The sequence below is a fragment of the Rhodococcus sp. IEGM 1341 genome (genome assembly GCF_030056895.1).
Classification (GTDB): domain Bacteria; phylum Actinomycetota; class Actinomycetes; order Mycobacteriales; family Mycobacteriaceae; genus Rhodococcoides.
Genome location: NZ_JASHKV010000008.1, coordinates 114,263 through 198,257, shown reverse-complemented (window position 1 = coordinate 198,257; position 83,995 = coordinate 114,263). Strand labels below are relative to the sequence as shown.

Annotated in this window: 89 protein-coding genes; 33 read left to right on the top strand and 56 right to left on the bottom strand. The window is 65.1% G+C overall.

The features are described from left to right. Nucleotides 1-15 precede the first annotated feature (15 nt). The 3 genes from QM615_RS17970 to QM615_RS17960 all read right to left on the bottom strand — a co-directional run bounded on the left by QM615_RS17970 (nt 16) and on the right by QM615_RS17960 (nt 2,452). Nucleotides 16-300 carry a SipW-dependent-type signal peptide-containing protein gene (locus QM615_RS17970; protein ID WP_283347699.1) on the bottom strand — a complete coding sequence of 95 codons (285 nt, stop codon included), beginning with the start codon at nt 298-300 and terminating at the stop codon, nt 16-18. A gap of 237 nt (nt 301-537) precedes the next feature. Continuing rightward, on the bottom strand, nt 538-975 hold the full coding sequence (locus tag QM615_RS17965; RefSeq protein WP_269596853.1) for an LGFP repeat-containing protein: 438 nt from the start codon (nt 973-975) through the stop codon (nt 538-540). Nucleotides 976-1,162: 187 nt separating this feature from the next. Then, on the bottom strand, nt 1,163-2,452 hold the full coding sequence (locus tag QM615_RS17960) for an adenylosuccinate synthase (RefSeq protein WP_283347698.1): 1,290 nt from the start codon (nt 2,450-2,452) through the stop codon (nt 1,163-1,165). Between the two features lie 202 nt (nt 2,453-2,654). Here QM615_RS17960 and QM615_RS17955 point away from each other — a divergent pair, with 202 nt between their 5' ends. The 3 genes from QM615_RS17955 (at nt 2,655) to QM615_RS17945 (ending at nt 4,688) form a co-directional block, all read left to right on the top strand. After that, nucleotides 2,655-3,320, top strand: coding sequence for a hypothetical protein (locus QM615_RS17955; protein WP_269596852.1), 666 nt, complete (start codon nt 2,655-2,657; stop codon nt 3,318-3,320). Then, nucleotides 3,317-4,090: a site-2 protease family protein gene (locus QM615_RS17950; protein ID WP_269596851.1), complete on the top strand. Its 774-nt coding sequence runs from the start codon at nt 3,317-3,319 to the stop codon at nt 4,088-4,090. The genes QM615_RS17955 and QM615_RS17950 overlap by 4 nt, the downstream gene beginning before the upstream one ends. A gap of 130 nt (nt 4,091-4,220) precedes the next feature. Further along, on the top strand, nt 4,221-4,688 hold the full coding sequence (locus tag QM615_RS17945) for a pyridoxamine 5'-phosphate oxidase family protein (protein WP_068053912.1): 468 nt from the start codon (nt 4,221-4,223) through the stop codon (nt 4,686-4,688). On the opposite strand, the gene QM615_RS17940 is transcribed toward QM615_RS17945, so the two are convergent. The 3 genes from QM615_RS17940 to QM615_RS17930 all read right to left on the bottom strand — a co-directional run bounded on the left by QM615_RS17940 (nt 4,678) and on the right by QM615_RS17930 (nt 7,235). Beyond that, the gene (locus QM615_RS17940; RefSeq protein WP_269596850.1) at nt 4,678-5,607 is read right to left on the bottom strand and encodes a cation diffusion facilitator family transporter; all 930 of its coding nucleotides are present in this window, start codon (nt 5,605-5,607) and stop codon (nt 4,678-4,680) included. The two genes, QM615_RS17945 and QM615_RS17940, sit on opposite strands and share 11 nt — an antisense overlap. Nucleotides 5,608-5,686: 79 nt before the next feature. Further along, nucleotides 5,687-6,781: an FUSC family protein gene (locus tag QM615_RS17935; protein ID WP_269596849.1), complete on the bottom strand. Its 1,095-nt coding sequence runs from the start codon at nt 6,779-6,781 to the stop codon at nt 5,687-5,689. A gap of 37 nt (nt 6,782-6,818) precedes the next feature. Beyond that, nucleotides 6,819-7,235 (bottom strand): DUF3151 domain-containing protein, encoded by a 417-nt coding sequence (locus QM615_RS17930; RefSeq protein ID WP_068053907.1) that lies wholly within the window; start codon nt 7,233-7,235, stop codon nt 6,819-6,821. A 150-nt stretch (nt 7,236-7,385) separates the two neighbouring features. On the opposite strand from QM615_RS17930, the gene QM615_RS17925 reads away from it, so the two are divergent. Next, entirely contained in the window at nt 7,386-8,177 is a 792-nt protein-coding gene (locus QM615_RS17925) for an Rv0361 family membrane protein (RefSeq protein WP_283347697.1), read from the top strand. A 91-nt stretch (nt 8,178-8,268) separates the two neighbouring features. On the opposite strand, the gene QM615_RS17920 is transcribed toward QM615_RS17925, so the two are convergent. Continuing rightward, nucleotides 8,269-9,468: a DDE-type integrase/transposase/recombinase gene (locus QM615_RS17920; RefSeq protein ID WP_283347696.1), complete on the bottom strand. Its 1,200-nt coding sequence runs from the start codon at nt 9,466-9,468 to the stop codon at nt 8,269-8,271. A 144-nt stretch (nt 9,469-9,612) separates the two neighbouring features. Then, nucleotides 9,613-10,653 carry a class II fructose-bisphosphate aldolase gene (fbaA, locus tag QM615_RS17915; protein WP_068053901.1) on the bottom strand — a complete coding sequence of 347 codons (1,041 nt, stop codon included), beginning with the start codon at nt 10,651-10,653 and terminating at the stop codon, nt 9,613-9,615. A 176-nt stretch (nt 10,654-10,829) separates the two neighbouring features. Between fbaA and QM615_RS17910 the strand changes: the two genes are divergently transcribed. Then, on the top strand, nt 10,830-11,570 hold the full coding sequence (locus tag QM615_RS17910; protein WP_394855338.1) for a VTT domain-containing protein: 741 nt from the start codon (nt 10,830-10,832) through the stop codon (nt 11,568-11,570). A 28-nt stretch (nt 11,571-11,598) separates the two neighbouring features. Continuing rightward, complete coding sequence (locus QM615_RS17905) at nt 11,599-12,294, top strand: DedA family protein (RefSeq protein WP_068053945.1); 696 nt, start codon at nt 11,599-11,601, stop codon at nt 12,292-12,294. A 41-nt stretch (nt 12,295-12,335) separates the two neighbouring features. Here QM615_RS17905 and QM615_RS17900 read toward each other — a convergent pair whose 3' ends face one another. The 4 genes from QM615_RS17900 to QM615_RS17885 form a co-directional block, all read right to left on the bottom strand. Continuing rightward, nucleotides 12,336-13,472 carry a glycoside hydrolase family 76 protein gene (locus QM615_RS17900; protein WP_269596672.1) on the bottom strand — a complete coding sequence of 379 codons (1,137 nt, stop codon included), beginning with the start codon at nt 13,470-13,472 and terminating at the stop codon, nt 12,336-12,338. 87 nt (nt 13,473-13,559) lie between these two features. Then, nucleotides 13,560-14,240: a TrmH family RNA methyltransferase gene (locus QM615_RS17895; RefSeq protein WP_269596673.1), complete on the bottom strand. Its 681-nt coding sequence runs from the start codon at nt 14,238-14,240 to the stop codon at nt 13,560-13,562. Then, complete coding sequence (locus tag QM615_RS17890) at nt 14,237-14,839, bottom strand: DUF6636 domain-containing protein (RefSeq protein WP_269596674.1); 603 nt, start codon at nt 14,837-14,839, stop codon at nt 14,237-14,239. Before QM615_RS17890 ends, QM615_RS17895 begins: the two co-directional genes overlap by 4 nt. Before the next feature lie 139 nt (nt 14,840-14,978). Further along, nucleotides 14,979-15,767, bottom strand: a complete 789-nt coding sequence (locus QM615_RS17885) for an SDR family oxidoreductase (protein ID WP_068053942.1) — start codon at nt 15,765-15,767, stop codon at nt 14,979-14,981. Nucleotides 15,768-15,856: 89 nt separating this feature from the next. Here QM615_RS17885 and QM615_RS17880 point away from each other — a divergent pair, with 89 nt between their 5' ends. Further along, entirely contained in the window at nt 15,857-16,309 is a 453-nt protein-coding gene (locus tag QM615_RS17880) for a hypothetical protein (RefSeq protein ID WP_068053889.1), read from the top strand. On the opposite strand, the gene QM615_RS17875 is transcribed toward QM615_RS17880, so the two are convergent. Beyond that, on the bottom strand, nt 16,280-16,915 hold the full coding sequence (locus tag QM615_RS17875; RefSeq protein ID WP_269596675.1) for a lysoplasmalogenase family protein: 636 nt from the start codon (nt 16,913-16,915) through the stop codon (nt 16,280-16,282). The genes QM615_RS17880 and QM615_RS17875 overlap by 30 nt on opposite strands. Nucleotides 16,916-17,047: 132 nt before the next feature. On the opposite strand from QM615_RS17875, the gene QM615_RS17870 reads away from it, so the two are divergent. The 5 genes from QM615_RS17870 (at nt 17,048) to QM615_RS17850 (ending at nt 22,104) form a co-directional block, all read left to right on the top strand. Next, nucleotides 17,048-17,644, top strand: a complete 597-nt coding sequence (locus tag QM615_RS17870) for an Rv1733c family protein (RefSeq protein ID WP_269596676.1) — start codon at nt 17,048-17,050, stop codon at nt 17,642-17,644. A gap of 72 nt (nt 17,645-17,716) precedes the next feature. Further along, complete coding sequence (locus QM615_RS17865; protein WP_068053883.1) at nt 17,717-18,178, top strand: MarR family winged helix-turn-helix transcriptional regulator; 462 nt, start codon at nt 17,717-17,719, stop codon at nt 18,176-18,178. Further along, nucleotides 18,175-19,401, top strand: coding sequence for an MFS transporter (locus QM615_RS17860; protein WP_269596678.1), 1,227 nt, complete (start codon nt 18,175-18,177; stop codon nt 19,399-19,401). The genes QM615_RS17865 and QM615_RS17860 overlap by 4 nt, the downstream gene beginning before the upstream one ends. A 275-nt stretch (nt 19,402-19,676) precedes the next feature. Then, complete coding sequence (locus tag QM615_RS17855) at nt 19,677-21,509, top strand: hypothetical protein (RefSeq protein WP_269596679.1); 1,833 nt, start codon at nt 19,677-19,679, stop codon at nt 21,507-21,509. Nucleotides 21,510-21,606: 97 nt separating this feature from the next. Further along, nucleotides 21,607-22,104 carry a class F sortase gene (locus tag QM615_RS17850; protein ID WP_269596680.1) on the top strand — a complete coding sequence of 166 codons (498 nt, stop codon included), beginning with the start codon at nt 21,607-21,609 and terminating at the stop codon, nt 22,102-22,104. 21 nt (nt 22,105-22,125) lie between these two features. Here QM615_RS17850 and pyrE read toward each other — a convergent pair whose 3' ends face one another. The 5 genes from pyrE to clpB form a co-directional block, all read right to left on the bottom strand. Beyond that, the gene (gene pyrE / locus QM615_RS17845; RefSeq protein WP_094687780.1) at nt 22,126-22,674 is read right to left on the bottom strand and encodes an orotate phosphoribosyltransferase; all 549 of its coding nucleotides are present in this window, start codon (nt 22,672-22,674) and stop codon (nt 22,126-22,128) included. 115 nt (nt 22,675-22,789) lie between these two features. Beyond that, nucleotides 22,790-23,374: a LemA family protein gene (locus tag QM615_RS17840; RefSeq protein ID WP_269596681.1), complete on the bottom strand. Its 585-nt coding sequence runs from the start codon at nt 23,372-23,374 to the stop codon at nt 22,790-22,792. 58 nt (nt 23,375-23,432) lie between these two features. Beyond that, the gene (locus tag QM615_RS17835) at nt 23,433-24,497 is read right to left on the bottom strand and encodes a TtfA family protein (RefSeq protein WP_317814070.1); all 1,065 of its coding nucleotides are present in this window, start codon (nt 24,495-24,497) and stop codon (nt 23,433-23,435) included. 113 nt (nt 24,498-24,610) lie between these two features. Then, the gene (locus tag QM615_RS17830) at nt 24,611-25,591 is read right to left on the bottom strand and encodes a DUF5666 domain-containing protein (protein WP_283347695.1); all 981 of its coding nucleotides are present in this window, start codon (nt 25,589-25,591) and stop codon (nt 24,611-24,613) included. A 97-nt stretch (nt 25,592-25,688) separates the two neighbouring features. Then, on the bottom strand, nt 25,689-28,235 hold the full coding sequence (gene clpB / locus QM615_RS17825; protein WP_283347694.1) for an ATP-dependent chaperone ClpB: 2,547 nt from the start codon (nt 28,233-28,235) through the stop codon (nt 25,689-25,691). Between the two features lie 178 nt (nt 28,236-28,413). Here clpB and QM615_RS17820 point away from each other — a divergent pair, with 178 nt between their 5' ends. Continuing rightward, nucleotides 28,414-29,577 carry a globin domain-containing protein gene (locus tag QM615_RS17820; RefSeq protein WP_068053851.1) on the top strand — a complete coding sequence of 388 codons (1,164 nt, stop codon included), beginning with the start codon at nt 28,414-28,416 and terminating at the stop codon, nt 29,575-29,577. Nucleotides 29,578-29,599: 22 nt separating this feature from the next. Here the strand turns inward: QM615_RS17820 and QM615_RS17815 are convergent, their stop codons facing one another. Next, nucleotides 29,600-30,271 (bottom strand): hypothetical protein, encoded by a 672-nt coding sequence (locus QM615_RS17815; RefSeq protein WP_149406499.1) that lies wholly within the window; start codon nt 30,269-30,271, stop codon nt 29,600-29,602. A gap of 292 nt (nt 30,272-30,563) precedes the next feature. Here QM615_RS17815 and QM615_RS17810 point away from each other — a divergent pair, with 292 nt between their 5' ends. Further along, a complete protein-coding gene (locus tag QM615_RS17810) occupies nt 30,564-30,983 on the top strand; it encodes a helix-turn-helix domain-containing protein (RefSeq protein ID WP_068053936.1) in 420 nt (139 codons plus the stop codon). A gap of 6 nt (nt 30,984-30,989) precedes the next feature. On the opposite strand, the gene QM615_RS17805 is transcribed toward QM615_RS17810, so the two are convergent. Both QM615_RS17805 and QM615_RS17800 read right to left on the bottom strand, forming a co-directional pair. Then, a complete protein-coding gene (locus QM615_RS17805; protein WP_149406498.1) occupies nt 30,990-31,304 on the bottom strand; it encodes a DUF2277 domain-containing protein in 315 nt (104 codons plus the stop codon). A gap of 22 nt (nt 31,305-31,326) precedes the next feature. Then, entirely contained in the window at nt 31,327-31,902 is a 576-nt protein-coding gene (locus QM615_RS17800) for a TetR/AcrR family transcriptional regulator (RefSeq protein ID WP_094640941.1), read from the bottom strand. A 95-nt stretch (nt 31,903-31,997) separates the two neighbouring features. On the opposite strand from QM615_RS17800, the gene QM615_RS17795 reads away from it, so the two are divergent. Next, on the top strand, nt 31,998-33,395 hold the full coding sequence (locus tag QM615_RS17795) for a cytochrome P450 (RefSeq protein WP_149406497.1): 1,398 nt from the start codon (nt 31,998-32,000) through the stop codon (nt 33,393-33,395). Here QM615_RS17795 and dinB read toward each other — a convergent pair whose 3' ends face one another. From dinB to QM615_RS17765, 6 genes are all read right to left on the bottom strand, one after another. Beyond that, nucleotides 33,396-34,583 carry a DNA polymerase IV gene (gene dinB / locus QM615_RS17790; RefSeq protein WP_188078714.1) on the bottom strand — a complete coding sequence of 396 codons (1,188 nt, stop codon included), beginning with the start codon at nt 34,581-34,583 and terminating at the stop codon, nt 33,396-33,398. Between the two features lie 73 nt (nt 34,584-34,656). After that, entirely contained in the window at nt 34,657-35,022 is a 366-nt protein-coding gene (locus QM615_RS17785; protein WP_149406496.1) for a hypothetical protein, read from the bottom strand. Between the two features lie 23 nt (nt 35,023-35,045). Then, complete coding sequence (locus QM615_RS17780) at nt 35,046-36,032, bottom strand: inorganic phosphate transporter (protein WP_149406495.1); 987 nt, start codon at nt 36,030-36,032, stop codon at nt 35,046-35,048. 7 nt (nt 36,033-36,039) lie between these two features. Next, entirely contained in the window at nt 36,040-36,657 is a 618-nt protein-coding gene (locus QM615_RS17775) for a DUF47 domain-containing protein (RefSeq protein ID WP_149406494.1), read from the bottom strand. A 23-nt stretch (nt 36,658-36,680) separates the two neighbouring features. Next, entirely contained in the window at nt 36,681-37,598 is a 918-nt protein-coding gene (locus QM615_RS17770) for a polyphosphate polymerase domain-containing protein (protein ID WP_068053816.1), read from the bottom strand. A 48-nt stretch (nt 37,599-37,646) separates the two neighbouring features. Next, complete coding sequence (locus QM615_RS17765; RefSeq protein WP_149406493.1) at nt 37,647-38,495, bottom strand: hypothetical protein; 849 nt, start codon at nt 38,493-38,495, stop codon at nt 37,647-37,649. A gap of 87 nt (nt 38,496-38,582) precedes the next feature. On the opposite strand from QM615_RS17765, the gene QM615_RS17760 reads away from it, so the two are divergent. Then, on the top strand, nt 38,583-38,750 hold the full coding sequence (locus QM615_RS17760; RefSeq protein ID WP_176460421.1) for a S4 domain-containing protein: 168 nt from the start codon (nt 38,583-38,585) through the stop codon (nt 38,748-38,750). An 11-nt stretch (nt 38,751-38,761) separates the two neighbouring features. Here the strand turns inward: QM615_RS17760 and QM615_RS17755 are convergent, their stop codons facing one another. The 3 genes from QM615_RS17755 to QM615_RS17745 all read right to left on the bottom strand — a co-directional run bounded on the left by QM615_RS17755 (nt 38,762) and on the right by QM615_RS17745 (nt 41,998). Further along, a complete protein-coding gene (locus QM615_RS17755) occupies nt 38,762-40,423 on the bottom strand; it encodes a CotH kinase family protein (RefSeq protein ID WP_349307169.1) in 1,662 nt (553 codons plus the stop codon). Nucleotides 40,424-40,425: 2 nt separating this feature from the next. Further along, the gene (locus tag QM615_RS17750; RefSeq protein ID WP_037190487.1) at nt 40,426-41,103 is read right to left on the bottom strand and encodes a DUF4956 domain-containing protein; all 678 of its coding nucleotides are present in this window, start codon (nt 41,101-41,103) and stop codon (nt 40,426-40,428) included. 301 nt (nt 41,104-41,404) lie between these two features. Then, a complete protein-coding gene (locus QM615_RS17745; protein WP_149406492.1) occupies nt 41,405-41,998 on the bottom strand; it encodes a TetR/AcrR family transcriptional regulator in 594 nt (197 codons plus the stop codon). Between the two features lie 157 nt (nt 41,999-42,155). Here QM615_RS17745 and QM615_RS17740 point away from each other — a divergent pair, with 157 nt between their 5' ends. From QM615_RS17740 to QM615_RS17730, 3 genes are read left to right on the top strand one after another with little or no spacing between them, the layout of a single operon-like run. Beyond that, entirely contained in the window at nt 42,156-44,426 is a 2,271-nt protein-coding gene (locus tag QM615_RS17740) for a putative bifunctional diguanylate cyclase/phosphodiesterase (protein WP_149406491.1), read from the top strand. An 11-nt stretch (nt 44,427-44,437) separates the two neighbouring features. Then, entirely contained in the window at nt 44,438-45,058 is a 621-nt protein-coding gene (gene bluB, locus QM615_RS17735) for a 5,6-dimethylbenzimidazole synthase (RefSeq protein ID WP_188078712.1), read from the top strand. Beyond that, nucleotides 45,055-46,098, top strand: a complete 1,044-nt coding sequence (locus tag QM615_RS17730; RefSeq protein ID WP_149406489.1) for an NHL repeat-containing protein — start codon at nt 45,055-45,057, stop codon at nt 46,096-46,098. The genes bluB and QM615_RS17730 overlap by 4 nt, the downstream gene beginning before the upstream one ends. A gap of 4 nt (nt 46,099-46,102) precedes the next feature. Here QM615_RS17730 and QM615_RS17725 read toward each other — a convergent pair whose 3' ends face one another. The 7 genes from QM615_RS17725 to QM615_RS17695 all read right to left on the bottom strand — a co-directional run bounded on the left by QM615_RS17725 (nt 46,103) and on the right by QM615_RS17695 (nt 51,363). Then, complete coding sequence (locus QM615_RS17725) at nt 46,103-46,615, bottom strand: DUF427 domain-containing protein (RefSeq protein WP_068053796.1); 513 nt, start codon at nt 46,613-46,615, stop codon at nt 46,103-46,105. Between the two features lie 22 nt (nt 46,616-46,637). Next, a complete protein-coding gene (locus tag QM615_RS17720) occupies nt 46,638-47,357 on the bottom strand; it encodes a DUF2637 domain-containing protein (protein ID WP_149406488.1) in 720 nt (239 codons plus the stop codon). A gap of 52 nt (nt 47,358-47,409) precedes the next feature. Next, nucleotides 47,410-48,006, bottom strand: coding sequence for a TetR/AcrR family transcriptional regulator (locus tag QM615_RS17715; RefSeq protein ID WP_149406487.1), 597 nt, complete (start codon nt 48,004-48,006; stop codon nt 47,410-47,412). A 47-nt stretch (nt 48,007-48,053) separates the two neighbouring features. Beyond that, nucleotides 48,054-48,851 (bottom strand): DUF2705 family protein, encoded by a 798-nt coding sequence (locus QM615_RS17710; protein WP_149406486.1) that lies wholly within the window; start codon nt 48,849-48,851, stop codon nt 48,054-48,056. Beyond that, nucleotides 48,848-49,813: an ABC transporter ATP-binding protein gene (locus QM615_RS17705; RefSeq protein WP_188078690.1), complete on the bottom strand. Its 966-nt coding sequence runs from the start codon at nt 49,811-49,813 to the stop codon at nt 48,848-48,850. Before QM615_RS17705 ends, QM615_RS17710 begins: the two co-directional genes overlap by 4 nt. 442 nt (nt 49,814-50,255) lie before the next feature. Then, a complete protein-coding gene (locus QM615_RS17700) occupies nt 50,256-50,558 on the bottom strand; it encodes a WhiB family transcriptional regulator (protein WP_008713079.1) in 303 nt (100 codons plus the stop codon). 244 nt (nt 50,559-50,802) lie between these two features. Then, complete coding sequence (locus tag QM615_RS17695; protein WP_068053791.1) at nt 50,803-51,363, bottom strand: gluconokinase; 561 nt, start codon at nt 51,361-51,363, stop codon at nt 50,803-50,805. 80 nt (nt 51,364-51,443) lie between these two features. On the opposite strand from QM615_RS17695, the gene QM615_RS17690 reads away from it, so the two are divergent. Together QM615_RS17690 and otsB are read left to right on the top strand one after the other, a co-directional pair. After that, nucleotides 51,444-52,187, top strand: coding sequence for a FadR/GntR family transcriptional regulator (locus QM615_RS17690; RefSeq protein ID WP_037190693.1), 744 nt, complete (start codon nt 51,444-51,446; stop codon nt 52,185-52,187). Nucleotides 52,188-52,246: 59 nt separating this feature from the next. Beyond that, entirely contained in the window at nt 52,247-54,790 is a 2,544-nt protein-coding gene (gene otsB / locus QM615_RS17685) for a trehalose-phosphatase (RefSeq protein WP_149406484.1), read from the top strand. Between the two features lie 159 nt (nt 54,791-54,949). Here the strand turns inward: otsB and QM615_RS17680 are convergent, their stop codons facing one another. After that, nucleotides 54,950-56,056: a LacI family DNA-binding transcriptional regulator gene (locus QM615_RS17680; protein ID WP_068053785.1), complete on the bottom strand. Its 1,107-nt coding sequence runs from the start codon at nt 56,054-56,056 to the stop codon at nt 54,950-54,952. 142 nt (nt 56,057-56,198) lie between these two features. Between QM615_RS17680 and QM615_RS17675 the strand changes: the two genes are divergently transcribed. Genes QM615_RS17675 through QM615_RS17650 form a run of 6 tightly spaced genes read left to right on the top strand, consistent with a single transcriptional unit; the run spans nt 56,199 to nt 61,174 of the window. Beyond that, a complete protein-coding gene (locus QM615_RS17675) occupies nt 56,199-57,212 on the top strand; it encodes a metal ABC transporter solute-binding protein, Zn/Mn family (RefSeq protein WP_149406483.1) in 1,014 nt (337 codons plus the stop codon). 31 nt (nt 57,213-57,243) lie between these two features. After that, on the top strand, nt 57,244-58,077 hold the full coding sequence (locus tag QM615_RS17670; protein WP_094640928.1) for a metal ABC transporter ATP-binding protein: 834 nt from the start codon (nt 57,244-57,246) through the stop codon (nt 58,075-58,077). Next, nucleotides 58,074-58,952, top strand: a complete 879-nt coding sequence (locus QM615_RS17665; RefSeq protein ID WP_068053774.1) for a metal ABC transporter permease — start codon at nt 58,074-58,076, stop codon at nt 58,950-58,952. Before QM615_RS17670 ends, QM615_RS17665 begins: the two co-directional genes overlap by 4 nt. Nucleotides 58,953-58,962: 10 nt before the next feature. Beyond that, a complete protein-coding gene (locus QM615_RS17660) occupies nt 58,963-59,721 on the top strand; it encodes a LamB/YcsF family protein (protein ID WP_149406482.1) in 759 nt (252 codons plus the stop codon). Beyond that, nucleotides 59,721-60,323, top strand: a complete 603-nt coding sequence (pxpB, locus tag QM615_RS17655) for a 5-oxoprolinase subunit PxpB (protein WP_149406481.1) — start codon at nt 59,721-59,723, stop codon at nt 60,321-60,323. Before QM615_RS17660 ends, pxpB begins: the two co-directional genes overlap by 1 nt. Further along, a complete protein-coding gene (locus tag QM615_RS17650) occupies nt 60,320-61,174 on the top strand; it encodes a 5-oxoprolinase subunit C family protein (protein WP_149406480.1) in 855 nt (284 codons plus the stop codon). The genes pxpB and QM615_RS17650 overlap by 4 nt, the downstream gene beginning before the upstream one ends. Here the strand turns inward: QM615_RS17650 and QM615_RS17645 are convergent. Together QM615_RS17645 and shiA are read right to left on the bottom strand one after the other, a co-directional pair. After that, entirely contained in the window at nt 61,164-62,000 is an 837-nt protein-coding gene (locus tag QM615_RS17645) for a shikimate dehydrogenase family protein (protein WP_149406479.1), read from the bottom strand. The genes QM615_RS17650 and QM615_RS17645 overlap by 11 nt on opposite strands. Then, complete coding sequence (gene shiA / locus QM615_RS17640) at nt 61,997-63,364, bottom strand: shikimate transporter (protein ID WP_068053766.1); 1,368 nt, start codon at nt 63,362-63,364, stop codon at nt 61,997-61,999. The genes QM615_RS17645 and shiA overlap by 4 nt, the downstream gene beginning before the upstream one ends. Nucleotides 63,365-63,508: 144 nt before the next feature. On the opposite strand from shiA, the gene QM615_RS17635 reads away from it, so the two are divergent. Further along, nucleotides 63,509-64,282 carry an IclR family transcriptional regulator domain-containing protein gene (locus QM615_RS17635; protein WP_149406478.1) on the top strand — a complete coding sequence of 258 codons (774 nt, stop codon included), beginning with the start codon at nt 63,509-63,511 and terminating at the stop codon, nt 64,280-64,282. A gap of 2 nt (nt 64,283-64,284) precedes the next feature. Here QM615_RS17635 and rlmB read toward each other — a convergent pair whose 3' ends face one another. From rlmB to QM615_RS17610, 5 genes are read right to left on the bottom strand one after another with little or no spacing between them, the layout of a single operon-like run. Next, complete coding sequence (rlmB, locus tag QM615_RS17630) at nt 64,285-65,268, bottom strand: 23S rRNA (guanosine(2251)-2'-O)-methyltransferase RlmB (RefSeq protein ID WP_149406477.1); 984 nt, start codon at nt 65,266-65,268, stop codon at nt 64,285-64,287. Continuing rightward, complete coding sequence (gene cysS, locus QM615_RS17625) at nt 65,268-66,683, bottom strand: cysteine--tRNA ligase (protein WP_149406476.1); 1,416 nt, start codon at nt 66,681-66,683, stop codon at nt 65,268-65,270. The genes rlmB and cysS overlap by 1 nt, the downstream gene beginning before the upstream one ends. Nucleotides 66,684-66,706: 23 nt before the next feature. After that, nucleotides 66,707-67,171: a 2-C-methyl-D-erythritol 2,4-cyclodiphosphate synthase gene (gene ispF / locus QM615_RS17620; RefSeq protein ID WP_094640924.1), complete on the bottom strand. Its 465-nt coding sequence runs from the start codon at nt 67,169-67,171 to the stop codon at nt 66,707-66,709. Beyond that, nucleotides 67,168-67,845 carry a 2-C-methyl-D-erythritol 4-phosphate cytidylyltransferase gene (ispD, locus tag QM615_RS17615; protein WP_149406475.1) on the bottom strand — a complete coding sequence of 226 codons (678 nt, stop codon included), beginning with the start codon at nt 67,843-67,845 and terminating at the stop codon, nt 67,168-67,170. Before ispD ends, ispF begins: the two co-directional genes overlap by 4 nt. Before the next feature lies 1 nt (nt 67,846). Then, nucleotides 67,847-68,335, bottom strand: coding sequence for a CarD family transcriptional regulator (locus QM615_RS17610; RefSeq protein WP_027494344.1), 489 nt, complete (start codon nt 68,333-68,335; stop codon nt 67,847-67,849). Nucleotides 68,336-68,623: 288 nt separating this feature from the next. Between QM615_RS17610 and QM615_RS17605 the strand changes: the two genes are divergently transcribed. The 3 genes from QM615_RS17605 (at nt 68,624) to disA (ending at nt 71,914) form a co-directional block, all read left to right on the top strand. Continuing rightward, nucleotides 68,624-69,232, top strand: a complete 609-nt coding sequence (locus tag QM615_RS17605) for a copper chaperone PCu(A)C domain-containing protein (RefSeq protein WP_068053749.1) — start codon at nt 68,624-68,626, stop codon at nt 69,230-69,232. A 43-nt stretch (nt 69,233-69,275) separates the two neighbouring features. Next, a complete protein-coding gene (gene radA / locus QM615_RS17600) occupies nt 69,276-70,673 on the top strand; it encodes a DNA repair protein RadA (protein ID WP_068053746.1) in 1,398 nt (465 codons plus the stop codon). A gap of 155 nt (nt 70,674-70,828) precedes the next feature. Next, entirely contained in the window at nt 70,829-71,914 is a 1,086-nt protein-coding gene (gene disA, locus QM615_RS17595) for a DNA integrity scanning diadenylate cyclase DisA (RefSeq protein WP_068053740.1), read from the top strand. Here the strand turns inward: disA and QM615_RS17590 are convergent. The 3 genes from QM615_RS17590 to QM615_RS17580 all read right to left on the bottom strand — a co-directional run bounded on the left by QM615_RS17590 (nt 71,911) and on the right by QM615_RS17580 (nt 74,264). After that, a complete protein-coding gene (locus QM615_RS17590) occupies nt 71,911-72,783 on the bottom strand; it encodes an SCO6745 family protein (RefSeq protein ID WP_149406474.1) in 873 nt (290 codons plus the stop codon). The two genes, disA and QM615_RS17590, sit on opposite strands and share 4 nt — an antisense overlap. A 15-nt stretch (nt 72,784-72,798) precedes the next feature. Beyond that, on the bottom strand, nt 72,799-73,545 hold the full coding sequence (locus tag QM615_RS17585) for a hypothetical protein (RefSeq protein WP_149406473.1): 747 nt from the start codon (nt 73,543-73,545) through the stop codon (nt 72,799-72,801). Nucleotides 73,546-73,637: 92 nt separating this feature from the next. Then, on the bottom strand, nt 73,638-74,264 hold the full coding sequence (locus QM615_RS17580) for a carbonic anhydrase (RefSeq protein WP_068053727.1): 627 nt from the start codon (nt 74,262-74,264) through the stop codon (nt 73,638-73,640). 90 nt (nt 74,265-74,354) lie between these two features. Here QM615_RS17580 and QM615_RS17575 point away from each other — a divergent pair, with 90 nt between their 5' ends. Then, nucleotides 74,355-75,245 (top strand): HhH-GPD family protein, encoded by an 891-nt coding sequence (locus QM615_RS17575; protein ID WP_149406710.1) that lies wholly within the window; start codon nt 74,355-74,357, stop codon nt 75,243-75,245. Here QM615_RS17575 and QM615_RS17570 read toward each other — a convergent pair whose 3' ends face one another. The 6 genes from QM615_RS17570 to QM615_RS17545 form a co-directional block, all read right to left on the bottom strand. Then, complete coding sequence (locus QM615_RS17570; protein WP_149406472.1) at nt 75,246-76,055, bottom strand: alpha/beta fold hydrolase; 810 nt, start codon at nt 76,053-76,055, stop codon at nt 75,246-75,248. Nucleotides 76,056-76,168: 113 nt separating this feature from the next. Then, nucleotides 76,169-77,113, bottom strand: a complete 945-nt coding sequence (locus QM615_RS17565) for an MBL fold metallo-hydrolase (protein ID WP_149406471.1) — start codon at nt 77,111-77,113, stop codon at nt 76,169-76,171. After that, nucleotides 77,110-77,907 (bottom strand): amino acid ABC transporter ATP-binding protein, encoded by a 798-nt coding sequence (locus tag QM615_RS17560; RefSeq protein WP_223145649.1) that lies wholly within the window; start codon nt 77,905-77,907, stop codon nt 77,110-77,112. The genes QM615_RS17565 and QM615_RS17560 overlap by 4 nt, the downstream gene beginning before the upstream one ends. A gap of 11 nt (nt 77,908-77,918) precedes the next feature. Then, complete coding sequence (locus QM615_RS17555) at nt 77,919-78,842, bottom strand: amino acid ABC transporter permease (RefSeq protein ID WP_149406470.1); 924 nt, start codon at nt 78,840-78,842, stop codon at nt 77,919-77,921. Then, nucleotides 78,839-79,690, bottom strand: coding sequence for a transporter substrate-binding domain-containing protein (locus QM615_RS17550; RefSeq protein ID WP_149406469.1), 852 nt, complete (start codon nt 79,688-79,690; stop codon nt 78,839-78,841). Before QM615_RS17550 ends, QM615_RS17555 begins: the two co-directional genes overlap by 4 nt. A 237-nt stretch (nt 79,691-79,927) precedes the next feature. Then, nucleotides 79,928-80,665 carry an alpha/beta fold hydrolase gene (locus QM615_RS17545; protein ID WP_149406468.1) on the bottom strand — a complete coding sequence of 246 codons (738 nt, stop codon included), beginning with the start codon at nt 80,663-80,665 and terminating at the stop codon, nt 79,928-79,930. A gap of 36 nt (nt 80,666-80,701) precedes the next feature. On the opposite strand from QM615_RS17545, the gene QM615_RS17540 reads away from it, so the two are divergent. Beyond that, on the top strand, nt 80,702-81,013 hold the full coding sequence (locus QM615_RS17540) for an antibiotic biosynthesis monooxygenase family protein (RefSeq protein WP_149406467.1): 312 nt from the start codon (nt 80,702-80,704) through the stop codon (nt 81,011-81,013). Between the two features lie 6 nt (nt 81,014-81,019). Here the strand turns inward: QM615_RS17540 and QM615_RS17535 are convergent, their stop codons facing one another. Together QM615_RS17535 and QM615_RS17530 are read right to left on the bottom strand one after the other, a co-directional pair. Beyond that, the gene (locus tag QM615_RS17535) at nt 81,020-83,332 is read right to left on the bottom strand and encodes a putative bifunctional diguanylate cyclase/phosphodiesterase (RefSeq protein ID WP_149406466.1); all 2,313 of its coding nucleotides are present in this window, start codon (nt 83,330-83,332) and stop codon (nt 81,020-81,022) included. 175 nt (nt 83,333-83,507) lie between these two features. Next, complete coding sequence (locus QM615_RS17530; protein ID WP_068053702.1) at nt 83,508-83,945, bottom strand: OsmC family protein; 438 nt, start codon at nt 83,943-83,945, stop codon at nt 83,508-83,510. Nucleotides 83,946-83,995 lie beyond the last annotated feature (50 nt).

The following is an 83,995-nucleotide window of genomic DNA, read 5'->3' as shown; positions in this document are numbered from 1 at the left end:
GAACAACCGGAAACATCAACACGGGGTGGGGACTTTTACCTGGCCACCAGCGGGGACATCGACATGGCGATTGACACCTCCGCCCGGGGACACGTCGTACTCGTCCCACACTGCGGCACCCGTCTCGAAGTTTCCTTGAAGGTTCCACGCTTCGTCGCCGGAAGCGAACTCTGCATTGCCGAACACGTTGTCGGACCACGCGGCCAAAGTCACCGCCGCCCCGATACCGAGAACGAGACCACCTGCAAGTAATGCGCGGACCTTACGCTTACGGTTTGAATTCTGAATGCTCTCGGACATGCCCCGGCTCTTTTCTGAGGGTGTGGTGGTGAATGCCGATTGCATTCACTGCACCAGTTGTCGAAGCATAGGGCAGTCGCGTTACACGTTCTTGGAAAATGTATGGGTAAATTTTTTGGAGGATATTTGCAGGGTTTCTTTCACGAAGAAGAATGCAGACAGCATCATCCGCACTGGTCCTCAAACCGAACAACAGTGAATAAAGTTAGCCAGCTTCGAAACCGGGCGTCCAATTACTCACGCAAAAGCCGAACTTGCGTCGGCACCAGATTCCAACGCCACTGCTTTCGCATCCGGCCCTGGTGAAACCTCGTCCCCTTCCGGCCTACCACCGATGACGAATGCTCCGGTGTCCGGGAGCCAACCCAAGGCCCCACGCTGAAACAAGCTGTACCGACCGAACCCTGTCGGTGTCGGCCGTTCGTCGCTGATCGGGTAGCCGAGGGCACCGTACGGCCCGCCGTGCGCCATGTACCACTCCAGGATCGGTCCGTGCACCTCGTGCGCGCCGCCCTCTGGAAGCGCGAATACCGTTGCATGCCGATACTCGAGCATGCCGCCGCCACTCGGGCCGAGCATGAATTCCCCAACCTGCTCACCGATCCAAGAATGTTCGTAAGCAAACCGATCGAATTGATAGGCGAATACTTCGAGACCGTTGTACGGAGCAGACATGATCAGCGCCTCCCTTACTTACACAGCGTTGAGTATCCCTCGAATTCTCGCTTGCGACATAGAAATTTGCTCAGATTGGCCCAATTCGGCCACCATGTGCCGCATAAGCAGACCGGGTGACATGAGAATGGGAGCAAAAAAGCCCCGCACTCCGAAAAGTGCGGGGCTTTCACGGCATATCGTCCGATTACCGCAGAATGTCGCGGCGAACGATGGTTTCGTCGCGACCCGGCCCGACTCCAATGCACGACATGTACGCACCCGAGAGCTCTTCGAGACGCAGCACGTAGTTCTGTGCGTTGATCGGCAGTTCCTCGAACGTGCGGGCACCGGAGATGTCTTCCCACCAACCGGGCATCTCTTCGTAGATCGGCTTGGCGTGATGGAAACCGGTCTGCGTCATCGGCATTTCGTCGTGCCGGACGCCGTCGACGTCGTACGCGACACAGATGGGCACCGTGTCCAGGCTGGAGAGCACGTCGAGCTTGGTCAGGAAGTAATCGGTGATGCCGTTGACGCGGGTGGCGTATCGCGCGATGACGGCGTCGAACCAGCCGGTGCGTCGAGCACGCCCGGTGGTGACGCCCACCTCGCCGCCCTGCTTGGCCAAGTACTCACCGTAATTGTCGAACAACTCCGTCGGGAACGGTCCCGAGCCGACACGCGTCGTGTACGCCTTCAGGATGCCGAGGACGGTCCCGATCTTGTTGGGGCCGATGCCGGAACCGACCGATGCGCCGCCCGCAGTCGGGTTCGAGGACGTGACGTAAGGATAGGTGCCGTGGTCGACGTCGAGCAGGGTGCCCTGCGACCCCTCGAGCAAGATGGTCTCGCCGCTCTCTAGTGCGAGGTTCAGCTGCAACCTGGTGTCGGTGATGCGGTGCTTGAAGCCCTCGGCCTGCTCGAGCACCTCGTCGACCACCTGCTGTGAGTCCAGCGCCCGCCGGTTGTAGATCTTCGAGAGCACCTGGTTCTTGAATTCCAGTGCGGCCTCGACCTTTTGGGTCAGGATCTTCTCGTCGAGCACATCGGCTGCGCGGACGCCGACGCGAGCGATCTTGTCCTGATAGCAGGGCCCGATACCGCGGCCGGTGGTTCCGATCTTCTTGGCACCGAGGAAGCGTTCGGTCACCTTGTCGATGGCGACGTGGTACGGCATGATCAGGTGCGCATCGGCACTGAGCAGCAGGTTCGTGGTATCGACGTCACGCTTCTCGAGGCCTTCGAGTTCGGTGAGCAGCACACCCGGGTCCACGACGACGCCGTTGCCGATGACGTTCTTCACGCCGGGCGTGAGAATTCCCGACGGGATCAGGTGCAACGCGAACTTGTCGCCGTTCGGAAGGACGACGGTGTGACCGGCGTTGTTGCCGCCCTGGTAGCGAACGACCCACTGAAGGCGTTCGCCGAACAGGTCGGTGGCTTTGCCTTTGCCCTCGTCGCCCCACTGGGCGCCGATCAGGACTATCGCCGGCATGTGCTCTCCTACGTTGCTTTCGTGCGAGGACGCGCTGCAAATACTGCTCGATCGAACGCAGCCGTCACCATTTGCCGCAGGCGCGACAGTGGCCGGGGGAACAGTCTAGCCGAGGCGGTGAGCTGGCCCGCATGCCGCTACGGTGGAGCCGAAACGAGGGCACTATGGTCGTTCGAGGGTTCGACGAAGATCTAGGAGCGCCGTGACACCGTTCGTTCTGCACTGCGGAAATCCGCCGTTGCCGATCACGCTGACCGACGTCCCACTGCGCACCGCCGATGCAGTACCGACAGACGACGACTGCAGCGCGATCTTCTCCGACATCGAATCCGCACCGGCCCCCCGCATCATCGTCCTGGGCAGCGACGCGTCCCTGGCAGCCGTACTGACCCGATTGATGCGCACCGATCGTCTGCACGTCGAAGTCGCGTTCGTACCGGAGACCGCAACCGACGCCGCCCACATCTACAAGCTCGGAACCGGATCCCGTGCCGCAAAGGTGGCAATGACGGGCAAGGCGTCGAGCACACCCCTCATTCGCGACGACGCAGGCAAGGCCGTTGTCGGTCGGGCGCTCCTCGGTGGTGCCGGCGGCACGGAACTCGAGGGCGAGGCGTACGTCGACGACACTCGGTTGTTCTCCGGAGTCGTACCCGGCGTCGAGGTGGCACCGACCCCGGAACTGCCGGGGCTGCGCGCGCGAGTGATCAGCCGTCGACGATTTCTGCCTCGCCGCTGGGTGAGCGGACGGGCGATGCAGCTCGGCTCCCCCGCCGCAGACCTGATGCGCGACGGCATCGCCGGCGACAGAACGGTGAAGCGGTCTACGTTCTATCGTCACCACGAAGAGTGGCTACTGGTCCGATGACCGTTCCGCTGCGCCGCAGTCCCGTTCTGCCGAGCCCGGTGTTCGTTGCCGTTCTCGCAATCGCGGGAGTGGGCGGCGCACTCGCGTGGACGGCCGAGGACGTCACGTCGTTCACCGCGCGCCTCGGAGTGTTCGTTCTGGTATTGGCCGGCTGGATCGCCTCGGTGTGCCTGCACGAATTCGGTCACGCATTCACCGCATTCCGCGCCGGCGACCGAGAGGTCGAACTCCGCGGCTATCTGACGCTCAACCCGCTGAAGTACACCCACCCGCTGCTCTCGATCGTCCTGCCGGTGGTGTTCATCGCGATCGGCGGAATCGGACTTCCGGGCGGGGCCGTGTACCTGCGGACCGGCCAGTTCTCGGCGTCCACGCAGCGGCGCATCGCCCTCGCCGGCCCCTTCGCCAATGCCGTTGTCGCCGTAGCACTCCTGATCGTCATTCGCATGTTCGGCACCGACGGCACTCATCAGGCCTTCTGGTACGGGCTCAGCTTCCTGGCGTTCCTGCAGATCATGGCCACGATCCTGAACCTGATTCCGGTACCCGGACTCGACGGCTACGCCGCACTCGAGCCCTCGCTCTCGCCCGCCACCCGTGCATCGCTGAACCAGTTCAAGGGCTACGGAATCCTCGTTCTCGTCGCGTTGCTGTTCGTGCCAGCAGTCAACTCCGTGTTCTTCGGTGCGATCTACACCCTGTTCGGGCTGTCCGGTGTTCCCGAGTTCTTCGCAGGCAACGGCAACTACCTGATGCGATTCTGGCTGTGACGGCTGGTTCATCCAGGAGCAGCGGGAAGAATTGCACGGTATCGAGCGCGATCGACGGGATTCCGTCGATGCAGGCAGGTTCTGTGCAGACTTTCCCAGTTGTGTCGGTGGTCGGTCGCATAATTTCCCCATGACGACGTGGAACGACTTCTCGACGGCAGCACCGAGCCTGGCTTCGGCGGTGCGCGCCAGATTCACCGCCCACAAGCACCATGTACTCGCGACGCTCCGGGTGGACGGCTCACCGCGCGTCAGCGGAACCGAGGTCGAGTTCGACGACAGCGGCGTACTGCGTCTCGGCTCGATGCTCGGTGCCGTCAAAGCTCGAGATCTGCAGCGCGACGGACGGTTCGCGCTGCACAGCAATCCGGGTCACCATTCGATGGAGGGCGGGGACGCGAAGATCGGCGGGCGTGCCGTCGAAATCACCGATCCTGCTGTGCTGCAACCGATATTCGACGCCGCGCCGGGCGAGCTGGTGCCCTATCACGTGTTCGATCTCGACATCACCGAGGTCGTACTGACCTCGCTGGTGGACGATCACATGCAGATCGACGTGTGGCGTCCCGGCTCCGACGTACACACCGTCACCAGGTGAGCTCTTCCTTGCAGGTTCGGCCTTGCGCGGCGGGTTCGACCTGCACCGTGGCGTGGTCGAGGCCGTAGCCGGACAGCAGCGACTTGGCACGATCGAGCACCATCGACGACGACCCCTCGCACTCGAGGTGCACCGTGGCCACATCCATTCCGGTGGTGAGCGTCCACACGTGCAGGTCGTGCACCCCCGTCACGCCCGGTAGCGCACTCAGGTCGCCGGTCAGCGCGTCGACGTCGACATTTGCCGGGCTCGCCTGGGTGAGGATGCGCAGCGCCGACCCGGCGAGCTTGATCGCACGCGGAATGACCCACAGCGAGATCAGGACGCCGACGACGATGTCCGCCCACGTCCACCCGAACACGACCATCAGCACGCCGGCCACGAGCACGCCGACACTACCGACCGCATCGGCCAGAACCTCCATGTACGCACCGCGGACGGCCAGGGAATCCTTGGCGTCGCCGCGAATGAGCAGCATCACGACAATGTTGGCCGCGAGACCGGCCGTCGCGGTGAGAATCAGTGGTACGCCGGGGATTTCAGGAGCGTCGCCGATGCGTGAAATCGCCTCGTACATGATGAACGCCGCAACACCGAGCAACAGAACGGCATTTGCGATGGCGGTCAACACTTCTGCCCGATGCCAGCCGAATGTTCTTGCCGCTGCGGCACTTCCCTTGCGAGCGAGCATCAATGCGATCAGACCCATCGACATGCCGAGCACATCGGTGAGCATGTGGCCGGCATCGGCGAGCAGGCCGAGCGACCCGATAGCCAAGGCGACGGTTGCCTCGACGACGAGGAACACCACCAGGACCACGAGCGCGACGACCATCTTGCGCACCCGAGACCTGGGCGGCCCCGCACCTGCGGGCGAGTGACCGCCCACGCCGTGGCTGTGCCCGTGACCCGCGCCCATGACTCCCCCTGGTGACCGATGTCGACTTCCGGAAGTCACCATATGCGTACATACGCATATATGCAATGGTGCGCTCGGGTCACAACTCCGGCGGGACGTGCGGATGGTCCACCGTCGGCGGAAGTGTCGCCAAGGCAGAAATACGCTTGAGCCCGGCGACCTGCAGCAAGTCGACGATGATCGATCGCAACTGCGCCAACACCACCGTCGCCGACAGACCGGCGTTCGAGATCAACTCCGGCTTGGCACCGGCCGCAACCGACCTCAACACTCGCGCCGCTTCTGCCGCGTCGGGCTTCCGTCCCGGATCGGCGAGGATCATCTGCCGCAACACCTCCACCGCATGCGCCAACTTCTCCACCTCGTCGACGACACGCGGATCGAGGATCTCGTCGTCGCGCACCAACGTCAGCGACCGGCGCGCGAGCACCCGGATATTGCGGACGGCGTTGTCGATGGGATCGGCCGTAGCCGCGAGCGCCGCAAGACGATTGCGGTGATTCCAGTACATCGGAGAGATTCGCGCGATCTCCCGGCCGCCCTTGAGGTCGGTCCGCAGAGCATCGATACCGGACTGCGTCGCACGCGCCTTGCGCAACGCCTCCTCGATCGGTTTGGGATCGTTGGCCACCAAACCGTCGGCCACCTTCTGCAACACGCTTGCAGCCGTCGCCAACACGCTCGCCGCATCCTTACGGGCTCGCCACACCGGATGCGTCGGGATCAACGCCACGATCGCGATGCCCACCAGACCACCGACCAACGCGTCGACCATGCGGTTGGGGCCACCCATGTTGCCGGGTGGAATGAGTGTCGCGACCAGCACGGCGGACGATCCGGCCTGCATCGCGATGATCGGGCCGCCGTCGAGGAACACCGCAGCCGACATCGCCAACACCACGACAAGAGCGATCTGCCACGGACCGCTGCCGATCAGTGAGATCAGCAGATCTCCGATGCCGATGCCCACCGTCACTCCGACGACGAGCTCGGCCGATCGGCGCACCCGCGCACCGAGCGAGACGCCCAGTGAGACTACAGCGGCGATCGGCGCGAAGAACGGGCTCTCGTGACCGACGATGTCCGTCGCGACGAACCACGCCACACCTGCCGCCAACGCGCACTGAATGATGGGCAGCAGCGACAACTTCAGCCGAGCGCTGCCCGAATTCACTCGGGTTCGGCCGCGCACCCGGCTGGCGCGGGCCCGGTCAGCCCAGGCCGAGCGCTTCTGCTGCCTTGGGGTCACAGTCTTCGAGGAGGTCGAGGCAGCGGGCGTACTCGTCGTGCTCGTTGATGTCGCGGGCCGCTTTGGCGAGGACTGCGACGCATCGGAGGAATCCTCGGTTGGGCTCATGGCTGTACGGGACCGGCCCGAATCCCTTCCATCCGTTACGACGCAACTGGTCCAGACCTCGGTGGTAACCGGTACGAGCATAGGCGTACGCCGTGATGGTGGCACCGGACTCGAGGGCGGCCTCGGCCAGGTAGGCCCACGCGATGGACGCCGTCGGATGCGCCGCCGCGACGGCCTCGGGCGCTTCGTGGTTCAGCAGCGCGGATTCGGCCTCGTCGTCTCCGGGCAACAGTGTGGGTTGGGGTCCGAGCAGATCACCGAAAGAAGTCATGGCGCTCATTGTGCCCTTACGTCACCGAATCGTGTCCGAACACCCCCGGTGGCGCTCGCGGCGAGCGGCACACCCGGTCGATAGGCTGCCAGCTGACGAAATCGAGAACCTCCGAGTTCTCGGATGAATTCGGTGAACGAGGGAGAACGCATGCCGGACGAGAAGAAGAAGGCGCCCTCCGAGGCCGACGCAGACACCGAGAAGATCGACCTGGGCAAGAAGAAGCAGATCGACGAGCCCGCCGAGACTCCGACCGAGAAGATCGTCACTGCCCCAGCCGAGGAACCGGCAGCAGCGGAATCGAAGCCGGTCGCGAAGCCGACTGCAGCCCCGCGTCGTATCCCGCCGCGAAACCCGTCCGGCGCTCCAGCGAAAGATGTTGCGGCAGAGAAAAACTCAGCAGCCTCCGGGCCCCCGCCGGTCGGGCCGAGGAAGATCGAGCCGCAGCAACCGAGACCGAAGCAGGTCGGTCCCCAGCGCGTCGGACACCCGCCGACGGAACCCGGCAAACCGAGTCGGAAGAAGTGGTGGGCGGCGCTGGTGGCTGTAGTTGTCGTGGTCGCGGCAATCGCAGCCGGTGCGTATCTGCTGATCGACCGCACGAGCGTCGACGACTCCCCGGAGGCCCGGATCAGAACGACCGTCGAGTCGTTCACCCGCGCATTGGCCGACGGCGACCTCGCCACGCTGCGCAGTACCTCGTGCGGTGACCTCGCGACGTTCTACCGAGACATCCCGGACGCGGAATTCACCGATGTCCACCGCGTCTCGGCCGAGCAGGGCAACATCCCGACCCTCGACAGCATCGACGCCATCCAGGTCGGCGACGACACCACCGCGATCGCCCAGGTCATCGCGCACACCGAGGCCAATCCGAACGATCGATCGCCGCGCACCTTCGACCTGCGCCTCGAGGGCGATCAGTGGAAGGTGTGCAGCTGACGCTGCATGTGCGCGGAAACTCGTAGCCTGCTACGTGTGCTGTCTTGATACATGTGGGACACGGGTGTCTCGATACATGTGAGACACGATTTTAGGCTGTGGGGCGGTGGAGTTGTCCTTGGTAGAGCTTGTCGATGTTCAGGTGCAGGTGGCCGAGGACTTCTCCGCTGGCCTTGTAGGCGGTGATGTGGTTTCCGTCGCGTAGGACGGTCACGCGGGTGTAGGCGTGGGGTCGTCCGACGGAAATCTTGTGATCGCCGACGGCGATCACGCCGGAGTCGGAGACCAAGTGGGTGCCGACGGAGGCATCGACCTGGGCGGGTAGATGCTGCGGGCCGCCGAGCGTTTCAGCTCGGTTCCAGGCCTGCTGCGGGGGCATGTTCACGGCACTGTGGCGGCGGTCGGTGTTGTAGAACTTCTGGTACCGGTTGCACGATGTCTGTAGTTGAGCGGTGGTGCCCGGCCGGGTGGGTTGGTCGGTGAGCCACTCTTTGAAGGTGCGGTGGTGGCGTTCGACTTTGCCGTTGGTCTGCGGGTGGTACGGGCTCGAATGAATGAGCCGGGCACCAGAGGAGCTGACGAATGCACCGAACTTCGAGCGACCCTTCGATGCCATTGCGGAGAACGCCATTCCGTTGTCGGACAACACGATTGCGGGCACCCCGTAGTCGGTGAAGGCCTTACCGACGGCGGCGATGGCACCGGCGGTGGTTTCGGCGTGGCAGACGTAGGTCGCGACGAGGGTGCGGGTGCAGTCGTCGAGAACTTCGAAGACGGTGGCTTTGCCGCCGCCGGCGAGCACGACTTCGGTGGCGTCGATCTGATAGCAGTCGCGGGGCCGGGCGTATTGGAATCGGCGGTAGGACGACTTGGGTCGTTTCTTCGGCTCCGGGGTCACCAGGCCGTGGCGGGTGAGGATGTTGTTGATGGTCGATCTGGCCGGGATCTTCCAGCCCTTGCCGTCCCAATCGTGTTCGGCAGCAATCTTTGTCAGCTCGTAGCGGATGTTGTCGGCTCCGTTGTCGCGGCCCAGTTCTGTCCGGAGTGCGATGATGCGGGCTTCGACAGCGTCGGCGGTGCGTATCGGGCTCGAGCGGGGCCGGCGGGACTCGAGTTCCCACCGGCCCCGTTCGCGGATCCGGGCGGCGTGACGGTTGGCGGTACTGCGCGAGAGCCCGTGATCGGCGCAGAAGCCTAACAGGCCTCGGGCGTCGAAGACGTCAGCTCCTTCGATGATCCATGCGGTCAAGGTGGCGTCGAGCAGGTTCATCCGGGCATCCGTTCTGGCCATGGATTACTCCATAGCCGGTCACAGTGCCCCGCAGCATCACCACAGCCCGTGTGTCACATGTCCCTGGACATCTCGTGTCTCATATGTCCCCGGACTCAACACGTAGCCTGCTACGAGTTTCCGCGCACATGCGGGTTTGCCCGCTCAGCCTGCGGATACGCTGCGTCCGGCGGACTTGAGGTCGTTGCAGGCCTCGACGACGCGGGCGGTCATGCCGGCCTCTGCCTTCTTGAGGTAGCTGCGCGGGTCGTAGGCCTTCTTGTTGCCGACCTCGCCGTCGACCTTCAGAACGCCGTCGTAGTTGGAGAAGAAGTGTCCGGCGATGGGACGGCTGAACGCGTACTGGGTGTCGGTGTCGACGTTCATCTTCACCACGCCGTACTCGAGAGCCTCTTCGATCTCGCTCTTCGCCGATCCCGATCCACCGTGGAAGACGAAGTCGAACGGCTTGGAGCCCGATGCCAGGCCCAGCTTCTCCGACGCGACCTTCTGGCCGTCCGCCAGCACCGACGGCTTGAGCTTGACGTTGCCCGGCTTGTAGACGCCGTGCACGTTGCCGAACGTCGCCGCCAGCAGGTAGCGCGAGCCTGCGTCGCCTGCGCCGAGGGCCTCGACGGTCTTGAGGAAGTCCTCGTTGGAGGTGTAGAGCTTGTCGTTGATCTCCGCCTCGACGCCGTCTTCCTCGCCGCCGACGACACCGATCTCGACCTCGAGAATGATGTTCGCTGCCGCCGCGCGGGCCAGCAGGTCCTTGGCGATCTCGAGGTTCTCGTCGATCGGGATGGCCGAGCCGTCCCACATGTGCGACTGGAACAGCGGGTTCTTGCCTGCGTCGACGCGCTCCTGCGAGATCGCGATGAGCGGCCGAACGTAGGTGTCCAGCTTGTCCTTGGGGCAGTGGTCGGTGTGCAGAGCGATGGTGACGTCGTACTTGGCGGCGATCACGTGCGCGAACTCGGCGAGCGCCACAGCGCCGACGACCATGTCCTTGATGCCCAGTCCCGAGCCGAACTCGGCTCCACCGGTCGAGAACTGGATGATGCCGTCGCTACCCGCGTCGGCGAAGCCCTTGATGGCGGCGTTGATGGACTCGGAACCCACACAGTTGATTGCCGGAAAGGCGAACTTGTGTTCCTTCGCCCGGCCCAGCATCTCGGCGTAGACCTCGGGAGTTGCGATAGGCACGGCGTCATTCCTCCATTGAAAAGTTCGGTTGTGTCCTGTGCAGTATGGCAACCTCCGAGCCCGGTGTCGTGCGTACCCGCATCGCTGACGTCATTACGCGGGAGATCGAACAGGGCAGCGTGTTCACAGCCGGGCGACACCAACTACGGAGGGACTTCCCGGTTCAGGCCGGTAGTGTGGGCGCGGTGAGTCTTCTAGCTGCCTCGGAATCGGTGACGACCAATCTGGCGTTGTTACCTGGATTTCTCGACCCCGTGAACCTGCTCAACTCCTTCGGTCACTGGGTGCTGATCGGGCTGCTGCTGGTCGTGTTCATCGAGTCCGGGCTACTATTTCCGCTGCTCCCAGGCGATTCGCTCCTCTTCACGGCCGGCTTGATCGCAGCGTCGAAGTCCACCGAGATCGAGCCGTTCGCGTCCATCTGGACTCTCGTGATCCTGATTCCGATTGCGGCAATCCTCGGCGATCAGGTCGGCTATCTGATCGGCACGAAGGGCGGCGCAGCCCTCTTCAAGAGCAACGATTCGCGCTTCTTCAAGAAGAAGTACATCGACGAATCGCACATTTTCTTCGAGAAGCACGGTCCGATCACCATCATCCTGGCGCGCTTCGTGCCGATCGTGCGTACGTTCGCACCGGTCGTCGCCGGTGCGTCGCACATGAAGTACTCACTGTTTCTCACCTACAACGTCGTCGGCGGCGTGCTCTGGGGCGCGGGTGTGACCACCCTCGGTTACCTGCTCGGGCAGATCGCGTTCATCCGCGACCACGTCGACATCATCTTCCTGCTCATCGTCGCCGTCTCGGTACTGCCCATCGTCATCGAGGTCGGCAAGCGCATGATCAAGGCCCGCAAGACTCCGCTCGGGGAGGCCACCGACATGATCGAGGCAGACGCCCCGGACACCAAGTCCTGATCGAGATCTTCCGAAAGTGATCGAGTCCATGTCGTCGATTACCACTGCGCTGCCGACCGTCTCCGTTCAGGCCGTCGGCAGTTTCGGTCCGCTGGAGACAGCAGGCCCCCTCGTCGTGTGGATCATCGTCATGACTTTCGTGTTCATCGAATGCGCGGTGATCATCGGATTGTTCCTGCCAGGAGATTCGATGCTGATCACGGCAGGAATCGTGATGGCGACCCACGCGTCGGGCACCGGTCACATCTGGGCGCTGTCGCTCGGTGCGATGGTCGCCGCCATCGCCGGCAATCAGGTGGGGTACTCGATCGGTCACCGCACGGGCTCGACGCTGGTGGCTCGCAAGAACGGCAAATACCTCAACACCAAGAACCTGCACAAGGTCAATCTCCTGCTGGAAAAGCACGGATTCTGGGCGGTGCTGGTCGCGCGATGGATCCCCTGGGTGCGCACCCTGTGCCCACTCGTCGCCGGTGCCGCGAAGATGGATCACCGCAAGTACACGATCGCCAGCACGCTCGGCGCCATCATCTGGGCTCCGGTGCTGTTGCTGATCGGGTTCTACTTCGGCTCGTTCATCGACGGCATCCCGTGGCTGATGCCCGCCGTCCTCATCGGCATGGTCGTGCTGCTGGTCGTCGGAACCGGACTCGGCATCTGGCAGTACCGCAAGGAAATGGCACGCCCCGAAGAGACCATCGAGGTCGAAGAAGTAGTGGAGTAGCGGCCCTAGAAACCTGGCAGGAGTGGAGCCTGCGGAACGACTCAGAAACCTGCAGCTGCGACGCGGTATGCGGCTTCCATGAGCATCCATCCGCCCAGTTGGACCGAGAGGTCTCGCTCGGGTACGTCGGACGGTCGGACCGTTCCTTCGGTGAAGCTGGCGATGTGCAGACCTTGCCCCGGGAATCGGGCTTCGCGGGTCCAGTCGGCTCCGAACAGCGGGTTGTCTTCCACTTCGAGGCGGTTCTCCCACGCTGCTTCGGCCGAGTTCAGCACGATCGCAGCTGCGAGTTCGCGAGCTCGGTCGTCGGCGTCGGAGTCCCCGGGCAGCTTCACCGCGACCATCGCCAGGTACCGCGCGAGAATCGGGTTGAACAGGCCGCCGTCTCCCCCACCGCCGCCGGTGATGACGAGGTTGCGGGTCAGGTGGTTGTCGACTGCGTCGACCAGAGCGTGGACTCGCTGCGCGTGCCTGGGTTCGCCGAGCCGAACTGCGAGTTCGGTCTCGAGGCCCAACGTGACGCCCTGGCAGTAGCTGTAGACAGCGCGTTCCATCTCACCGGGCTTGCCGGCGTCGACGAGTGCGCGAGTGGAATGCATTCCGTCGAGAATCAGCCCCGTGCGCTCGTCCCTGAGGGTGCGGTCCATCCAGTCGGCCATCTCCTGGGCACGCCACAGCCGACCGGTGCGCGCCAACAGGATCGCGGCCGGACCGTTGGCGGGTGCGTTGTAGAAGTCGGACTTCTTGCGCCACGGAATGCCGCCGCCCTCGGCCGGAGCCCAGGCGTCGAACAATTCCATCTCGATCTGCTGGATGCCACCGCGATTGCCGACGAAGTGCTTCCGCTGCGCCCGTTCGAGCGCCAACCCGAGCCACGCCATGTCGTCGTAGTAGTTGTTGGTCCACCCGCTGACGTTGCGGGTTCGGTGCGCTCGGGTGATCTTGTTCAGTCGCCGACGGCGCTTGGGGGTGAGGTCGCGATCTGCGGCGTCGACCGCGCAGTCGAGCAGGTGGGCCTGCCACCAGTAGTGCCAGCGCAGGAACATCCGTTCCTTCCGGACCGGTGGCCAGGCGACGACTCCCAACGTCGTGCCCGGTAGCCCCCAGAGCCGACGCATGTGCCGCGCGACGACGGCCCCCTCCGCGGCGTCCGCACGCTGCGACCACAACTCCTGCATACCTGCAATCCTGCCACTACCGTTGCAGATTCGTTACATCCCGCCCCGGAAACTGCCCCCGAAACCGTTCCGGAACCCGTGGTGGTGTCACCACGCAGTCTCGATGTCGGCATGCCGCCGAATCCACGAGTGCATGGCAATTCCCGCGGCAACCCCGGCATTGATACTGCGGGTGGAACCGAACTGGGCGATCGATACGGTCATCGACGCCGATGCGCGGGCACTGTCGGTGACGCCCGGTCCCTCTTGTCCGAAGAGCAGCAGGCAGTCGCGCGGCAACTCCGCCGTCTCGATCGGTACCGACCCCGGGGTGTTGTCGACGGCCACGACGACGAGGCCCTGCTCCGCGGCGAATTCCATCAGCGCTTCCACCGTGTCGTGGTGGTGGATGTGCTGGTAGCGGTCGGTGACCATGGCACCGCGGCGGTTCCACCGACGTCGCCCGACGATGTGCACCGCCTGGGCGGCGAAGGCGTTCGCGGTGCGCACCACCGTCCCGATGTTGGCGTCGTTGGTGAAGTTCTCGATGGCGACGTGCAGCGAATGCCGTCGGGTGTCGATATCGGCGACGATGGCCTCGCGCCGCCAGTAGCGGTAGGCGTCGACGACGTTGCGGCGGTCACCGCCTGCGAGCAGTTCCGGGTCCAACCGCGGGTCGTCGGGTGGTGGTTCGACGTGGGTGTCGGACCACGGTCCGACACCGTTGGGGTTCTCGCCCCACTCGGTGGGACCGGCATTGTCCGACGGAGAAGTGCTGTCGCTGCTCAATAGATTTCGTTGCTGTCCGGTGCGATGCGGAATCCGTGTCCGGTCGCATCGTCGACGCACGAGATGCCGTTCTCGGCGGACGTGCAGGTGAATCCGTTCTCGGCGATGGTCGCCCCGACCGCGAGCGGCGGATCGATCGTTTCCCCACCCGAGGTGTAGACCACGCCGCCGGAGCACATGAAGGCCGCCGGCCCTTGATTGGTGACTCGAATACCGTTGCCCCAGTTGATCATGCAATCCTCCGGCCGCGGCGGCACCGGAGTGGTGGTGCCCTGACACCCGGCCTCGGTGCGGTTCGACAGCGGCACGATTCCGCACTGGAACAGACCGTCGGGGGAACTGAAGTAGAAGGTGCCGCCGATGGCGGCGTACGTCGTCTGCGGTTCTGCGGTGGGCGGCGGCTCGACCGGAGGCGGGGGCGGCGGGAGCGCTTCTTCCGTCGTCGTCACCGGCGCAGGAGTGGTGGTTGCCGTGGTCGTCGTCGGCGCGAGAGTGGTGGTCGACGGCTGCGGCGGCTGGGCAGCGGACTCACTGCTGCAACCGGCGAGTAGTAGCGCCGCGGCCCCGATTCCCACCGACAAGGCTCGAAACCGACCCATTCGCCTTGCCCTGCTCGAACGCAACCTGCTCGAACCCCACGTACTCAGCATGAAGAAACCCCGACCCACCTTTCGACACCGATTGCTCGAAAGACCGACGATACCGGCGTCAGGGCCGGCATCGTTCGGCGACGAGTTTCTAGGTGTGGCTCAGGCGCCGGTTGACCTCGCGAGTGAGCCATGCGGGCGAGAAGCGCGAGCCGAGCGAGAGCGCCTTGGACGGCAAGCCGACCGGGAAATGCACCTTGTGCAGCCGACGCTTCACCGGCCGGGTCGCGTCGAAGATCGCGTCGGACACGTCTTTGACGGTGAGCCGGACACCCAACGAACTCGTGGTGCCCGTCGACACGCCCTGGGTCATCGCAGTCTGGACGAACAGCGGCCACATGGCCTTGACGGAGATGTCGTACTTGCTCCACTCGAGATCCAACGCCTCGGTGATGCCGCGTACCGCGAACTTGGTTGCGCCGTACGTCACCAACTCGGGCTGACCGTAGATGGCCGACGCCGAGCACAGGTTGACGACCTGCGCGCCTGCCGTGTCCTTGAGGTACGGGAAAGCCGCGAGGGTGCCGTAGACGACCCCGTTGACGTTGATGTCGATCTGACGGCGGTGCACCGAAAGCGGCATGTCCTCGAAAGCGCCCGCGGCGAGGATTCCGGCGTTGTTGATCAGAATGTCGAGTCGACCGTCGCCCTCGGAGACGAACTCCTTCAACCGGGTTTCCCACTGGTCGGAGTTGGTTACATCCAAGATGCCGGTGACCACACGGCCGCTGAGCGAGGCAGCTTCCTTGCCGAGCGATGCCAAGCCGGTCTCGTCGATGTCGTAGGCACCGACGAGGTAGCCACTGGCGGCGAACTTGAGGGCCGTCGCGCGGCCGATACCGGCAGCTGCGCCTGAGATGAAGACAGTTGGTCGAGTCACATCGATCACCGTACATGTAACCCTACTTACCGGTAACCCCCTATCGTCGAATATCCAACGGCCGCTTTCGGCGGCGTAGGAGCACCGAAGTGAACAACGCGAGAATCGTGCGATCCGTCGTCGTCGTGACGATCGGCTACGCCCTTGTGCTGGCGATCTGGATCGGTTGGTTGAGGGACCGCACCCCACCGGGAACGCTTCCGTATCAGTTGGCAGCCCTGGTCGCCGGATTCGGCGCAGCTCTCGGACTGGCCATGCTGATCGCCGGACGCCCCACACGTGAGCAGAAGGAACTGATCGAACACGGCGTGGAGGGGTGGGCGACGGTCGATGCCATCCGCCGGATCGACGACGACACCGCCGAGTTGGATCTCGAATTCACCGTGCCGGGCTCGGGCAGCTACTTCGGCAAGATCGTCTACGACATTCCACGTTCGGACAGCTCACGATTCGAGCCGGGCACCGTCATCGCCGTTCGCGTCGACCCTGCCCACCGCGAGCGGGTACTGCTTCTACCTCGAAGCCAGGGCCTCGACGAGTAGGACCTGCGCCGCCACATAGGTCGAGAGGATGACCGCTTCCGCGGCGCGCCGCCGACGGTCCTCGGTCAGAAAGAGCCGTCTGAACACGATCAGCGCGTCGGAGACGGTGAACAGAACACCGCCGATGATCAGCCTGCGATCGCCGCCGCGCGAGACCGAACGCGCAGACAGGGTCGACGTGGTCGCGAGCACCGCACCGTAGCCGGCCAGGGTCGACGCCACCGCGGGCTGCCGCCTGGCCAGAAGCGTCGATGCGACTGCCCATCCGGCGTATCGCGGAGCGGCGTCGAGCAGCGTCGGACGCGCACCCCGACGGAGCAGCAGATACGTATAACTGCCCTGCATCACCGCGAACGCACGCGCGCCCCATTCCAGAGCGGAGTCGTCGTCGGGGTCGATCAACAGAACATCGCCGACCGTGGCCGCCGCAAGACCCGCCAGGAGCACCCGATCTCGCGCCGGATCGAGCCCGCTCGCCAGCGCCGGGACGATCAGAGGCTTGGCCACACGCTGCACGGGCATCGACCCCGCCGCCGCACCGACCACGGTCACCGCACCCGCCACCAGCGCGGCTGCACGAGCCCGCCGAACCCGACCGACAACCATCGCAGACCTCCACCGACAATCTCGTCACAGCGCAAGTCACATGTGACGCTGACCCCTATCGCTTGATACTCGCAGGTCGCGTCGCCATCGTGGAGAGGTCGGTCGGATCATATCGAGGTAGTGGGGACCATCATGCGCCGCAAACTCACCGGGCAGGACAGTTCGGGACGATCCGCCTTCGCCGGCAATCCCAACCCTTTGCTCCGCGACTGCGACGTTCGTCAGGCGCGCATCAAGCGCTGGGTGACCGCACTGCTGATACTCATGGTTCCGGTGTCGCTGTGGATCGGTGCCACCGCCCACTCCGACCAACAGCAGCGACTCGAAGACCAGAAGAATTCGATTCACCAGGTCACCGCGACCACGACGGCCGTTGCGGAATCCGTGCCCGCCGTATCCACCGAGCTCGGCGCATCCGGCGCAGCCGCAACTGCCGTCGACTCACGCTGGGTCTACCGAGGCGTCGAGCACACCGGACGCGTCAGCGTCGACACCGGATCGCCTGCCGGGACCACCACGCAGATCTGGGTCGACAACAGCGGCGATCTGAGTATGCGCCCCCTGACCTCGTCGGATGTCGTCGCCGCATCCATTTTCAACACCATCGGCAGCTGGGTGCTCGTGGCATCGGTTCTCATCGGTGCCTATCACTTGATGCGCTTCCGCTACGACGGCCGACGGGACGCCGAGTGGGACCGCGAGATCGCCGATCTGCTGCGGCAACACTGATTCGAACTCGTCCATCGCCCTGGAATCGAGCGCATTTTGCGATAGATAGTTAGTGTATGTAACAATAAATCGGTGAGTCACTCCGACGAAGACATCCGAGATCTCCTCTCGCAGCTGGTCACCAGCTCGTCGCGCTTCGTCCGATTGGCCGCACGGTTCGGCAGCGACGAATGGCCGAGGGCGTGGATGCGGGCCCTGTCGTTGCTCGAGGAGTACCAGCCCCTGCGCATCAGCACCTTCGCAGAGCTGGACCGCTGTTCCCAACCCTCGGCAACGGCGCTGCTCGCCAAGTTGAGCAACGCCGATCTCGTCACCAGGCGACCCGACCCCGACGATTCGCGTGCCGTTCTCATCGAGATGACCGAGGCCGGCCACCGATGGCTCGCCGAAGGTCGACGCCACCTCGTCGACGGACTTCTGCCGTACCTGTCCGACCGCGACCCAGAACAGATCCAGAAACTGACCGACGGCTTGAGCGAGCTTCGCAGCATCCTCGAGCCCGTCGATCACGAAACGAGAGGAACTCTTTCGTGACCACCAGCACCTCAACCGACAGCCTGCTGAAGCAACCACGCGCAGTATGGGCAGTTGCATTCGCCAGCGTCATCGCCTTCATGGGCATCGGTCTCGTGGACCCCATCCTCAAGCCCATCGGTGAACAGCTCGACGCCTCGCCATCGCAGGTGTCATTGCTGTTCACCAGCTACATGCTCGTCACCGGCATCGCGATGCTGATCACCGGAGTGGTGTCGAGTCGCTTCGGCCCCAAGCGCACGCTGCTGGTGGGACTGGCGATCATCGTCGTCTTCGCAGCCTTGGCAGGCACGTCCGGATCGGTCGGCGAGATCATCGGATTCCGCGCAGGCTGGGGGCTGGGCAACGCACTGTTCATCGCGACGGCGCTGTCGACCATCGTCGGTGCCGCATCGGGAGGTGTCGCTCGCGCGATCATCCTCTACGAGGCAGCACTCGGTATCGGTATCGCGACCGGCCCTCTCGTCGGTGGAGTTCTCGGCGGGTTCAGCTGGCGCGGACCGTTCTTCGGGGTGGCCGCACTGATGGCCGTCGCGTTCATCCTTCTCATCGTCATGCTCCCGGACACCCCGAAGCCCGCCCGCACCACGTCGATCCTCGATCCGTTTCGCGCGCTTCGTCACCGCGGTCTGCTCACTGTCGGCATCACCGCGCTGCTCTACAACTACGGATTCTTCACACTCCTCGCCTACACCCCCTTCCCGTTGGACATGGGCACCTACTCCATCGGCTTCATCTTCTTCGGCTGGGGCCTGTGCCTGGCCGTGGCGTCGGTGTTCATCGCGCCGAAGCTGCAGCGGGCCTTCGGAACGCTGAACATGATGATGCTCGCGCTGCTGCTGTTCGCCGTCGACCTGGCCGTCATGGCGATGTTCACCGAGAACAAGACCGTCCTCATCGTGGGAACCGTCGTGGCCGGGTTGTTCCTCGGCGTCAACAACACGCTGATCACCGAGACCGTGATGATCTCGGCACCGGTCGAGCGCTCGACGGCATCGGCGGCCTACAGTTTCGTTCGCTTCACCGGCGGGGCCGCGGCTCCCTACCTGGCCGGCAAACTGGGCGAGTCGAACATGCACGTCCCGTTCTGGGTGGGTGCCGCCTGCACTGCTCTCGCCATCGTCGTGCTGGCAACCGGCCGGAAGGTGCTCGCTCACGTCGACGATCACGAACCCGCACCTCACAGCATCGACGAGGCCCGTGCGGTGACGGTCGGCGACTGAAATACGTTCACCCGACGGGGTTTTCGCGGCGGTCGAGATGTACGCATCTCGACCGCCGTTTCACGTCTCGAATCTCTCTCGTCACATACGTCCCATCAGTAACACTTTCATAACCAATTCTCAGGTAAAGCTCTGAACGGTTCCCGAGACCGGCCGGTTGGTTTACGGTCACGTCAACACGGTTGTTCGTGTGACTCACCAACTACACCCGTTCCGCGTGGGAGGGCGGGTGCGTGCAGCACGATGCTGCCACTGACCGAAGGGCCACAATCTCCATGTCGCAGAAGTCGATCGCCAGGTCCAAGAAGGCGCGCCTCGCCGCTGCCGGGGCCGCCATGGCACTGTCCCTCTCCATCGCCGCACCGGGAATTGCCAGTGCGCAGGAGCAGACACCCGAAAGCTCCTCCGTCGAACAGCCCGCCACCGAAGAAGGCACCGAATCCGGCGCTCCGACCGCGGAAGAGGGCGCAACCGTCGACGGATCGGCCACCGTCGACGGGCAGATCGAAGCGCCTGCTCCGGCCGTCACCCCGGAAGACGCCGCAGCAGCCGCCGCAGCAGCAGTGCCGGCCCCCGAGGTCCCGTCGGCCATCCGCCCACTGCCGCAGGTGACCGGTGGCGTCGTCTTCAACGACGACGGCACCGCGACAGTCAACCTGGACATCATCCCGCAGCTGTCCGACGCCGAGAAGCAGGCGATCGCCGACGCCGAGGCCGAGAGCAAGGCAGCGGTGGAAGCCACCACCGCCGCCCAGGTGCGGCTCGAGACCGCCAAGGCCGCCGAGGCCACCGCGAGCACGGACGCCACCAAGGCAGAGGTCGCCGCCGCCGAGGCCGACGTCAAGGCCAAGACGGCCGCCGCGGAGGCCAAGGCCGCCGTGGTCGCCAGCACTGCCGCCAGTGCTGCGGTCACCGCAGCCAAGAACGATGCCCAGACCCTGCAGACCGAGGCCGACGCCGCCACTGCTGCAGCGGACCAGGCCGAAGCCGACGCGACAGCAGCCGAGGAGCTCGCTGTCCAACTCGAGGCCGCAGCGGTATCGGGCGATCCCGAGGCCACCGCAGAAGCCGAGGCAGCTCGCGCCGATGCGAACGCCAAGGCCGAACTCGCCGCCAGCGCCAAGGTCGAGGCCGATGCGTCGACCAAGGCCGTCGAGGATTCCGTCGCGGCACTGCAGGAGTCGTTCAAGAGCCTCAACCTCGCCAAGATCGCTGCGGCCACCAGGGCCGCAGCCGCGACCGCAGCGAAGTCGCTGGCACTGCACGTCGAAGCGCAGACGGCCGCTGCCGTGGCCGCGATGTCCGAGCAGAACGCTCTGAACCTCGAAGCTGCAGCCGAGGCCGCAGCAGGTGAGGAAACCGAATCCGAGAAGGCCGCAGCCGACGCCCGGACAGCAGCCGATGCTGCCAAGGCCGACGCCGAAGCCAAGGCCGACGCGGCTACCGCAGCCCAGGCCGCCCTCGACGCCGCCCCGTCCGATGCAGACATCGCAGACCTCGAGCAGGCTGCAGCCGACGCCGCACAGGCAGTGACGGATGCCAACGCAGCCGTTGTGGCCGCCGACGCGGATCTGCAGCTCAAGACCGAGGCAGCCGCAGCAGCCAAGACCAAGGCCACCGACGCCGCGACGGCGCTGACGGCCGCACAGGCAGACGTGACCGCAGCCAAGGCCAACTCCGACGAGAAGGCCAAGGCCGAAGCCGATCTGAAGGCCGCAGCCGCCGAATTGGCTGCCAGCGGACCGAAGTTCGAGTGGACGATCAATCTCGGAAACACCGTCCGCGAGGACGTTCCGGTCACCGAGGTCGACGAGAACACCGTCGTCGTCGACAAGACCGGAGTCTCCCTGGTCGGCGTCAAGAACGAGGACGGATCGTTCACGGTCGCGGACTACTTCACCACCGACGAGAACGGTGTCGTCAGTGTTGCCGGCGATCTGCCGCCGGTCGATCTCGCTCTCGGCGACTCCTCCGACGAGGCGTCGGGCGCATCGGACAGCTCGTCGAACACCCCGGTGATTCTCGCCGGAGTCGGCGTGGTCGTCGTTGCGGCTGCAGGCGGAGCGTTCTACCTGCGTCGCCGTAGCTCCACCGATGCCACCTCGTAGTACCCGCTGGTTGTGGACGGCGATCCTGACCTTCGTTCTCCTCGTATCAGGTTGTGCGAGTGACGAAGTCGGGGTCGCCGCGCCGGATCGCTCGCCGGTGCAGTCACAGATCACTGTGGCGGCACCGGCGAGCGACGTCGCTCCCGCTCAGCCGGAATACATCGAACTCCGATCCTCGGACGGCACGACCTATCTGAGCAGCCCCATCCATCCCGATCCGCTCTACCGCGGCGGCGACAGTGGCCAGGTACTCAACCCGGTCGACGAGCTACCTGCCTGGTGGGCCGAGAGCGGCATGCCGGGAACCTCCACCGAACAGACGGTAGTGGTTGCCGGACACAACTATTCGAAGCGCGACGCGCCGTTCAAGGCGCTGCGCGTGGTGATGCCCGGCGATACCGTCGCGTTGCGCACCGCGAGCGGCACTCTGGAGTACGCGGTCGAATCGGTCGGCCCCCTACCGAAGGGGTCGCTGTTGGCCGACAACGAACTCCGACGCTCGGTGCCCGGACGATTGATCCTGGCGAACTGCGACGTCCAAGGCGGCGAACCCACCGACGACAACTTCGTCGTCGTCGCGCAACTGGTTCGCTGACAAGCCCTTTCGGGACCGGGATTACAGGCCGAGGTCCGCCAAGCCGAGCAAGGATCGATACTCGAGTCCCTCGGCGGCGATGACCTCGTCCGCCCCGGTCGCGCGGTCGACCACCGTGGCCACTCCGACGACCGTCGCGCCCGCGTCCCGCAGAGCCTTGACGGCAGTGAGCGGTGAATTTCCGGTCGTCGTCGTATCCTCAACCACCAGAACACGTTTGCCGACGATGTCCGGTCCCTCGATCTGACGCTGCATGCCGTGCGCCTTCGCTGCCTTGCGCACCACGAATGCATCGATCGGCCGTCCCTGGGCGTGCATGATCGACATCGCCACCGGATCTGCGCCCATCGTCAAGCCGCCGACCGAGACGAAATCCCAATCGGCAACCAGATCACGCATCAGCGAACCGATCAACGCACCTGCCCGGTGATGCAGGGTCGCGCGACGCAGATCCACGTAGTAGTCGGCTTCCTTGCCCGACGACAACGTGACCTTCCCATGCACGACGGCAAGCTCTTTCACCAAATCGGCCAGTTCCTGCCGGTCCGAATTCGCGGCACTCTCGGCCATGTTCGGATTCCTCTCGTCGCACCACGGATCTTCGATAGGTCGGTACGAACTTACCCACCGACTCGCGCGACCGCTCCCGGCGGCTCCGATGCTCGATCTCGGGTCGTTGCTGCCACTAGGCAGCGATCTCGGCCGACTGCTGCTCGTCGAGCAGTTCCTTGGTCTCCACGAACGGTTCCGGTGCGGTCATCGAGCGAGACCTGGCGACGAGCGAGGACGGGAACGTGCCGATCGCCTGCGACAGCCGGTACGCGTTGTCGTTGTACACGCGAACCGCGCCTGCGATACGACGCTCGGTGACGTTCAGTTCTCCGGCCGGACCCTGGAAAGCCCAATTGCCCAACGCATTCTGACGCGCATCGGCGTCGACGAGCACAGCATGGAACGCGGCGGACAACGCATTCTCGGCAGCGGCCTGCGCCTGCAGACCCAGGCTGCGATCGCGCACTGCCTTGGACCACGACCGTGCACCGCCGAGCTGACGCAACAGATCACCGGACAGCCCGGTGGCCTCCGCGGCCGCGAGGAACGGGCCCAACTGCTCGTGACGCCGATCCAGTTCGACCTCGACCAGTCGCAGACTCTGCTCCGTCTGCTCGCTGTACCGACCGAGTCGACGCAGCGCGATCAGCACGTAACCGACCACGACAACCGCGACCAGGACCACCACTGCCACGACAACACCCGAAGAAACCGTCACGAGGTACGAATTTAGCCGCGTAAGCGCACCTGCGCCTGTAAACACGCCCGAACTTTCGTCAGGGCTGGTTGCGTCGGCGCTCCGAGTCGAAAGGAATCGGACGCGACGCAGGCGGACGCGGCACAGGACGCGACGGATTCGCCGAACGCGCAGCCTGCGGACCGGCCGCGTCGGGCCGCGGCGGACGCGGCCTACGTCCGGGTTCCTGCGGACGTGGCTCGGAAGTACGAGGATCTCGGGTACGGGGCTCCGGGGTACGGGGCTCCTGGGTACGGGGCTCGGCTATCCGAGGAGGCCGAATCCGAGGCTCGGGTGTCTTGGGCGCAGGCCTTCTCGGCTCGGCAACACGTGGCTCCGGGCTTCGCACCGCCTGGATTCGGGGTTCCGCCACCCGAGGCTGGGGATGGTGCGGCACGTCCGCTTGCTGATTATGTGGCTCATGGACCAGTGGCCTACCCGGATCGCTTCGATCGCGGCCGGGATCGCCGGGGCGAGCGCCGTAAACGGCACTTCCGCGAACCGGGGGCAGCACGTGCAACATGCCCGACAGTCGTGCGACCGCGTCGATCGCGGCATCCCAATCGCGACCCGAACTGTTCAGCGGCAGGGACCCCAGCGTCCAGTCCTTCTCGCTCCACAGCAACTGCAGATTCGCCGGAATGGACTCGGTGAACGCGGCCATCCGCTGGTCGCAGACACGGCGAGCGATATCGACGTCGGTGGCGAACACCACGCGCGGCCCGATGGAACCGAGCAGTTCCATGTCCTCGTCGCGCGGCGGCGGCGTCGAGCGGGGCCGGAGGTCGATGTCGACATCGGAACCGACCGAACGCTGCACGGCCACGATGGTGCCTGTCTCCTCGACGTCGAAGAGAACGAACTCCTCACCGCGCCGAACACCGGTCACCACTCCCAGAGCCACGTCGAACTCGGGCTTGGACAGAGCAGCGCGAGAGAACCGAGTGACCAGTTCTCGATCGTGCGGTCGATACTCGTACCCCTGCGCCTTGGCCCACATCTGCCGGACACGTCCGTACCGATCTCGCTTGGACCTGTCGATGTAGAGCAGCGCCACTGCACCCATCAGTGCAATTGCCGCAAGGCCGAACCACATTGCCGTCATCGCGAACCACCTTAATCGACATCCACACCTTCACCGCCCACCACCGCCGGGTCCTGTGAACGGTCCCTACGACAGCTCGCACCGCCTACGGGGTCATTCCGCAGGCTCCACTCCTAGCCACCCAGACTGGGCGTTTCGATGATGACGTTCGCGCGAATCGTTCCGTCCTCGACGGCCTCGCCCTGCACCACGACGAAAGCACCGACCGTCAGCGACGCCAGATCGCTACCGGACAACGAGATTATCTGGGTCTGGGGCGTGGTCTGCACCGTCACCGGAGCGCCGTCGAGTCCGTCGAGCGTCAGAGTCGAACCGTCGTTGGCGCTGATCGTTCCCACCGACGACCCAAGCTGACCGAGAATCTCGGGAATTCCTCCCGGGATCAGCTCGGGCGTGGTGGCGGTGCCCGATTCGGTGGGCTCCGGCGTGGTCGTGGGTGCACTCGAGGTGGGCGGTCGGATCGACGTCGACGGCGCAGAAGCGGTGGTCGACTCGTCGGATCCCCCGTTCAGGAAGGAAATCCCGAACACCACGACGATGGCGAGTACGACGAGTCCGATCAGCGCCAGAACCCACGGTCGTGGCCCCTTGCTGCCGGAATCGGCGGCGTTCGGATCTTCGCCGGGAGGCGGAGCGCCGTACTCCGGCGGCTGCCCGAACTGCTGGGTGTGGCCGAATTGCTGAGTGTTGCCGTACTGCTGTGGCTGCCCGTACTGCCCAGTCCCATACCCCTGGCCGTACTGCTGGGTCTGGCCGTAGCCCTGATTCGCCGCCGCCTGCTGCTCGGGGTCGTACGGCGGAAATGCCTGCGTGGGCTGATACCCCGGCGGATAGGCCTGGGGGTCGGGGTTCTGCTGGGCAGGATTCTGCTGAGTCGGATACTGATAGGCCGGATCCTGATAGCCCGGGTTCTGGTACGCCGGGTTCTGGTACGCCTGGGTCGGATATGCCTCGGTGGGGTGAGCGCCATCGGGATACTGCTGGGCTCCGGGGTACGGCCGACCGTAGTCCTTGGTCGGCTCGGATGGCTCCGCCTGGGGTGCTGCGTCCTGATCGCGCTCCCGAGGTGACCGTGGGTCGTCCGGATTCGTCATTCCACGAGCGTACCTACCCGGCACTTACCGGTTGAAGGCACAAAACAGGCCCACCCGAGCAGTGCTCGGGTGGGCCTGTTGCGGAGAAGGGCCGCCGCTAGCCCAGGATCAGGCGTTCGCCGTCCGGGCTCGAGTTGACCGACACCACGTCGCCGTCGTGGACGTCGCCGGCGAGCAGGAGCTTCGCCAGTTGATCGCCGATCGCCTGCTGGATCAGCCTGCGGAGCGGACGCGCGCCGTACAGCGGGTCGTAGCCGCGGGCCGCGAGCCACAACTTGGCCGGCGAGGACACCTCCAACGTCAGGCGACGAGCCGCCAGACGCTTGGCGAGGAAGCCGAGCTGAATGTCGACGATCGACTCGAGCTGGTCCTCGGACAAGGCGTCGAACACCACGACGTCGTCGAGGCGGTTGACGAACTCGGGCTTGAACGAGCGCCGCACCGCGTCCATCACCTGCTCCTTGGTGCCGCCGGCACCGAGGTTGGAGGTGAGGATCAGGATCGTGTTGCGGAAGTCGACGGTCCGGCCCTGGCCGTCGGTGAGTCGGCCTTCGTCCAACACTGCGAGCAGGATGTCGAACACGTCGGGGTGCGCCTTCTCGACCTCGTCGAAGAGCACCACCGTGTACGGACGCCTGCGCACGGCTTCGGTCAGCTGGCCGCCGGCCTCGTAGCCGACGTAACCGGGAGGCGCGCCGACCAACCGAGCGACGGCGTGCTTCTCGCTGTACTCGCTCATGTCGATACGGACCATCGCGCGTTCGTCGTCGAACAGGAACTCCGCCAACGCTTTCGCCAGCTCGGTCTTGCCGACGCCGGTGGGTCCGAGGAACAGGAACGATCCCGTCGGACGGTTGGGATCGGCCACCCCGGCGCGGGAGCGTCGGACGGCGTCGGACACCGCTTGTACTGCGTCCTTCTGTCCGACGACTCGCTTGCCGAGCTCGTCTTCCATCCGGAGTAGCTTCGCCGTCTCGCCTTCGAGCATCCGGCCGGCCGGAATCCCGGTCCAGGCTGCAACGACGTCGGCGACGTCGTCCGGGCCCACTTCCTCCTTGAGCATCACGTCACCCTGGGCGGGCGAGTCCTCGGTCTTGGCTGCAAGCTCCTTCTCGAGGGTCGGGATGCGTCCGTAGCGCAGCTCGGCGGCCTTGCCCAGATCGCCGTCGCGCTCGGCGCGATCGGATTCGCCGCGCAGGTTCTCGAGCTCCTCCTTCAGCGCCCGTACCGAGTCGATGGCGTTCTTCTCGTTCTGCCAGCGGGTGCTGAGCCCGGCCAACTTCTCCTGCAGGTCGGCGAGTTCCTGGCGGAGCTTGTCGAGTCGAGCCTTCGACGCGTCGTCGGTCTCCTTCGCCAGTGCCATCTCCTCGATTTCGAGGCGACGGACGGCGCGTTCGACCTCGTCGATCTCGACGGGGCGTGAATCGATCTCCATGCGCAGACGGGACGCGGCCTCGTCGACGAGGTCGATCGCCTTGTCCGGCAGGAACCTGGCCGTGATGTACCGGTCGCTCAGGGTTGCGGCGGCGACCAGGGCGGAGTCCGTGATCCGGACGCCGTGGTGCACCTCGTAGCGTTCCTTGAGTCCGCGCAAAATGCCGACGGTGTCCTCGACCGACGGCTCACCGACGTAGACCTGCTGGAAGCGTCGTTCGAGAGCGGCGTCCTTCTCGATGTACTTGCGGTACTCCTCGAGGGTCGTCGCACCGACGAGACGTAGTTCGCCGCGGGCGAGCATCGGCTTGATCATGTTGCCCGCATCCATCGCCGATTCACCGCTCGCGCCGGCTCCGACGATGGTGTGCAACTCGTCGATGAACGTGATGACCTGGCCCGCGGAGTTCTTGATGTCGTCGAGCACGGCCTTGAGCCGCTCCTCGAACTCACCGCGGAACTTCGCGCCCGCGACCATCGAACCGAGATCGAGAGACACGACGGTCTTGCCGCGCAGGCTCTCCGGAACATCGCCGGCGATGACGCGCTGGGCCAGTCCTTCGACGATGGCCGTCTTGCCGACGCCGGGTTCACCGATGAGCACCGGGTTGTTCTTGGTGCGTCGGGAGAGAACCTGTACGACGCGCCGGATCTCGGTATCGCGCCCGATGACGGGATCGAGCTTGCCTTCCCGGGCCAGCGCGGTCAGGTCGGTGCTGTACTTCTCCAGCGCCTGGTAGGTGTTCTCCGGATCGGCGCTGGTGACCCGAGCGCTGCCCCGGACGGCCTGGAAGGCGTCGCGCAGCTCGTTGGGTCCGGCTCCGTGGCCGGTCAGCAGCTTGGCGACGTCGTCGTTGCCGGTCGCCAGGCCGACCATCAGATGCTCGGTCGAGACGTACTCGTCGTCGAGTTCGGTGGCCAGGTGCTGCGCTGCGGTGATCGCGGCGAGGGTTTCACGGCCGAGTTGCGGAGTGGTGGTCGAACCGGTTGCCGAGGGCAGCCGGTCGACGAGGCTCTGCGCTTCTCGACGCACCGTTGCGGGGTCGACGCCGACGGCCTTCAACAAGGGAGTGGCGATGCCGTCGGTCTGATCGAGCAACGCCACCAACAAATGTGCCGGACGGATATCCGGGTTACCGGCCGCGGATGCGGCCTGCAGAGCAGCGGAGAGTGCTGCCTGCGACTTCGTGGTGGGAGTGAAACTGTCCACCGGTCACCTTCTTTCGACTGGGTTCTGCAAAGACTGTCGCTCGGTACAACCATAGCGAAGTTGAGTCTGTTCCGCTCAACCTTGGATTTCTCCACATTCTGCGACGTGCGCGATATCCTCGACCGGTCTACTTTGGTGTCGGTCGACAGCAGTGATTCGGTGGGGTGGAGGTGGATCGATGCTCGACGCACGCACGATCTCCCTGGTTCGCACCGGATTCAAATCCGTCGTGGCCGCTCAGGACGGTCCGGCGCGGCTGTCCCGGTCCTTCTACGGCCATCTCTTCGCCCAGCACCCCGACTTCCGGGCTCTGTTTCCCGCCTCGATGGATGCCCTGCGTGAACACTTCGTCATGGCACTCGGCTACGTCTTCGAGCATCTCGACGATCCCGACCGCGTCGAACCGTTCCTCGAACAACTCGGCCGGGACCACCGCAAGCACGGAATCTCCGGTGCACACTTCCGTGCGGGCAGTTCGGCTCTGATCAGCGCGTTCCGCACCTTCGCCGGCAACGAGGTATGGACCGACGAGGTCGAGACGGCCTGGAACGACGCACTGACCGTGGTGAGCGATGCGATGGCCGTCGCCGCCGACGACGACGAACTGCCGCCGTTCTGGAGTGCCACCGTCGTCGAGCATCAGCGGGTGCTCGACGATCTCGCGGTGGTTCGATTGAAGACCGACGGCGAGATCCCGTACTTCCCCGGGCAATACGTCAGTGTGCAGATTCCGCAGCGGCCCAAGCTTTGGCGGTATCTGTCCCCGGCCATTCCGAGTAATCCGTACGGCGAGATCGAGTTCCATGTTCGACGCGTATCCGGGGGCTGGGTGTCACCGGCGATGGTCACCGAGACCGCGGTGGGTGATCGCTGGTCGATCAGTCCGCCGCTGGGCGGGATGCATGTCGATCGCGCGATCGGCGAGGACGTGTTGATGATCGCGGGAGGCACCGGTCTGGCTCCGCTGCGTGCACAGGTCATGGAGATGGCGCAGCGCAGCAACAATCCGCGGGTGCATCTGTTCGTCAGCGGAACGTATCCGTGCGATCTCTACGATCTGGACACGTTGTGGCAGCTGTCGCTGTCGAATCCATGGTTGACGATCGTTCCGGTGACCGAGCAGCTCGAGAATCCGTGGTGGTATTCGGGCACACCTCGCGAGCTGCCGTGGGGCATGCATCACCGTCTGCACGGTGCGGTGGGCAAGGTGGTGACCCAGTTCGGCTCGTGGGCCGATCGGCAGATTCAGATCTGCGGGTCTCCGTCGATGGTGCGAACGACGATCTACGCCCTCCGCAAAGTGGGCACGCCGATGGAGCACATTCAGCACGATCCGTTCTGAATCAGTCTGCGCTGCAGGGCAATCAGCTGGACAGCGATTTCGGCGGTAGATCCTCGACGATTCCGCCGGCCACCAGTCGCGGAGTCCACGTCTCGGTGATGAGCCGGCCGTCTCCGGTGATGATCGCGTCGGGGTCGGGATCGATCAGGATGGGATAGCCGGTGTCCGCGGTGGCGAGAATGTTCTGCACCAGGAGGCCGTTCTCGATGGTGTAGTGCACCGACACCGGATACAGGTCGGAGTCGAATGCCCATGGGCGGCCGATGAATATCACTGCATCGCCGAGATCGTCGAGTATCGACACCGAGCCGTCGCGCTCGAGCCGCAGGCTCCACTGGGGCGGCATGGACGTGGCGAACTCGAATCTGTGGGGCGCTCGGGCATCGAGCAGGTGGATCATCAACAGCGCGCCGTCGCGGGGATCTCGTTGCGGAACAATGACTTCGAATGATCCGCATTCGTAGAATCGGGACCCGAACGGCCCCGGGATGCCCGCGCCGAGATCGTCTGCGATGGTGAGTGCGAGCCGAACGAACCCGGAGCCGTCCTCGGCCCGGAGCGTGATTCCCTCGGAGGGGTGCGGCAGGCGCGATTCGTCCCGCGGCGCGTAGGACAGCACGGCGCGTAGCAGCGGCTCGACCACCTCCGCGTCACCGTCTCGTGAATCGAACGTTCGCCGTCGACGATCGGTCATCTCCACCCCCTTCGCCTGGCAAGACAGTCTGCCACCGGGGCTCGAATCACGCGTCCGATTCTGCGGAAAACCATTCGTTCGTTCCCGCTCTCGGGGCACCCCACTGCCCGGCCTCGCCTCGCTACGTCCACCGACGCATGAAACCGATCAGTACGATTTTCTGACGAATTTCTGCAGGTCAGCCATGGTTCGCGGGATTCGCGGCAGCGGCTACTATGAGCCGGTTCGGTCCGCGGCGGACCGATCTGCCCGGGTGGGCAGCGGCTGTATCAGGAAGGCACACACATCCCCGATGTCCGCTGATTTCGCCGCACGTCTGAACCATCTGTTCGCCACGATCCACCCGCCCGGACGCAAGCCACACACCAATGCCGAGGTCGCCGACGCTCTCGCCTCGCGCGGACACCAGATCTCCAAGCCCTACATCTCGCAATTGCGCTCGGGACAGCGCGCCAATCCGTCCGCGGACACCGTCGCGGCGCTGGCCGCGTTCTTCAAGGTCAAGCCCGACTACTTCTTCGACAACATCTATGCGACGAAGGTCGACCACGATCTCGAACTGCTCACCCAACTGAAGGGCTACGGTCTGCGCCGCCTGTCCGCTCGGGCATTCGACCTGTCCGAGGAATCGCAAAATCTGCTCAGCTCGATGGCCGAGAAACTCCGCGTGAGCGAAGGCCTACCCGCGGTGCCGCCGGACAGCACCCGCTAGGACCCGCTAGGACCCGGCCTTCGCCGCTGATATGGGTCGTTCCGCAGGCTCCACTCCCGCCGCGGCAATTCGCGCCTGCACTTCCGGACGCCGCAGCGGCGGCACCGTCGGCGGTGGCTGACGCCGCTCGGGAAGCGCATCGAGGAGCCGGTGCGTCGTTGCCGTCACCTCGGCGACGGCCAGCTCGAAGGCATCGCGGGTGGCGTCGGACGTCTTCTGTACGCCGCTGATCTTGCGGACGTACTGACGCGCGGCCGCTTCGATCTCGGCGTCGGTGGCGTGCGGTTCCAACCCTCGCAGGGTGGTGATGTTTCGGCACATGACTCGACGATAGCCCCGCATCTCACACCTCGAGAAGACCCGACAACGCCCGTAGACACAACGCGCGTACCTGCTCGCGGTCGAGAGTTCTGCGCTCCACCCAGTCCAGACACACAGCTCGCACGAAGGCGATCCAGCCGCGCAGCGCGGTGCGTACCGTTTCGTCGTCCTGCAACGTCGTCGGCAGCGCGGCAAGGATCCGCTGCTGCTGGACGTCGAACTCGCGCGTGAGGATCTCGTTGATCAGAGGATCCCCCAGCAACGTGCCGCGATTGACCGCGCGGACGCCGTGCGCATGTTCGTCGGTGTACGAGATGTACGCATCGAGGCCTGCGGCGATCTGCTCGAACACCGGCAACGAGGTGTCCGGCGCGGTCAGACCGAGGTTGCGCTCCGATTCGGCGCGGACGATCTCGACGAAGAACTCCCGCTTGGACGGGAAGTAGTGATACATCAATCCGCGTGACACGCCGGCGAGGTCTGCGACCTCCTCGATCCAGACGTCCTCGTACGGCCGCTCGGCGAACAGTGCCGAGCCGATCTCGATCAGCTGCGCACGCCGCAGTGCCGGCGTCATGCGCTTGCGCGGTGTGGTCATGGGCCTCGAACCTTACTTGACACCGGTTCAACAGTGAGTACGGTCACTATTTGACACGGTTCAACAAGGGCCGGTCCCGAGACGATGGAGTGGCGATGTCGACACAGTTCGCGGTACGAGGCGGCTCCCTGCCCCATCCCCCGCACCGACTCCCCGTGCTCGGCGACGTCGTCGGCGTCGATCCCCGCACCCCCGTCCAGGATTCGACCGCGATGGCCCGCACGCTCGGCCCGCTGTTCGAGCGGCACATCCTCGGCCGACGATTCGTCTTCGCCTCCGGTGCCGACGTGGTGGGCGAGCTGTGCGACGAAAAGCGCTTCGAGAAGTTCTTGCCCCCGGGCGTCGAGAATCTACGGGACATCGGAGCCGACGGGCTGTTCACCGCCTACAACCACGAACCGAATTGGCAACGCGCCCATGATCTTCTGCGCCCGGCGTTCACCGCAGGGGCCATGCGCGGGTACCACGAGATCATGGTCGACGTCGCCGACGACCTGATCGAGCATTGGGAGTCCCTCTCTCGCAACGCGTCACCGACCGATGTATCGGCCGACATGACGACGTTGACGCTCGAGACCATCGGCCGGACCGGATTCAGCTACAGCTTCGGCTCGTTCGCGCGTGCCGAGCCGCATCCGTTCGTCTCGGCCATGGTCGGTGCGCTGACGTACAACCAGCGGCGGGCGTTGCTGAAGGTTCCCGCGTTCGCCAAGCCTCTGTTCGCCCGCTCGGATCGCCGGTACGCGGACAACAAGCAGTACCTGGCAGACGTCCTCGCAGATGTCGTCAGGACCAGGCGCCGATCCACCGAAGACTTCAGCGACCTGCTCCAGATCATGATGGACGCCGCGCGTGAGGCCGACAATCCGAATGCATTGAGCGAAGCCAACATCGGCTGCCAGATCCTGACATTCCTGATCGCCGGTCACGAGACCACATCCGGTGCACTCTCTTTTGCGCTGTACTACCTGGCGACGCACCCCGAGGTGTTCGAGCGCGCCCGCGCCGAGGTCGACGAGGTCTGGGGCACCGGCAAGCCCGAGTTCGGCCAGGTTCCCAAGCTGCGATATGTCCGACGCGTCCTCGACGAATCACTGCGCCTGTGGCCCACGGTCCCGGCGTTCGGCCGCGGGGCACGCGCCGACACCGTCGTCGGCGACGGCTACGCCATGGCGGCCGGAGACTGGGCGATCGTGCTCGCCACGGCGCTGCACCGCGATCCTGTGTGGGGTGACCGCCCGCACGAGTTCGATCCCGACAACTTCCTGCCCGATCGCATCAAGGCCCGGCCCGCTCACGTGTACAAGCCTTTCGGCACCGGTGAACGTGCCTGCATCGGACGGCAATTCGCCATCCACGAGGCCGTTCTGGTACTCGGAACCATTCTGCAGCGCTTCGACCTGCAGGCAGACCCGTCGTACCGACTGAAGGTCCAGGAGCGACTGACCATGATGCCCACAGGCTTTCGGGTACAACCCTCAGTGCGGCAATAGTCAGTCGGGCAGCAGCGGAACCGAGATCCCCGGATCACGGCCGAGCAACACCCCACGAGTGAGCGACGTCGAGCCGAACTTCTTGTGCACCCCGTCGAGCGCCCGGTCCAGGGCCGAGGCCTCCGGCGGTGTCCGTACCTGCGGCGGGTCGAACTGCAGCTCCAGTTGCTCCGCACCGCCCCTGTCGATGCTCGACACGGTGACCCCCACCAACGTGATGCCCTTCTCCGCGATCAGCGGCGCCGCGTCGTGCAGCAATTCGAGTGCGGCGTCGAGAATGTCGCGGGTGTCGGCGGTCGCTCGATCGAGCGTGTGCGACCTCGTCGCCCGGGTGAAATCGGCAAAGCGCAAGCGCAACATGACGGTTCGGCCGGTTCGCTGCGCGGCGCGCATGCGGTGCGTGACGCGATCGACGAGCCCGATCAACGATGCCTCCACCTCGGCCGCGTCGTGCCTGCCGCGACCGAGTGCCCGCTGCGCACCGATGGAACTGCGCGACTTACCGGGCTGGACGCGTCGGGGATCCCGGCCCATGGCCAGCGCGTACAGGTGGGCACCCGCCCCCTTGCCGAGTACCGAGGCCAACGACCGCTCGCCGTAGGCCGCGATGTCGCCGACCGTTCTGATATCCAGAACGTGCAGCTTCTCGGCGGTCACTTTCCCTACGCCCCAGAGTCTTTCGATGTTCAGCGGGTGCAGGAATTCGAGTTCGCCGCCGGGCGGTACCAGCAGCAGACCGTCGGGCTTGGCGAAGGCGCTGGCAACCTTGGCCAGGAACTTGGTGGTGGCGATCCCGACGGTGATGGGCAGCCCCACCTGCTCGGCGACCTCCTGCCGCAGACGCTGTCCGATCTCGGTGGCACTGCCCGCGATCTTCTGCAGCCCGCCGACGTCGAGGAATGCCTCGTCGATGGAGATGCCCTCCACCAGCGGGGTGGTGTCGTGGAAGACGTCGAACACGTCCTTGCTCGCCTGCGAATAGGCATCCATACGCGGCGGCACCACGATGGCCTGCGGGCAGACCGCGCGTGCCTGCCCACCGCTCATCGCCGTGCGCACCCCGAAGGCCTTGGCCTCGTAGCTGGCGGCCAGCACCACTCCCCCGCCGACGATCACCGGCTTACCGCGCAGCCGCGGATCGTCACGCTGCTCCACCGAGGCATAGAAGGAGTCCAGGTCGGCGTGCATGATGCTCGCCACGGGTCTACCGGTGGACTCCACCGTTCCATGCTCGCACAGGCCACCGACACCCTCGGCCCGCTCACTCGCAGACGTGGTCCTCCGCGGCCTGCACTATCGGCTCGGCCCAGGGTTCGCCGGTCCCCTTCTCGTAGGTAGCACCGAGCGAATCGGTCACCTCGGCGACGGCCTCCTCCTCCGACAGTCCTTGCTGAGCGCGGGTTTCACAGAAACCCGGAACGTAGATGCCCAATGCGAACACCTCGTTGACTGTCGTGCCGATGCCCTGCCCGTACAGGTCGTCGAACAGTTCGCTCATTCCCGGAGTCTCGAGAAATCCGTCCCTGGCCTCCTGCACGTCACGCGAGATGCCGGTACCGGTCTCGGTCGACGTCATCTCGTAACTGCAGCCTGCGCTCAGTGCCATCAAGCAGAGTGCAGCGCCCATCGATATCCGACCCGCTCCCCGCTTCACAGAATCACCCCCGCAACCACGTAGGTCAGCGCGGCGACGGCAGCGGCCGCGGGCAGCGTCGTCACCCACGCTGCGAACATGTTTCCCGCCGTCCCCCAGCGCACGGCCGTCGTACGCTTGGTTGCCCCGACGCCCATTATCGCCGACGAGATGACGTGGGTGGTCGACACCGGCGCTCCCAGTCCGATCGATGCCACGTACAGCACGGTCGACGCCGTCGCCTCCGCGGCGAACCCCTGGGGTGGGTCGAGTTCGATGATCTTGCGCCCGAGGGTGCGCATGATCCGCATCCCACCGGTCGCCGTTCCGACCGCCAGCACTGTCGCGGTGAGGAAGTAGCACCACAGAGGAATCGTGTAGTCGGCCTGGTTGCCCGATACGACCAACGCCAGCACCACGATGCCCATCGTCTTCGCTGCATCCTGCATGCCGTGTCCGAAAGCCATGGCCGCTGCCGAGCACGTCTGTGCCCGGCGGAATCCGCGGCTGGTGGCACTGGGAGACGATCGTCGGAACATCCACAGAATGGCCACCATCGCGGCGCTTCCGAGCACGAAACCGACTGCAGGAGAAACGATCATCGGGAGGATCACCTTGGTCGCGACGCCTCCCCACAGCACCGTCATTCCGCCGGCCAGTGCAGCTCCCACCATGCCGCCGACCAATGCGTGCGAGGACGAGGACGGCAACCCGTACCACCAGGTGATCAGATTCCAGACGATGGCACCGACCAGGGCGCATCCGACCACGAGCAACGCGTCGGATCCGACGTCGAGGGCGATGATTCCCTCCCCCACCGTCGACGCGACCTTCGCACCGAAGAAGGAACCGAGCAGATTCCCCACCGCGGCCATGACGAGCGCCGTCCGCAGCGTGAGTGCGCGAGTGGACACCGACGTCGCGATGGCATTGGCCGAATCGTGAAAGCCGTTGGTGAAGGTGAACGCCATCGCGAGGGTGATGACCAGAACCAGTGCTACCACCGCGCACTCACGTCTCTTTCAGCACGATGGATTCGATGACGTGCGCGACCTTCTCGAAAGCGTCTGCGGCATCTTCGAGTTCGTCGCCCACTCCCTTGAGCTTCATCACGGTCAATGCGTCGAATCGGCCGTCGAACAGATCCGCCAGAAAAGTCCGATAGGCATGATCGGCCCGGTTCTCGAGCTCGTTGATCTCGATCCAGTACCGCTCGAGATCCTTCATCGACGCCAGCCTCGGCATGGCATCCGCGGTGACCTTCGCCGACCGGTCGAGGATGTCGATCATGTCGTGCATGTGCGGGGTCAGTTCGTCGATTCGGTACAGCGAGAGCAGATGTGTCGCCGCTTCCATGTGGTCCATCACGTCGTCGAGGCTCGAGCCGAGGACGTAGATGTCGGTGCGATCGAACGGGGTGATGAAGCTCGAGTTCAAGGTGCGGAACAGATCGTGGGTGACGCTGTCGGCTTCGTGCTCGAGATCGACCATTCGACGCGCCACCGCATCGATTTCCGGTGTGGATTCGAGCAGTTCGGTCAACGTCTTCGCTCCGGTGGCCAACAGCTGAGCCGAGGAGTTGAACAGGTCGTAGAACAGAACGGACTTGGGTTTGAAGCGTGCGAACATCTTTCGTCTCCTGAATGGTGCGGCTACCGGCGAGCGCCGGCGTAGGGCTCGAGCAGATCCGACGGAACGCGATGGTCGGCATCGGCGGGCAGCACCAGTTCGGGCGCACCGGCGCGTGATCGAGGTGCCATCTCGAACGCCTCGATCGACTGGCAGTACTTCGAGACTCGGATGACGGACATGTTCATCCGTGCCGTCATGTCGGTCACCCAGTACGGCACTCGTTCGTTGGCCTTGATCTCCAGGATCGCGAGCTTGGGCGGGATGATGAAGCGGTTCTGGGCACCGGAATCGAATCGGAAGTCGCGATCCCGGCCGTGCACCTTGTGATCGATCGTCACCCGTAGACCGAGGTCGGCCTCACGACCGATGTACGCCTCGCGCAGATAACCGGTGGTGACCATCGGACGCAGATCCAGATTGGCGATCAACGTGCTGACCTCGTTGACGAACGGGCGTTGACTGGGATCGCACTCGATCTCCTCGCGGCCGTTGAGCCACCGCTGAGAAACGTCGTAGGGCAACGAGATTCGGCGCTTCTGGGTGACCCTGTTGACGCGCTGCTTGATCTCGATCTGCACCGGCGTGTCGTCGGTGCACTCGGACGGAGCCCCGTACAGCCGTACCCGCACCTTGCGCCTGAACTTCAGGCCCTCGATCTTCTCCCAGTAGAACCGCAGATCGGTGGTGTCGTAGTACAGCGAGGTGACCGGGTAGCCACCCTTGGGCGAGAACGGGTCGGTGTCCATCCGTGCCGTCAGTTCTTCACGGACCTGAGCGACGTCGGCCTCGGCAACGAAATACTTGATTTCGTACCTGTTGAACGAGTGCAACTTGCTGGCGGTCTGCTGATACCCGGTGGGCTCGGTGTTCAGGTCCTCCGGCGACGCACCCTGCTTCTCCAAAGCGGCCTTGGGTCGAAATTTGTCGAACAGATTCATGGATCGAACCTTCCTTCGGTGGGTGTGCATGGTCGGGCGACGCCGCGTTCAGTTCGGCTCCGCGAACACGATCGGGGGTAACTCGGTGGCTCCGTCGGCCTCGGACGCGAGCAGCAGTTCACCCGCGTCGGTGTAGGCGACGGCCTCGCCTTGTGGTTGATCGGGGCCCTCGACAACACCAGCGGGAGCGCCCGAGAATGCCGCGGCCACATCACCGTCGGCGATTTCGAAGACGAACAGATCCTTCTTGGTTCGCAGTGCCCCCACGGTGGCGTCGGCATCGACGGCTGCACCGGTGATCGGTCTGCTCGACCCGTCCGACGCAGTCGCAGACACCGTTCCGGAACGGACCAGATCGATGGATGTCGTTGTGGTGTAGATGGTTTCGTCACTGCTGTAGATCGACGCGGCCGCACCGCCCGAGACCTTGGTGATCAGCACCGGTTGCCCGGTGGGCGTCAGAGCGAACGCCTCGACGTCGTGTGCGCCGTCGGGGTAGCGCATCGTGACCGAGGTGCGCCGGTCGGTGGCCACGTCGACGCCGATCAACGTCACGCTGTCGCGGTCGTTGTCGTTGTCACCGGTGTCGGCGAGCCACACGATCCCCGCGCTGTCGACGGCGATGTCCTCGACGTCGACCGTCTCCACTCCGACGTCGACCCACCTGGTCACCTCGCATGCCCGGTCCAGCACCGCCAGCCGGTCGTCGCTGCCGCGGTCTCCGATGGCGTAGCCGGTATCGCCCCTCCACGTCAGGCCCGACAACTCGGACAGGCCCGAGTCGGTGGGGGTGCACCAGGTTTCGAACGGTGCTGTTGCGGTCGTGGGTTCGACTGCCGCGAGCTCGGTTGCCGAACACGACGCGAGGACCCCGCACCCCGCGAGAATCATGCCCACGCGTCGTCTCCGAGTATTCACCCGACCGTCGCCTACCCGCCACGAGATCGAGCGTCGGCGGTCACCGCGCGGGAGCAGCATCGGTTCATGAACGGTCGAACTTCTGTTCCCGAGTTGCTGGTCGCCACCGGCACTGCGCGCACGCTGTCGCAGGCCGCCTCCTTCGTGATGGAGGGAATGGTCCTGATCAACGGCTTGCCGCTGCGCGATCCCCGCCGCGAAGTTTCCCCGGCAGACACCCTGACCCTGCGCTGACCGCCGGGACATCACGACGATCCCGTCACGACAGGATCGTCGGCGAGTGCATCGGTGCGAATCTGCAGCCGTGACTTCAATTCCGCAGCGTCGGCGTCGATCTCCTCCTGAGTGAGCGCCGCCGACGTCGGAATGGATGCGGCGACCTCGTCGACGATGTCGAGCACTCGGCCGCTCGCCCACAGCTCGTCGTAGATCGTGCGGAAGGCAGCGTCGTACTCGTCGGTGAATTCGGTCGAGTCCAGGAACATGTCCTTGAGCGAATTACCCAACATCGGGCCGCCCTCGGGCATCCCTCCGCCTTCCGGAATCTCCATCCCCTCCGGCGGTGTGAACCCCTCGGGCATCTGCGGCATCCCGCCGCCACCGGCCCCTCCGCCGCCTGGCATCATCGACACCGCGTCGTTCGCACCTGCCGTGGAATCGGAGTTCAGAGCCAGATTCAGATCCCACGACACCACCGAGAACGTCTTCGAGTCCAGGTCGTAGTACAGGTAGAAGTTCTTTCCCGGGCCACCCATGTCGTCGCCGTTGCCCAGCAAGTTCTGCAGGGCAAGGTAATTCGCCAGTGAGTCGACATCGACATAGTCGGCCAGATGCGCATCGAACTCGGCCTGATCGGCACCGTCGAGCCACTTCAACAGCGTGATGATCGGTTGCAGGTCCGCGGTGCCGAGAGCGTTGATCTGTGTGTACTGCTCGGCGTACGTCGTCTGATCGTCTCCCTCGTAGGTGAAACTGGCTTCGGCACCGACCTTGTACAGCACCCCGTCGCCGTCCTCCAGGGAGTTGGCGTAATCGTCGTCGGGAGCGACGACGACCAGCCGCGTCGTCTCGGCCGAGTCGTTCACCGAGTACGTGGTGTAGGTGAAGTCCTGGGTCGCCTGGCCCGAGGCCTCGGTGATCGCAAGAGAGACCGACTCGTTCAACGCGGGCGTGTACGGCCGAAGCGACAGCGTGGTGTGCCCCTGATAGGCCCGCCCCTCGGAATACTCCGCGAAGTCGATCAGGAACGGAAGATCCTCGGTCGCATCGAAACTGAGCGGCTCCCCGAACATATTCATCCCGGCACCGCCGGGCATGGCCCCACCCTCCGGCATGGCCCCACCCTCCGGCATGGCCCCACCCTCCGGCATGGCCCCGCCCTCAGGCATCGCTGCACCCTCCGGCATCGCCGCACCCTCTGCAGGTGCTGGTCGACCGGATGTCCCGGCGTTACCTCCGCCGCGGCCGGGCATCGAGCCGTCGTCGCTGCTGAGAGTTGCCAGTGTGGAGTTGCCCTTCAATCGGATCCCGACGTCGGTGATCAGGGTTCCGTCGATGGTGATGTCTGCGGGTACCGACTCCTTGACCCCTTCGTTCTGGAAGGAGTCCTTCAGTGTCTGGTAGTCGCCGGCGTCCACGTCGATCGAAATGGAGTGCGACACAGTGGTATCGAACAGATCGACCGTGCCCTGGACGTTCTCGGTGATCTCGGAGGCGATCACGGTTGCATCACCGGTGATGTACGGGCGGATCCGGGTCGACCCGAACACGGTCGCCATCACCACGACGAACACCAGCAGGGTGGCAGCAATTTTCCAGTGCTGCCGCACCGTCCGCGGTACTCGGTGGACGAGCCTCCTTCGCAGGGTTGTCGGGGCCGAGGGAAAGTTCGTGTTCGGGTCGGTCACGATCAGATGTCCGTCTGGTCGTATCCGGTGAGTACCGAGACCCGTTGCCCTGTGTTGACCTCACTGAGAGCAGCGATCAACTCGCCGGGTTTCTTCCCGGATCTGAGTTGGGCCGTGAAGTAGAGCTCGGTCAACGCACCCGATCGCACCGATTCGGTACTGACCAGCTCGAATTCTTTGCAGTACTTGATCAGTACGTCTTCGACGAGATCGGTGTAGTCGGCGTCGGGCGGCACCTGCACCTTGACGACCTGGCGCTGGACATCGAGTTTGAACCAGTTGAACTTGCTCATCACCACCATCACCAGGCAGATCGCAAACGTGGCCGCAATCGCCAGTACGTAGAACCGAGTTCCCGTGGCCATGCCGATCGCCATCACGAGGAAGATGAACCCGACGTCGCGAGTTTCCTTGATGGCGTTGCGGAATCGGACGACGGACAGCGCGCCGACGAGCGCGAAAGCCCGTGCCACGTTCGATCCGACGACCAGCATGATCAAGCTGATGACCATGCCCACCGTGACGAGGGTCTGTACGTAGGACTGGCTGTACGAGACGTTCTTGTGGGTGAGTCGGTAGACCCAGCCGATGATCGCCGACAGGACGAACGACAGTGTCAGGGACACCACGATGTCGAACGTCGAGAACGTTCCGCTCAGGTCTTGAATGTTGAAATTCATTGCATTCCGATCGAGTCGATTCGAATTCCGCACCGGTCACCGGGAGCACGTGACCCGCGCGCCGACATCCGCAACCGATGCTGTTTACCGTTTGTTCGGATGCCGTTAACCCTAGAGACAGCTGCGACGGAAATTCCACCTCAGAAGCTGGCAGTTTCCTGCCAATTCAGCCGTTCATTTGCTGGCAGCGATCGAATTTCGAACGCACACGACCCGGCGTCCCACTCGGACGTCGGTCGGTTCGACTCTTCGGTTGTGTTGTGCATCAATCGATTACGCGTAAGCGCACGTGTACGTACCGTCAATCCATCGTCGAGCGAAGTGACGGCAGAATTACTTCGTCGATTATTCGCGTTCGGTATTCCGAATCCAAAGGCTCGGCGTCCGTCAACGGACCCGTCATGATTGCGCTGAACACCATGTATTGCAGAAAGTCTGCCGATCTCGGCCTGCTCGACAATTCCCCCCGCTGCACCGCACGAACGACGACGGATTCCAGGAACCGAGCCTCGGGTTCGAGAAACGTTCTTCGCACCGCTGCCGCCAACTGTTCGTCGACCATCACCGCATGGTGAATCGCCGCGGCAAAACGTCGATCGTGCTCTGCCCCCTCGGAGATCCGGCGCATCAGCTCCACCAGATCGCCGCGAAGAGTCCCGGTATCGATTCCGGCGAACGGCGGCGGGCCGACCGATTCGATGGCGGCGACCACCATCTCCCCTTTGCTCGACCACCGCCGGTACAGGGTGGCTTTGCTGCACTGCGCTCGCTCGGCGACAAGATCCATCGACAGCGAGTCGTAACCGACGTCGCCGAGACACATCAGTGCAGCGTCGAGAAATTCTTCCTCGCGCGCCGCACTGACCCTCGATCGACGTGGAGCGTCGCTGTTCATGCGTGCCACCTTATCGAATCGAAACAGTTTCGTACCGCTTCTCGACTGTAGCGCTGAGGCATAATTCTGTCACCGGACGAGCAGTGCGGGTGACCGACGTCACGGTCGTGTGCCATTGTTGAAGCCGTCGGATCGGCGTGAACGGCTGGAGAAAATCGTGACGGCCTGGTGGCGGTGGTACGCAGCGCTCGGCGCAGTCGGCTGCGCCGCTTACTTCGTTGTCCCGACCACCGTCTGGGGCCAGTCGGTCTTCGTCCTCGTCGGAGCCTCCGCCGTTGCCGCCACCGTCGTCGGCACCAGGATGCACCGGCCCCGCAACCGTACGGCCTGGCTGGCCATCGCCATGGGCACCGCCCTGTGGGTGATCGGCGACATCGTCTACGAGTGGATCCACATCACCCAGGGCAGTGTCCCCTACCCGTCGCCGGCGGACGCGATCTATCTCGTCGGCTATCCGGTCTACGGTTTCGGCCTGTTCCTTCTCGCTCGCCACAAGTGGCGACCCAGCGAACGCGGCCACGTGGCAAACAGCGCCATCATCATGGTCGCGTTCGGACTGCTCACCTGGGTGTTCGCCGTGCAGCCGTCGCTCGGCGGAGGCGGCATCTCCGGAACCGCGGGCCTGGTCGACGTCGCGTACCCCGCGATGGACATCTTTCTGCTGGGACTGCTGGCCCACTTCGTCGGCTCACGGCAGTGGCGGACCCTGTCTTATCGGCTCCTCACCGTCGCCGTAGCGCTGCTCGTGGTCACCGACACCGTGAACAACTTCGCGATCGTCTCCGATTCCTCGTCCGACAGGTCTGTGTTCGACGTCGGATGGATCATGTCCTACGTCCTCATCGGGGTCGCCGCCCTTCACCCGTCCATGCGGCGCATCACCAACCCGAACATCGAATCCGACGCCCACCTGATGGCGTCGTTCACCACTCCCACGGTCGTCGTGCTGACCGCGGCCACCCTGACTGCGCCGATCGTGATGTTCATCGAGGTCGTTCGCGACGAGCCGATCGCCCAGTGGGGATGGGCGGTGCTGCTCTGCGCTCTCGCTCTGGTGGTCCTGGTGATGCTCCGCATCACCGATCTGCTGCGGTTGTTGCACACTCAGACCGTCCAGCTCCGTGCCGTCGCCGATACCGATCACCTCACCGGACTGGCCAACCTACGCGCCCTCGAGCATCGACTCTGGGGCAATGCGGGTGAGTCGACCTTGCTCACCGTCGACATCGACCGATTCAAGGAGATCAACGACACCTTCGGACGCGGCCTCGGCGACCAGGTCCTCGTGGTGGTCGCCGAGCGACTGCGAGGCGTCGCCGACGACTCGATTCTGTTGGCGCGCTTGGCCGGTGACGAGTTCGCCCTGTGTGGAGCATCGGAGTCGATGGACCCGGCCGCGTTGGCGCACCGGATTCAGCTCCTGTTCGCCACTCCTTTCGAGGTGGGGAACATGACCCTGCTGATCGAAGCGAGCGTCGGAGTCGCGTCGAATTCTCCCGGCGACGGTGAGGACGAAACGACACCCGATCGCCTCGTACAGCGCGCCGACCTCGCCGTCCAGGCCGCGAAAGCCGCCCAGTCTCGCGTCGCGTACTACGACCGGTCGATGGACCGGGACAAGAGCGAGCAGCTCATCATGCTCGGCGAACTCACCACGGCACTGGAGACGGATCAACTGCAACTGCACTATCAGCCGCAGATCGACCTCACGACGATGACCGTCGTCGGCGTGGAAGCACTGCTGCGGTGGCATCATCCGAACGGCACCGTCCTGTCCCCCAGCACATTCCTGCCCACCGCCGAACGCACCGGACTGATCCGGCCGTTGACGAGCTACGTCCTCACCCAGGCCCTCGCCCAACGAAAGCAGTGGATGACCGATGGGCTCGAGCTGAGCATCGCCGTCAACATCTCGACCCGAAACCTGTTCGACGACACCCTAATCGAGCAAGTGTGTGCTGCGCTGAAGGAATTCGATTGTCCACCTCGCCGATTGACCGTCGAGGTGACCGAGACCTCGGCGATGACCGACCCGATCGGCGCGACCGAGACGTTGTCGATACTGCATGCGATGGGCGTGCAGGTCGCCATCGACGACTACGGAACCGGTTACAGCTCGCTCGCCTACATCGAGCGATTGCCGGTTCAGGAACTGAAAATCGATCGCACGTTCATCGGCGGCATGGCACACAACCCGGCGCATGCCGCCATCGTGCGATCGACCGTCGAGCTCGCCCGTACGCTGGGATTGTCGGTGACGGCAGAGGGAGTGGAGGACGAGGTGACGATGACGGCGTTGCGCGAACTACGGTGCGGACGAGCGCAGGGTTACCACCTCGGCCGTCCCACCTCGGCAGACCGACTACCCGCCCTCGTCGCCGAACTGAACGCGCATCTGAATACTGCTACAGGAGAACGGATATCATGACCGAAGCAGCCCTGTCGGTGTATGCCGCGATTCGATCTCGCCGCGACGTCCGCGCCGAGTTCGACGGAACCGTCGTCGACGACGAGGTTCTGCGACGAATCCTCGGAGCGGCGCACCAAGCCCCGAGCGTGGGCAACACCCAGCCCTGGGACTTCGTGGTCGTCCGCAAGCCCGATACTCTGAGCGCATTCGCGACCCACGTGGCCGGCTGCCGACAGGATTTCGCGGACAAGCTCGACGCCGAACGACGAAAGACGTTCGACCCCATCAGAATCGAGGGAATCGAGACCAGTGGAACCGGGGTGGTGGTCACCTACGATCCCGACCGTGGAGGTCGGCACGTCCTCGGCCGCGACACCGTCGACGACACCGGACTGTTCTCCGCCGTCCTCGCCATCGAAAACCTCTGGCTCGCAGCGATAGCCGAGAACGTCGGCGTCGGCTGGGTCTCGTTCTACGACGAGGCATACCTCACCGAACTGCTCGACATCCCCGCACCGGTCCGCCCGATCGCCTGGCTCTGTGTGGGTCCGGTCCAATCGTTTCAGGAGGTACCCGATTTGGAACGCTTCGGTTGGCGTAGCCGCCGTCCACTGGACGACGCCCTGCACTTCGAGCAGTACCGCCGATGAGGGCGCGCCTGGTCGCGGCGGCCACTGTCTGCCTGCTCGTCGCCGGCTGCTCTGCGGCCGAATCCCCGACCGAACCGACCACTCCGGCAACCACTCCGGCGGCCGAGCCCGCACAGGCCCCGGATGCGGCCGACCCGATCGGTACCGTCGTTCCTCTTGCGGGTGCACCCGAAGGTGTCGTGGTGGGATCGTCCGGGATCGCTGCTGCCGGAGTGCGGGAGCCCGACGGCGTGGTGCTGTTCGACGCGGCCACCGGTGCCGTGCGCCAGATGGTCTCGACGACGGGTGCGCCGCGACATCTCTCACTGGCCGGTCCCGACGGCCCGGTGTTGGTTCCGCTCGAGGGCAGTGACGAACTGCTCGAGATCTCACTCGCCGACGGCGCGATTCTGTCGACCGCCACCGGCGTCGGCCGTCAACCACACGATGCGGTGCAGACCTCCGACGGCACCGTCATGGCCACCAACGAGATGGGTGGCGGAGTGATCTTCCTGCGCGACGGGGCGATCGTGTCGGAACTACCGCCGGGCCCTGTCCAGCCCGGTGGCGCTGCCGCTCTCGGTCCGTTCGCGGCTGTCGCGGACGTGCAGGGCAACGGTGTGTGGGTCTACGACGGCGCGACGCAGCAGGAGGTGTCGCAGGCTCCGATCGGCGTCAAGCTCACCCACGCGGTGACGGTGAATCAGACGGTGGCCGGGTTTGCCGACACCGACGGCGGTACGGTCCTGCTCGCATCGGTCGACGACGCCGGCGGCATTCGTCAGATCGCATCGATCGACGCACCGGGTAACCCGTACGGGCTCGCCGTGGATCTCGAACGTCGGTTGCTGTTCGTGACACTGACAGCATCGAACGTACTGCGGGTGGTCGATGTATCCGATCCCGCAGCTCCGCGAACCCTGGGCGATGTTCCGACGGTGACGCAGGCCAACTCGGTCGCGATCGATCCGCGGAACGGCGACGTTCTGGTGACCGGCAGCGACCCCGGCGCGGCGAGTTCGATTCAGATCATCCCCCGCGCCGAGTTGCCGGTCGGTTAGGGCGTCACCACCCGTAGGAGCCCGGGATTCCCTTGAACGGACCGACGACGTCGTCGGTGATCCAGCCCTCGTAGAACCCGCCTTCCTGGGGTCGGACCGCTTCGCCGTCGATCTCGCACTCGAGGCGGCTCGGCGAGAACGCCAGGTAACCCGCGATCTCGGCGAACCGAGGGGTGGGGTTCTCGTAGCTCCACCCGGCGGCCTCTGCGACAGCGTCTCCGCCGTGGACGTCCCAGTACGTCGCTGCGCCTTTCCACTCGCAGTGCGTCGAGCGGGCCGCCGAGGGGGTCAGCGCGCCGGGAACGACGTCTGCAGGCGAGATGTACCAGGTGGGCGGATGGCTCGTCTCGAGCACGCGGTAGGCGGCGGTGGTGCGGGCGATCACCTCGCCGCCGAGCCGGACGACGAGGGAACGGTTCGAGGCTTCGAGCTTGGGCGGACGGGGGTAATCCCAGACCGATTCTTGGCCCGGCTTCGGCTTCTCGGGAACGACGGATCTCGGCAAGTGTGTACTCATTCTTCGATGGTGCCACCGGGTGTCACGGGGCGTCGACGGGATAGAGATCGTCCACCCGTTCCTCGTCGAGAATCCAGCGATCGACCTCGTCGAGTGGCTCGACCGTGCGCACCGAGGTGACCGAAGATTCAGGTGGGCGGTGTTCGCTGCGGACCGGCTCGGTGAGGACGGGCTCGGTGCGGACCGGCTCGGTGCGCTCGATCGGCGCGGGTGCCGGTATATCCGGGGTGGTGAGTTCGGCTGCAGGTGTCACGGGTTCTGTTCTCGGGACGATAGCCACCTCCTCGACGGCGGGTTCTTCGTCGGCGATGTCGATGGTCTTCGGCAGTTCCGCCGGTACCCGGACGAGGATGCCGAGCCCGTGGGTCGCGGCCAACAAGCTCACCGGGGCGACGGTTGCAATTGCCGCCGACAGGGCCGGATGCAGTGTGCCTGCGTCGGAGATGAAGGCGTGCATGGCATTTGCGCCGATACTCACCAGAGCTGCCGTGATCAACACACCCCAGAAGAAGCGTCGACCACTGCGTTGATCTTCGAATTGGGCGAGCGCAATCACGGAGATCGTGGCCTGCAGGATGGTGCCGTCGACGATCACCGGCCACAGCCAGGACAGCGAGCGTGGAACGCCTGCCATCGTGGCCAGATCCCACAGTGCAGCGAAACTGAGCACGAAGGACGCAATGCCGATGACGGTGGTGATGACGACCGCACTGACGAGCGTCGCACGCAGGACCTTGTTCATGGATCGTCATGAAACACGAACCCACCGACAAGTTCGGTGTGGTCGAAGCCGGCTAGCGAGCTTCCGCGACGAGACCGTGCACGACGAATTCGGCGAAGCCCCGAATGTCGCTGTCGTCGAGCCCGTCGGTACCGGCGAGGGGGCTGGTCTGAACGCCCAGGAAAGACGACAGAATCATCACTGACGTCCGGGTCGGGTCCAGTGTCTCCGGCAGGTTTCCGAGACTGCTCTCTGCTGCGATGTAATCCGAGAGAAGAAGTGGTGGACCGCCCGCCTCGCGCACCTTTTCCTGGAGCTGGTCGGCCGTGAGATTCGGCCGGGCAACCGGTACCGCGTCGTTCATCGGGAGAACTGCCTCTCGAAGTCGAGAGAGTTGGGTGAACGTCTCCTCGAGCAGGTCCACGATGGGTGCCGTCCCGGCGCGCCCAGGTAGTTGCGCCATCCATTCGGTGACCTCGCGCTGACCTGCGAGTACTGCCGCTGCGAACAGTGCTTGCTTGTCGGGAAAGTGTCGATAGATGGTGCCTTCGGACACTCCTGCGCGCTCGGCAATTGCTCTGGTGGTGGCCCGGTGATAGCCGACCTCGGCCACCAGCTCGGTCGTGGCATGAATCAACGCGTCCTGGGTGCGCTTGGATCGCTCTTGCATGCCCTCATTCTCCCGTGTTCGATTCCGCGGACTCTCGTCGACGGTGTTCAGTCGGTGATGTCGCGGCGTCGGAACACCGTGAACGACGCCGACAGCGCCACGATTACGTACGCCGCACCGACGACGGACGCCACCGCCAGTGTCATTGCGGCGTTTCCGCCCTGTGCGAGAGCGGTGAGGACCGACCCGGGAAGCCAGTCCGCCGCGTCACCGGCGACCGCTGCGATGATGGCCTCGACCAACAGGACGTAACCGACTCCTACTCCGATCGCGATTCCGGCGGAGCGAGTGAAAGTTGCCAGTGCCAGACCGAGGGTTCCCCACACGAGCAGCGAGAGATACAGGTGCAGGTACGCGGTGAGCACCACGCCGACTGTGCCATCGCTCCATGCGTCGGGCGCGTACCCTCCGGCCTGCGCGGCTATCGGTGCGACCACGACGTTGACGACGGTTGCAGCTGCACTGACGGCAGCCGTGGCGGCGGCGAGGGCGATCCACTTGCCGAGGAGCAGTCGCCATCGGCGTGGTTCTGCGGCGACGAGGATGCGGACCAGTCCCGTGCTGTAGTCGCCTGCGGTCGCCAGTGCCCAGAACGCGAGAGTGACCACCCCGAAGAACGACGCTGCGGCACCGAGTCCGGCGATGATCCCGTCCGCGGACAACAGCGTCTGCGCGGTGGGGAACGCCACGCCGGGACCGTCCGTCATCGAGGTGCCGTCCTGCGGGACGACGTTGAACATGACGAAGTTGATCAACACAGCGAACACGGCTGTCAGTCCGAGCCACCCGAGGACGATGCCACGCCGACCGATGCGTACCGATTCACTGCGCACGACGCCGATCATCGTCGCGCTCCAGCCGTGTCGCGTCCGCTCAGGGCAGCGTCGCGGTCTCGAGCCAGTTCTTTGTCGTCCGAACCGGTCATGGCCAGAAACACCGCTTCCAGGCCGTCTCTGTGCACGGCGAGCGTTCGCAGTGTCACTCCGGCTTCGGCGGCAACGCGGTTGATCCTCGCCGCATCCGCGGCTCCGGCCGAAACACTCAACGTTTCAGCGGATTTCGGGGACACTGTCCATCCGTTTCGGGTCAGTGCATCACGCAGTCTCGAGGTGTCGATGTCATGTTCGGCTGCAATGTCGACTGTGGTGTCGGCGCGTTCCATCAGCTCCGAGATGGGCCCGGAGAACATCAGGACGCCGAAGCGGATCACCACGACATACGAGCAGATGGACTCGATTTCCGTCATCTGATGCGAGGACACCACGACGGTGCGGCCCTCCGTTCCCAGTCTCTGCAGCAGTGCTCGGATCTCGACGATTCCGGCTGGGTCGAGCCCGTTGGTCGGCTCGTCGAGAATGAGCAGGGTCGGGTCGGGCAGAAGTGCCGCGGCGATGCCCAGGCGCTGCTTCATACCGAGTGAAAATCGCTTGACGGGTTCGGACCCTCGCCCTGCCAGTCCGACGATGTCGAGCACATCGTTCACCCGCGATCGCGGGATTCCTCGCAGTGCAGCAATGGAACCGAGATTGGCTCGGGCCGACAGTGCAGGAACGAAAGCGGGTGCTTCGATCAGCGCACCGACCTTCCCGGCGTATCGGCTGGGACGCTCGATGCTCTCGCCCAGTACGGACGCCGAGCCGCCGGTCGGAGCGATCAGTCCGAGCAGCATGCGAATGAGGGTGGATTTTCCGGAACCGTTGGGGCCGACCAGTCCGATCACCCCACCGGCGGGCAGTTGCAGATTCAGGTCATCGACTGCGGTGAGGGAGCCGAACTCCCGTCTGAGCGTTTCCGTGCTGACGATCATGATTCCTCCAAATGCAAGTGAGCGCCCACTTACATTTGCACACCGGGCTCGATCCCGCAAGGAAAATGCGGGTGCCGAGCAACCATGCCCGTGCACCCACGTTCTGCGAAAGCTTCCGAAACCGCGAGAAACGATCATCGACCGACGCCTTGCCACACGACCAGCGGACATGGACCGAGATCGAGTCGACCGGCGACTTCGGTTGCGTCACAACGCATTCAGCAGTACATCGGAATCGCTCGCGAAAAGCACGTGGCACTTCAGACGGAAGTGGCCGACACGAGATGCGACATCGGCCGAGCCCTCGGGGCCGACGTCGCCACCGGAAATGAAATCCACGGCAGGCGAGAGTCGAGGGCGCAGTACCGACACGGACGATCTAGCGTCCGACGATGAACGATTCTTCCCGGGCGCATGCGAGCGCACCGAGGCCGCTCAGAGATCAAGCGGTACGAACGGCTCCGCGGTAGAAGTCGGCGCGATCGTGTGCGGACATTCCGCCCCATACGCCGTAGGGCTCATTCGCCTCGAGGGCGTGCTGGCGGCACTGTTCGAGTACCGGGCAGCGGCCGCAGACCTGCTTGGCGGATTTCTCACGCGAGGTGCGAGCGCGGCCTCGTTCACCTTCGGGATGGAAGAACACGGACGAGTCCAATCCGCGACACAGACCGTCGAGTTGCCAGTCCCAGACGTCAGCATTGGGAACGGGAAGTTGGACCGGCCTGGCGGGTGCGCCTCGCACCATGAGCTGTCTCCTCACTGAAAAAGTGAACAAGCTCACTATCTCGCATTCGTCATACTTTTACAAGTCCTTTCGGTCATTCGTAGTACTTAAAAGCAAGCGCGCTTGCTTGAAATATGCACGTTCAGGACAGCCGTGAGCAGATCTGCGCCCCGTTTGCGGCCCCAGGCCCGGATGAATGTCGCATTGCCGCAGTCAGACCGACTGGAAATCACATTGATCCCCCGTGGCAGATACGAAACGGCGATCAGTGACTCTCCGACATGCCCGCACGCTTTTCGAGCTCGACGAGAATGCGCTCGGCGATCTTGGTCGGCGGCGGTCCGATGTCGACGACGATCGCGTTCTCGTCGTCACCGAGTGGCTCGAGCGTCGAGATCTGCGTATCGAGCAGCGAGGACGGCATGAAGTGATCCATCCGAGCGTTGAGGCGTCCGCTGATTCGGTCCTTGGTGCCGGCCAGATGCACGAAGATCACCTCGGCCCCGTCCCTCGATGCGGCGCTCAGCACGTCTCGGTACGACCGCTTGAGGGCCGAGCACGTCACGATTCCCGACCGACCCGTGGAGGTGTGCTCGGTGATCCACTCCGCGATCACGTCGAGCCATGGCCACCTGTCCTCGTCGGTCAGTGGCTGACCCGACGCCATCTTCGCCACGTTGGCGTCCGGGTGCAGGTCGTCGCCTTCTTGCAGGTCCCATTTCAAGGCTCCGGCGAGGATGCCCGCCACTGTGGATTTACCCGAACCGGACACTCCCATCACCACGAGAACCGGATGATGTGCTCTGCCTGTCGTCTGTGCTGCCATCCCTCGATACTGCTCCATCTCGCTCGGGTGGACCGGACAGACGCGAGAAACCGGGCAAGGCGTGGGACGATCGGTCGGACATGAGCGAGACCAGCGACTTCCGCCAGCTGCACGATTCGGTGCTCGACGAGCTCGGTCGCGACATCGTCAGCGGCGCGATCCCGAGCGGGACCCGAATCTCGGCCGACGACGTCGCCGTGCGGTTCACCGTGTCACGGACCGTCGTCCGGGAAGTGGTCCGCGTCCTGGAATCGCTGGGGTTGCTCACCGTGCGTCGACGCGTGGGGATCACCGTGCAGGGCTCGCAGAACTGGAACTCCCTGGACCCGGTGGTCATCCGCTGGCAACTGGCCGGGCCGGCCCGCGCCGAGCAGTTGCTGCTGCTCAGCGAATTACGTTCGGGGATCGAGCCTTTGGCAGCCAAGCTCGCCGCGCATCGAGCAACGCCCGAGCAATGCGGCGCGCTGACGGCCGCCGTCATCGGAATGTCGTCGACGTCCCGGGCCGCTGACTCCGACGCCTACCTCGAACACGACAGCAATTTCCATCGCACGTTGCTCGCGGCGTCGGGCAACCCGATGTTGCGCTCGATGTCCGACATCGTGGTGGAGGTGCTCGCCGGCCGCACCCGCCATGCCCTGATGTCGCGGCAGGCCGACCCGGAGGCGATCCGACTGCACGGCGTGGTCGCGTCGTCGATCCAATCCGGCGACGCCGACGGCGCGCAGCGAGCCATGTTGGCCATCGTCACCAAGTCCGCCGCCTCGATGTCGGCGGCCTCCGGAGTGACTCCGTCACCCGGTCTGGTCCCCGACCAGCAGTGATACATCCCGCGCACAAAGCCAGGTACGCCGAGGCGGGGTTCATCGCCTAGATTCGACGGGTGACTGCTCTCGAATTGCCGCTCGAACTTCGCCGCGCGCTCGTTGGAGTAGCTCGGACTCCGCGTCTACTCGTCGCGTCCGATTACGACGGCACCATGGCGCCGATCGTCTCCGACCCGCAGAAGGCCTTCCCGCACCCCGAGTCGGTCAGCGCCATGCGCGGGCTCGCCTCCCTCGCCGGCACCAACGCTGCCGTCATCTCCGGGCGTGCCCTCCGCGATCTCGCGATCCTTTCGCGCCTGCCGTCCGAGGTGCAGCTGGTGGGCAGCCACGGCAGCGAGTTCGACGCCGGGTTCGTCAACGCCATCGACGACAACGCCAAGAAGCTCCTCACCGTCATCACCGGCGAACTGCAGGCCATCGCCGACGCCCATCCCGGCGTCAGCATCGAGACCAAGCCGGCCAGCGTCGCGCTGCACGTCCGCAACGCCGAGACCGCCGCCGGTGACGAAGCCCTCGCAGCAGTGCGATCCGGTGCGGCGGCGCGGGACGGCGTTCAGGTCACCGAGGGCAAATCCGTCATCGAACTGGCAGTCATCGTCACCGACAAGGGCGTCGCCCTCGACATCCTTCGTCACCAGGAAGCCGCTACTGCCGCAGTCTTTTTCGGCGACGACGTCACCGACGAGAAGGCCTTCGGACACCTGCACGGGCCGGACATCGGCGTCAAGATCGGACCGGGAGACACGCTCGCGGAATTTCGCATCGACAGCACCGAGCAGGTCGCGCTCGCCCTGGCATTCCTGCTCGAGGAGCGACGACAGTGGCTTTCGGGAGCCGACGCCCCGCGCATCGAACGACTGACGATGCTCGCCAGCCCCAATGCCGTTGCCCTGCTGACCCCCGACGCCGACGTCACCTGGCTGTGTCACCCCGAACCCGATTCCGCAGCCGTGTTCGCACACCTCCTCGGCGGCGATCAGGCCGGCCACTTCAGCGTCGGACCCACCCGCGCATCGCTTCCGTTGAGTCAGCAGTACGTGGACGGCACGATGACGGTGCAGACCAAGTGGGCCAGCCTGCAGGTCACCGATTATCTGCCGCACGACATCGGCCAGGGCCAGACCGCGCTGACGCGAGTCATCACCGGCAAGGCCACCGCCGTGGTGACTTTCGCACCGCGTCCGGAATTCGGAAAGGCCTGGGCCTCACTCGAACCCGATGTCGACGGCCTGCGCATTCTCGGTACGGCAGATCCGATGGTGCTGCGCAGTCCCGGCGTCACCTGGAACATCGTTTCCGACGGTTCGCAGCAGGCCGCGCACGCCGAGGTCGATCCGTCCAACGGGCCGATCGTTCTCGAATTGCGGCTCGGCACAGACGATCTGAGCGAGCACCCGTGGGACGAGGTGGAGCGTCGCCGCGCGTCGGAGGCGTACTGGAAGGACTGGGCCGACGGCCTGGACCTGCCGCCGCTCAAGCGCGATCTGATGAAGCGATCGGCACTGACCCTCCGCGGCCTCGTCCACGCGGAGTCCGGCTCGATCATGGCCGCAGCCACCACCTCGCTACCCGAAGACATCGGCGGAGTGCGCAACTGGGACTACCGATACTGCTGGCTGCGCGACGCCGCACTCACCGCAGCCGCGCTGGTCGACGTAGGGTCGACGGCCGAGGCCGAGAACTACCTCTCCTGGATTCACGGGGTACTCGAGTCGGTCTCCGGCCCCGAGCGTCTGCACCCGCTCTACACCATCTGGGGTCTCGGGCTACCACCAGAGGCTGTCATCGACGAGCTGCCCGGCTATGCCGGCTCACGTCCGGTGCGCGTGGGAAATGCTGCGAACCAACAGGTTCAGCTCGACGTCTTCGGCCCGATCGTCGAATTGGTCTCCGCCCTCGCCCACGCACGCAAGGCCAAGGGTTCCGAGAACGGCCTGTCCGACGACGATTGGGAACTCGTCCGCGCCATGGTCGAGGCCGTCGAGCGTCGCTGGTTCGAGCCCGACCACGGCATCTGGGAGATTCGAGACAACCCCCGGCACCACGTCTACTCCAAGGTGATGGGTTGGATCACCGTCGATCGCGCCATCGGTCTGGCCGAAACCTTCGGTCGTACAACAGAACCCGGTTGGGCATCGTTGCGCGACACCATCCGCGAGGAAGTACTCGCCAACGGCTGGAACGAGGAAGTGCAGTCCTTCACCGCCGCGTACGACGGCACCGACCTCGACGCCGCGACGCTGTTCATCGGATTGTCCGGACTGATCGACCCGGCCGACCCCCGCTTCGCGGCCACCGTCACTGCCACCGAAGCCGAACTGCGCAGCGGCTCGACCGTCTACCGCTACCGCCACGACGACGGCCTGCCCGGCGGCGAGGGCGGCTTCCACCTCTGCGCCGCCTGGCTCGTGGAGGCCTACCTACTGGTGGGACAACGCGCCGAGGCCGAAGCACTGTTCGCCCAGCTCGTCAGCGCCGCAGGCCCCACCGGACTGCTCAGTGAGGAATACGACCCCATCGCCGAACGATCACTCGGCAACCATCCCCAGGCCTACAGTCACCTGGGTCTACTGCGTTGCGCGAGATTGCTCAGCGCCTAGGGCTCACCCCGTCTGCGTCAATGGACCACTGCATACGTCTGACCGGTGCAGTGGTTCATTCACCCACTGGGGTCCGCTGCGTGAATGGCACCCTGCATACGTCTGAGCCGTGCAATGGTCCATTGACGCGAACGGGGGGGCGAACGGGCGAGGGGCAGTTCAGGCGATTGCGGGCGGCTGTTTCGGCGGCGGTCCTGCGGTTCGTCCGCGGAAGAGTTCGGTCGGCAATGTTTCGGCGGCGACGATGCCCGAGTGCGAGGACGAGAGCACCAGTTTCCCTGCTCGACGGCCTTTCTCCTCGGCGTCCTGGCGCACGGTGGTGAGGTTTTCGCGGATGGCGTCGGAAATGCCGTCGAATCCGGTGACCGAGAGTTGGCTCGGCACATCGATTCCGGAGACCCGGGCGAAGTTGAGTGCGCCGAGGGCGATGACGTCGGTGGTGCACAGCAGTGCGGTGGTTTCGCGGTTGGCCTGCAGTGCTTGGGCGGCGGCGGAGTGGCCGGAGCGAACGGTGTGGTCGAAGCGTTCGACGACGGTGAGGGTGTCGGGGTCGAGTCCGGCGTCGATCATGGCGGCCTGAACTCCGGCGATGCGTTCGCGTTGGACGTGGAAGTGACTGTCCGCCAACCGCCCCGGGGGTACGACGCCGTCGCGGCGGTCGCGTCCGAGCCGCATGCACAGTACCGCGAGGTGTTCGTGACCGAGCGCGATCAGATGTGCGGCAAGCATTTTCATCGCGCCGCGATCGTCGATGGCGACGAGGGCGGCTTCGGGGATGTTGCGGGGCTGGTCGCACACGACGATCGGTAGGTGGCGCTCGCGCACGGCAGCGAGGTAGGGGTCGTCGTCGGCGACGGAGTAGACGACGAATCCGTCGACTCCTGCCTGTTGCACCACGGCAGCTGCTTGCACGTCGTCGCGTTCGGCTCCGGCGGGGATCAGCAGCAGGCCCTGTCCGGCGGCTTCGCAGGATTCGGCGAGTCCGGCGAGGAAGCTCATCGCGGCTGGGTCGCGGAAGGAGTAACTGAGCGCTTCGGTGAGGAGCAGCCCGATGGCACCTGCTTTACGGGTGCGCAACGATCGGGCGACCGGGTCGGGACCGGCGTAGCCGCGGCGTTTCGCGGCCTGGAGCACGCGTTCGCGAAGCTCCGGGGAGAGCTGATCGGGTCGGTTGTAGGCGTTCGAGACAGTGGTGCGAGAAACCTTGAGCTCGGCAGCGATCGACGCCAACGTCGCCTGACGTCGCGGTTCGCTTGACCTGGCCATAACCGGGACGTTAGTCCCACAACGCGGCGCAGAGAAACTCGAGGTCGCGTTCATCCGATTCGATCCGCCACCCCACTGCGCGCTAGAGTACAACGGTAACGGTTTCCATTAGCGTCAAGTTCCGCTCATCAGGAGTACATCGATGTCGTCCAACCATCGCGCGTCCCGGACCAAGCTCACGGCCGTACTGGGCCTGACCTGCGCCGCAGCGCTCACGCTCAGCGCGTGCAGCTCCACCGAATCCGCGAGCACCGAATCCGCACCGGCCACCGCCGTCGACGGACCGATCACGATCGTTGCATCCACGAACGTGTGGGGAAGCGTCGCCGAGGCAGTCGCAGGCGACCTGGCGACAGTGACATCGATCATCTCCGATCCCTCTGCCGACCCGCACTCCTACGAGGCCAGCCCGGCCGATGCCGCCGCCGTCGCCGAGGCGTCGCTGGTGGTCTACAACGGTGGCGGCTACGACGAGTTCATCGAGGACATCCTCGCCTCCGAGGGCCAGAACGTACCGTCCGTCGACGCGTTCACGCTGCTCGACGACAGCCATGATCACTCCTCCGACGAGCCCACCTCGGATGCAGCAGCCGAACCGGCGAGCGAGGACGGCCATTCACACGGTGAGGTCAACGAGCACGTCTGGTACAACGCCGAGGTCGCCGCGCACACCGCCGAGGAGATCGCCGAGAAGCTCGGTCAGCTCGACCCCGACAACGCCGCGCAGTACACCGCCAACGCCGAGACTTTCCACGAGCAGGTGCACGCCATCACCGACGTGACGGCGCAGATCGCCGCCGATTTCCCGAACGCACCGGTGGCGCAGACCGAGCCGATCGCGCATTACCTCATCGAGGAATCCGATCTCGACGATCGCACTCCCGAGGACTTCAAGGATTCCATCGAGGAGGGCAACGATCCCTCGCCCGCTTCCATCGCTGCGACGCGAGATCTGTTCACGTCGAACTCGGTTCGCGCGTTGATCTACAACATCCAGACCGAGGATGCGGTCACCCAGGACATCCGTTCCACCAGCGAGGCGGCCGGCATCCCCGTCGTCGAGGTCACCGAAACGCTGCCTGCCGGCATGACGTACCTCGAATGGCAGACCAAGGCTGCAACGGATCTGCAGGCCGCGCTCACCACCGCCTCCTGACCCGAACCGGCGTGATGGAAAGCTGTAGTACATGCCTGCTGTAGAACTGCGCGATGCCGGACTGGCGTTCGGCGAGCGCACGCTGTGGCAGAACTTGGACCTGACGGTCGAGAAGGGTGAGTTCGTCGCCGTTCTCGGCCCCAACGGCTCGGGTAAGACCTCTCTGCTCAAGGTGTTGCTCGGCCAGAATCACCTCACGTCCGGCACGGCCGCGATCGACGGCAATCCAGTCCGTCGCGGCCAGTCGGGCGTCGGTTACATCCCCCAGCAGCGCAACATCGACGACGATCTGCCGCTGCGCGGACGCGACCTCGTGGGCCTCGGCTGGGACGGCCATCGGTGGGGCATGGGCCTGCGCGGCATACGAAGGCGCAAGGAGACGGTGCAGCGAGCGATCGATCAGGTCGACGCCAATTCGTTCGCGGGTGCGCCGGTCGGCTCCATGTCCGGCGGTGAGCAGCAGCGACTGCGCATCGCCCAGGCACTCGTCGGCGATCCGTCGGTACTGCTGTGCGACGAGCCCCTGCTCAGCCTCGATCTCGCCAACCAATCCCTGGTCTCGAGCCTCATCGATCGCCGACGGCGGGAGCACGAGACCGCCGTGTTGTTCGTGACGCACGAGATCAACCCGATCCTCCCCCTCGTCGACCGCATCGTCTACATCGTCGACGGCCGGTTCCGCATCGGAACTCCCGAGGACGTCATGACCACCGAGGTCCTCTCGGAGCTCTACGGCACCGAGGTCGAGGTCCTGAAGGTCCGCGGCCGGCTCATCGTCGTCGGAACCGGCGATTCCATCGATGCGCTCGGCTCGGCCGGCGCACACCACCCACCCGTGCCGCACGACAGAGAAGACAAGGCATGAACGAGAAGGTTCTCGACGCATTCTCGAAGATGCTCGACTTCGACACCACCGCCAACCTGCTGACATACGACTTCGTCCAGCAGGCACTCATCGCGGCCGCCATTCTCGGGCTGCTCGCCGGTGCACTCGGACCGTTGATCGTCAGCCGTCAGTGGGCGTTCGCCGTGCACGGATCCAGTGAACTCTCGCTCACCGGTGCGTCCGCTGCACTGCTCGTCGGAATCACGGTGGGCCTCGGTGCCATCGTCGGATCCGTTGTCGCAGCGGTGATGTTCGCGCTGCTCGGCAGCAAGGCCCGCGACCGCGACTCGGTCATCGGCGTCATCATGTCCTTCGGCCTCGGCCTGTCGGTGCTGTTCATCTGGCTCTACCCCGGCCGAACCGGAACCAGCTTCTCGCTGCTCATCGGCCAGATCGTCGGCGTCGGACAGAGCGGTATCCAGCTGCTGCTGGTCTGTGCGGTGTTGGTACTGATCGTGCTGACCGTCGTCTACCGGCCGCTGCTGTTCGCCAGCACCGACCCCGAGGTGGCGCTGGCCCGCGGCGTTCCCGTCCGTGCCCTCTCGGTGGTGTTCGCCGTACTCGTCGGCGTCGCTTGTGCACTGGGCGTCCAGATCGTCGGCGCACTGCTGGTGCTCTCGCTGCTTATCACCCCGGCCGCCGCTGCCGCGCGAGTGACGGCCAGCCCGCTCAAGGCGACGCTGCTGTCCATTCTGTTCGCCGAGGTCGCCGCCGTCGGCGGCATCCTGCTCTCCCTCGCCCCCGGCCTGCCGGTGTCGACGTTCGTCACCACCATCTCGTTCGTCATCTATCTCGTCTGCCGCGCGATCGGCGGAACCCGCAAGGCCAATTCCGGACGGCTCGTCGCCGCCTAGGATGTCGAGGGTGACGTCCATCGATCTCAACGCCGATCTCGGCGAAAGCTACGGTGCATGGACTCTCGGCGACGACGACGCGATGCTCGCCCTGGTGTCGAGCGCCAACGTTGCATGCGGCTTCCATGCCGGTGATCCCACCACTCTGCTGAGTACGTGCCGTTCGGCCTCGAACGCAGCCGTGCGGATCGGAGCGCAGGTGGGGTACCACGACCTCGCCGGGTTCGGCCGACGCTTCCTCGACGTCTCCCCCGCCGACCTCACCGCGGACGTGATCTATCAGATGGGTGCACTCGACGGCCTCGCCCAGGTCGCCGGATCGGCCGTCGCCTACGTCAAACCACATGGGGCGCTGTACAACGCGATCGTGCACCATCACGGCCAGGCCAAGGCCGTGGTCGACGCCGTCCTCGCCTACGACCCCACGCTGCCGGTACTGGGGCTCCCCGGTTCGATCTTCCTCGAAGAAGCCGAGCGAGCCGGACTGCGCACCGTCGCAGAGGCTTTCGCAGACCGCGCCTACACCGCGCAGGGCACGCTGGTCTCGCGCTCGGAACCCGGCGCAGTACTGTCCGATCCCGACGCCGTCGCCCAGCGCGTGTTGACCATGATCACCGACGGCACGACCCGGGCGATCGACGGCTCGCGAATCGATGTCGCGGCCGAGTCGATCTGCCTGCACGGCGACTCCCCCGACGCGGTCGCGATGGCCACTGCCGTCTCGGAGTTGCTCCGCGCCAACGACATCGATATCACCGCTTTCGTCTGATGCGCATTCTCTCTGCCGGCGAGGGTGCAGCACTCGTCGAATTCGACGGACTGAACGAGACGATGGCGTATTACCGGGCGCTCACGCTGGACCCACCGGCCGGCGTCGTCGATCTGGTTCCCGCTGCTCGGACCGTGCTGGTGATGTTCGACGGGCCGAAGCAACCGATACTGGACTGGATCGCGGCAGTGACACCCGCCACGACGCCCGATGGAGATCACTCGGAGACCGTCACGATCCCGGTGGTCTACGACGGCGAGGATATCGACGACGTCGCCCGTCTGACCGGGCTGTCCACCACGGACGTCGTTGCGGCACATACCGATCAGACGTGGACCGTCGCGTTCGGTGGTTTCGCACCCGGCTTCGGCTACCTCGTCGGCACCGATGAGCGGCTACACGTCCCGCGCCGCTCGTCGCCGCGCACCAGCGTCCCCGCCGGTTCGGTGGGCCTGGCAGGTGAATTCTCGGGCATCTATCCGCGCTCCTCGCCGGGCGGTTGGCAGCTGATCGGCCGCACCGACGCCCCGTTGTGGAACCTCGACCGTGACCCACCGGCGCTGCTCCGGCCCGGCACCACCGTCCGATTCGAGCGGACATGAGAGCCCTCACCGTTCTGCAGACGGGACCGCTGTGCACCGTGCAGGATCGCGGTCGCCCGGGGCATGCGTCGATCGGGGTCGGTCGCTCGGGGGCGGCAGACCTGCTCTCGCACGATGCAGCGAACAGGCTGGTGGGCAACACTGCCGAGGCCGCAACACTGGAAGTCACGTTCGGTGGACTGAAGGTCCGGGCCGAGTTCGACGCCGTCGTGGCCGTCACCGGGGCGCAGGTGACCTGCCGCGTGGACGGCACAGAACAGGGGCAGTTCTCGACCATCACACTCCGTGCCGGGCAGGAGCTCGAACTGTCCACGCCCACAAGCGGTCTGCGCAGCTACCTCGCCGTGCGGGGCGGGATCGGCGTTCCTACCGTCCTCGGCAGTCGGTCGACGGACACGATGTCCGGTCTCGGCCCGGCTGTGGTCTCCCCCGGTACCGCCCTGCCCGTCGGGAACGACAAAGCCGAGTGGCCTGCAGCAGAGTTCGTTCCACCGCCCGCACAACCCGGCGCACTGCGCATCACCTTCGGTCCACGTGCAGACTGGTTCACTGCACGCTCCCGATCGATTCTGCTCGAGCAGTCGTGGACCGTCACGCAGGATTCCGATCGCGTCGGGATCAGGCTGGACGGTGCCGAACCCTTGCGCCGCACGAGAGACGACGAATTGGCCAGTGAGGGAATGGTTTTGGGTGCACTTCAGGTTCCGCCGTCCGGGCAGCCGGTGCTGTTTCTCGCCGACCACCCCGTCACGGGCGGTTATCCGGTGATCGCGGTTGTCACTGCGGCAGACGTCTCCGCAGCCGCGCAGCTGACGCCGGGAACACAGATACGCTTCCGCGCTATCGGTTGATCCCGGCTGCAGCGGGGCAGATCTCACGAATGCTGCGACGCAGTGCATCCGACATCCGATCGGGCAGGCCGAGCGGGCGAACCATGGCGTCGGCCTGGTGGAACAGGTGAGTCCATCCGTCGATCAGTTCGATTCCTCGGTCCGCCGCGTAGGACTCGGCGGCATTGCGCGTGTCGGCATAGACGAAGTCGTACACCGTCGCCGTTGGCCCGAGTTCACCTGCACCCCAGGCGAATTGATCTTCCGAGCCGTCGCGGCCGATCGGCGTCGCGTTGATCACCAGGTCGTAGCACTCCAGATCCACTGCTCGATCCGACCAGTCGACGACCGAGGCGGAACCGTCGTACCCGTCGAGTTCGCCCACGAGGCTTTCCGCCGCAAGACTGTCGACATCCGAGACCACCAGCCTCTCGATGTGGTCCCGCAGCGCGAACGCGGCCGCATGGGCGGCGCCACCTGCCCCGAGCAGGAGCGTCGAGCCGAAGGTACGTCCCGAGGTCGCCGCCCGTACCGCCGCGATGTCGGTGTTCATGGCGAACAGTGCACCCGATCGCAGGAACAACAGATTCGCCACCCCCGACACCACCACATCGGGATCCGCCTCGTCGGCAACCGTTGCAGCCCAATGCTTCCAGGGCATGGTCACGTTCGCAGCATCGGTACGGCCGCCCCGCAGGGCATCCTCGACATCGGGTAGGTCGGCAACATCGGCGACCTCCCAGGCGTCGTAGCGGGATGGCACGTCGGCGATCTCGAACGCACGCGTCCACAGCGCGGGTGACATCGCTGTGGACGCGTGCGAGCCGACCAGGGTCAGCGAGCTCATACCGACTTCGAGACCCGCTCTGCAACAACGGCTTCTGCTGCAGGGGCGGCCTGATCGGAGATGGAGGTGACATCCGAGGAGCCCATGTTCTTCATCAGCGCGGCGACCACGGCCGAGATGATGCAACCCAGGGCCAGGTACGCCGCGACGTAGTGCCAGGAGCCGTCGTTCCAGCTGACCAGAGCGGCTGCGATGAAGGGGGTGAAGCCACCGGCGATCGCGCTGGCGACCTGATAGCCGACACCTGCTCCGCTGTAGCGCAGTTCGGGGCCGAACATTTCGGTGAACAGCGGCTGCTGCACCGAGACCACCATGTCGTGCGAGACATTGACCAGGATGACGGCGAGGATCACGATGGCGACGACCGAGGCTGCCTGCAGGGAGAGGAAGAACGGTACGGCCGCCAGTGCGCCGACGACTGCACCGGTGACGAAGATCGGCTTGCGGCCGAAGCGGTCGGCGATGGCCGCGTAGGTCGGGATGCTCAGGATGCCGATGGCACCGACCAGCAGCGCGACGTTGAGCATGAACTGTCGCTCGTAGCCGAGTTCGTTGACGGTGTAGCTCAGGGCGAACGTGGTGACGATGTACATGGTGAACAACTCGGCCATGCGCAGCGCGATGATCTTGAGGAAGGAACCGGGGTGCTCGGTGATCGCCTGGATGACCGGCAGCTTCTTCTTCTCGCCGCTCTCCTCGACTGCCTGCTCGAACACGGGCGATTCTTCGACACCGGATCGGATCCACAGGCCGAACAGTACGAGCACGGCGCTGGCCAGGAACGGTACGCGCCAGCCCCAGCTGGTGAATGCGTCGTCGCTGAGCAGGTTGCTCATGATGGTGACCGCGCCGGTCGCGAGGATGAGACCGACGGAGTAGCCGACCTGGACGCCGCTGCTGTAGAACGCCTTCTTCTTCGCCGGCGCACTTTCGACGGCCATCAGCGATGCGCCACCCCATTCGCCACCGACCGCGAAGCCCTGGATCGCACGCAGCAGCACCAGCAGTAGCGGCGCGAACCAACCGATCGACTCGAAGTTGGGAACCAGGCCGATCAGCGCGGTTGCGACGCCCATCAGCAGCATCGTCCAGATCAGCATGCGCTTGCGCCCGAGGCGGTCACCGAAGTGGCCGAAGAAGATCCCGCCGAGAGGACGGAAGAGGAAGCCGACGCCGAAGGTGGCGAATGCGGCCATCACGCCGACGGCGGGCGAGACGCTCGGAAAGAACTGGGAGTTGAACACCAGCGCGGCGATGATGCCGTACAGCAGGAAGTCGTACCACTCGACCACGGCACCGACGAAGCTGCCGATGGCAGCCTTCCGTGCTCTGGATCCGTCCGCGACTGCGACGTCAACGTTCACTTGTCGGCCCTTCGATTTTGTGCGGATAGCGCACAGTTGTTTGTTATTCGCACAACTGTAACCAGATGCGCCATCTGTGGTCAAGACCACAAGCACCGAGCGATGTGATGCGGCGCGGACAGAGCAATGAGGCAGACTCGAACCATGACGGCCGAGATCGCTCCCGACGACCAACGCCCCGCCTGGTTCGTGCAGTCACTCGAACGCGGCCTGAGCGTGCTGCAGTGCTTCGACGACGCGCACCCGGCCCGCACCCTCACCGAGGTCGCCGAGGCCGTCGGAGTCACCCGAGCGACCGCCCGTCGACTGTTGCTGACGCTGACAGAACTGGGATTCGTGCGCCAGGACGGCCGTCAGTTCACCCTCACCCCGCGGGTGATGAATCTGGGCTTCTCGTTCCTGTCCGGCATGGACCTACCCCGTCTGGCCGAACCCCACATCGAGGCGCTCGCACGACAATTGGGCGAAACGACCTCGGTGGCCATCCTCGACGGATTCGACATCGTCTATGTCGCGCGCGTTCCGTCCTCGCGCATGTTGCGGGTCGTCATCACGCTGGGCACTCGATTCCCCGCACACGCGACGTCATCGGGCCGAGTGCTGCTCGCGGCCCTCCCCGAGAGCGACCTCGAACGCTATTTCGCCGACGCCCCCATCGAAGCCCTGACCCCGCGCACGCTAGTGGATCGAGATGCACTGCGCGCCGAGATCACTCGGGTACGCAACGCCGGTTGGTCCGAGGTGGTCGACGAACTGGACGTCGGAATGCGTGCTGCCGCAGTGCCGTTGCGCAACAGCAACGACACCGTCGTGGCAGCACTGAACACATCACTGCACGCAAAGAACTACAGCGCCACCGACATGGTCGATATCGTCGTTCCCGCGATGCACGAGACCGCAGGCCGCATCAGAACCTAGGTCTATCCCCGGCGTTGCCGGGCGATGTCGGCCAATACGACGCCCGCCGCGACGGATGCGTTGAGCGATTCCACCGGTCCGGCCATCGGGATCGACAGGATGTGGTCGCAGGTCTCGCTGACCAGACGCGAGAGACCCTTGCCCTCGGATCCGACGACGATGACCACTGGGCCCTTGCCGTCGAAGGTGTCGAGTTCGGTGTCGCCGCCTGCGTCCAGGCCGACGACGGTGACGCCCTTGGACTGCCAATCCTTCAGTGTGCGAGTCAGATTGACTGCGCGTGCAATCGGCAGGCGAGCTGCCGCGCCGGCACTGGTTCGCCATGCCACCGCGGACACGCTCGCGCTGCGTCGCTGCGGGATCACGACGCCGTGGCCACCGAACGCCGCCACCGATCGCACGACGGCACCCAGGTTGCGCGGGTCGGTGATGTTGTCGAGCGCGACGAGCAGCGCGGGTTCCTGGTGCGTGCGCGCGTTCGAGATCAGGTCGTCGGGGTGCGCGTAGCGATACGGCGGCACCTGCAGGGCCAGGCCCTGGTGCAATCCGTTGGCGCTGAGCTTGTCCAGATCGGAGCGGGGAACTTCGAGGATGGAGATCCGCGCGTCGCCTGCACGCTGCACGGCTTCCTTGAGTCGATCGTCGCTGTCGGTACCGACGGCAACCCACAGGGCCGTCGCGGGGACGCCCGCACGCAGGCACTCGACGACCGGGTTGCGACCGAGCACTACCTCGGGACCGTCCTCTGCCTTGCGTCCGGCCGGTCGTCCACCCGCGCGGCCACCGGTGGTGCCGCCGCGGTTCTGGGCAGACTTCTCGGCGAGCTTGGCCCGACGCGCGGCGGGGTGCTTGGTGCGCTCGGAGGCGGGAGGCGTCGCGCCGCGGCCTTCGAGACCCTTCCGACGCTTGCCGCCCGATCCGGCGACCTGCCCCTTCTTGGTGCCGTCCTTGCGGATCGCGCCGCGCCTACTCGAATTGCCTGCCATCACAAACCTGCTTCGTCGGTCTTGCTCGTACCCAGCGACCATTCGGGCCCGTTGGGTGTATCTGTCACGTCTACTCCGGCCTTGGCCAGTCTCGTCCGTATCTCGTCTGCGGCGGCCCAGTCCTTGGTCGCCTTCGCCGTTGCCCGACGCTCCAGCTCGGCCTCGACGAGGACGCCGAGGGCACCGAGAGCTGCTGCGTCGGAACCACTGTCGCTGGCCCAGTGCGGATCGAGTGGGTCGACACCGAGGATGTCGAGCATCGCCCGGACGCTGCCTGCGTACTCCACCGCGGCCGGTAGGTCTCCGGATTCGAGTGCGGTGTTGCCGAGAGTGACGGTCGCGTGAATCTCGGCCAACGCCTTGGGAACTCCGAGGTCGTCGTCGAGAGCTTCGGCAAATCCGGCGGTCCACTTACCCAGCGGCACCTCGCCTGCACGTTCGACGGCTCGTCGAACGAACCCTTCGATGCCCCGGTAGGTCACGGCCGCCGTTTCGAGCGCAGTGTCGGAGTACTCCAGCATCGAACGATAGTGCGCTCCACCGAGATAGAACCGAAGTTCTTGCGGCCGAACCTTTTTGAGCACATTGGGTACCGAGAGCACGTTGCCGAGAGACTTCGACATCTTCTCGCCGCCCATCGTCACCCAGCCGTTGTGCAGCCAGTACCGAGAGAAGCCGTCACCGGCCGCCATGGACTGGGCCCGCTCGTTCTCGTGGTGCGGGAACACCAGATCCAGTCCACCGCAGTGGATGTCGAAATCCGAACCGAGGTAGTTCTCCGCCATCGCGGAGCATTCGAGGTGCCAGCCGGGCCGACCGGGGCCCCACGGCGTCGGCCACGACGGCTCGCCCGGTTTCGCGCCCTTCCAGAGCGTGAAATCGCGAGGGTCGCGTTTGCCCTCGGCGACGCTCTCGCCCTGGTGCACGTCGTCGAGCTTGTGGCCGGACAGCGCGCCGTAGCTCGGGAAGCTCTGCACGTCGAAGTAGACGTCACCGCACTCGTCGGCGTAGGCATGGCCGCGTTCGATCAGTCGCTCGATCATCTGGACCATCTGGGTGATGTGCCCGGTGGCGCGTGGCTCGGCCGACGGCGGAAGCACTCCGAGTCGGTCGTACGCCCAGGTGAAGGACCGCTCGTACGTGGCAGCCCATTCCCACCACGGCCGGCCTGCGTCGCGTGCCTTGTTGAGGATCTTGTCGTCGATGTCGGTGACGTTGCGGACGAAGGCGACGTCGTAGTCGTGCGCCAACAGCCAGCGGCGCAGTACGTCGAACGCGACACCGCTGCGCACGTGACCGATATGAGGTTCACCCTGCACCGTCGCCCCACACAGGTACACCGATGCATGGCCAGGGACCAAGGGGGTGAATTCCCGCAGGGCCCTCGTCTCGGTGTCGTGTAGGTGAAGGGTCACGACCAGCAATGCTACCGGTGGTTTTACCTCGTCATGACAAGTGCGGTCGCGATGGCCGCGATTCCTTCGCCCCGACCGGTCAGCCCGAGCCCGTCGGTGGTGGTCGCAGACACCGATACCGGCGCACCGAGTACCCGCGAGAGCACCTCCTGGGCCTCGGCGCGGCGCGGTCCGATCTTGGGCCTGTTGCCGATGATCTGCACCGCAGCGTTGCCGATCGCGAATCCATCGGCGTCGAGCAGGCGTTTGACCTCGGTCAACATGGCAGCTCCGCTGACCCCGTCCCATTCCGGACGCCCCGTCCCGAACACCGATCCGAGATCGCCCAGTCCGGCCGCGGAGAGCAACGCGTCGCACAGGGCGTGGGAGGCGACATCGCCGTCGGAATGCCCGTCGAGTCCGTCCGCGTCGTCGAACAGCAATCCGGCCAGCCAACAGGGACGGCCGGGGGCGATGGGGTGCACATCGGTACCGATGCCGACTCTCATGAATCGCCTCTCGTCAGGGCCTCGGCCAGCAGCAGGTCGAGGGGGGTGGTGATCTTGAACGCGAGGGCGTCACCGACGATGGTGTGCACCGTCTCACCGATGCGCTCGACCAGGCCGGCGTCGTCGGTGGAGATGTCGGTGGTCGCGTCGTACGCGCGGCGCAGGACGTCGGCGTCGAAGCCCTGCGGGGTCTGTACCGACCGCAGGCTCGCGCGGTCCGGGGTACCCACCACTGCGCCCATGATGTCGACTTCCTTGACGGTGTCGACGACCGGGAGAACCGGGATGACGGCGGAGCGGCCGGCGCGCACCTCGGCCACGACACGGGCGATCAGCGTCGGTGGGGTGAGGGCGCGGGCGGCATCGTGGACGAGCACGACGGCTGCGTCGCCGACGGCGGCGAGACCGGCGCGCACCGAATCGGTGCGTTCGAGGCCTCCGGCAACAACGGTGACGTCGTCGCCGACATGACGGCGGGCCGCGTCGAGCAGCTCGGTCGGCACGATGACGACGATGCGGTCGACGGCACCCGAGGCCCGTAGGCCGTCGACGGACCGTGTCAGGAGAGAGTCCGTACCCAGACAGACGAATGCCTTCGGCTCGTCGTATCCGAGCCGAAGGCCTTTGCCTGCAGCGGGTACCAGGGCGACCACGTCGCCGGAAGTACCGTTCACTCTAAGAAGCTGTAGCGAGAACTTCGTCGAGCATGGTGTCGGCCTTGGCCTGGTCGGTTCCTTCGGCCAGTGCCAACTCGCCGACCAGAATCTGCCGTGCCTTGGCGAGCATGCGCTTCTCGCCTGCCGACAGTCCGCGGTCCTGCTCGCGTCGCCAGAGATCACGGACGACCTCGGCAACCTTGTTCACATCACCGGAAGCGAGCTTCTCCAGGTTGGCCTTGTACCGACGCGACCAGTTGGTGGGCTCTTCGGTGTGCGGCGCGCGGAGCACCTGAAAGACTTTGTCGAGACCTTCTTGCCCGACGACGTCGCGAACGCCTACGTACTCTGCGTTGTCCGCGGGAACTCGAACGGTGAGGTCGCCTTGCGCGACCTTGAGAACCAGATACTCTCTCGGTTCACCCTTGATGGTGCGTGTCTCTATCGCTTCGATCAGCGCCGCTCCGTGATGGGGGTAAACGACGGTGTCTCCGACCTTGAAAATCATGTGACAAGTGCCCCTTTCGATTTATCAAGAATACCACGGCCAATATCAACGGTGCAGGTCAGGGGCATAGCGGTGCCGAATCAGGGGTTGACACAGAGGATTCGACGTGTATCCGACGCCACATTTTCGGTCGGTTCGTTCCACTGTCTCCACTCCCGACAGGCACCCTCACCTGGCGTCATCGGGCCGTCGGCAGACCCCACGAGCGGCCGGTGGACCAGAACTACTACTCTGCCTAGTGGACGAGAAGGACCGAGCCGGCCCGGCACCACATGGAGGACGACCGAAGTGACTGCAATCGACGCTGCGACACCGCTTGGCCGCCATCGCAGGACGGCCGCCGCCCTCGCTCTTCTCGCCGGTGGCGCGCTCGCCCTCACCGCGTGCGGCGCAGGTCAGATCTCCCAGACGGCCACTCAGGTCGCCGCGGTCAACGGTAACTCCGCTGACGTCGGAGACATCCAGCTCCGCAACGTGCACGTGGTGTACCCCACCTCCGAGGAATACAGCATCGAGCCCGGCGGCACCGTCGAGCTCGGCTTCACGGCCATCAACGCCAACACGAGTGTGGCCGACGAGCTGACCGGCATCTCCTCCCCCGAGGCACAGGTCACCATCGTCGACGAGGCGGAAGCGGGCAGCAACGAGATCGCTCCGCAGACCGCGCTCGGCGCAGGTTCACCCGCCGACGTTCAGCTCGACGATCCACTGCTGCCGATCCAGCTGATCAAGGTCGAGATGGCCGACATCTCCGAGAACGTTCGACCGGGCCTGACGCTGCCGGTCACGTTCGAGTTCGCGAACGCGGGCGAGGTCGTCGTCAACGTTCCGGTCGATGCCGGTATCGAGCTCGAGCGTGACCCGTCCGCGGTCACCGAGCACAGCGAAGGCGAATAACCGCCTCCCCGACCCTGTCGGTGCCCATCGTTAGGCTGCCGACGTGGTCAAACTGAAGTCGAGCTACCGCTGCTCCGCGTGCCGTCACTCGGTCTCGAAGTGGGTCGGTCGCTGTCCCGAATGCGGTGACTGGGGCTCGATGGAAGAGGTCCAGGCCACTGCGGCTCCGCTCGCGACGCGGGCAGGCGCATCATCCCTTCGCTCGGGCGGCGGAGCCATGATTCCCAGCACGCCCGCTGCTGCTCTGACGACCATCAGCAGTGCCACCTCGCAGGCCAACACCACCGGGATCGACGAGTTCGATCGCGTGCTCGGGGGCGGGCTCGTTCCCGGTTCGGTCGTCCTCCTTGCCGGCGAACCCGGAGTCGGCAAATCGACGCTGCTGCTCGAGGTGGTGCACCGATGGGCCCGCTCGGCACCGGATCGACGCGCGCTCTACGTCACGGGCGAGGAGTCGGCGGGGCAGGTGCGGTTGCGTGCCGATCGCACCGGCGCGGTACACGAACGCGTCTTCCTCGCCGCCGAATCCGATCTCGCCACCGTCTTCGGCCACGTGGAGCAGGTCAAGCCCAGCCTGCTGATCGTCGATTCGGTTCAGACGATGCTCGCCGCGGACGTCGACGGCGTCATCGGCGGCGTCACCCAGGTTCGCGCCATCACCAGCGCGTTGACCACGCTGGCCAAGACCACCGGCGTCGCGGTACTGCTCGTCGGGCACGTCACCAAGGAAGGCGCGGTGGCCGGTCCGCGATCTCTCGAGCATCTCGTCGACGTGGTGCTCAACTTCGAGGGCGACAAGCACTCCACCCTGCGGATGATTCGGGGCGTCAAGAACCGGTTCGGAGCCTCCGACGAGGTGGGTTGCTTCGAGCTCCGCGAGACCGGCATCGTCGGCATCAGTGATCCGTCCGGGTTGTTCCTGCATCATCGGAACGACGCCGTGCCCGGCACTGCCGTCACCGTCACGATGGACGGCAAACGGCCGCTGTTGGCCGAGCTGCAAGCGCTGATCGTCGACACCACGATGCCATCGCCCCGGCGCGCGGTCAGCGGGCTCGATCACGCCCGCGTAGCGATGATCCTGGCCGTGCTGGAACGTCGCTGCGGCGTCAAGGTGTCCAAGGCGGAGGTCTACGCGGCGACGGTCGGTGGGATGCGCACCAGCGAACCGTCCGCCGATCTCGCGCTCGCCGCAGCGGTGGCCTCGGCGGTTCGCGATCAACCACTTCCCGCGGGCATGGTGATTCTGGGCGAAGTCGGCCTGGCCGGAGAGGTGCGCCGCGTCGCCGGGCTGGGTCGCCGTCTCGCCGAGGCCGCCCGATTGGGGTTCAACTACGCCATCGTCCCCGAGGACGCCGGTCCCATACCCGACGGCATCAAGGTCAAGACCGTCACCAACGTCGGAGAGGCGTTGACCTACACGCGTATGCGGCCCGTATGACACCGGGCGGTATTCTTCGTCCGACCGCCCGCGTGTAGCAGCGCAGTATCCTTTGTCTGCCTGCCTGCACGTGGCAGCGCAGTACTCTTTGTTCGCACGCACAGAAATCCGCAGCCCGAGCCGTAGCCGCTGCCAAGACACGAGGGGGTTGGCCGATGGAGGGCACCACGCCGTCCCCAGCGTTGCGCGAGACCATCGCCCGGCTCGCACCGGGAACCGCACTGCGAGACGGTCTCGAGCGAATTCTGCGCGGCCGTACCGGCGGGTTGATCGTCCTCGGCTACGACGACGAGGTCGAGGCGATCTGCGACGGCGGGTTCGAGCTCGATGTCGAGTTCGCCCCAACCCGGCTGCGCGAATTGTCGAAAATGGATGGTGCAGTAGTGCTTTCGACCGACGGCAAGCGCATCGTCCGATCCAACGTCCAGCTGGTCCCCGACCACAAGATTCCCACCGTCGAATCCGGTACCCGGCACCGCGCCGCCGAGCGAACCGCCATGCAGACCGGCTATCCCGTCGTCTCGGTGAGCCAGTCGATGAGCATCGTCAGCGTCTACATCGGTGGCATCAGGCACGTCGTGGAAGGCTCGGCCACCATCCTCTCGCGCGCCAATCAGGCCGTCGCGACCCTCGAACGCTACAAGGCCCGGCTCGACGACAACACCCGTCAACTCTCGGTGGTGGAGATCGAGGACTTCGTGACACTGCGCGACGCCCTGACCGTCGCGCAGCGCCTCGAGATGGTGCGGCGAGTGTCGGTGGAGATCGAGCAGAACGTCCTCGAACTCGGCACGGACGGCCGCCAGCTCGCCCTTCAGCTCGAAGAGTTGTTGGGCGACAACGACGTCGATCGCCAACTGATCGTGCGTGACTACCTGGCCGGCAACGAACCGTCGAGCACCACCGGAGTGGAGAAGGCGCTCGCCGCACTGGACAAGCTGACCGACGTCGATCTGCTGGATCTGACGACGCTGGCCCGCGCTTTCGGATATCCCGCGACCATAGAGGCCCTCGACACCCCGATGAGTCCCCGCGGGTACCGGGTGCTCACCCGAGTTCCGCGGTTGCAGTTCAGCCAGATTCACCGGCTGGTCGGCGCGTTCGGCACCCTGCAGGGGTTGCTCGCGGCCACCGCAGCCGACCTGCAGTCCGTCGACGGTATCGGTGGACTCTGGGCTCGTCACATCCGCGAAGGCCTGTCCAGACTGGCCGAGGCATCGATCTCGGGACCGTACGACTAGGACGCCTTCTTCGTTCCGGGGAGGAAGCCTGCGTCGATCACGGCCTTCACGTACGGTCGTGCGCTGGTGATCAACTGATCGGCGTCCTCGACGTCTCGCCATACGGCCGACGCCATGACGTCGGTCCGATCCTCGATGTGCCGATCGAGAGCGAGTCCGTCCTCGGTCAACGTCTCGCCGTCCGCCGAGGTGGTGAGCAATCCGCGAGTGGCGAGTCGTTCTGCAGCAGAGCCCCATTCGCTTTCGGACCACTGCCTGGTCAGCTGCGTGATGCGCTTGCCGAGTGCTCGACGGCCGGGCTGCGGGGTCGTGCGGTCGGCCTCGTGGAAGACGGCGGCTTCCGTCGGGTCGAGTTCTGCGTCGATCAAGGCGGCGAGGTGACCGTCGCCGCGCCACTCGCGTAGGACGGTGATCGAGTGCCAGAGCGCGAGATGCGGCACGTCGGGGTGCTCGGCCGAATGCCACGCTGCGGCGAGTGGCCGACCGGCGAACGAGGCTGCGTCGCCGATGACGCGGAGACGATCTGCGAGCGTGGCCAGGCCGGGGTCGGCGGCAAGTGAACCCAGCGCGGTGCCGAGGACGGAATCGAGCAGTGTCCACCGGCGATTCGACACCGAGTCCAAACCGACGGCAACAGCGGCCGGCCAGGCGCGTTCGATGAGCACCGGGTTGAAGTTGTAGAACGCCGCTGCGACGACACTCGGCGCGCACGGACCCATCGGGGCAGCTCGAGCGCCGACGTACCAGGCATGACCGTCGAGGCCGGTGTCCTCGTATGCCGCACCCAGTTCAGGGTTGAAGTACGCGGTGACGTGGAAGGGCTCGAATGTCTTGTAGGCGGAGCGGGCGAGTGCGGTCGAGGTGGTCATGAGATTCGACCGTACTCAGCCGGTGATGTTGAACGGCTCCGGCACGCTCTTGAGCTCGCCGAGCTGAGCGATCGCCTGGTAGGCACCGACGCCGACCGGGATTCGCTCTTCGCCGCAGCCGGGTACCGAGTTGGTGCCGGACCACTTGACGGTGAAGCCCGCCTGCTCGCCGGGCTTGAAGGTACGCAGATCCGAGGCGGCGTTGGGGAAGCAATCGACGTTGGACCAGATGCGCTGATTGTCGAGGGTGTAGACGAGCGCCTGCTGCAACCCGGCACCGACGTCACGCTGGCATTCGGTGGAGCCGATGTTGGTGATGACCACGGTGAACACGGGCTCTTCACCCAGACGGTACGTGGCCTTCTCCGGCGTCACCTTGATTGCGAGCGATTGATCCGGGCACTGGTTGGAAATCACCGGGGCCGGAGCGCCGCTGGTGGTCGCAGCCGCGCCGCCACCGGCAGCGGAGTCGGTCGCCCCACCGGAGCCACCGGAGCCGCCGGATCCGCCCGCACTGTCGCCGGAGCCGCCCGAACCGCCGGAATCGGCGTCGGTGGCAGACGAGCTGGGTGACGGCAGGGCCGAAGTTGTTGCCGGAGCCGCAACGACGCCTGCGGGAGCAGCCTCGGTGTCGTCGGAACCGCCACTGAGCGAGGCGATGAACCACACGATCAATCCGAGGACGACAACGGCCGCACCGATGGCGAGAGCGCGGCGTCGCCAGTAGATTTCGGGAGGCAAAGGCCCGGTCGGTTCCAACACGAATCAACCGTATGCGGCCGAAGCCACGCTATCCCTGAGCCCGCGCGGCGTGTCGCGTCGGCGACCTCACCGAGGTTGGGGTTCGACTCGGTTCAGGCGGGCATTTCGCCGATGTCGCCGATCACCTCACGCAACTGCGCATGCCCCTTCGACAGCTGGTAGGTGAGGCCGACGATCGCGAGTTCCCCGGCTTCGACCTTCTCGGCGACGATCCGCGAGCGCTGCATCAGCAGATTGCCGGTCTCCTCGACGTGGCGTGCCTCGAACTCGTCGACGGCCTGGTAGCCGTCGCGGCGGGCCGAGAGCACCGACGGGGTGACGCGTTCGACGACGTCGCGGATGTAGCCACCGGGCACGTCACCACTCTCGAGGGCGTCGACGGTCGCCTTGACTGCACCGCAGTGATCGTGGCCGAGCACCACGATCAGCGGCGCGTTCAGCACAGCAACGCCGTACTCGATGGAGCCGAGCACCGCGGAGTCCACCACGTGACCGGCGGTGCGCACGACGAACATGTCACCGAGGCCCTGGTCGAAGATGATCTCGGCAGCAACACGCGAGTCGGCGCAGCCGAAGAGGATGGCACTGGGGTGCTGAGCACTCTCGAGGCGGGCACGATCCTCGATGCCCTGCGACGGGTGCAGGACCTCTCCGGAGACAAACCGTTGGTTGCCTTCCTTGAGGGACTTCCAGGCAGCGATCGGATTCGAAGCGGGCATGAGTCTCATTGTGCACGTGGATCGAGTTACCGGCGAGTCGGGTTGACTACTGTTGGGACCGATCACAGACACGACGAGAAGGGCGACCAGTTGCCGATCGATGCCGACGCTCTGCTCGGGTGGTTCGACACCGACGGACGCGATCTGCCGTGGCGACGACCCGGTGTCAGCGCATGGCAGATCCTGATGAGCGAGATCATGCTGCAGCAGACGCCGGTGGTGCGGGTCGCGCCCATCTGGGAGCAGTGGGTGCAGCGTTGGCCGGTGCCGTCTGCGATGGCCGCGTCCTCGCAGGCCGAGGTGCTCCGTGCGTGGGGCAAGTTGGGCTATCCGCGTCGAGCACTGCGATTGCACGAGTGCTCCCGCGTGCTCGCCGAGGAGTACGGCGACGAGGTGCCCGGAGACGTCGAAACACTGTTGGGCCTGCCGGGCATCGGGGCCTACACCGCGCGCGCGGTGGCGACTTTCGCCTACGGCCAGCGAGTTCCGGTGGTCGACACCAATGTTCGACGCGTCGTCGCCCGTGCGTTGCACGGCAACGCCGAGCCTGGAAATCCATCCACGACAAGGGATCTCGCCGACGTCGAACAGCTGCTCCCGGAGAGCGTCCCGCGGGCCGCCCGCTACTCGGCGGCGTTGATGGAACTGGGGGCACTGATCTGCACGGCCAAGAATCCGGCTTGCCTGCTGTGCCCGCTCCCCGAGTGCGCCTGGATCGAGGCCGGCAGGCCCGCGCACACCGGCCCGGCCAAGAAGGTCCAGAAGTTCGCAGGCACGGATCGCCAGGTTCGCGGGAAGCTCATGTCGGTTCTGCGCGAGAGCTCCGGTCCCGTCGAGCGAGCACAACTCGACATCGTGTGGCCCACCGACCCGACGCAGCGCGACCGAGCTCTCGATTCACTGCTGACCGACGGATTGATAGAACAGACCGAATCGGGATTGTTCGCCCTCGCGGGTGAGGGTTCGGACGGCCAGGTGTAGCTACCGAGCCAAGAAATCCACGAGCGCCGCATTGACCGCGTCGGGGCGTTCGAGGTAGCCGAAATGGCCGGTATCGGCGATCTCGACGTACTGAGCACCGGATATCGCAGCGGCCACATCGCGGCACTGCTGCACCGGAATCATGCGGTCGTCGGCGAATCCGATGACGAGGGACTTCGCCGAGATTCTTCGGTACGCCGCCAATCTGTCTGTGCCGGCGCGCATTTCGAGTCCGATCTGCGCCCGCATGCCCGCCGTCTTTCGGCCACCAGAATATTCGAGAACCGCCAGCCAATCGCCGATCGCTGCGTCGTCGGCCAGGGTCTTCGGTGAAAAGTTCTGCATCGCAGTCATTGCCGCGCGGTACGACGCGGGGAGGTCGATCCCGGCGTCGTGAAGATCCTTCTCGCCCTTCGACATCTGCGCCCGAAAGGTGGTCGTCTTGCCGAAGGTGGCCATCATCACTGCATGAGAGACCAGATCCGGCCTCGCCAAGGCCAATTCCTGGGTGACGCGCGCTCCCATCGAGGTCCCCACCACGCGTGCGGGTCCTCCCCCGAGGTGCTCGACGAGGGCAGCGGTGTCGGCCACCAGGTCGTCGAGCGTCATCCCGCCCGCACACTCGGAAGACGGTGCGATACCGCGATTGTCGAAGGTGACGACCCGATACCCCTGCTTCACCAGGGTCGGAACCTGATGGGTTCGCCAGACTCGTCCCGGACTACCGGTGCCCATCACCATCACCACGAGTGGGCCGTCGCCGGTGACGTCGTAGTTGAGGTCGATTCCATTGAGCTTCGCGAGCGGCATCGGGTCATCTTAGTGCGCGCAGGAGTTCCTCCACCGCGTGGAACGACCCGCGTGGAACGACCCGCGTGGAACGATCGGGATGCCTCCAGCGCAAGCGCATCTGCTCTCGCCGATCACGGCAGCGTGAACGCCTCGGAATGGACGGGCAGACGCACGTCGACGTCGCCGCCGTAAATGTCTCGCAACGCCTCCAGATCGTAAACGGTGTCGTCCTCTTCGGGCGGCAGGAACAAATCGTCCCAGTGCATCGGGACCACGGAGAGCGGGGACAGGATCGCCTTGGCAGCCTCGTGCGCGGTATGAGCGGCCGGCCCCAACCACAGGTCGACCCCGGTCAGTCCTGCCGCCTGCATCCCCGCCGCCAGATTGTTCGCCGGACTACCACAGTTCACGCCGTCGACGACGACGTCCTCTTCGAAGTCGAACGAGCTCAGCGAAGCAGTATGCCCCCACGACCGGTGCGGTTCCTGCCGGTCGTCCACGAACAGATAGCTCAGGGATCCGCCTCCGTTCGGGAAGTCCTCGTGGACGCCCGGCCTGAGACCGCCGGTCCTGTCATCCGGGACCGGCGGTGATGTCAGCGTGCGCGGCTGCCTACCCAGCGCTCGATGCTTATCGTTCCCACCGTGGTTTCCGCGGACGACATGGCACCGGACACCTCCCGGCAGGTCCAGTTGCTCTCCACCTTCCACGACCCGAATCTGCGATAGCTCGACTCCTTGCGAGATACATTGCTGTGCAACTGTTTCCGTGCCGACGACGGTGGCTCCGGTCAGTTTCGCCCACTCTGCGGTATCCCAGGTGTGATCGAAATGCGCATGGCTGGTGAGTATCACCCCGACATCGGGCTCGCCCAAGGATTCGAATGCGTGCCGAACGGCGGCCGGATCGCTGATCTGAGGTCCGACCGACGTCGTCGCCTCGGTGTCGTCTCCGAACACCGTCCGTGGCAGACGAGAGACATAGCCGTCGATCAATACTGCCCCACCCTCGTACTCCATCAGACAATTCGCGACAGAGAACCAGGTGATGCGCACGCCCGCAATCGGATCGGTCACTTCTCCCCACCCAGGAATTGCCGGAGCCTGTCGTGGGTCGGGCTGTCGAGGAGCTGATCGGGTGGGCCCTGTTCGACGATGACCCCGTCGGCCATGAACACGAGTACGTCCGCCACGTCACGAGCGAATCCCAGCTCGTGCGTCACCACGACCATCGTGGTGCCGGAGAGCGCCAGCCTCTTCATGACTGCCAGCACTTCTCCCACCAGTTCGCGGTCCAAAGCCGAAGTGGGCTCGTCGAACAACATCACGCGCGGGTCCATCGCCAGAGCTCGCGCGATGGCCACGCGCTGCTGCTGACCGCCCGAGAGGTGCGCGGGATAGGCGTCGGCGAACCGTGCCATCCCGACGGACTCGAGTATCAATCGAACCCGAGGCAGCAGGTCCTTGCGTGACCGGCCGCGCACGTCCATCGGTGCCAACATCAGGTTCTCGATGACGGTGAGATGGGGAAAGAGATTGAACTGCTGGAAGACCATGCCGATATCGGCTCTCTGTCGCGCAGCCTCACGCGCCGATACCTCGTACAAGCCGTTGCCCCGGCGCTCGTATCCGATGTCGCGGCCGCTGACCTGGATCTCCCCGGAGTCCACGCTTTCGAGATTGTTGAGACATCTGAGCAGAGTGCTCTTGCCCGATCCCGACGGTCCGATGATGCACACGGTCTGGCCGGGCATCACGTCCAGATCGATACCGTGCAGCACTTCGGTTCGCCCGAAGGACTTGTGCAGACCGCGAACTCGCACCACCGGCTGGTCGTGTGTGGTGAGTTCTGTCGTCGCCTGAGAGTTCATGACACGTTCCTTCATAGCTCGGGAGTGCTGTTGCCGACCAGGCTCTTCGATAACCGCTCGTCCGCGTCGTCGCCGGTCTTGCGCGACCGCTGCTCGCCGAATCCGCGGTTGTAGTGTCGCTCGATTCGCGACTGGAACAGCGATGCGATGGTCGTCAGGACCAGGTACCAGAAGGTCGCCACCATCAGAAGCGGGATGACCTGGTACGACGACGAATAGATGAACTGCACCTCGCTCATCAGGTCGTTGCCACCGATGAACGCCACGAGGGCCGTTGCTTTGAGCATGCCGATGAACTGATTGCCCGTCGGCGGAATGATCACACGCATGGCCTGAGGAACGATGATTCGCCGCAAACTCTGTGTGTACGTCATTCCCAGCGCGGTACTGGCCTCGGTCTGACCCTTCGCCACCGACGTCAAGCCCGATCGGAAGATTTCGGCCATGTAAGCGGCCTCGTGCAGCCCAAGGGCGATCACGGCAGCAACGAAGGTCGTCACGATGTTGTTCGTGATGATGGTGACGCCGATCGATGTCCCGGGAACGTAGGCCTCGATGACCGGGAAGATCAGGGCGATGTTGAACCACAGAATCAGCAGAACCAGAGTCGGCACGCCGCGAAAGAACCAGCAGAACGCGGCAGCGAGTGTGGAGAGCACCTTACTGTCGGCCACCCGCATCACGGCGACCACGAAACCCAGCACGATGCCGACGATCATGGCGACCGCGGCGAGAAGAATGGTGTTCGCGATTCCCTGGAGAACGGTCGGCTCGAAGAGGTACTCCCCGACGACGCCCCACTCCATGTTCTCGTTCGTCGCGATGGCCCAGAGAAGGAGCGCGGTCAGCACTATCACCACTGCCGAGATCGAGTCCCGTACTTTGTGGCGGCGCTTGTGTCTGATCGGAGCCGACGAGGCGTCGATCGCGCTCATGACGCGTCCGTCGCGGTGTTGATGTCGGGCTCCATGTAGGTCGAGTCCAACTCGTACGTTGCGAACGGCTCTTTCAGTCGGCCGTCGGCGGCGAGCGCCTGCATGGCCTCGAACACTGCGTCACGCAGATCCGTGCGGTTCTTCGCCGATACGAATCCGGCGAAGCTGGGGTTGATCTCGCCGGATGCTGCGAGGTCGCCCTCTTTGATCAGTTGATCGGCGTTGGTCGACGTCGTCAGGTACACATCTGTCCGGCCGCTCCTCACGGCGATCGCGGCTGCGGCTTGGGAGTCGTACACGTCGACCTTGACTCCCGCACCTCCCTTCGCTGCACAGGAGCCCGAGAGAGCGTCCAGCTCGGCGATCGTCGAGGACCCTCTCGAAGCGCCGACACTCAATCCACACAGGTCGTCGTAGGACTCCGGTCGAAGATCCCCGTCGGCGCGAGAGACGAACGTCTGATTGAAGGCCAAGAAATCGATGAAGTCGAGCGACTTCTGGCGTTCCTCACTGTCGGTGAGAAGGGCCAGATCGACTTTCCGCGACTGCAATCCGGGAACCATGGCGTCGAGAGACATGGGGACCAGCTCGACATCCACTCCGAGCTGCGCTCCGAGCGCGTTCGCGAGATCCGGGACGAGCCCCTGCAATTCGTTGTTGCTCTCCACCCAACTGATCGGTTTCAGGGTCGGGTTGAGTGCAACGACGATCTTTCCCGCGGCCGACACCTCGCCCGGAAGTCCGCCGCTGCCTTGGCTGTCCTCCTCCGCCGCCGGCGCGCCACACGCACCGAGCGCGAGGGTACACAGAGCAGCGACAGATGAGATCAGAACGCGACTGCTGAACATGAGTCTTCTCCAGTCTTATCAGTGAACGGCGCGTGACGCTTGCGGACACTGAAATCGCCGTACCAACGCCTGTGTAGTGAGCCACACCATGTCGGAATTCTGATGTGATGCGCACCACCAGGCTTGTTCTAAAAGCTAAAGGGTTAACCGATTCATGTCAAAGTCGGTTTCTGCATAGATCAAGTCAAGTTGGGTATCAATAATTGGGTGGCGGCAGAGACCTATAACACAGCAGAATCAGGACAATGTGCGCAGGAACTCCTCGACCGCCATGCGATACGGCCCGGGAGCCTCGTCGTGAATCAGGTGGGCAGCCTTCTCGATCCGCACGTACGTCGAACCGGGCTTGCGCGCGTGCATCTGCGTCATCTCGCCGGCCGGGGTGATGGTGTGCTCGCCCTCGATCAGCAGCACCGGAGCGGCGACGGCCTCCCACTCGTCCCAGAAGTGCCGCGTCCCCCATTCCTGCGAGATCGCCTCGAAGAAGTCCACCTCGCCGTGCAATCGCCAGCCGTCTTCGCTGCGAACGAAAGAGTCCAGAAAATATTGTCCCGCAACATCTCCGAAGAATGCGAGTACTGCGTCGGCGTCGGCAAAGGGCTGGGGCCAGGCCCGCATCATGGCGGCCCAGTCGTCTGCGGTGCGGCCCCGAAAGTCCGGGGCGATGTCCTCGACCACGAGCGCAGTCACCAGGTCTGGTCGCTGCGCGGCTGCACACCACCCGTGCAGCGCGCCCATCGAATGACCGATCAGCACGCTGGGACCCAGCCGGTCGAGATGCTCGAGCAGGTCGGCCACGAAGTACTCGGTGGTGGGCTCCGGCGGCGGAGGGCGACGATGCCCCGGTGCGTCGTAGGTGTGCACGTGACCGAATTCTCGAAGCCACGGGACCTGCCTGCGCCAGGTGGCAGCACTGCCCATCAGCCCGTGCAGCAGCAGAATCGAACGGCCGGATCCACCCTCGTCGTAGAGCATCACCGCCGAGCATAACGGCGGAGTAATCTCGCGAGCATGGCCATTGTGAAGATCAATGCGATCGACGTACCCGAGGGCGCAGGACCCGAACTCGAGAAGCGCTTCGCCGCGCGCGCCGGGTCGGTCGACGGCTCCCCCGGCTTCCTCGGGTTCCAACTGCTGCGGCCGGTCAAGGGCGAAACGCGCTACTTCGTCGTCACCCAGTGGGAGGACGAGGAGTCGTTCCAGGCATGGTCGGCGGGACCATCGCGGGAGGCTCATGCCGGTGCCCGTTCCCCGAAGCCGGTGTCGTCCGGAGCGTCGCTGCTCGAGTTCGAGGTCGTATTGGACGTGCCTGCTTCTTCGTGAAGCCGCTCAGATGTGTTGGCGCGCGAGCCTCCACTCGAGTTTCGTCGGCATCTCCGAATCCAGTTTTCTCACGGCATCGGCCAGGAACTCAGCGGGCATAGGTCTTCCCAGGAAGTAGCCCTGGGCACCGTCGCAGCCGAGTTCGCGAAGCGCATCCAGTGTGCCCGCGTCCTCGACCCCCTCTGCCATGACCCGAACCCCGAGGCTTCGAGCCAGGTCGATGGTCGAGCGCACGATCGACGCGTCGGTGTCGTCGGTGTTCATCTTCGACACGAACGAGCGGTCGATCTTGAGAGTCTGCACCGGCAGACTCTGCAAGTAGGCCAGCGAGCTGTAGCCGGTGCCGTAGTCGTCGATCGCGATGGTGACGCCGAGGCCACGCAGAGACGTCAACGCATTCACCGAACGCACCGGATCGGTCATCGCAGTCGTCTCGGTGACCTCGAATTCCAAGGCATGAGCGGGAACCGCGTATTTCGCCAGCGCTGCTGCGACCTGCTCGGTGAGTGTCTCGTCGAGTAGGTTTCTCACCGAAAGATTCACCGACACAGACAGATCGACACCGCGTCGACGCAATTCGCTGCACTGCGCCAAGGCCTCGTCCAGCACGAGCGCGGTGATGGCGGGCAACATGCCGGTGCGCTCGGCGTCGGGCAGAAACATCGAGGGTCCGATCAGGCCCTCACGCGGGTGCTGCCACCGCAGCAACGCCTCGACGCGGTCCACGCTGCCGGATTCCAGATCCAGGCACGGCTGAAAGAACACTCGAAGCTGGTGGTCACGAATAGCTGTGTCGAGTTCACCCAGCAACCGCATCTGATCGTGGCGGTCGCGATCCATGTCGGGTTCGTAGCGGCCGACTCGAGTGTGGCCGGCCTTCGCGGCCGTCAACGCCACGTGGGCGCGCTGAAGCATCGCCTCACCGTCGACCGGATTGGCCTCCGGATTCTCGATGCCGCTTCGACTGACGTCCGGCTCCTCGGTCGACGCGATTCCGACGACCGCGTCGAGCGCAACGTTGATGTCGTGCACGAACATCGTTCTGCTGACTGCGAATTGGAGCCGCTCAGCGGTATCCGACACGTCGATCTGGGCGGGACGCCGACGCATGGCGACGACGAACTGATCCCCACCGAGCCGACCCACCAGGTCATCGGATCGCACCGATGCGACCAGACGGTGACCGATCTCGCGCAGCACACTGTCTCCCACGCTGTACCCGAAGGTCTCGTTGATCTGGGCGAAGCGATCGATGTCCACCACGAGCGTGAAGACGTCCGACTCACCACGCGTGGCGAGCATCGTGTCCAACCGCTCTCGGAGCAGCCGCCGACTGGCCAGTCCCGTGACCGCGTCCGTGCGAGCCACGTCCTCGAGCACTGCGGCCTGCAGGCGCAGCGTGGTCAGGAAGCACGCCATGCGGCACCCGACGAGGGCGATGACCAAGGCCGACGAGGCCACGATCACCCAACCCCACTGATCGACCGGTATCCCGCGGGCCAACTGAACAGCCATCACGGAGGGCGTCACGGCGACCGCGACACTGAGTCCGAGAAATCTCACGCGCCCGAATCTGAACGGGCTGGACCGGTCCACACGCGAGACCGTTCTTTCCGGAATGTGCAGGGCGATCACCCCGAAACACACGTAGGCCGCCAGCCACAGCGTGTTCAGGAGAGTCGAACGGTAGAGCTCGTGGCTGCCGACCGCCGCATAGGACGCGAAATCGGCAGCCACGAGCAACACCACTCCCGCCGTGGCTGCCAGGAACGGCACCGTGGTCGCCCGGGTCAGCAGGTACAGACTGCCGACGAGCGTCAGCAGAAATGCGTCGACGGTGAGGTAGACCGTGGCCGGCCACAGTTCCAGCGCCGACGAAAACGACCACGACGAACCGTCGGAGATGACGAAGACCCAGGTGGCGAGGCCGAAGCCGACTGCAACCACCAGACATTCGAGGAGCTCCTCGATCCCGAACACGAGCCCGTTCTCGTCGGCGGCTCGGGCGAAACCGATGGCGATCACCAGATAGCCGATCAGGTAGAAGACGTCGGACGAGGAGAACGTCGATACTCGCCCGCCGCCGACCTGCGCCATCGACACCAACGCGTCGCCGATGCCCCAGGAGCCGACACCGACGGCCATGTACTTCCAGGTCCGCTTGTCCGGACCTGGTTCCCGACGGTAGCGGTACACGAACGCAGCGACTGTGGCCAGGAGCACGATTGCGTACAACGCACTTTGGGGTATTCCCGTAGGGGCTGTTGCGTACGCCGCCACGGCGAGTGCACCGAGGCCCAGGAAGCGCGTCCACAACATGGTGGGGCTGATCCTTCCTAGGCCGGTCGGTGCATACCCCGAACGTACGCATCAGCCGATCGAACCCGACGTTTGATCACGATTCGTTGCTGATCCACCCTGCAGATGGGTCGAGAAACGAACTATTTCAAACCTGACGATTGTTCGCCAGTCTCACTTCGGGCGGTTTGTCCGTTCAGCCCTCGAGAGCCGCGTCCAGTGTGATGTCCACGCCGGTGAGAGCCTTGCTGACAGGACAAGTTTCTTTTGCCGCCTGAGCCGCTTTGGCGAAGCCGTCGGCGTCGAGACCCTCGACCTCGCCCCGCACGGTCAGCTTGATGCCGGTCAGCTTGAAACCCGGCTCGTCGGGCCCCAGCGAGACATCGGCGGTGACCTCGAGGCTCTGCGGGGTGCCGCCCGCCTCCGCGATCAACGCCGACAACTGCATCGCGTAGCAGCTCGAATGAGCCGCGGCGATCAGTTCCTCGGGACTGGTGGTGCCGTCTGCGTTCTCGGCGGCGCGCTTGGGAAACGACACGTCGAAAGTCGCTGCGCCGGAACTGGACAGCTCCACCTGGCCGGAGCCCTGTTCCAGCGTTCCGTTCCAAGCTGTGCGTGAGGTGCGAGTTGGCATCGAACCGAATCCTTTCGTTGTCGACCCTGTGTAGGCCTGTTTCTCAGGCT

Excerpts from the sequence above, each read along its gene's own strand:
- QM615_RS17705 (WP_188078690.1), bottom strand. The coding sequence starts at position 49,813 with ATGATCGTCAGCACGGAAACGCTCAGACGGGAGTTCGGCTCCCTCACC.
- QM615_RS17965 (WP_269596853.1), bottom strand. The coding sequence starts at position 975 with ATGTCTGCTCCGTACAACGGTCTCGAAGTATTCGCCTATCAATTCGAT.
- QM615_RS17900 (WP_269596672.1), bottom strand. The coding sequence starts at position 13,472 with ATGCAGGAGTTGTGGTCGCAGCGTGCGGACGCCGCGGAGGGGGCCGTC.
- QM615_RS17855 (WP_269596679.1), top strand. The coding sequence starts at position 19,677 with ATGTCGCAGAAGTCGATCGCCAGGTCCAAGAAGGCGCGCCTCGCCGCT.
- QM615_RS17545 (WP_149406468.1), bottom strand. The coding sequence starts at position 80,665 with ATGCTCTACGACGAGGGTGGATCCGGCCGTTCGATTCTGCTGCTGCAC.
- QM615_RS17905 (WP_068053945.1), top strand. The coding sequence starts at position 11,599 with ATGTCGTCGATTACCACTGCGCTGCCGACCGTCTCCGTTCAGGCCGTC.
- QM615_RS17925 (WP_283347697.1), top strand. The coding sequence starts at position 7,386 with ATGCCGGACGAGAAGAAGAAGGCGCCCTCCGAGGCCGACGCAGACACC.
- QM615_RS17610 (WP_027494344.1), bottom strand. The coding sequence starts at position 68,335 with ATGATTTTCAAGGTCGGAGACACCGTCGTTTACCCCCATCACGGAGCG.
- QM615_RS17940 (WP_269596850.1), bottom strand. The coding sequence starts at position 5,607 with ATGGGCGCGGGTCACGGGCACAGCCACGGCGTGGGCGGTCACTCGCCC.
- QM615_RS17835 (WP_317814070.1), bottom strand. The coding sequence starts at position 24,497 with ATGACGGCAATGTGGTTCGGCCTTGCGGCAATTGCACTGATGGGTGCA.
- QM615_RS17730 (WP_149406489.1), top strand. The coding sequence starts at position 45,055 with ATGAGGGCGCGCCTGGTCGCGGCGGCCACTGTCTGCCTGCTCGTCGCC.
- QM615_RS17815 (WP_149406499.1), bottom strand. The coding sequence starts at position 30,271 with ATGACCGATCGTCGACGGCGAACGTTCGATTCACGAGACGGTGACGCG.
- QM615_RS17785 (WP_149406496.1), bottom strand. The coding sequence starts at position 35,022 with ATGGGCGCTGCACTCTGCTTGATGGCACTGAGCGCAGGCTGCAGTTAC.
- QM615_RS17950 (WP_269596851.1), top strand. The coding sequence starts at position 3,317 with ATGACCGTTCCGCTGCGCCGCAGTCCCGTTCTGCCGAGCCCGGTGTTC.
- QM615_RS17725 (WP_068053796.1), bottom strand. The coding sequence starts at position 46,615 with ATGAGTACACACTTGCCGAGATCCGTCGTTCCCGAGAAGCCGAAGCCG.
- QM615_RS17535 (WP_149406466.1), bottom strand. The coding sequence starts at position 83,332 with ATGTTGTGGACGCGCTTCCTGGGCCTCGGTGCACTCGCCGTGGCGGCG.
- QM615_RS17830 (WP_283347695.1), bottom strand. The coding sequence starts at position 25,591 with ATGACGAATCCGGACGACCCACGGTCACCTCGGGAGCGCGATCAGGAC.
- QM615_RS17800 (WP_094640941.1), bottom strand. The coding sequence starts at position 31,902 with ATGACCACACCGCGCAAGCGCATGACGCCGGCACTGCGGCGTGCGCAG.
- QM615_RS17795 (WP_149406497.1), top strand. The coding sequence starts at position 31,998 with ATGTCGACACAGTTCGCGGTACGAGGCGGCTCCCTGCCCCATCCCCCG.
- QM615_RS17960 (WP_283347698.1), bottom strand. The coding sequence starts at position 2,452 with ATGCCGGCGATAGTCCTGATCGGCGCCCAGTGGGGCGACGAGGGCAAA.
- QM615_RS17665 (WP_068053774.1), top strand. The coding sequence starts at position 58,074 with ATGAACGAGAAGGTTCTCGACGCATTCTCGAAGATGCTCGACTTCGAC.
- QM615_RS17550 (WP_149406469.1), bottom strand. The coding sequence starts at position 79,690 with ATGTTCAGCAGTCGCGTTCTGATCTCATCTGTCGCTGCTCTGTGTACC.
- rlmB (WP_149406477.1), bottom strand. The coding sequence starts at position 65,268 with ATGGCAGGCAATTCGAGTAGGCGCGGCGCGATCCGCAAGGACGGCACC.
- QM615_RS17710 (WP_149406486.1), bottom strand. The coding sequence starts at position 48,851 with ATGATCGGCGTCGTGCGCAGTGAATCGGTACGCATCGGTCGGCGTGGC.
- QM615_RS17695 (WP_068053791.1), bottom strand. The coding sequence starts at position 51,363 with ATGGCAGCACAGACGACAGGCAGAGCACATCATCCGGTTCTCGTGGTG.
- QM615_RS17530 (WP_068053702.1), bottom strand. The coding sequence starts at position 83,945 with ATGCCAACTCGCACCTCACGCACAGCTTGGAACGGAACGCTGGAACAG.
- QM615_RS17970 (WP_283347699.1), bottom strand. The coding sequence starts at position 300 with ATGTCCGAGAGCATTCAGAATTCAAACCGTAAGCGTAAGGTCCGCGCA.
- QM615_RS17750 (WP_037190487.1), bottom strand. The coding sequence starts at position 41,103 with ATGAATTTCAACATTCAAGACCTGAGCGGAACGTTCTCGACGTTCGAC.
- QM615_RS17720 (WP_149406488.1), bottom strand. The coding sequence starts at position 47,357 with ATGAACAAGGTCCTGCGTGCGACGCTCGTCAGTGCGGTCGTCATCACC.
- QM615_RS17930 (WP_068053907.1), bottom strand. The coding sequence starts at position 7,235 with ATGACTTCTTTCGGTGATCTGCTCGGACCCCAACCCACACTGTTGCCC.
- QM615_RS17820 (WP_068053851.1), top strand. The coding sequence starts at position 28,414 with ATGCTCGACGCACGCACGATCTCCCTGGTTCGCACCGGATTCAAATCC.
- pyrE (WP_094687780.1), bottom strand. The coding sequence starts at position 22,674 with ATGGCCGAGAGTGCCGCGAATTCGGACCGGCAGGAACTGGCCGATTTG.
- pxpB (WP_149406481.1), top strand. The coding sequence starts at position 59,721 with ATGCGCATTCTCTCTGCCGGCGAGGGTGCAGCACTCGTCGAATTCGAC.
- QM615_RS17805 (WP_149406498.1), bottom strand. The coding sequence starts at position 31,304 with ATGTGCCGAAACATCACCACCCTGCGAGGGTTGGAACCGCACGCCACC.
- QM615_RS17590 (WP_149406474.1), bottom strand. The coding sequence starts at position 72,783 with ATGACCACCTCGACCGCACTCGCCCGCTCCGCCTACAAGACATTCGAG.
- QM615_RS17680 (WP_068053785.1), bottom strand. The coding sequence starts at position 56,056 with ATGGCCAGGTCAAGCGAACCGCGACGTCAGGCGACGTTGGCGTCGATC.
- QM615_RS17890 (WP_269596674.1), bottom strand. The coding sequence starts at position 14,839 with ATGGGTCGGTTTCGAGCCTTGTCGGTGGGAATCGGGGCCGCGGCGCTA.
- QM615_RS17555 (WP_149406470.1), bottom strand. The coding sequence starts at position 78,842 with ATGAGCGCGATCGACGCCTCGTCGGCTCCGATCAGACACAAGCGCCGC.
- QM615_RS17645 (WP_149406479.1), bottom strand. The coding sequence starts at position 62,000 with ATGAGCTCGCTGACCCTGGTCGGCTCGCACGCGTCCACAGCGATGTCA.
- QM615_RS17580 (WP_068053727.1), bottom strand. The coding sequence starts at position 74,264 with ATGCCCGCTTCGAATCCGATCGCTGCCTGGAAGTCCCTCAAGGAAGGC.
- ispF (WP_094640924.1), bottom strand. The coding sequence starts at position 67,171 with ATGAGAGTCGGCATCGGTACCGATGTGCACCCCATCGCCCCCGGCCGT.
- QM615_RS17810 (WP_068053936.1), top strand. The coding sequence starts at position 30,564 with ATGTCCGCTGATTTCGCCGCACGTCTGAACCATCTGTTCGCCACGATC.
- QM615_RS17690 (WP_037190693.1), top strand. The coding sequence starts at position 51,444 with ATGAGCGAGACCAGCGACTTCCGCCAGCTGCACGATTCGGTGCTCGAC.
- QM615_RS17770 (WP_068053816.1), bottom strand. The coding sequence starts at position 37,598 with ATGAATCTGTTCGACAAATTTCGACCCAAGGCCGCTTTGGAGAAGCAG.
- QM615_RS17870 (WP_269596676.1), top strand. The coding sequence starts at position 17,048 with ATGCGCCGCAAACTCACCGGGCAGGACAGTTCGGGACGATCCGCCTTC.
- QM615_RS17675 (WP_149406483.1), top strand. The coding sequence starts at position 56,199 with ATGTCGTCCAACCATCGCGCGTCCCGGACCAAGCTCACGGCCGTACTG.
- QM615_RS17775 (WP_149406494.1), bottom strand. The coding sequence starts at position 36,657 with ATGTTCGCACGCTTCAAACCCAAGTCCGTTCTGTTCTACGACCTGTTC.
- disA (WP_068053740.1), top strand. The coding sequence starts at position 70,829 with ATGGAGGGCACCACGCCGTCCCCAGCGTTGCGCGAGACCATCGCCCGG.
- QM615_RS17760 (WP_176460421.1), top strand. The coding sequence starts at position 38,583 with ATGAACGGTCGAACTTCTGTTCCCGAGTTGCTGGTCGCCACCGGCACT.
- QM615_RS17635 (WP_149406478.1), top strand. The coding sequence starts at position 63,509 with ATGACGGCCGAGATCGCTCCCGACGACCAACGCCCCGCCTGGTTCGTG.
- QM615_RS17945 (WP_068053912.1), top strand. The coding sequence starts at position 4,221 with ATGACGACGTGGAACGACTTCTCGACGGCAGCACCGAGCCTGGCTTCG.
- QM615_RS17715 (WP_149406487.1), bottom strand. The coding sequence starts at position 48,006 with ATGCAAGAGCGATCCAAGCGCACCCAGGACGCGTTGATTCATGCCACG.
- QM615_RS17560 (WP_223145649.1), bottom strand. The coding sequence starts at position 77,907 with ATGAACTCTCAGGCGACGACAGAACTCACCACACACGACCAGCCGGTG.
- QM615_RS17570 (WP_149406472.1), bottom strand. The coding sequence starts at position 76,055 with ATGCCGCTCGCGAAGCTCAATGGAATCGACCTCAACTACGACGTCACC.
- QM615_RS17650 (WP_149406480.1), top strand. The coding sequence starts at position 60,320 with ATGAGAGCCCTCACCGTTCTGCAGACGGGACCGCTGTGCACCGTGCAG.
- QM615_RS17875 (WP_269596675.1), bottom strand. The coding sequence starts at position 16,915 with ATGGTTGTCGGTCGGGTTCGGCGGGCTCGTGCAGCCGCGCTGGTGGCG.
- QM615_RS17700 (WP_008713079.1), bottom strand. The coding sequence starts at position 50,558 with ATGGTGCGAGGCGCACCCGCCAGGCCGGTCCAACTTCCCGTTCCCAAT.
- QM615_RS17540 (WP_149406467.1), top strand. The coding sequence starts at position 80,702 with ATGGCCATTGTGAAGATCAATGCGATCGACGTACCCGAGGGCGCAGGA.
- QM615_RS17745 (WP_149406492.1), bottom strand. The coding sequence starts at position 41,998 with ATGAACAGCGACGCTCCACGTCGATCGAGGGTCAGTGCGGCGCGCGAG.
- QM615_RS17920 (WP_283347696.1), bottom strand. The coding sequence starts at position 9,468 with ATGGCCAGAACGGATGCCCGGATGAACCTGCTCGACGCCACCTTGACC.
- dinB (WP_188078714.1), bottom strand. The coding sequence starts at position 34,583 with ATGCACGCCGACCTGGACTCCTTCTATGCCTCGGTGGAGCAGCGTGAC.
- QM615_RS17670 (WP_094640928.1), top strand. The coding sequence starts at position 57,244 with ATGCCTGCTGTAGAACTGCGCGATGCCGGACTGGCGTTCGGCGAGCGC.